This is a genomic window from Phytohabitans kaempferiae (assembly GCF_042433955.1).
Classification (GTDB): domain Bacteria; phylum Actinomycetota; class Actinomycetes; order Mycobacteriales; family Micromonosporaceae; genus Phytohabitans; species Phytohabitans kaempferiae.
This window is the reverse complement of sequence record NZ_JBHLUH010000077.1, coordinates 57,672-173,014: the sequence shown is the minus strand read 5'-3', so window position 1 is coordinate 173,014 and position 115,343 is coordinate 57,672. Positions and strand designations below refer to the sequence as shown.

Annotated in this window: 98 protein-coding genes, 3 tRNA genes and 1 pseudogene (2 of these 102 cut by a window edge); 63 read left to right on the top strand and 39 right to left on the bottom strand. The window is 70.6% G+C overall.

All coding sequences use genetic code 11. The annotated features are described in order from the left end of the window. The 6 genes from ACFFIA_RS35530 to ACFFIA_RS35505 all read left to right on the top strand — a co-directional run. Positions 1-561 carry the end of a metallophosphoesterase gene (locus ACFFIA_RS35530; protein WP_377259951.1) on the top strand. 657 nt of this gene lie to the left of the window's left edge, so only the last 561 of its 1,218 coding nucleotides appear in the window; its start codon lies off the left edge, out of view; its stop codon occupies positions 559-561. Between the two features lie 59 nt (positions 562-620). Then, positions 621-3,800, top strand: a complete 3,180-nt coding sequence (locus ACFFIA_RS35525; protein WP_377259948.1) for a UvrD-helicase domain-containing protein — start codon at positions 621-623, stop codon at positions 3,798-3,800. Positions 3,801-3,897: 97 nt separating this feature from the next. After that, positions 3,898-4,761 (top strand): LppU/SCO3897 family protein, encoded by an 864-nt coding sequence (locus tag ACFFIA_RS35520; protein ID WP_377259945.1) that lies wholly within the window; start codon positions 3,898-3,900, stop codon positions 4,759-4,761. Between the two features lie 182 nt (positions 4,762-4,943). Further along, positions 4,944-6,152, top strand: a complete 1,209-nt coding sequence (locus ACFFIA_RS35515) for a DUF8462 domain-containing protein (protein WP_377259942.1) — start codon at positions 4,944-4,946, stop codon at positions 6,150-6,152. A gap of 29 nt (positions 6,153-6,181) precedes the next feature. Continuing rightward, positions 6,182-6,727 (top strand): DoxX family membrane protein, encoded by a 546-nt coding sequence (locus ACFFIA_RS35510; protein ID WP_377259940.1) that lies wholly within the window; start codon positions 6,182-6,184, stop codon positions 6,725-6,727. Positions 6,728-6,901: 174 nt separating this feature from the next. Further along, entirely contained in the window at positions 6,902-8,416 is a 1,515-nt protein-coding gene (locus tag ACFFIA_RS35505; protein ID WP_377259937.1) for a glycosyltransferase 87 family protein, read from the top strand. On the opposite strand, the gene ACFFIA_RS35500 is transcribed toward ACFFIA_RS35505, so the two are convergent. The 4 genes from ACFFIA_RS35500 to moaC are packed head-to-tail and all read right to left on the bottom strand — an operon-like array spanning position 8,403 to position 11,026. Further along, positions 8,403-8,834 (bottom strand): molybdenum cofactor biosynthesis protein MoaE, encoded by a 432-nt coding sequence (locus tag ACFFIA_RS35500; protein WP_377259934.1) that lies wholly within the window; start codon positions 8,832-8,834, stop codon positions 8,403-8,405. The genes ACFFIA_RS35505 and ACFFIA_RS35500 overlap by 14 nt on opposite strands. Beyond that, entirely contained in the window at positions 8,831-10,051 is a 1,221-nt protein-coding gene (locus ACFFIA_RS35495) for a molybdopterin molybdotransferase MoeA (RefSeq protein WP_377259931.1), read from the bottom strand. The genes ACFFIA_RS35500 and ACFFIA_RS35495 overlap by 4 nt, the downstream gene beginning before the upstream one ends. After that, positions 10,041-10,538 (bottom strand): MogA/MoaB family molybdenum cofactor biosynthesis protein, encoded by a 498-nt coding sequence (locus ACFFIA_RS35490; protein WP_377259928.1) that lies wholly within the window; start codon positions 10,536-10,538, stop codon positions 10,041-10,043. The genes ACFFIA_RS35495 and ACFFIA_RS35490 overlap by 11 nt, the downstream gene beginning before the upstream one ends. Next, positions 10,535-11,026, bottom strand: coding sequence for a cyclic pyranopterin monophosphate synthase MoaC (moaC, locus tag ACFFIA_RS35485; protein ID WP_377259925.1), 492 nt, complete (start codon positions 11,024-11,026; stop codon positions 10,535-10,537). Before moaC ends, ACFFIA_RS35490 begins: the two co-directional genes overlap by 4 nt. 692 nt (positions 11,027-11,718) lie before the next feature. Between moaC and ACFFIA_RS35480 the strand changes: the two genes are divergently transcribed. The 5 genes from ACFFIA_RS35480 (at position 11,719) to ACFFIA_RS35460 (ending at position 16,709) form a co-directional block, all read left to right on the top strand. After that, on the top strand, positions 11,719-14,256 hold the full coding sequence (locus ACFFIA_RS35480) for a putative bifunctional diguanylate cyclase/phosphodiesterase (protein ID WP_377259922.1): 2,538 nt from the start codon (positions 11,719-11,721) through the stop codon (positions 14,254-14,256). Further along, the gene (locus ACFFIA_RS35475; RefSeq protein ID WP_377259919.1) at positions 14,253-15,587 is read left to right on the top strand and encodes a glycosyltransferase 87 family protein; all 1,335 of its coding nucleotides are present in this window, start codon (positions 14,253-14,255) and stop codon (positions 15,585-15,587) included. The genes ACFFIA_RS35480 and ACFFIA_RS35475 overlap by 4 nt, the downstream gene beginning before the upstream one ends. Then, positions 15,482-15,826 carry a fluoride efflux transporter CrcB gene (gene crcB, locus ACFFIA_RS35470; RefSeq protein WP_377259916.1) on the top strand — a complete coding sequence of 115 codons (345 nt, stop codon included), beginning with the start codon at positions 15,482-15,484 and terminating at the stop codon, positions 15,824-15,826. The genes ACFFIA_RS35475 and crcB overlap by 106 nt, the downstream gene beginning before the upstream one ends. Then, the gene (locus ACFFIA_RS35465) at positions 15,823-16,152 is read left to right on the top strand and encodes a fluoride efflux transporter FluC (protein WP_377259913.1); all 330 of its coding nucleotides are present in this window, start codon (positions 15,823-15,825) and stop codon (positions 16,150-16,152) included. The genes crcB and ACFFIA_RS35465 overlap by 4 nt, the downstream gene beginning before the upstream one ends. A gap of 173 nt (positions 16,153-16,325) precedes the next feature. After that, positions 16,326-16,709 (top strand): TFIIB-type zinc ribbon-containing protein, encoded by a 384-nt coding sequence (locus ACFFIA_RS35460; RefSeq protein ID WP_377259910.1) that lies wholly within the window; start codon positions 16,326-16,328, stop codon positions 16,707-16,709. 173 nt (positions 16,710-16,882) lie between these two features. Here the strand turns inward: ACFFIA_RS35460 and dnaB are convergent, their stop codons facing one another. Beyond that, complete coding sequence (gene dnaB, locus ACFFIA_RS35455; RefSeq protein WP_377259907.1) at positions 16,883-18,298, bottom strand: replicative DNA helicase; 1,416 nt, start codon at positions 18,296-18,298, stop codon at positions 16,883-16,885. A gap of 471 nt (positions 18,299-18,769) precedes the next feature. Between dnaB and ACFFIA_RS35450 the strand changes: the two genes are divergently transcribed. Beyond that, positions 18,770-20,764, top strand: a complete 1,995-nt coding sequence (locus ACFFIA_RS35450) for a hypothetical protein (RefSeq protein WP_377259904.1) — start codon at positions 18,770-18,772, stop codon at positions 20,762-20,764. Between the two features lie 216 nt (positions 20,765-20,980). Here ACFFIA_RS35450 and rplI read toward each other — a convergent pair whose 3' ends face one another. The 5 genes from rplI to ACFFIA_RS35425 form a co-directional block, all read right to left on the bottom strand. Continuing rightward, positions 20,981-21,433, bottom strand: coding sequence for a 50S ribosomal protein L9 (rplI, locus tag ACFFIA_RS35445; protein ID WP_377259901.1), 453 nt, complete (start codon positions 21,431-21,433; stop codon positions 20,981-20,983). A 14-nt stretch (positions 21,434-21,447) separates the two neighbouring features. After that, entirely contained in the window at positions 21,448-21,687 is a 240-nt protein-coding gene (gene rpsR / locus ACFFIA_RS35440) for a 30S ribosomal protein S18 (protein WP_173040721.1), read from the bottom strand. Positions 21,688-21,734: 47 nt separating this feature from the next. After that, entirely contained in the window at positions 21,735-22,268 is a 534-nt protein-coding gene (locus ACFFIA_RS35435; protein ID WP_377259898.1) for a single-stranded DNA-binding protein, read from the bottom strand. Positions 22,269-22,340: 72 nt separating this feature from the next. After that, positions 22,341-22,631 (bottom strand): 30S ribosomal protein S6, encoded by a 291-nt coding sequence (rpsF, locus tag ACFFIA_RS35430; protein WP_377259895.1) that lies wholly within the window; start codon positions 22,629-22,631, stop codon positions 22,341-22,343. Between the two features lie 250 nt (positions 22,632-22,881). After that, entirely contained in the window at positions 22,882-23,613 is a 732-nt protein-coding gene (locus tag ACFFIA_RS35425; protein WP_377259892.1) for a hypothetical protein, read from the bottom strand. Between the two features lie 299 nt (positions 23,614-23,912). On the opposite strand from ACFFIA_RS35425, the gene ACFFIA_RS35420 reads away from it, so the two are divergent. Next, positions 23,913-24,689, top strand: coding sequence for a deoxyribonuclease IV (locus ACFFIA_RS35420; RefSeq protein WP_377259890.1), 777 nt, complete (start codon positions 23,913-23,915; stop codon positions 24,687-24,689). A gap of 16 nt (positions 24,690-24,705) precedes the next feature. Next, positions 24,706-26,922 carry a putative glycosyltransferase family protein gene (locus tag ACFFIA_RS35415; RefSeq protein WP_377259887.1) on the top strand — a complete coding sequence of 739 codons (2,217 nt, stop codon included), beginning with the start codon at positions 24,706-24,708 and terminating at the stop codon, positions 26,920-26,922. 192 nt (positions 26,923-27,114) lie between these two features. Here ACFFIA_RS35415 and ACFFIA_RS35410 read toward each other — a convergent pair whose 3' ends face one another. From ACFFIA_RS35410 to ACFFIA_RS35400, 3 genes are all read right to left on the bottom strand, one after another. Next, positions 27,115-28,647 carry a glycosyltransferase family 87 protein gene (locus ACFFIA_RS35410; RefSeq protein WP_377259884.1) on the bottom strand — a complete coding sequence of 511 codons (1,533 nt, stop codon included), beginning with the start codon at positions 28,645-28,647 and terminating at the stop codon, positions 27,115-27,117. A gap of 89 nt (positions 28,648-28,736) precedes the next feature. Then, entirely contained in the window at positions 28,737-31,088 is a 2,352-nt protein-coding gene (locus tag ACFFIA_RS35405) for a transglycosylase domain-containing protein (RefSeq protein WP_377259881.1), read from the bottom strand. A gap of 632 nt (positions 31,089-31,720) precedes the next feature. Then, entirely contained in the window at positions 31,721-32,200 is a 480-nt protein-coding gene (locus ACFFIA_RS35400; protein ID WP_377259878.1) for a DUF5318 domain-containing protein, read from the bottom strand. Between the two features lie 173 nt (positions 32,201-32,373). On the opposite strand from ACFFIA_RS35400, the gene ACFFIA_RS35395 reads away from it, so the two are divergent. Both ACFFIA_RS35395 and ACFFIA_RS35390 read left to right on the top strand, forming a co-directional pair. Then, a complete protein-coding gene (locus tag ACFFIA_RS35395; RefSeq protein ID WP_377259875.1) occupies positions 32,374-33,024 on the top strand; it encodes a PadR family transcriptional regulator in 651 nt (216 codons plus the stop codon). 23 nt (positions 33,025-33,047) lie between these two features. Continuing rightward, positions 33,048-34,127: an inositol-3-phosphate synthase gene (locus tag ACFFIA_RS35390; RefSeq protein ID WP_377260297.1), complete on the top strand. Its 1,080-nt coding sequence runs from the start codon at positions 33,048-33,050 to the stop codon at positions 34,125-34,127. A 97-nt stretch (positions 34,128-34,224) separates the two neighbouring features. Here ACFFIA_RS35390 and ACFFIA_RS35385 read toward each other — a convergent pair whose 3' ends face one another. From ACFFIA_RS35385 to ACFFIA_RS35375, 3 genes are all read right to left on the bottom strand, one after another. Beyond that, positions 34,225-34,701 (bottom strand): methylated-DNA--[protein]-cysteine S-methyltransferase, encoded by a 477-nt coding sequence (locus tag ACFFIA_RS35385; protein ID WP_377259872.1) that lies wholly within the window; start codon positions 34,699-34,701, stop codon positions 34,225-34,227. Between the two features lie 34 nt (positions 34,702-34,735). Further along, positions 34,736-35,407: a hypothetical protein gene (locus ACFFIA_RS35380; protein ID WP_377259869.1), complete on the bottom strand. Its 672-nt coding sequence runs from the start codon at positions 35,405-35,407 to the stop codon at positions 34,736-34,738. Between the two features lie 282 nt (positions 35,408-35,689). Next, positions 35,690-37,144, bottom strand: a complete 1,455-nt coding sequence (locus ACFFIA_RS35375) for a CCA tRNA nucleotidyltransferase (RefSeq protein ID WP_377259866.1) — start codon at positions 37,142-37,144, stop codon at positions 35,690-35,692. Positions 37,145-37,182: 38 nt separating this feature from the next. Here ACFFIA_RS35375 and ACFFIA_RS35370 point away from each other — a divergent pair, with 38 nt between their 5' ends. Together ACFFIA_RS35370 and murJ are read left to right on the top strand one after the other, a co-directional pair. Then, entirely contained in the window at positions 37,183-38,031 is an 849-nt protein-coding gene (locus ACFFIA_RS35370; protein ID WP_377259863.1) for a hypothetical protein, read from the top strand. Position 38,032: 1 nt separating this feature from the next. After that, complete coding sequence (murJ, locus tag ACFFIA_RS35365; RefSeq protein ID WP_377259860.1) at positions 38,033-39,799, top strand: murein biosynthesis integral membrane protein MurJ; 1,767 nt, start codon at positions 38,033-38,035, stop codon at positions 39,797-39,799. 3 nt (positions 39,800-39,802) lie between these two features. Here the strand turns inward: murJ and ACFFIA_RS35360 are convergent, their stop codons facing one another. Then, positions 39,803-41,401, bottom strand: a complete 1,599-nt coding sequence (locus ACFFIA_RS35360) for a helicase HerA-like domain-containing protein (RefSeq protein WP_377259857.1) — start codon at positions 41,399-41,401, stop codon at positions 39,803-39,805. 181 nt (positions 41,402-41,582) lie between these two features. Between ACFFIA_RS35360 and ACFFIA_RS35355 the strand changes: the two are divergent. The 6 genes and pseudogenes from ACFFIA_RS35355 (at position 41,583) to ACFFIA_RS35330 (ending at position 47,525) form a co-directional block, all read left to right on the top strand. Continuing rightward, positions 41,583-43,248, top strand: a pseudogene (locus tag ACFFIA_RS35355) (protein kinase family protein). A 9-nt stretch (positions 43,249-43,257) separates the two neighbouring features. After that, positions 43,258-43,902: an RNA polymerase sigma factor SigM gene (gene sigM / locus ACFFIA_RS35350; RefSeq protein ID WP_377259854.1), complete on the top strand. Its 645-nt coding sequence runs from the start codon at positions 43,258-43,260 to the stop codon at positions 43,900-43,902. Beyond that, positions 43,899-44,798 carry an RsmA family anti-sigma factor gene (locus ACFFIA_RS35345; protein WP_377259851.1) on the top strand — a complete coding sequence of 300 codons (900 nt, stop codon included), beginning with the start codon at positions 43,899-43,901 and terminating at the stop codon, positions 44,796-44,798. Before sigM ends, ACFFIA_RS35345 begins: the two co-directional genes overlap by 4 nt. An 85-nt stretch (positions 44,799-44,883) precedes the next feature. Beyond that, on the top strand, positions 44,884-45,837 hold the full coding sequence (gene trxB / locus ACFFIA_RS35340; RefSeq protein ID WP_377259848.1) for a thioredoxin-disulfide reductase: 954 nt from the start codon (positions 44,884-44,886) through the stop codon (positions 45,835-45,837). Positions 45,838-45,853: 16 nt separating this feature from the next. Next, complete coding sequence (gene trxA, locus ACFFIA_RS35335; protein WP_377259845.1) at positions 45,854-46,177, top strand: thioredoxin; 324 nt, start codon at positions 45,854-45,856, stop codon at positions 46,175-46,177. 208 nt (positions 46,178-46,385) lie between these two features. Further along, a complete protein-coding gene (locus tag ACFFIA_RS35330) occupies positions 46,386-47,525 on the top strand; it encodes an N-acetylmuramoyl-L-alanine amidase (RefSeq protein ID WP_377259842.1) in 1,140 nt (379 codons plus the stop codon). A gap of 115 nt (positions 47,526-47,640) precedes the next feature. Here ACFFIA_RS35330 and ACFFIA_RS35325 read toward each other — a convergent pair whose 3' ends face one another. Further along, on the bottom strand, positions 47,641-48,303 hold the full coding sequence (locus ACFFIA_RS35325) for a GNAT family N-acetyltransferase (protein WP_377259839.1): 663 nt from the start codon (positions 48,301-48,303) through the stop codon (positions 47,641-47,643). Positions 48,304-48,564: 261 nt separating this feature from the next. On the opposite strand from ACFFIA_RS35325, the gene ACFFIA_RS35320 reads away from it, so the two are divergent. Further along, the gene (locus tag ACFFIA_RS35320) at positions 48,565-49,884 is read left to right on the top strand and encodes an aminotransferase-like domain-containing protein (protein ID WP_377259837.1); all 1,320 of its coding nucleotides are present in this window, start codon (positions 48,565-48,567) and stop codon (positions 49,882-49,884) included. Positions 49,885-49,892: 8 nt separating this feature from the next. Next, entirely contained in the window at positions 49,893-50,846 is a 954-nt protein-coding gene (locus ACFFIA_RS35315) for a D-alanine--D-alanine ligase family protein (protein WP_377259833.1), read from the top strand. 145 nt (positions 50,847-50,991) lie between these two features. On the opposite strand, the gene ACFFIA_RS35310 is transcribed toward ACFFIA_RS35315, so the two are convergent. The 9 genes from ACFFIA_RS35310 to rpmH form a co-directional block, all read right to left on the bottom strand. Further along, positions 50,992-52,101 carry a flagellar motor protein MotB gene (locus ACFFIA_RS35310; RefSeq protein WP_377259830.1) on the bottom strand — a complete coding sequence of 370 codons (1,110 nt, stop codon included), beginning with the start codon at positions 52,099-52,101 and terminating at the stop codon, positions 50,992-50,994. Between the two features lie 3,186 nt (positions 52,102-55,287). Next, positions 55,288-56,337 (bottom strand): ParB/RepB/Spo0J family partition protein, encoded by a 1,050-nt coding sequence (locus ACFFIA_RS35305; protein ID WP_377259827.1) that lies wholly within the window; start codon positions 56,335-56,337, stop codon positions 55,288-55,290. Positions 56,338-56,371: 34 nt separating this feature from the next. After that, positions 56,372-57,691, bottom strand: a complete 1,320-nt coding sequence (locus ACFFIA_RS35300; protein ID WP_377260295.1) for a ParA family protein — start codon at positions 57,689-57,691, stop codon at positions 56,372-56,374. Positions 57,692-58,150: 459 nt separating this feature from the next. Beyond that, complete coding sequence (rsmG, locus tag ACFFIA_RS35295) at positions 58,151-58,864, bottom strand: 16S rRNA (guanine(527)-N(7))-methyltransferase RsmG (protein WP_377259824.1); 714 nt, start codon at positions 58,862-58,864, stop codon at positions 58,151-58,153. A gap of 52 nt (positions 58,865-58,916) precedes the next feature. Continuing rightward, positions 58,917-59,510 (bottom strand): Jag family protein, encoded by a 594-nt coding sequence (locus ACFFIA_RS35290; protein ID WP_377259821.1) that lies wholly within the window; start codon positions 59,508-59,510, stop codon positions 58,917-58,919. 159 nt (positions 59,511-59,669) lie between these two features. Further along, on the bottom strand, positions 59,670-60,680 hold the full coding sequence (yidC, locus tag ACFFIA_RS35285) for a membrane protein insertase YidC (RefSeq protein ID WP_377259819.1): 1,011 nt from the start codon (positions 60,678-60,680) through the stop codon (positions 59,670-59,672). Further along, the gene (yidD, locus tag ACFFIA_RS35280) at positions 60,677-60,964 is read right to left on the bottom strand and encodes a membrane protein insertion efficiency factor YidD (RefSeq protein ID WP_377260293.1); all 288 of its coding nucleotides are present in this window, start codon (positions 60,962-60,964) and stop codon (positions 60,677-60,679) included. Before yidD ends, yidC begins: the two co-directional genes overlap by 4 nt. Positions 60,965-60,974: 10 nt before the next feature. Next, the gene (rnpA, locus tag ACFFIA_RS35275; protein ID WP_377259816.1) at positions 60,975-61,403 is read right to left on the bottom strand and encodes a ribonuclease P protein component; all 429 of its coding nucleotides are present in this window, start codon (positions 61,401-61,403) and stop codon (positions 60,975-60,977) included. Between the two features lie 31 nt (positions 61,404-61,434). Then, positions 61,435-61,572 carry a 50S ribosomal protein L34 gene (gene rpmH, locus ACFFIA_RS35270; RefSeq protein ID WP_173057355.1) on the bottom strand — a complete coding sequence of 46 codons (138 nt, stop codon included), beginning with the start codon at positions 61,570-61,572 and terminating at the stop codon, positions 61,435-61,437. Positions 61,573-62,148: 576 nt separating this feature from the next. On the opposite strand from rpmH, the gene dnaA reads away from it, so the two are divergent. The 5 genes from dnaA (at position 62,149) to ACFFIA_RS35245 (ending at position 68,538) form a co-directional block, all read left to right on the top strand. Then, positions 62,149-63,879, top strand: a complete 1,731-nt coding sequence (dnaA, locus tag ACFFIA_RS35265) for a chromosomal replication initiator protein DnaA (RefSeq protein WP_377260291.1) — start codon at positions 62,149-62,151, stop codon at positions 63,877-63,879. 945 nt (positions 63,880-64,824) lie between these two features. Beyond that, positions 64,825-65,958 (top strand): DNA polymerase III subunit beta, encoded by a 1,134-nt coding sequence (gene dnaN / locus ACFFIA_RS35260; protein WP_377259814.1) that lies wholly within the window; start codon positions 64,825-64,827, stop codon positions 65,956-65,958. A gap of 47 nt (positions 65,959-66,005) precedes the next feature. Next, positions 66,006-66,881 (top strand): phosphogluconate dehydrogenase (NAD(+)-dependent, decarboxylating), encoded by an 876-nt coding sequence (gnd, locus tag ACFFIA_RS35255; protein ID WP_377259811.1) that lies wholly within the window; start codon positions 66,006-66,008, stop codon positions 66,879-66,881. Positions 66,882-66,890: 9 nt separating this feature from the next. Beyond that, the gene (gene recF, locus ACFFIA_RS35250) at positions 66,891-68,018 is read left to right on the top strand and encodes a DNA replication/repair protein RecF (RefSeq protein ID WP_377259808.1); all 1,128 of its coding nucleotides are present in this window, start codon (positions 66,891-66,893) and stop codon (positions 68,016-68,018) included. Then, on the top strand, positions 68,008-68,538 hold the full coding sequence (locus tag ACFFIA_RS35245; RefSeq protein ID WP_377259806.1) for a DciA family protein: 531 nt from the start codon (positions 68,008-68,010) through the stop codon (positions 68,536-68,538). Before recF ends, ACFFIA_RS35245 begins: the two co-directional genes overlap by 11 nt. A 72-nt stretch (positions 68,539-68,610) precedes the next feature. Here ACFFIA_RS35245 and ACFFIA_RS35240 read toward each other — a convergent pair whose 3' ends face one another. Then, positions 68,611-69,165, bottom strand: a complete 555-nt coding sequence (locus tag ACFFIA_RS35240; RefSeq protein WP_377259803.1) for a hypothetical protein — start codon at positions 69,163-69,165, stop codon at positions 68,611-68,613. A gap of 572 nt (positions 69,166-69,737) precedes the next feature. On the opposite strand from ACFFIA_RS35240, the gene gyrB reads away from it, so the two are divergent. The 7 genes from gyrB (at position 69,738) to ACFFIA_RS35205 (ending at position 76,750) form a co-directional block, all read left to right on the top strand. Continuing rightward, positions 69,738-71,681 (top strand): DNA topoisomerase (ATP-hydrolyzing) subunit B, encoded by a 1,944-nt coding sequence (gyrB, locus tag ACFFIA_RS35235; RefSeq protein ID WP_377259800.1) that lies wholly within the window; start codon positions 69,738-69,740, stop codon positions 71,679-71,681. 172 nt (positions 71,682-71,853) lie between these two features. Beyond that, complete coding sequence (gyrA, locus tag ACFFIA_RS35230) at positions 71,854-74,379, top strand: DNA gyrase subunit A (RefSeq protein WP_377259796.1); 2,526 nt, start codon at positions 71,854-71,856, stop codon at positions 74,377-74,379. A gap of 3 nt (positions 74,380-74,382) precedes the next feature. Next, positions 74,383-75,234 (top strand): DUF3566 domain-containing protein, encoded by an 852-nt coding sequence (locus ACFFIA_RS35225; RefSeq protein WP_377259794.1) that lies wholly within the window; start codon positions 74,383-74,385, stop codon positions 75,232-75,234. Between the two features lie 89 nt (positions 75,235-75,323). Beyond that, positions 75,324-75,400: transfer RNA gene (locus tag ACFFIA_RS35220), tRNA-Ile, on the top strand. Between the two features lie 46 nt (positions 75,401-75,446). Next, positions 75,447-75,575: a DLW-39 family protein gene (locus ACFFIA_RS35215; RefSeq protein WP_377259791.1), complete on the top strand. Its 129-nt coding sequence runs from the start codon at positions 75,447-75,449 to the stop codon at positions 75,573-75,575. Between the two features lie 28 nt (positions 75,576-75,603). Beyond that, positions 75,604-75,679, top strand: a tRNA-Ala gene (locus ACFFIA_RS35210). Between the two features lie 390 nt (positions 75,680-76,069). Further along, positions 76,070-76,750, top strand: coding sequence for a TRM11 family SAM-dependent methyltransferase (locus tag ACFFIA_RS35205; protein WP_377259788.1), 681 nt, complete (start codon positions 76,070-76,072; stop codon positions 76,748-76,750). A 201-nt stretch (positions 76,751-76,951) separates the two neighbouring features. Here the strand turns inward: ACFFIA_RS35205 and ACFFIA_RS35200 are convergent, their stop codons facing one another. Next, a complete protein-coding gene (locus ACFFIA_RS35200) occupies positions 76,952-77,761 on the bottom strand; it encodes an alpha/beta fold hydrolase (protein WP_377259785.1) in 810 nt (269 codons plus the stop codon). 92 nt (positions 77,762-77,853) lie between these two features. On the opposite strand from ACFFIA_RS35200, the gene ACFFIA_RS35195 reads away from it, so the two are divergent. After that, positions 77,854-78,621: an SDR family oxidoreductase gene (locus ACFFIA_RS35195; RefSeq protein ID WP_377259782.1), complete on the top strand. Its 768-nt coding sequence runs from the start codon at positions 77,854-77,856 to the stop codon at positions 78,619-78,621. After that, positions 78,621-79,190 carry a YbaK/EbsC family protein gene (locus ACFFIA_RS35190; RefSeq protein WP_377260289.1) on the top strand — a complete coding sequence of 190 codons (570 nt, stop codon included), beginning with the start codon at positions 78,621-78,623 and terminating at the stop codon, positions 79,188-79,190. Before ACFFIA_RS35195 ends, ACFFIA_RS35190 begins: the two co-directional genes overlap by 1 nt. Positions 79,191-79,193: 3 nt before the next feature. Here ACFFIA_RS35190 and ACFFIA_RS35185 read toward each other — a convergent pair whose 3' ends face one another. Next, positions 79,194-79,613, bottom strand: coding sequence for a CBS domain-containing protein (locus ACFFIA_RS35185; protein ID WP_377259779.1), 420 nt, complete (start codon positions 79,611-79,613; stop codon positions 79,194-79,196). A 55-nt stretch (positions 79,614-79,668) separates the two neighbouring features. Continuing rightward, entirely contained in the window at positions 79,669-81,375 is a 1,707-nt protein-coding gene (locus ACFFIA_RS35180) for a proline--tRNA ligase (protein WP_377259776.1), read from the bottom strand. 76 nt (positions 81,376-81,451) lie between these two features. On the opposite strand from ACFFIA_RS35180, the gene ACFFIA_RS35175 reads away from it, so the two are divergent. Then, the gene (locus ACFFIA_RS35175) at positions 81,452-82,243 is read left to right on the top strand and encodes an SGNH/GDSL hydrolase family protein (RefSeq protein ID WP_377259773.1); all 792 of its coding nucleotides are present in this window, start codon (positions 81,452-81,454) and stop codon (positions 82,241-82,243) included. Positions 82,244-82,266: 23 nt separating this feature from the next. Continuing rightward, a complete protein-coding gene (locus ACFFIA_RS35170; RefSeq protein WP_377259770.1) occupies positions 82,267-83,553 on the top strand; it encodes an aminotransferase class V-fold PLP-dependent enzyme in 1,287 nt (428 codons plus the stop codon). 13 nt (positions 83,554-83,566) lie between these two features. Here ACFFIA_RS35170 and ACFFIA_RS35165 read toward each other — a convergent pair whose 3' ends face one another. Continuing rightward, the gene (locus ACFFIA_RS35165; RefSeq protein WP_377259767.1) at positions 83,567-84,802 is read right to left on the bottom strand and encodes a YncE family protein; all 1,236 of its coding nucleotides are present in this window, start codon (positions 84,800-84,802) and stop codon (positions 83,567-83,569) included. An 85-nt stretch (positions 84,803-84,887) separates the two neighbouring features. Between ACFFIA_RS35165 and ACFFIA_RS35160 the strand changes: the two genes are divergently transcribed. From ACFFIA_RS35160 to ACFFIA_RS35125, 8 genes are all read left to right on the top strand, one after another. Further along, the gene (locus ACFFIA_RS35160; protein WP_377259764.1) at positions 84,888-85,403 is read left to right on the top strand and encodes a VanZ family protein; all 516 of its coding nucleotides are present in this window, start codon (positions 84,888-84,890) and stop codon (positions 85,401-85,403) included. Positions 85,404-85,423: 20 nt separating this feature from the next. Next, positions 85,424-86,020 carry a TetR/AcrR family transcriptional regulator gene (locus ACFFIA_RS35155; protein WP_377259761.1) on the top strand — a complete coding sequence of 199 codons (597 nt, stop codon included), beginning with the start codon at positions 85,424-85,426 and terminating at the stop codon, positions 86,018-86,020. Then, on the top strand, positions 86,020-87,357 hold the full coding sequence (locus ACFFIA_RS35150; protein ID WP_377259758.1) for an acetyl-CoA carboxylase biotin carboxylase subunit: 1,338 nt from the start codon (positions 86,020-86,022) through the stop codon (positions 87,355-87,357). Before ACFFIA_RS35155 ends, ACFFIA_RS35150 begins: the two co-directional genes overlap by 1 nt. Positions 87,358-87,492: 135 nt before the next feature. After that, positions 87,493-88,617 (top strand): hypothetical protein, encoded by a 1,125-nt coding sequence (locus tag ACFFIA_RS35145; RefSeq protein WP_377259755.1) that lies wholly within the window; start codon positions 87,493-87,495, stop codon positions 88,615-88,617. A 329-nt stretch (positions 88,618-88,946) separates the two neighbouring features. Further along, positions 88,947-90,194, top strand: coding sequence for a chaplin family protein (locus ACFFIA_RS35140; RefSeq protein ID WP_377259752.1), 1,248 nt, complete (start codon positions 88,947-88,949; stop codon positions 90,192-90,194). A gap of 142 nt (positions 90,195-90,336) precedes the next feature. Continuing rightward, complete coding sequence (locus ACFFIA_RS35135; RefSeq protein WP_377259749.1) at positions 90,337-91,869, top strand: acyl-CoA carboxylase subunit beta; 1,533 nt, start codon at positions 90,337-90,339, stop codon at positions 91,867-91,869. A 15-nt stretch (positions 91,870-91,884) separates the two neighbouring features. Further along, complete coding sequence (locus ACFFIA_RS35130) at positions 91,885-93,024, top strand: acyl-CoA dehydrogenase family protein (protein ID WP_377259746.1); 1,140 nt, start codon at positions 91,885-91,887, stop codon at positions 93,022-93,024. A 130-nt stretch (positions 93,025-93,154) separates the two neighbouring features. Continuing rightward, entirely contained in the window at positions 93,155-95,650 is a 2,496-nt protein-coding gene (locus ACFFIA_RS35125; protein WP_377259743.1) for an ATP-binding protein, read from the top strand. Positions 95,651-96,061: 411 nt separating this feature from the next. Here ACFFIA_RS35125 and ACFFIA_RS35120 read toward each other — a convergent pair whose 3' ends face one another. After that, on the bottom strand, positions 96,062-96,559 hold the full coding sequence (locus tag ACFFIA_RS35120) for a MarR family winged helix-turn-helix transcriptional regulator (RefSeq protein WP_377259740.1): 498 nt from the start codon (positions 96,557-96,559) through the stop codon (positions 96,062-96,064). 99 nt (positions 96,560-96,658) lie between these two features. Between ACFFIA_RS35120 and ACFFIA_RS35115 the strand changes: the two genes are divergently transcribed. The 3 genes from ACFFIA_RS35115 to ACFFIA_RS35105 all read left to right on the top strand — a co-directional run bounded on the left by ACFFIA_RS35115 (position 96,659) and on the right by ACFFIA_RS35105 (position 99,240). After that, positions 96,659-97,234 carry a YceI family protein gene (locus tag ACFFIA_RS35115; protein ID WP_377259737.1) on the top strand — a complete coding sequence of 192 codons (576 nt, stop codon included), beginning with the start codon at positions 96,659-96,661 and terminating at the stop codon, positions 97,232-97,234. Between the two features lie 291 nt (positions 97,235-97,525). Continuing rightward, positions 97,526-99,004, top strand: a complete 1,479-nt coding sequence (locus ACFFIA_RS35110) for a glutamate-cysteine ligase family protein (protein WP_377259734.1) — start codon at positions 97,526-97,528, stop codon at positions 99,002-99,004. Positions 99,005-99,018: 14 nt separating this feature from the next. Further along, positions 99,019-99,240, top strand: coding sequence for a hypothetical protein (locus ACFFIA_RS35105; RefSeq protein ID WP_377259731.1), 222 nt, complete (start codon positions 99,019-99,021; stop codon positions 99,238-99,240). A 104-nt stretch (positions 99,241-99,344) separates the two neighbouring features. On the opposite strand, the gene ACFFIA_RS35100 is transcribed toward ACFFIA_RS35105, so the two are convergent. Next, positions 99,345-100,505 (bottom strand): hypothetical protein, encoded by a 1,161-nt coding sequence (locus tag ACFFIA_RS35100; protein WP_377259728.1) that lies wholly within the window; start codon positions 100,503-100,505, stop codon positions 99,345-99,347. Between the two features lie 111 nt (positions 100,506-100,616). Here ACFFIA_RS35100 and ACFFIA_RS35095 point away from each other — a divergent pair, with 111 nt between their 5' ends. Further along, positions 100,617-101,495 (top strand): PASTA domain-containing protein, encoded by an 879-nt coding sequence (locus tag ACFFIA_RS35095; protein WP_377259725.1) that lies wholly within the window; start codon positions 100,617-100,619, stop codon positions 101,493-101,495. A 16-nt stretch (positions 101,496-101,511) separates the two neighbouring features. Here ACFFIA_RS35095 and ACFFIA_RS35090 read toward each other — a convergent pair whose 3' ends face one another. After that, positions 101,512-102,729 carry a hypothetical protein gene (locus ACFFIA_RS35090; RefSeq protein ID WP_377259722.1) on the bottom strand — a complete coding sequence of 406 codons (1,218 nt, stop codon included), beginning with the start codon at positions 102,727-102,729 and terminating at the stop codon, positions 101,512-101,514. A gap of 177 nt (positions 102,730-102,906) precedes the next feature. Further along, a complete protein-coding gene (locus ACFFIA_RS35085; protein ID WP_377259719.1) occupies positions 102,907-103,194 on the bottom strand; it encodes a hypothetical protein in 288 nt (95 codons plus the stop codon). A 489-nt stretch (positions 103,195-103,683) separates the two neighbouring features. On the opposite strand from ACFFIA_RS35085, the gene ACFFIA_RS35080 reads away from it, so the two are divergent. The 4 genes from ACFFIA_RS35080 (at position 103,684) to ACFFIA_RS35065 (ending at position 107,527) form a co-directional block, all read left to right on the top strand. Continuing rightward, entirely contained in the window at positions 103,684-104,565 is an 882-nt protein-coding gene (locus tag ACFFIA_RS35080; protein WP_377259716.1) for a helix-turn-helix domain-containing protein, read from the top strand. After that, positions 104,535-104,756, top strand: coding sequence for a DUF397 domain-containing protein (locus tag ACFFIA_RS35075; protein WP_377260287.1), 222 nt, complete (start codon positions 104,535-104,537; stop codon positions 104,754-104,756). Before ACFFIA_RS35080 ends, ACFFIA_RS35075 begins: the two co-directional genes overlap by 31 nt. 228 nt (positions 104,757-104,984) lie before the next feature. Then, positions 104,985-105,446, top strand: a complete 462-nt coding sequence (locus tag ACFFIA_RS35070; protein ID WP_377259713.1) for a hypothetical protein — start codon at positions 104,985-104,987, stop codon at positions 105,444-105,446. Positions 105,447-105,637: 191 nt separating this feature from the next. Continuing rightward, the gene (locus ACFFIA_RS35065; protein ID WP_377259710.1) at positions 105,638-107,527 is read left to right on the top strand and encodes a S8 family peptidase; all 1,890 of its coding nucleotides are present in this window, start codon (positions 105,638-105,640) and stop codon (positions 107,525-107,527) included. A gap of 73 nt (positions 107,528-107,600) precedes the next feature. On the opposite strand, the gene ACFFIA_RS35060 is transcribed toward ACFFIA_RS35065, so the two are convergent. The 3 genes from ACFFIA_RS35060 to ACFFIA_RS35050 all read right to left on the bottom strand — a co-directional run bounded on the left by ACFFIA_RS35060 (position 107,601) and on the right by ACFFIA_RS35050 (position 110,323). Next, positions 107,601-108,374: a 3-ketoacyl-ACP reductase gene (locus tag ACFFIA_RS35060; protein WP_377259707.1), complete on the bottom strand. Its 774-nt coding sequence runs from the start codon at positions 108,372-108,374 to the stop codon at positions 107,601-107,603. After that, positions 108,371-109,729 carry a hypothetical protein gene (locus ACFFIA_RS35055; protein ID WP_377259704.1) on the bottom strand — a complete coding sequence of 453 codons (1,359 nt, stop codon included), beginning with the start codon at positions 109,727-109,729 and terminating at the stop codon, positions 108,371-108,373. The genes ACFFIA_RS35060 and ACFFIA_RS35055 overlap by 4 nt, the downstream gene beginning before the upstream one ends. A gap of 511 nt (positions 109,730-110,240) precedes the next feature. Further along, positions 110,241-110,323: transfer RNA gene (locus ACFFIA_RS35050), tRNA-Leu, on the bottom strand. A 207-nt stretch (positions 110,324-110,530) separates the two neighbouring features. On the opposite strand from ACFFIA_RS35050, the gene ACFFIA_RS35045 reads away from it, so the two are divergent. From ACFFIA_RS35045 to ACFFIA_RS35025, 5 genes are all read left to right on the top strand, one after another. Further along, the gene (locus tag ACFFIA_RS35045) at positions 110,531-111,325 is read left to right on the top strand and encodes an FHA domain-containing protein (protein ID WP_377259700.1); all 795 of its coding nucleotides are present in this window, start codon (positions 110,531-110,533) and stop codon (positions 111,323-111,325) included. 5 nt (positions 111,326-111,330) lie between these two features. Continuing rightward, on the top strand, positions 111,331-111,813 hold the full coding sequence (locus ACFFIA_RS35040) for an FHA domain-containing protein FhaB/FipA (protein ID WP_377259697.1): 483 nt from the start codon (positions 111,331-111,333) through the stop codon (positions 111,811-111,813). Beyond that, positions 111,810-113,258 carry a protein phosphatase 2C domain-containing protein gene (locus ACFFIA_RS35035; RefSeq protein ID WP_377259694.1) on the top strand — a complete coding sequence of 483 codons (1,449 nt, stop codon included), beginning with the start codon at positions 111,810-111,812 and terminating at the stop codon, positions 113,256-113,258. The genes ACFFIA_RS35040 and ACFFIA_RS35035 overlap by 4 nt, the downstream gene beginning before the upstream one ends. 80 nt (positions 113,259-113,338) lie before the next feature. Continuing rightward, a complete protein-coding gene (locus ACFFIA_RS35030) occupies positions 113,339-114,790 on the top strand; it encodes an FtsW/RodA/SpoVE family cell cycle protein (protein ID WP_377260285.1) in 1,452 nt (483 codons plus the stop codon). Next, positions 114,787-115,343: the beginning of a peptidoglycan D,D-transpeptidase FtsI family protein gene (locus ACFFIA_RS35025; protein WP_377259691.1), read on the top strand. It continues 946 nt past the right edge of the window; only the first 557 of its 1,503 coding nucleotides appear in the window; it begins with the start codon at positions 114,787-114,789; the stop codon falls past the right edge of the window. Before ACFFIA_RS35030 ends, ACFFIA_RS35025 begins: the two co-directional genes overlap by 4 nt.

The window sequence follows — 115,343 nt, the reverse complement described above, 5'->3', positions numbered from 1 at the left end:
GTGGCGGTCGTCGGCGACATGGTCGACGGCACGGTCGAGGAGCTGGGCTCGGCCGCCGCCCCGCTTCAGCGCCTCCGCTCCCGCTACGGCGCCTACTTCGTCACCGGCAACCACGAATACTTCACGGAGTATCAGGAGTGGGTCGACGAGGTGGCCCGCCTCGGCCTCCGCCCGCTGCGCAACGAGCGGCTGGAGATCGAGGGCCTCGACCTCGCGGGCGTCAACGACATCGCCGGCAGGGAGTTCGACGACGGTCCCGACTTCGCCAAGACGTTCGACGGGCGCGACCCCAACCGCCCGACCGTGCTGCTGGCACACCAGCCGGTGCAGGCGGTAGACGCCGCGAAGTACGGCGTCGACCTCCAGCTCTCCGGCCACACGCACGGCGGGCAGATGGTGCCGTGGAGCGTGCTGGTCCGCCTCGAACAGCCGATCGTCTCCGGCCTCGGCACCGTCGACGGCACGAAGGTGTACGTCACGAACGGCGCCGGCTTCTGGGGGCCGCCCGTACGCGTCGGCGCACCCCCTCAGGTGACCCTGGTAGAGCTGAACAGCCAGTAGTAGGCGTCACGCGCGCGTGGCAACAAGCGCCGAACGAGGTAGGCATGACACTATGCGGCGTGCCTCCGTTCAGCGTTGCACCTCAGGACAGCTCGACCGGCAGCGAACCGTACGTTGTTGACCTCCACATCCACTCGAAGTACTCCCGCGCCTGCAGTCGCGACCTGAACCTTCCCAACCTGGCCTGGTGGGCGCGGCGCAAGGGCGTCAGCGTGCTCGGCACCGGTGACTTCACCCACCCCGCCTGGCACGATCACCTGCGCGAGACCCTCCACCCCGCCGAGCCGGGGCTCTACCGTCTCAGCCCGGATACGGAGCGTGACATCGCCCGCCGGCTGCCGCCTCGGCTGGCCAGCACCGCCGAGGCCGACCCGGTGCGCTTCATGCTGAGCGTGGAGATCTCCACCATCTACAAGCGCGACGACCGCACGCGCAAGGTCCACCACCTCATCTACCTGCCCGACCTCGACGCCGTGTCCCGCTTCAACACCGCGCTCGGCCGGATCGGCAACCTTGGCGCCGACGGACGCCCCATCCTCGGCCTCGACTCGCGTGACCTGCTGGAGATCACGCTTGAGGCGAGCCCGGACGGATACCTCGTGCCGGCGCACATCTGGACCCCGTGGTTCTCCGCCCTCGGCAGCAAGTCGGGTTTCGACGCCATCGCGGACTGTTACGCCGACCTCGCCGACCACATCTTCGCCGTGGAGACCGGCCTCTCCTCCGACCCCGAGATGAACTGGCGCGTGTCCAGCCTCGACCGCTACCAGCTGGTGTCCAACTCGGACGCGCACTCGCCGCCGGCCCTCGCCCGCGAGGCGACCGAGCTGACCGCGCCGCGCGACTACTACGGCATCCGCGAGGCGCTGCGCACCGGCAACGGGCTGCACGGCACGATCGAGTTCTTCCCGGAAGAGGGCAAGTACCACGCCGACGGCCACCGCGCCTGCGGGGTCAACTGGCAGCCCGACCAGACCCGCGCCGCCGGCGGGCTCTGCCCCGAGTGCGGCAAGCCGCTGACCGTGGGCGTACTCAGCCGGGTCGAAGACCTCGCCGACCGCACCGGGTCGCGCGCCGGGGCCAAGCAGGTGACTCACCTGCTGTCGCTGCCGCAGATCGTCGGCGAGATCCACGGCGTGGGGCCGCGCTCCAAGACCGTCGACGGGCAGGTCAACACGCTCGTCGCGGCGCTCGGCTCGGAGCTGCACATCCTCACCCGTACGCCGCTCGCCGACATCGGCCAGGCCGGGGGCGAGCTGCTCGCCGAGGCGATCGGCCGGCTGCGCCGCGGACAGGTGCGGCGGATTCCGGGGTACGACGGCGAGTACGGCGTGATCAGCATCTTCCAGCCCGACGAGCTGCCCCGCGGCGGTAGTAACGCGCACCAGCCGGACGCGCTGTTCGACATACCGGTGCCGGCGCAACGCCGCCCGGCCGAGCCGACACCCCGGCGCAAGGCGGAGGCGCCGAAGGCCCCGCGCGCGCCCAAGGCGGCCCCGCCCATCGCACCGCCCGCCTCGCCGCACGAGCCGTTCGAGCCGATGCTCTCCGGGATGGAGGAGGTCGGCACCGGCCTGCTCGACCGCCTCGACGCGCTCCAGCGGGTCGCCGCCTCGGCACCGGGCGGGCCGCTGCTGATCGTGGCCGGCCCGGGCACCGGCAAGACCCGCACGCTGACCCACCGCATCGCGTACCTCTGCGCCGAGCTGAACGTCTATCCCGAGCACTGCCTGGCGATCACCTTCACCCGGCGGGCGGCCGAGGAACTGCGCGAGCGGCTCGACGGGCTGCTCGGGCCGGTCGCCGAAGACGTCACGGTCGCCACCTTCCACTCGCTGGGCCTCGCGATCCTCCGCGAGCATCCGGAGGCGGCCGGGCTCACCGCCGGGTTCGGGGTCGCTGACGACGCCCAGCGGGCGGAGGCGCGCGCCGAGGCGGGCGACGACCCGGAGGCGTACGTCAAGGTGCTCCGCCAGCAAAACCTGGTCGACCTCGACGAACTGGTCGAGCTGCCGGTCGCGCTGCTGCGGGACGACCCGGAGCTGGTCGACAGCTACCGGGCCCGGTGGCGGTGGATCTTCGTGGACGAGTACCAGGACGTCGACGCCACGCAGTACGACCTGCTCCGCCTGCTCAGCCCGCCGGACGGCAACCTGTGCGCGATCGGCGACCCCGACCAGGCGATCTACTCGTTCCGCGGCGCCGACGTCGCGTACTTCCTTCGGTTCTCGCAGGACTTCACCGACGCCCGGCTGGTACGGCTGACCCGCAACTACCGCTCGGCCGCACCGATCGTGGCCGCCGCCGTGCAGGCAATCGCCCCCTCGACGCTGGTGAACGGTCGGCGGCTCGACCCGGCGCGGCTCGACCCGGAGGCGCCACTGCTCGGCCTGTACCCCGCGAGCACCGCCGCCGACGAGGCCGACTTCGTCCGCCGCACCGTAGACGAGCTGGTCGGCGGCGTCTCGCACCGCTCGCTCGACTCGGGGCGGATCGACGGCCGCTCCTCGACCATCTCCTTCGCCGACGTGGCGGTGCTGTACCGGACCGACGCGCAGGCCGCCCCGATCATCGAGGCGCTGTCCCGGGCCGGCATCCCGGTGCAGAAGCGCTCGCACAACCGGCTGCGCGACCGCAGTGGCGTCGGGGCGATCGCCCGTGAGCTGCGCCACGCCGACGGGCTGGGCGGATCGATCGCGGCCCGCGTACGGCTGGCCGGCCAGGTGCTCGCCCAGCGCTTCACCGCGCCCACGCTCGACGCGCCGGCGGCGACCAGCCCAGAGGACATCTGGGCGGCGGTCGAGGTGCTGACCCCGCTGGCCCACCGGTGCGGCGACGACCTGGAGCTGTTCCTGTCGCAGCTCGCGACGGGCGCCGAGGTCGACGCGCTCGACCCGCGCGCCGAGGCGGTCACGCTGCTCACGCTGCACGCCGCGAAGGGCCTGGAGTTTCCGGTGGTCTTCCTGGTGGGCTGCGAAGACGGGCTGCTCCCGCTGCGGCTTCCCGGCCGGCCCCCGACCGACGACGACCTCGCCGAGGAGCGGCGCCTGTTCTTCGTCGGCGTCACCCGGGCGCAGGACCGCCTGTACATCAGCCACACCGCCCGCCGTACCCGCTTCGGCACGGAGCGTGAGGCCAGGCCGACACCGTTCCTGAACGCCATCGACGGTGGCCTCTTCGAGCGGCTCGGCGACGCCGGACCCCGCCGACCCAAGGACCGCCAACTGCGCCTCCTCTGACAGATTGAGCCGGTGAGATTGGCGCGCTTCCGGGAGGTATGCCGAGGGGGTCGCCACGCTACGGTGACCGGGAGCATCGCAGTGGGAGGGCTGTCACATGTCTAACTACGGGCCATATCCCGGCCCGCCGCAGGAGCCGTGGGGGCGGCAGCCGCAGGATCCGTACGGGCAGCCATCCGACCCCTGGGGCGGCCAGCCGGACCCGTGGGGTGGGCAGCCGGCGTCGACGCCACCGGCCGGTCCCGCCTCCCCTGCTCCCTATCCAGGATACGACCAGGGCGGCTACGACCAGGGCGGATACCAGCAGCCTGGCTACGGGCAGGGCGGCGGCGGTTACGACCGCGGCTACGACCAGGGCTACGACCAGGGCGGCTCGCGTTACGACCAGGGGCGCTCGGGTCACGACCAGGGCGGCCAGGGATACGGGGCGACCCGGCAGTACGACCAGCCCGGCTACCCGCCGGTGCCTCCGACCGAGCCGGTGTGGGGCCAGCCGGTGCCCCCGCCGCCGCCCAAGAAGAGCAGCCGCGCGCTGATCTTCGTGATCGTGGCGCTGGCGCTGCTGGTCGTGGCGGGCGGCGTGGCGGCCGTGGTCAAGCTGGGCGGCTCCGGCGAGACGCCCCTGACTCAGCAGACCACTCCGGCACCGGGCGATCCGACCGGCGAGCCCGGCGGCGCGCCTGAGCCCGAGCCGACGCAGGATGCCACTCCCGCGCCGGAAAACTCCACCGATGCCAGGTTTGTCAAGGCTGGCCAGTGCGTGGTCAACGAGGGCTCCAACGACCAGCCGGTTCTCAAGATCGTCGAGTGTGGGTCGAAGACGTTCGAGGTGCTGGCGCGCTTCGACGGCACCATCGACTACGAGACGAAGTGCAAGACCGTCGAGGGCTACCAGTTCCACTACTTCTTCGACAGCGAGCTCAACCCGCTCGACTTCGTGCTCTGCCTCAAGCAGCGATAGCCTCGGGCACCTCCGCCAGCGGGGGCGAGCGCGGCGAGCGCCACCGATAACCGCTTACCGATAACCGCTTATAGCGCCGTCTAGCGATCAAGCTAGACGGCGCTATTCTTCTGTCGATTTCCCTCGACACGCCTATACGGCTTTCTAGGTTCTGCCATAGACGAGCCGATACGGTGCGATACGTGGATCCGGTCCGCAACCCCTACGCGCCGGGCGCCGGGCAACGGCCGCCTGAGCTCGCCGGCCGCGACCGCGAGCTGGAAGTCTTCGACGTCGTGCTGGAGCGGGTCGCCCGCGGCCGCCCCGAGCGCAGCCTGATGCTCACCGGCCTGCGCGGCGTCGGCAAGACGGTGCTGCTCAACACGCTCCGCTCGCAGGCCATCGGGCGGCTGTGGGGCACCGGCAAGATCGAGGCGCGCCCCGACCAGTCGCTGCGCCGGCCGGTGAGCGCGGCGCTGCACATGGCCGTGCGCGAGCTGGCGCCGCACCACCGCGCTCCCGACCGGATCGACGAGTTCCTCGGCGTGCTCAAGGCGTTCGCCCTGCGTACCAACGCGGCCAACGCCAAGCTCCGCGACCGCTGGCAGCCCGGCATCGACGTGCCGGCGCGGGCCGGGCGGGCCGACTCGGGCGACATCGAGATCGACCTGGTGGAGCTGTTCACCGACGCGGCGAGCGTGGCGACCGACGTGGGCACCGGCATCGCGCTCTTCATCGACGAGATGCAGGATCTCGGGCCGGAGGACATCTCCGCGCTCTGCGCCGCCTGCCACGAGCTATCCCAGCTCGGCGCGCCGCTGATCGTGGTCGGCGCCGGGCTGCCGCACCTGCCGGCCGTGCTCTCCGCCGCCAAGTCGTACTCCGAGCGGCTCTTCCGGTACCAGCGGATCGACCGGCTCGACCGGCTCTCCGCCGACCAGGCGCTCGGCGCGCCGGCCTCCCGAGAGGATGTCGAGTACGAGCAGAAGGCACTCGACCTGCTCTACGAGAAGTCCGGCGGCTATCCGTACTTCGTGCAGGCCTACGGGAAGGCGACCTGGGACCACGCGCCACGCACGCCGATCACGTCGGAAGACGTACGCGTGGCGGCGCCCGAGGCCGAGGCGGAGCTGGCGGTGGGCTTCTTCGGCTCGCGGTACGAGCGGGCCACGCCGGCCGAGCGGGAGTACATGCGGGCGATGGCCACGCTCTCCGCCACTGAAGAGTCGACCGACGACATGGACGCGGCCGTGCCGACCGCCGAGATCGCCAAGTCGCTGGGGCGCAAGCCGGCCAGCCTCTCGCCGGCCCGCGACGCGCTCATCAAGAAGGGACTGATCTACTCGGGCGAGCGGGGGACGGTCGCGTTCACGGTGCCACACTTCGGCCGATACCTGCGGACCGTGGGATAACCGGCACCCCGAGCGGGTATGAAGAGCGCATGACACCCGTACGTACCGTGGCTCGTGCCATGCTCAGTGCGATCTTCGTGGCCAACGGCGCGCGGGCGGTGGTCAACCCTGATCCCTACGTGGCGAAAGCCAAGCGGGTCACGGACCTGGTCGCCCCGATGCTGGAGAAGGCGCCGGTCCAGTTGCCCACCGACGCGCGCTCACTGGTCCGGCTCAACGGCGCGGTGCAGGCGGTCGCCGGGCTGCTCCTGGTCACCGGCCGTGGCCGCCGCGCCGCCGCGGCAACGCTGGCGGGCACGCTCGTGCCGACCACGTTGGCCGGTCACGCGTTCTGGGAGCAGGGCGACCCGGACGAACGGCGGGCTAATCAGATCCACTTCCTGAAGAACATCAGCATGCTCGGCGGCCTGCTCCTGGCCGCGGCCGACACCGAGGGTCAGCCGAGTCTCACCTGGCGCACGGGACGCTTCATGGATGACAGCCGGCGCTCGATCAGGCGCAGCATCCGCACCGCGCGGCGGGACGCCCGCATCGCGATGAAGTCGGCTGCGGCAGCTCGTCACCTGCCCGGATAACCGACATGAATCACCTGAACTACTCACCGTACGTTAACCCGTTTGAAATGTCGCGAACCAGTGTGGGATCGGACACGGTCGGGTAACGCAGGAGGTACTGGAGTGACAGGCCGTTCTAGGCTGCTAGGCGGACCTGGGTGGGAAGTACGACATCGGTACGGGGGTGGCCACGCCATGCCGGCGACCGTCGGGAGACGGATGGGCCGCCTCGCCCCAGTCCGCCGCGTGTTGCGTGAGATCGACCTGTGGGTCGTCATTCGGATCGGCATTGTGGCCGGGGCCTTTTACGCTGCTTGGCGCGCCATCGAGGCGTACGGGCGTCCGTATGACTTCTTCGACATGAAGATCTACCACGGTGCGGTGGCCTGGTGGGCGGGCGGCAACGAGATCTACGAGTTCATCGCACCGGGCACGACACTCGGTTTCACCTACCCACCCTTCGCGGGCCTCGCGATGCTGCCGATGGCGATCTTCTCGGTCAAGGCCGCGGGCGTCATCAACGTCATCGCCAGCCTCGCCGCCCTCGCGGTGGTGCTCGCCGCGTTGCTCGCCCCGATCGCCCGCCGATACGGCTGGTCGCTCTGGTTTGTCGTGGGCATCGCGACCGCGCTGGCCCTGGCCACCGAGCCGGTCCGCGAGACGCTCGGCTACGGCCAGGTCAACCTGCTGCTCTTCGCCCTGATCTTCGCCGACCTGGTGGCGCTGCGCTGGCGCGGCCGGGGCCCGAGCCGCTCTCTCCTCAGTGGGCGCGGGCAGCTCGCCCGCTTCTGGGCGAGCGGGGCGTGGGCCGGCGCCGGCATCGGCCTGGCCACCTCGATCAAGCTGACCCCCGCGCTCTTCATCGTCTACCTGATCATCACGCGGCAGTGGCGGGTCGCCTTCACCGCGATCGCCACCGCGGTCGGCGTCACGGTGGCGACCTTCGCGGTGGCCGGGCGCGAGTCGATGACGTACTGGACCAGCGTGCTCTGGCAGACCGAGCGCGTGGGCGCGGCCGACATGACGCCCAACCAGTCGCTCGCCGGCGTGCTCGCCCGCATGTACGACTCGGTGACCGCGCCCACCCTGCTCTGGCTGACGTTCTCGCTGCTGCTGCTCGCCGTGGGGCTCTCCCGCGCCTCGCACGCGCACGCCGACGGTGACGAGCTGACCGCGTTCACGCTGGTCGGGCTCACCACCAATGTGATCAGCCCGATCTCCTGGTCGCACCACCTGTTGTACGTGATCCCGGCGATGATCATCCTGGTCGACGGGACACTGCGACGACGCGACGCGAGCCGGGGGCCGATCCGGCGGCCCAGGCCGGTGACCTCGGGGCTCTCCGCGCTCACCGGCCTGCGCGTGCCGAGCTGGTTCCCCGCGTTGACCGGCATTCGGCACGCGCTGGCGGCCGTGGCGATCTACGTGCTCTTCGTGCGCTCGCCCATCTGGCCGTACGAGCACCGCCTGCCGCAGGTCTCCCACTACGCCGACGGGCTGTGGGGCGCGCTGATGGAAAACTCCCTCGCGCTGTCGCTGATCGTGCTGCTGGCGGCGCTGCCCTGGCGGCCCGGTGCCGAGCCGGCCTTCTACGGCCCGTCGTACACGGTCGGCAACACGGTGCTGCGCCCTCGGCGCCCCGAGTCCGTGCAGCCGCGCGAGGTGGCGGAGGAGCCGCGCCAGCCCGACCAGGCGCTCAGGGGCAGTTGACCCACTCGTCGGTGCCGTCGGTGAAGATCTGGTGCTTCCAGATCGGCAGCCGCGCCTTGACCTCGTCGACGAGGCGGGCGCAGGCGGCGAAGGCGGCGGCCCGGTGTGCGGTGCTCACCGCGGCCACGAGCGCGACGTCGCCGATCTCGAGGGGACCGACGCGGTGGGAGACGGCCACCGCGTAGACCTCGGGGTCGGCGGCGATCTCGGTCGCCACCTCGCGGAGCACCGCCTCGGCGGAGGGATGACCTTCGTACTCCAGCTTGGTCACCGTGCGCCCGTGGTCGTGGTCGCGCACCACACCTTGGAACGACACCACCGCCCCGGCCCGCCGCTCGGAGACCGCGGCCTCGTGCGCGGCCAGGTCGAGCGGCTCGGTGGTGACCGAGAGGAGCGCGACGAGGCTGTCGGCGGTCATGGACGCTCTCCCGAAAAGAGGGGGAGTGGCACGAACGGCACTGTCGCCCCCGGCTCGCCGGTCGTCTCCGGCTCGATCACCGCGAAGCCGTCGGCCTGGGCCAGCCCGCGGAGCATGGCCGAGCCGACGTGGCGCACCGGATGCGCGACGCGGTCTACCGGGTCGACGCGGACCAGCGCCAGATGCGTGTACCCCCCGCGCCCCGGCACCGCCTCGGCCAGCGTGATCGTGGGGAGCGCCGGCGCGGGGCGACCGTGCAGCCCGGCCAGCAGCGGCGCGACGAGCGACACCAGCGCGACGATCGCGGACTGCGGATTGCCGGGGAGGCCGGCGAGGAAGCGGGGGCGACCGTCGGGGCCGGGCACGCGGGCCAGGAGCATCGGGAAGCCGGGGCGTACGGCGACCGTGTTGACCACGTACTCCCCGCCCAGCTCACGCAGCGCCGGATGGAGGTGGTCGACCGGGCCACGCATGGTGCCGCCCGTGGTGCACACCAGCTCGGCCGCGTCGAGGGCCTTGCGGATGGCGGCGATGTGCGCGCTGAGCGTGTCTTCCACCGGGCCGACGAAGAGCCCTGGCTCCGCACCGTATCGCCGCAGCCAGGCCGGCACCGGCGCGCCGAGCGCGTCACGGACCCGGCCGGCGCCGGGGAGCCCGGTGGTGAGCAGCTCGTCACCGAAGACCAGCAGGGCGGCGCGGGGCGGGCGGCGCACCGGCAGCGTGTCGTAGCCGCACGAGGCGGCCAGGCCGATCACGCCGGGGTTGACCGCCGCGCCGGCGGGGAGCAGCACCTCGCCGCGGTGTGCCTCGTCGCCGGGCACGCGCCACTCGGGCTGGGCCCGGGGCGTGCCGGCCACCAGCCCCTCGGGCGTGTGTGTCGACTCCTCCACGCGGAGCACCGAGGTGGCGCCCTCGGGCAGCATCGCGCCGGTGGCGATCTCGACGGTCGTGCCGTCTTGGTCGAGCGGGGCCGGGCTGCTGCCGGCGAGGACCCGCCCGACCACGCGCCACGGCCCGGGCCCGCGCACCGCCCAACCGTCCACACTGGAGGTCGGGAAGGCGGGCAGGTCGGTCAGCGTGGTCAGCGGCGCGGCCAGCGTGTGGCCGTCGGCCTCGGCGAGCGGCACGTGCACCGCCGGCTGTGCTGCGGCCAGGCCCGCCTCGTACACCAGCGAACGCGCCCGCGCCCAGGCGACCGGAGCCGTCTCAGTGCCCACCGGACGAGCCTATCCCCAGGTGGTCACCGCCACGCAGCTGATCTACGGCGTGCGCGAGCAGCGGTCCGAGCACGGCCAGGCCGTCGCGTGCCCCGCCCTTCGAGCCGGGGAGGTTGACCACGAGGGTACGGCGGGCGACCCCGGCCAGCCCGCGGGAGAGCGCGGCGGTCGGCACCTTCTCCCGCCCGTGTGCCCGGATCGCCTCGGCGATGCCCGGCACCTCGTAGTCGAGCAGCTCGCGGGTCACATCGGGAGTGCGGTCGGTCGGTGAGATGCCGGTGCCGCCACTGGTCAGCACCACGTCCATCCCGTCCGTGAGGGCGCGACGCAGCTCCGCGCCGACCGGCTCGCCGTCCGGTACGACCACCGGCTCGTCCACCTCGCAGCCCAGCTCGCGCAGCCCGTCGACGAGCAGGGGGCCGCTGGTGTCGGCGTAGACGCCCGCGGCCGCCCGGTTGGAGGCGACGACCACGCGGGCCCGGATCACGGGCGATCCTCGGGGCGGACCCAGTCGCCGGTCTTGCCGCCCTCCTTGCGAAGCACGCGTACCCCCTCGATCGAGGCGGCCGGGTCGACGGCCTTGACCATGTCGATCAGCGCGAGCCCGGCGGTGGCCACGGCGGTCAACGCCTCCATCTCCACACCGGTGCGGTCGGCGGTCTTGGCGCTCGCCGTGATCTCCACGCTCTCGCCGGCCAGCTCGAAGTCGACGGTCACGCCGTGCAGCGCGATCGGATGGCACAGGGGGATGAGGTCGGGCGTGTGCTTGGCGCCCATGATGCCGGCGACCCTGGCCACGGCCAGGGCGTCTCCCTTCGGCAGGCCGTCCCGGCGGAGCAGGTCGACGACCTCGGACGTGGTGCGCAGGCGCCCGGCGGCGACCGCGCGGCGCACCGAGACCGACTTGGCGGAGACGTCGACCATGCGGGCGGCGCCGGCTTCGTCTACGTGCGTGAGATGGGCGGAATCCGTCACCAGGTGAGCTTAAGCTCCCAGCCGAAGCGAGGTGACTCGGACGTCCGGGCCCGCCATTGCCCGCAACGGTCCTAATAGGACATTCCCTTCGCGGGACCTCGGCGATCGCAACGGGCTTCGACGCCCCACGTTGCATTTCCAGGCGTTGCAGTCCGCGCTTCTCGGGCCGGATGAGATCAGGTATCGAAGAGCTTTTGGGTATCTGATCAAATAGGCAGCCGATCGGAACGTGCGTCCGCATTGGCACGCGGCTCACAATGCGCCTATTGGTCATCTGCTGTACCGTTCTGCCTTGCACGACAGCATGTGAGCAGGCGATCTACAAGATCGACTCCTTTCCATAAGGCAACCGGGGCGGCAACTGTAGGTGGAGCGGAAACGCGCTCGATAGCAGTGCGATTGCGCTCTGTCCACAAATGAGGACAGCCCGTGACAATCCGGGCCTTACTTGCTAATGCTGCGCATTACGACACTTATTGATGCTAACTGCGCGACCCCTACCTTAGGCTCCGAGTCAGTAAGACGGGGGTCGGATTGGCGCATAGCGGAAAGCAATTCCGCGATGTGCGTGCGGGACGAAGGGGAGACGTCATGCGCAGCAGCGAATGGGGCTGACAAAGCCTGACTTCGCGCCACGATCGCGGGAGTAAAGTACCGTCAACCCGTACGATCAGTCGGCGCCAGGGACCGGTGTGGCCCAGACAACACGACGAGAGACTGAGACCGATCAGCGGCTAGTGCGGCTTGTCGGTCTCGTCGTCGTATTAGCTGGTTGTGCTGCCCTTCTCGCGGGCCGGGCCGTCGCCGCCAACCCGCCGTCCAGCGCCAGGGATCTCGCGATCCTCGCCACGCTCGTGCTGCTTGTGGCGCTCGCGATGATCGTCAAGTCGCCGGTCCGGATCCGCTCGGCCACCCACTACACCGCGTGGACCGACGCCGCCATCATGATCGCGGTGGCCGTCGTGCCGCTGAGCTGGGCCCTGCTGTGTGTCGGTCTCGGGGTGGCCGTCGCCGCGTTCTTCATCCGCCTGCCACTCATCAAGTTCGTCTTCGCCGTCGCCAAGAACATGTTGGTGGCGGCGGGCGCGGGCATGGTGCTGCTGCTGGTGGGGTGGGAGTGGCAGGCCGCAGGAGCCGCCGGCGTACTGGATATCGTCGGTCCGCTAAGCGCCGCCTACCTCGTCACCGCGTTCCTCGACGACATCCTCGCCATCCCCGTCATCGCCCTCGCCGCCGGCACCCCGATCCTCCGCCGTTTTCAGGCCAACTGGGATCTGCGCCTGGCCAGCTTCGTCGTGCACTACCTCGTGGTCACGTGCACGTTGGCCATCCTCCAGGCAGACAGCCTGCTGCTCCTGGCCATGCCACCGCTCGTGCTCAGCCTCCACCTCGCATACTCCGCACGGCTTCGCCAACGGGTGGAGCGGGAGGCGTGGCAGCGGCTGGCGCAGGCCACCGACGCGCTCAACGACGTCGACCTCGACGCCGTGCTGATCAGTGCGGTCACCCGCGCCGCCGAGCTCTTCTCGGTCGACGAGGTCGAGGTCGAGCTGCACGGCCAGCCCCGGCTGGTGCGAGGCAACGCCGACGGCGTGACGTACGACGGGCCCGCCGCCGACGCGCCGGCCACCACCGGCACGGTGATCCCGCGCGCGCTGGAGGGGCACGACGGCAGCGCCAGCGTCGGCGAGCTGCGGCTGCGGCTGCGCAGCCCGGTCAAGCTCTCCGAGCGCGAGCGGTACACGCTGCGCACCTTCGCCTCCGCCCTCTGCACGGCGGTGCGCAACGCCTCGGCGTACGAGGAGCTGACCCGGGTCGCCGCCGAGCACGCGAAGGCGGCGGCACACGACGCGCTCACCGGGCTGGCCAACCGCCGGCAGCTGCTCGAGCACGGCACCGAGCGGCTCGCCAACCGCCACGCCGACGGGGTCACCGCGCTGGTGCTGATCGACCTCAACCACTTCAAGGAGGTCAACGACACGCTCGGGCACGCCGCCGGCGACCGCGTGCTTGTCGAGGTGGCCCAGCGGCTGCGTCGGGAGGCCCGCCCCGACGACCTGGTCGCGCGGCTGGGCGGAGACGAGTTCGCGGTGCTCATCACCGGGCTGCCCGCGCCCGCCATCGCGGCACACCGCGCCGAAGGGCTGCTCGCCGCGCTGCACGAGCCGATGTCGCTTGACGGCATGCGGATCAGCGTGGAGGCGAGCGGCGGCATCGCGGTCGCGCCCGGCAGCGGTGGCATGGCCGAGCTGCTGCGCCGGGCCGACGTCGCGATGTACCAGGCCAAGCGCTCCGGCCAGCGCACCGCCACGTACGCCCGCACGCGCGACACCGCCGACGTCGGCCGCCTCGCGCTCGGCGGCGACCTGCCGCGGGCGCTGACCCAGCACGAGTTCACCGTGACGTTCCAGCCGATCGTCGACCTGGCCAGCGGGGAGGTGGTGGCCGCAGAGGCGCTGGCCCGCTGGCGCCATCCCGACCGGGGCGACCTCGACCCGCTGCGGTTCCTGGAGACGGTAGAGCGCTCCGGGCTGCTGCCGGCGTTCGCCGACGCGGTGCTCGACCAGTCGCTGACCGCGGCGGGCACCTGGCGCGACGCCGGCTTCGACCTGCCGGTCGCGGTCAACGTCTCGCCGCGCAGCCTGCTCGACCCGCGCTTCCCGAGTTCGGTGGTGGCCCGGCTGCGCGCTCACGACCTGCCGCCCGACCGCCTCTTCCTGGAGCTGACCGAGACGCTCACGATCAGCCAGCTCGAGGTGGTCGACCAGGTGCTGGGGCAGTTGCGCGACGCGGGCGTACGCCTCGCGCTCGACGACTTCGGCACCGGCTACTCGTCGCTGTCGGTGCTCTCCCGCATTCCGGTACACGAGTTGAAGATCGACCGCGGCTTCGTGCGCGAGATGGAGACCTCGCCCGAGGCGGCGGCGGTCATCCGCTCCACATTGGACCTGGGGCGCAGCCTCAACCTCGTCGTGGTGGCCGAGGGAGTGGAGAGCGAGCCGCAGCGGCGGGCGCTGTGGGAGATGGGCTGCACCGCCGGGCAGGGGCACCTCTTCGCTCGCCCGATGCCCCCGGCCCGCCTCCTCGCCGCGCTGCACCGCGGCTCCGGCGGGCGCCCCGGCACGCTCGCGCCCGCGCTGCACGACGAGGGCTCGGTCATCCGGCTGTCGCCCAACCGCCGGCCCGGTGGCCGCAACCGCGGAGACCGCCTGCCACACTTGCCCGCGTGAACGTCGCGGCCGCCATCCGAAACCGCACGCTCCCCGCCGACCTGGCCCTCTACGGCCTTTCCGCGGTCTTCGCCGCGATCACCGCGGCCACCTCCACGCTGCTGCCGCACCGTGCGTGGGGGGCGGTCGCCACCGCCGGCTACGCGCTCGCGGCCATCGCCGTCGGGGTCCAGATGGTGACCGGCCGATCGGGTACGCGGGGGAGGACGCTCATCGCCGCGTTCGCCTTCGCCACCACCGCGCTGCTGCCGATGGTGGTGCAGGCCGTGCAGCGCGCGGACGGGCGCACCGACCGGGCGCAGGAGGAGGTGGTCGTCGTCGAGCACGGCGGTGAGCGCCTGCTCGACCACGGCACGCCGTACCTCTCCAGCGACACCATCGCCACCTTGCCGGCGGGGGAGCAGTTGCTCGGCTACCTGCCGTACCAGCCGGGCATGGCGCTTTTCGGGCTGCCCCGGGCGCTCGCCGGCGACGCGTGGTGGACGGATTCCCGGATCTGGTTCGCGCTGGTCACGATCGCCGCGCTGGGGCTCGCCGTCCGCCTGCTCGAGCGGGGACCCGCGCTGCTGCGCGCCCTCCAGCTCAGCGCCGTGCTGCCGCTCGTACCGCTGACTCTGGCGACGGGCGGTGACGACGTGCCCGTACTCGCGCTGTGTCTTCTGGCTCTGACTCTGTGCACGGCGCGGCGTTACGGCGCGGCGGGGGTCGCGGTGGGAGTGGCCGCCGCGCTCAAGCTCTTCGCGTGGCCGGTCGTGGCCGTGCTGCTGGTGCTCGCGCTGACCGCGGGACGCCGGCCGGCGGCGCGGCTCGCGGCCGGCGCGATCGGGCTGCCCGCCGCGGCGCTCCTGCCCGCCGTGCTGGTCGACGCCAACGCGCTGGTCGACAACGTGATCCGCTTCCCACTCGGCGAGGGGGTGGTGACGAGCCCGGCGCAGTCGCCGTTCCCCGGCTATCTGATCGCGTCCAACCTCCCCGGTGGCCGCGCCATCGCCGGCGCGCTGCTCGCGGCCGCGGCGGTGACGATCGCCGTCTGGCTCGTCCGCCGCCCGCCGCGCACGGCCGCCGCCGCTGCCACCATCTGCGGGTACGGGCTGCTCACCGCGATCCTGCTCATGCCCTCGACCCGGTTCGGATATCTGCTGTATCCGGTCGCCTTCCTCGCCTGGGTACCGGCCCTGCGACGCCCGGCATGGGTCGCCGCCCAGCGTGGGACGCGGCTGCTGTCGTGGCCGTGGGCGGGGCGCTCGGCGCGGCCGCCCGGTACGGTGCCGGCGTCGCCTGGCCACACGCGACCGACGGCTTCCCCTGGGCCACGCTCGCGGTCAACGTGACCGGCTGCCTGGCGATCGGCGTGCTGGCCGGGCTGGCGCCGCGCCACCGGCTGGCCATGCCGTTTCTGGGCACGGGCGTGCTGGGCGGCTTCACGACCTACTCCACGTACGCGGTGGACGCGTGGACGCTCGCCGACGCCGGCCGCCCGCTGGCCGCATTGGCGTACGTGTTCGGCACACTGGCCGCCGCGCTCGTCGCGGTCTGGGCCGGCCACCGTCTACTTCGGAGGCCGGCGTGACGCTGGTGCTCGTACTGGTCGGTGGCGCGGTCGGCGCGGTCACGCGCTATCTGGTCCGCTTCGCGCTGCCGTGGCCCACCGTCTGGGTCAACGTCGCCGGCTCGGCGCTGCTCGGCCTGCTCGCCGGGCTCGGCAGCGGGCTGCCGGGATGGGTCGGCACGCTGGTGGGGATCGGGTTCTGCGGTGCGCTGACGACGTACTCGACGTTCGCGCTGGAGACGTACGAGCTGGGGCGCTCCCGGCGCGCGTTGTGGAACGTGGCGGTCACACTCCTCGCCGGCATCGGGGCGGCCGTGGTGGGCGTGGGGCTGGGCCGGCTCTTCTGATCTTCGTACCCGCGTGTGACTCGCGCCCCGGCGGCGGCACGGCTCCACGCACCGCTCGACGTGCTCGTGGTCCGCGAACCCCGATGCCGAGGTGGCTGGGCACTGACCCGACCGGGCGTCACGCGGCGGTCGCGCTTCGGGTCGTGAGTGTCGTCACCCGGTACCTTCGAGGGATGCAGATGACCTGTCCGAAGTGCCACGGCGAGATGCGCACGTACGAGCGCAGCGGCGTAACGATTGACCAGTGTGGCGAGTGTCGCGGGATCTTCCTCGACCGAGGTGAGCTGGAGAAGCTGTTCGAGGCCGAGTCCAACTGGAACCAGCAGCACTCCGCGCCCGCTGGCCAGCGCCCGCCGGCCCCGGCCAGCGGTGGATACGCGCCTCCGCCCCCGCCGCCGCCCGGTGGTGGATACGGGGCCCCACCGCCCCCGCCTCCGCCGGCCCACGGTTACCCGCCGGCGCCGGCCCCGGCCTACGGCGGTGGGCACTACGGCTACCACGGCCACTACCACCGCAAGAAGCGCCACCGCGGCTTCCTCGGTGAGCTCTTCGACTGACGGCGTTCGTCCGGTCCGGCGGGTCCGCCCCCGCCGGGCCGGGTCGTGGGGCCGCGGAGGGCGAGGCCGCGGGAGCAACGGTCCGGACCCCGACGGACATCGCGGTAGCCCAAATCTGTTTCGCGCGGCGACGAAGGCCGCCGCGCCCCCGGCGGTCCATTGTGGTCACCGCGTCAGACGATCGCCATGTCGACGAAGCGCGACAGGTGCAACTGGGCGGCGACGGTGACGGTGTCGGTGGGGCCGTTTCGGTGCTTGGCCACGATGAAGTCGGCCTCGCCGGCCCGCGGTGACTCCTTGTCGTAGTAGTCGTCGCGGTGCAGCAGGATGACCACGTCGGCGTCCTGCTCGATCGAGCCCGACTCACGCAGGTCGGACAGCTGCGGGCGCTTGTCGGTGCGCTGCTCGGGACCACGGTTGAGCTGACTCACCGCGATCACCGGGCACTCGACCTCCTTGGCCAGCAGCTTGAGACCACGGGACAGGTCTGCGACCTCCTGCTGGCGGCTCTCGGTGCGCTTGGGCGAGGTCATGAGCTGGAGATAGTCGACCACGATCAGCTTGAGGTCGTGGCGCTGCTTGAGCCGGCGGGCCTTCGCCCGGATCTCCATGAGATTCATGCTGGGGGTGTCGTCGACGAACAGCGGGGCCTCGCTGATCTCGCCCATGCGGCGGGCCAGCTTGGTCCAGTCGTCGTCGGAGAGCTGCCCCGAACGCAACACGTGCAGCGGCACCCTCGCTTCGGCCGAGAGCAGACGCATCACGATCTCGACCTTGCTCATTTCCAGCGAGAAGATGGCGCTGGCGCAGTTGTGCCGGATGGCCGCGTTTCGGGCGAAGTCCATCGAGACCGTCGACTTGCCCAGACCAGGTCGACCCGCCACGATCACGAGCTGGCCGGCGTGCAGACCATTGAGCAGGCGGTCGAGGTCGGTGAAGCCGGTCGGCACACCGGTCATCACGCCGCCCTGCGCGCCGACCGCCTCGATCTCGTCGAGCGTGGGCTGGAGCATGTCGGCGAGCACCGCGAAGTCTTCGCTGACCCGCCGCTCCGTCACGTCGTAGACGGCCTGCTGGGCCAGGTCGACCACGTCGTCGACGTCGCGCCCCGCGCCCGATGCGGCGCCGTAGCCGAGCTGCACGATGCGCGTGCCCGCCTCGACAAGGCGGCGCAGCACCGCCCGCTCGCCGACGATGCGCGCGTAGTAGGAGGCGTTGGCGGCGGTGGGCACGCTCGCGATGAGCGTGTGGAGGTAGGGGGCGCCACCGACCCGGCCCAGGTCACCGGTGTCGGCCAGCGCGGCGGCCACGGTGATGGGGTCGGCCGGCTCGCCCCGCCCATAGAGGTCGAGGATCGCGTCGAAGATGGTGGCGTGCACCGGACGGTAGAAGTCGCCCGGCTTGAGGATCTCGACGACGTCGGCGATCGCGTCCTTGGAGAGCAGCATGCCGCCGAGCACGCACTGCTCGGCCGCTACGTCTTGTGGGGGCGTCTTGTCGAACTGTCCATCGAAGCCACCGGGCCCGCCCGGTGGCGGGGAATCGGCAGGTGGGCGGCCCGCCGACCGCACGTCATCCGTGACCGACACCCCTCCCCCTCCCCCCACGTGATCGACTCCGCACAAGCAAACCGTACGGGTACGACAGTTCGCACGGAGGTCGAGCGGACACCATACGAAACCCCAGGTCAACACCTCAAATAAGCCGGTGGACGAGCCTTGGGACAACCTGTGGACAGTCACCCGCGGGGGTGTGTGCAGCCTGTGCACAGGCTGTGTATAACAACTGGGGATTACCGGCCGGGTAGGGTGTGACGTGGGCAGACTCGGTCCCCAAGGTGTGGAGGAAGAATTCCGGGTCTGACGAGGCCCTGCTCACCGCATATCATGACCATCGACGGATGTGCCTCAGGGGCCAGTTGCGGTCTAAAGACATTCGGAAGGGTCGGCTTGGCCGTGGACCACCGGGACTGGGGGTACGACTCTCGCGGGCCGCGCGAGCGCCGGTCCGCTGATGCGGCGCGCCCGCAGAGCTGGGATCACACCGGCGAGATCTATGGCTTGGAGCGCTCGAGTGGCGCGCACCGGGCCGATCTCGACGGCGGTGCCGGCTACCCGTCCGGCGGTTCCTCGTCCACCAGATCAAGCTCCTCCTCGGGCAGCATCTACCGGGGCCGCCGGCGCCAGCAGGAAGACGTGGCTGCCGACGACCGGCCCTACGGGCGGCGCAGTGCCCGCACGCGCTGGGACCAGGGCGAGGAGGACAGCACCGGCAGTTGGAGCCGCTACGAGGAGCCCGACGAGCGCGGTGGCCGCTCCGGCGGTTTCTCGCCCGAGGTGGCACCGACCAGCGGCTGGACGCCCTCCGCGGCACCGACCAGCGGTTGGGTCGGCGCGGCGAGCACGAGCGAGTGGACCCGCGAGGCTTACACGGGCGAGTGGACCCGCGGCGACTTCACCGGCGAGTGGCACCGCGACACCGGTGAGCCGCTGACACCGCCCCGTTCCGGCAGTGGTCGCTCCGGTGGCCGGCGGCGCGCTCCCGACTGGCACGAGCTGCCGGAGGAGCCGGCCGGCCACGGCCAGCGCTCCGCCGAGCGTCCCGCCGTCCCGCCGCAGCGCGACAGCTTCACCGACACCAGCGAGTGGGTCGCGGCGCGTGGCGAGCCATCGCCGTCCCGCCCGCGCCGCCCCGACTGGGCGGTGGGCCTCGACCCCACGACGACCGGACGCAGGCGGCGTTCCTGGCAAGACCAGACCGAGAGCCGTTGGCCGACCACACAGGAGAGCGAGGCGGCTTCCGCCGGCTGGTCCAGTGGCGGCATTTCCACCGGCTCGCCCGCCGAGCCCGTCTCAGGGTGGCCCGCCGGTCGCGCCGACGAGCCGGCGGCTGGCCTGCCGAGCGCCCGCGTGGAGGAGCGGGCGCCCGGTCTGTCGGGCGGTCGGGTCGACGAGCGGCTTGCCGGCCCCTCTGGCGGTCGCGCCGACGAGTCGGGCGGACGTTGGTCCGGAGGGCGGGGCGTTTCTGACGACCGGCTCGCCTCCACCGACGACCGGCTTGCCTCCGCTGGCGGGCGCGTTTCTTCTGACGGCCGGCTCGGCTCCTCGGATGTCCCCTTCGCGTCCGATGGACGACTGGCCGCCCCTGGTGGGCGCTCTGCTTCCGACCGGTCCTTCGCCTCCGACGCACGCCTGGCCGACGACGACCCTCGGTGGGTGGGCATCCCGTCCTCGGCCCCGCGGTCGCCGGCGGTGGCGTTCCCGGACGAGCCCGGCTTCGACTACGACGACCGGCCAGGTGCGCGCGGCGGACCCACGGCGTTCCGCGATGCCGCGTCCACGACCGTCTTCCGGGGCACCGACGCCCCGCGCGCCCGTGCCGAGGCGCCCAGCCGCCCGACCGGCTCCGACTGGCGCGCCCCCACCGAGGCGCCAAGCGGCGGGCGAGCCCTCGCCGAAGCGCCGGGCCGCGAGCAAACCTTCGCTGAGGCACCTGGCGGCGGGCGAGCCCGCGCTAAGGCTCCGGGTCGCGAGCGAGCGCTCGCTGAGGCTCCCGGCCACACCACCGATTGGCGGGCTCCCACGGCGCCCAGTGGGGGGCGTGCCCCGGCGGCCGCGACCGCCCGGGCCACCGCCACCGCGCCCGCCTCCGAGTGGCGCACCCCCGCGGCCGCCGACGCCGGCCGCGACCGCATGCTGGGCTCGGCCGTGCGCCGCGTGGCGACGCCCGACGAGCTCGATGACGGATACACACGCGCGCCTGGCGGCGTGTTCGCGGCGATCGTCGCGACCCTCGCCTGGTACGCGGTGCCGCTGGTCCTCTTCGCCGTCTACACGCTGGTGCAGGGCGACGAGTCGCAGGCGCTGGGTTCGCTCTCCGGCGGCCTGACCCGCTTCGCGGCGGCGCTGGCCGTGAGCCTGGTGGTGGCCGTCCTGCTGCGCTGGGTCAGCAGCACCTGGCGAGCGATCAGCGTGGGCCTGGCAGCCGCGGTCGTGGGCGGCGGTCTGTCCACTGTGCTCCTGTCCGCGATCAGCGGCCAGCCTCTGGGCGGCTGACCAGCGCCTCGTCGGGGTCCTGTCAGCGCGGCAGTCGGACGGATCGGGTCAGCTCGTGCCCGGCCGGCGACCCTGGTTTCTGGCGCGACCCGCTCGCTCTCGGCGAGCAGGCGTGCCCAACCGACGACGCCGCTCACGCAAACCGGATGTATGGCAGAGCCCGCCTCACAAACAGAAACGGGGGCGCCGAAGCGCCCCCGCCTGCTGTTGCTTGCCTTACTTGGCCTTGACCACCGTCAGGTCGAACCGCGCGGTGACCTCCGGGTGCAGCTTGACACGCACCGGGTGGGCGCCGAGCGACTTGATGTGCCCGGGGAGCTCCAGCCGGCGCCGGTCGAGTGCCGGGCCGCCCGCCACGCGAACGGCCTCGACGACCTCGGCCGGCGTGACCGAGCCGAAGAGGCGGCCGCCATCGCCGGCACGGGCCGACAGCGTGACCTTGGAGAGGCCCTCGATCTGCGCCTTGATCTCGTTGGCGTGGCCGAGGTCGCGGATCTCGCGGGCCTCGCGGGCCCGACGGATCACCGTGACCTGCTTTTCCGCGCCCTTCGACCACGCGATGGCGAAGCCCTGAGGCAGCAGGTAGTTACGGCCGTAGCCGTCCTTGACCTCCACCACGTCACCCGGGGCGCCGAGGCCGGACACCTCCTGAGTCAGGATGATCTTCATCGTGGTGCCTCCCCTCAGCGCGCCGTGGTGGTGTACGGCAGGAGCGCCATCTCGCGGGCGTTCTTGACCGCGCGGGCGATCTGCCGCTGCTGCTGGGACGTCACCCCGGTCACCCGCCGAGCGCGGATCTTGCCGCGGTCGGAGATGAACTTGCGCAGCAGCGCGGTGTCCTTGTAATCGATGTAGGTGATCCCCTCCTTGTCGAGCGGGTTCACCTTCTTCTTCGGCTTGCGAAGCGCCGCAGCCTTAGCCATTGCTCGTGCTCCTGATGATCCTGTGCCGCCCCGTCGGGGACCCGGCATTAGAACGGGGGCTCGTCGTCGAAGTTGCTGCCGCCGCCCGAGCCGGAGCCGGAGGAGGCCGGAGCTGCCGTCGCCCACGGGTCGTCGAAGTTTCCTCCGCCGCCCTGGCCGCCGCCACCACCGGATCCGAAGCCGCCACCGCCGCCAGAACGCGACATCTTCTGCACCTTCGCCGTGGCGTACCGCAGCGAGGGGCCGATCTCGTCGACCTCCAGCTCGATGACGGTGCGCTTTTCACCCTCGCGGGTCTCGTACGACCGCTGGCGCAGCCGACCCGAGACGATCACGCGGGCGCCCCGCTGGAGCGACTCCGCGACGTTTTCCGCCGCCTGCCGCCACACTGTGCAGGACAGGAACAGCGGCTCGCCGTCCTTCCACTCGCCGGACTGGCGGTCCATGAACCGGGGCGTCGAAGCGACCCGGAACTTGGCCACCGCCGCACCCGACGGGGTGAAGCGCAACTCGGGGTCATCGGTCAGGTTGCCGATGACCGTGATGGTGGTGTCTCCTGCCATGACCAACTCCTCGCGCACTCATCGTCTGCCGGAAGGCTCTCAGAGCCGTACGACAACACGACGAGGCTGTCCGGGCGAGCCGGCGCCGCGTCAGCGGACGTCCGGCCGGATGACCTTGGTACGCAGAATGGACTCATTCAGCCGCAGCTGACGGTCCAGCTCCGCGACCGCCTCAGGGGATGCCTGCAGATCGATGACCGCGTAGATGCCTTCGGCCTTCTTGTTGATCTCGAACTGCAGACGCCGGCGACCCCAGACGTCGAGCTTCTCCACCGAGCCACCCGCGGTGCGGATCACGTTGAGGTACGTGTCCAACGACGGGGCGACGGTGCGCTCCTCGAGGCTTGGATCGAGGATCACCATGATCTCGTAATGACGCAAGACGTGCTCACCTCCTCTGGTCTGGCGGCCACGGTCCATCCGTGGCAGGAGGTCGTGCGTCTGTCCGCACAAGTGACGCCGCGGGATAGGCCCACGGCGACGAGGCGAACCGAACCAGGATACCGGGCTTGCCGGCAAGAAGAGCCGCGGGGCGCCCTATCCGCTTCTTTGGGTGGGACCTGGGGAGGAACGACCACACCGACGAGGTTGGATAGAAGGCGCCCCGCGGAGCCTATTGTTAACTTGTATATTACGCGACTCTCGTCCGGGTTGCACGTTGAGCGATAATCGCCCGAATTGCCCCGGCCGAAACGCCCACCACGCAAACCGTAGCGATGAGCGCCAGAAGTCCGATTGGTCCGCTCTTGCGTACCGGCTGCACCGAAGAGAGCGCCTCGGCCGCCACGGTCGCCGTGCCGGTACCCGATGTCTCATCCACGGTAGCCACGCCAGCGCCCAAGTCGCCACCATCTTCGCTGGCTGTCGCCGGTTCGGGGGTCTCGGTGGCGGCGGGGGAGGCGGTCAGCGCGGCCGACGGCGTGGCAGCCGGATTCGCGCCGCGCGAGTCACGCTCACCGGGGGCCGGAGGCCGCGACGAACTGGCCGGCGGCTTGGTGGAGGAGCCCGGCGCCTTGGTGCGAGGCGCCGGGACGACTTCCACGCGCACCGCCGACTCGTCGGAGATCATGCAGCTGGGCTTGAGCCCGAGCGTCACCGGTCCGCGGTGGAACACCACTGGCGCGGCGGCCCCGTTCGCCAGCTCACCCTGCGCCGCACCATCCAGCAGCAGCTTCGCCCGGTACCCCGTCTTGTTGACGACACGCAGCGTGGTCTCCGCGGGGACGGTGACCGAGGTGGCGCTGGGGTTGGCGGCGCACGAGACGCCGAGGATCCCACGGTCGCCGCTGAACACGACCTCCTTGCCGCTCTCCGCCGGTACCGGCTCCCCCGCGGGCGCGGCCTGCGCGGCGGCGGAGGCCACCAGCGGCGCGGTAGCGAAGAGCGCGGCGACCGCAGTGGCGGCGGCGCGGTGTCGGGCCAGCGACAGCATTCACCATCTCCCCAGGTCGGTGGCACGCCCGGGAGGTCGCACTGGTGGACCTCCCGGGCTGTGATCTACCCGGAATAACGAATTGGGCGAGTCGCCGGTGACGGGTGATTTGTCAGGAACGGCCGCTCAACGACGGAGCGTCGGGCGCCGCTGAGCCGGCCCTTGATCGCGCCTGCGGGGCTCGGTCGCTAGCGCTCCCTCACTCCTCACGCTCGCGTAGGCTCCACCCCATGCGTATCGGAGCCCACGTCGATTCGACCGACCCACTGGGCGCCGCGACCGCCCGCGACGCCGACACGATGCAATTCTTCCTCACCGACCCACAGGCGTGGAAGGATCCGACGCCCCGCGAAGACGCCGAGGCGATCCGCGCGTCCGGCGTCGACGTCTTCATCCACGCGCCCTACCGGATCAATGTGGCGACGCTCAACAACCGCATCCGCATCCCCAGCCGCAAGCTGCTGATGAGCCACGCCCAGGGCGCGGCCGCGGTCGGCGCCAAGGGCCTGATCGTCCACGGTGGACACGTCGAGAAGGGCGAAGACATCGCCACCGGCTTCGACAACTGGCGCAAGGCATTTGAGTACGCGGCGAAGTCGGGCGGCTTCGCCACCCCCGTGCTGATCGAGAACACGGCGGGCGGTGACAACGCGTGTGCCCGCCGCTTCGACGCGCTGGCCAGGCTGTGGGATGCGATCGGCGAGTTCGAGCCGGGCTTCTGCCTCGACACCTGCCACGCCCACGCCGGCGGCGAAGACCTGCTCACCGCCGTCGACCGGATCAAGGCGATCACCGGCCGCATCGACCTGATCCACGCCAACGACTCCAAGGACGACTTCGACTCGGGGCGCGATCGCCACGACAACCTGGGGAGCGGCCTCATCGACCCGGAGCTGGTGGTCGCCGTCGTGCGCGCGGCCGGCGCGCCGGTGGTCGTGGAAACGCCGGGCGGCGTGGAGGGCCAGGCCGCCGACATCACCTTCCTGCGTGACCGAGTCGGCCGATAAAAGGAAAGCCCATCCGATGAGCACGGAGCAGCCGCAGGTCGTCAAGGCCGGGCCGACGGTTCCGGAGACGAGCGCACGCACAGGCGTCGACGAGCCGGCGGGCAATGCGCCCACCAGCGGCGACGGTGGGTCCGACGCGCCCACGGCGGCGCGGTCCGGCGACGGGGCACCGACACCGAGGCCAGCCGACGAGACGCCGGCCGACCGAGCCGATAAGGCGGCGGCCGCCGCGGACAGCAAGGTCACGGACCCCAAGGCCACCGCGGACAGCAAGGTCACGGACCCCAAAGCCGCCGCGGACAGCAAGGTCACGGACCCCAAAGCCGCCGCCGACGGCAAGACCGCCGCAGACAAGGCCGCCCCCGGCGAGAAGACCGCCGAAGACAAGCCCGGAGCCGAGGGCGAGAAGGGCAAGGACGCCAGCGACGGCGAGACCAAGGTGAAGGACGAGCCGCCGCGCGACCCGTTCGCCGCCTTCGGACCTGAGCCGGAGCGTCCACTCACCCGGCCCCGGCGCGTCGGGCGGGCGATCGGCCGCTTCCTGGTGCACGAGTGGACACTCGCCAGCGTCGGCTCGATCGTGCTCGCCGTGCTGATGACCTGGCCCACGCTTCAGTACCCGTTGCACACGCTGCCGCAGGACTTCCACGACCCGGCCCTGCAAGCCTGGCAGATGGCCTGGTCGGGGCACATCCTGCTCAGCGACCCGACCCAGCTCTGGGACTCGAACACCTTCTTCCCCGAGCGGCTGAGCTTCGCGTTCTCCGACACGCTGCTCGGGTACGCGCCCGCCGGCATGATCGGGGAGGGCCCAAACGCGGCGATCCTCCGCTACAACATCCTCTTCGTACTGGCCCACGCGCTGGCGACCTTCGGGGCGTACGCGCTGGTCCGCCAGCTTGGCGCGGGCCGCACCGGCGCGATCGTGGCCGGTGTCGCGTACACGTACGCGCCGTGGCTGCTCGCCCAGGCCGGACACCTGCACATCGTCTCCAACGGCGGCATCCCGCTCGCGCTCGCGATGCTGGCGCGGGGGCACGGCTGGTCGCTGGCACACGGATACCGCCCGGAGCGCCGCCACGCGGGCTGGGCACTCGCCGGCTGGCTCGTGGCGGCGTGGCAGCTCAGCCTCGGTTTCGGCATCGGGCTCGTGTTCGCGTACGTGCTCGGGCTGATCGGGATCGTCACGCTGGCGATCCGGCTCGGACGGCGGATACGGCACTGGCGGGTGCGGCGGCCGTTCGGCACGCGCATGGTCCTCGCCGACCTCTTCGGCGGCTTGATCTTCGGGGCGACCGGCATCCTGCTCTCGCTGCCGTACTTCGAGGTGGCACACCTGCACCCCGAGGCGACCCGCCGGATCGAAGACCTGGAGGCGTACGCGCCGCCGCCGAGCGGCTTCTTCATCGCGCCCATGGAGTCGTGGCTCTGGGGTGGCCTGCACGAAGACGTGCGAGCGGGCCTCCGATGGCCGGCCGAGATGACGCTGCTGCCGGGCTACGTGCTGTACGCGCTCGCCCTCGCCGGCCTCTTCTTCTCGATCTGGAAGCTCCGCCACCGCCTGCTGCTGCTCGCCGGCGTGCTGGTCACCGGGATCCTCGCGATGGGCCCCAACTTCTTCGGCGGCACCTATACCTACCTGCCGCTCTTCAACTACCTGCCGGGATGGGACGGCCTGCGCACGCCGGGCCGGCTCATGCTGTGGACGACGCTGCTGCTCGGCATCCTCGCGGCGGGTGCGGTGAGCGCGCTCGTCCGCCGGGTCAACGACATCGCCGATACCCGGGTCACCAAACGCCCCGGCGTGCTGCTCCGCCTGGTCACGCTCGTGCCGCTGGTGCTCGTGCTGGTCGAGGGCCTCAACACCACGCCACACCCCGTCGTACCCCCGCAGCCGCAGGCCATGCGCACCGAGCCCGGCCCGATGCTGGTGCTGCCGTTCAACCTCATGTACGAGCAGAACGTCATGCTCTGGACGACCACTCGCTTCCAGCAGGTGGTCAACGGCACCAGCGGTTTCCAGCCGGCCCGGCAGACACGCACGCGGGAGGCGGCGGAGACGTTCCCCGACCAGGCCAGCGTCGACTACCTGCGGGAGCTGGGCATCAAGACGGTCGTGCTGCTCCGCGACGAGCTGCTCGGCACGCCGTGGCAGTCGGCCGTCGACCTGCCCGTCGACTCGCTGGGCATCGAGCGCGAGGAGATCGGCGACACGATCGTCTACCGACTTTGACCTAGAGACCCATTTCAAAGGACAGATGTGGGCTGCCGCGATGCCCGTCGCGGTCGAGACCGCTGCTCCCGCAGCCTCACCCTCCGCTGTTTCAAGCCCCGCTTGTCAGCGGTGGCCACGCACGGACCCGGCCCCTTGGGCTGGAGGTCGCGGTCGACCGGCCACCGCGGTCACACGACCCCGCCCGACAGCTCAGACCGTCGCGGGCTCGCGGGCTGAGGGCGGGGCCTCGTCGGCCGGTGGTCTGTCGTTCTCGGCGCGGCGTTCGCGCCATCGGACCAGCCATGGGGCGTCGGCGATGCCGTCGAAGATGCCGCCGTCCGGGTCGTCTTCGTAGGTCTGCCGCACCGGGTCACGCTCAGGCTGGAGGATGTCGCGCACGATCAGTCCACACAGGACGGCGACCGTGACCAGGCGCAGCGTCGAGGCGAGCACGAACACGCCCTCCGGGAAGACCGGCTTGCCGGCGGCGCCGAGCAGCTCGCCGTAGAACGACACGAAGTACAGCAGCTCGGCGACCTGCCAGGCGAGGAACGCGCCCCACCGCGGCCGGGCCAGCACGGCGAGCGGCACCAGCCACAGTACGTACTGCTGGGACCAGACCTTGCTGAAGATCAAGAACGAGGCCACGACGAGGAAAGCGAGCGCGGCGAGCCGGGGCTTGCGCGGCGCGAAGAGCGCCAGCGCGGCGATCGCGAGGCAGGAGAGGCCGAACAGCGCGTACGTGAGGTAGTTGAGCGTCGGAACGTTGTTGCTGAGCCACTGGAACGGGCCCATGTCACCGGGCGAGCCCGAGTTCCACTTGCCGTCGAGATATCGACCGATGTACCAGAGCGTGCCCCAGTCGATCGGCCGCTCGGTGTTGAGCTCGAAGAAGCGATCCCAGTTTTCCCGGTACGGGATGGCGGCCGGCAGGTTGACCGCCACGACTGTGACCAGCGCCGTGCCGAGGGCGAGCAGCGCCTGCCGCAGCCGCTCGGTGCGCAGGCCGAGCACCAGGATCGGCCCGAGTATGAACAGCGGCCACATCTTCGCCGCGCCGGCCAGCCCCAGCAGGATGCCGGCGGCGACCGGATGTCGTTTCGCCCAGGCGTACATGCCGAAGGCGGCCAGCCCGATGGCGAGGAAGTCCCAGTTGACGGTGGCGGTGACGAACAGCGCGGGGGATAGCGCGAACATCGCCGCGTCCCAGGGTCGTCGTCGGCGTACGGCCAGGATCGTGGCGACTGTGGCGACCGCCAGCGCTCCGAGCACCAGGGCGTTGGCATCGTAGAACCACAGCGCCTGGTTGAGCTCCGGCCGGCTCTCGCCGAGCGCGTGCACCGGCAGGCCGAGGACGCCCATGAAGTATCCGGTCAGCACCGGGTATTCGACCGGGTGATCGCGGTAGGGGACCTTGCCCTCGTTGAGCCCTTCGGCGTAGTAGAGGGCCAGCACGTCGGTGTAGCAGAAGCGCGTGTACTGGATGTGGTCTGCCCAGGCGCCGTCACGGCAGGGGGATTTTTGCACCCAGTGCAGGGCGAGCGTGAGGCAGGTCAGCGCGATGACGATGCGGGTCGCGGTCCAGAACCGCCCGCCCCACTGCGCCTGCGGCCGGTCGCTGCCGGCCGCGTGCTTGCCGATGGGACCGCCGATCGCCTCTGAAAGCCCTCGAACGAACCCGTCTGACTGCGCGGGATGATCCACACGTTCAGATCCATCGATGCCAGGAGACCGCTCGCTCATAAAGAGGCATCATGCCCTATCGACGGCTGGATCCGCGCGGTCTTGCCGCGCGGATCCCAGCAACCGTCGAGTAAAGGGACGGACCGGCGCTAGTCGTCGCCTCCGCCGCCGCCACCGGGGAGCCCACCTTGCAGTGGCGGTCCGCTGGTCGGGCCGCCCGGGTTGGGCTGCTGGTTGCCGTTTCCGTTGTTGTCACGATCCCGGTCACGGTCACGGTCGCGGTCCGGGCAGAGGATGTCGGGCAGCAGGCCACAGTTGTTGTTGCCGGGCGTCGGGGGCGGCGGTGGCGGCGCCACCCCGTTCGGGTACGGGCTGTCCGGGTCGCCGGTGTTCTTCCGCTCCTCGAACCGCTTGACCTCCAGGCCGAGATCCTTGTGGAACCGGTCCATGAAGAGCTCCCAGATCGCCGCCGGCGTGCCGGAGCCGGTCATGTTCGATCTGCCGTTCGCTTCCTTGATCGCCCGCCGCTGGCCCTCCGTGCCGACCCAAACCGCGGCGGCCACCTGCGGTGTCGCGCCGACCATCCAGGCGTCACCGTTGTCGCTGCGCTCCTGGTTGAGCTCCCAGGTGCCGGTCTTGCCGGTCGCTGGGCGGCCGTCATCCAGCTTGTTGTTGATGTTGCCCGGGATCTTCTGGAGCACGGCGTTGATGTCGTCGATCTGGTTGGCCACGAACCTGGGCTCCGGAGCGAGCTTTTCGCCCTTGCCGGCGACCTTGACGAACTGGCCGTTCGCGCCGCGCTTTTCCACGGACACAATGAAGTGGGCCTTGTTGTAGACGCCACGGTTGGCGAGCGTCGCCACACCGTTGGCGTGGTCGAGCACCGTGATCGGGTACTGGCCGAACGCCACCTCGTTGTCGAAGTGCGTCGGCGCGAGCTCCTTCGGGTCGGCCGACGTGAGGTCGTGCGGCTGGCCCTTGCTGGTGTCGAACATCGTGCGGATGCCGGCATCGCGCGCCGCTTCCACCACCTTGTGCGGCCCGATGCTGTCGGCGATCCAGTAGAACGGCACGTTGAACGAGGAGATCGTCGACTGCTCGAGCGTGCAGTTCTTACCGCAGGAGATCTGGTTGGCCTCGCGGCCGGCGTTGGAGATCTTCCGCCCGTTGTCGTCGTCCTTGGTGGCGTCCCAGCGGGAGTCCATCGGGATCTCCGCGCGCAACGCCGCCGCGAGCGTGTAGATCTTGAACGTCGAGCCCGGGGCGTGCCCGCCCGACTTGCCACCCTCGTTGAGGCCGGCGTAGTCGTATCCGGTGCCGTTTTCCCCGCCGTAGTAGGCCAGCACGCGCCCGTTGGTGGGGTCGACAGCCACCAGCGCCGCCCTGTAGTGCTTGGGCAGCTTGTTCATCGGCGAGACCTTCGAGGCGTTGCGGGCCGCGTCTTCCGCCGCCTTCTGCGCCTTCTGGTTGATCGTGGTGGTGATCCGGTAGCCGCCCTTCTTCCAGTCGGCGGCCGGGATGCCCATCGCCTCAAGCTCGTCGCGCACGTAGTTGATCACGTTGCCGGTGGGCTTGTCGGCGCCGCAACCGATGTTGCACAACTTCGGGTTGTACTCCTTCAGCGTCTTCTCCGGATAGGCGGCCTTGGCTCGCTCCTCCGCGGTCATCCAGTTCTTCTCGACCATGTTGTTGAGCGTGTAGCCCCACCGGTCCTTGGCCGCTTCCGGGTTGGTCTGCGGGTCGTAGCCCTTGTGACCCGTGACCTTGTCGGGCTCCGGCTGCTTGATCACCGCGGCCAGGACGGCGGCTTCCTCCTTGGTGAGGGCGTTTTTCTGTCCCGGCTGCACCAGGACCGACTTGCCGAAGTACGACTGTGCGGCCGCCTCGATGCCGTACGCACCGCGGCCGAAGTAGATCGCGTTGAGGTAGAAGCCGAGGATCTGGTCCTTGTCGTAGTCCTGCTCCAGCTTCCGGGCCAGCACCGCCTCACGGATCTTGCGGTTGTAGTTGATGCCGCTGAGGTCGGCGGCGTGCCGCGCGTACTGCTGCGTGATCGTCGAGGCGCCCTGTGTGTCGCCACCGGTGAAGTTGTTCCACGCGGCGCGGGCGATGCCCTTGAGGTCGATGCCCTCGTGGTTCTGGAAGTTCTTGTCCTCCGCGGCCACCACCGCGTGCTTGACCACTTCGGAGATCTTGTCGTGCGGCACGAGCGTGCGGTTGACCTCGCCGAGCTTGGCCAGCTGGGTCTTGCCGTCCTCGTAGACGATCGTGGTGGCCTGGAGCTCTTCGGTGTTGTAGGTCGGGACGTCGTCGTAGAACCAGGTGAGCCCGACCACGCCGGCGCCGGCCATCATGACCACGACCGCGAAGCCGGCGACGATCCAGTTGATCCGCTTGCGCCGCTTGGCCCGCTTGATCGCCGCGGGGTCGCCCTTGCCGCCCTTCGCGGCCCGCCGTCCGGGGCCGGTCGGCCCGCCCGGCCCACCAGGCCCCTCCAGCACGTCGGGGCGTCCGAACCCGGGGCCTGCCGGCGACGTGGGGCGCACGGAGGCGCGGCCGACCGTCGCCCGGCCGGCGGAACCACCGACGGACGCCCGCCCAGCCGAGCCGCCCGAGGCGGAACCGACCGAGGCCGAGCCGACGGATGCCGAACCGACGGATGCCCGGCCGGCAGAGGCCCGCCCGGACGAGGCGCCAACAGAGGCCCGCCCCGAAGACGAGGGGCCGACCGATGCCCGTCCCGAGGAGCCCGCGGGCGCGCGGCCCGGCGTGGAGCGGGGGGCCGGCCCGGAGCCGTACCCGTCGCCGCTGCGGGACCAGCCACCCTCGGAGCCGCCGCGTGCCGACCCACGGGCCTGTGGGGCCCCGTAGTCGTCGGACGGGCCGGAAACATTGGCCCGACCGCGCGCGGAACTAGGGTCGTCGTACGAGTTCATTCGTCACACCCTGCCGGTCGCGGTGGCGCGCGCCTGCGACACCACCGTGTTGCGGTGAGTTAGGACACCTTCTAGCGCCAGCCCGGTCAAGTGGCCGAGCAAGGCTTCGCCCGACAAATTCGGACTTATCCGATTAACGAGTGATTGCTTGCCCCGCCACTTCGGGTCCTCCACCCCGTCGTTCAGGCAAGCGTTGGTCACCGTCGGGCCTCTCGCCTTCGTTTGGTCGCCGGCGCCCCAACGCCGGTAGCGGATGAACCTGAAGTGGATGAGCCGACGGCGGCGGCCGTCTCGGCGACGGGCTCATCGGTCAGCCCGTCGCGGCCGAGCAGGAACTGCTCGACGAGGTGGTTCCAATCGCAGGCGCGGCAGACCTCCACCACGTAGACCTGGAACTCACGGAAAGTCATCGCCAGCACCGGCAGCTCAGTGCGGGTGCGGGCCTGTCCGGCCGACTGCTTCAGCTCATCCCCATAGATGTAGTGGACGAGCGTCAGGTTTTCCCGGCGGCAGATCGGGCAGCGCCGGTCGGTGGGCTCACCGTGGAAGCGAGCTGCGTTCTTCAAGTAGGGGGAGGCATCGCAGACCTCGTAGGTCCCCACGCGGCCGGAAAGGACCTCACGCAGCAGCGCTCGCTTCTGAAGCGAGTAGTCGACGACCTGCCGCTGCGTGCGCATGCGCACGAGGGTACGCGTTTCCGGCCGAGGAGGCGACAACCGTCACTCTCCGCTATCGCACCACTCGATTCTGATGTTTGCCCTCCGGCCACCGCCGAGCTACCGTGCGATGTATCGGGCCGATACATCGGGTCGGTTAACGCAAGTCCACCAGCGGGTAAGGAGGGTGAGACGTGCTCGAGCTCGCCATCCTGGGCCTGCTGCAGGAGTCTCCGATGCACGGCTATGAGCTGCGCAAGGAACTCGCCACAAAGCTCGGCGCGATCCGCGCGGCGATCAGCTACGGCACTCTTTACCCCACATTGCGGCGACTCCAAGGGGCCGGCTGGATCACCGAGGCGGGGGAGGCGGTCGTGGGGGCCGACGAGGTCCCACCCCTCACCAGCCGCCGCGGGCGCGTTGTCTACAAGATCACAGCGGAGGGCAAGGAGCGTTTCGCCGACCTGCTCGCACAGGCGGGGCCGGAGACGTACGACGACGCAGGCTTCGGCGTTCACTTCGCTTTCTTCGCTCGCACCGATCGGGCTACGCGGCTGCGCATCCTCGAAGGTCGCCGCCGCAAGGTCGAAGAGCGCCGGGAGGGCCTGCGCGACGTGCTGGCCCGCGCCACCGAGCGGCTCGACGCCTACACGCTCGAACTGCAACGCCACGGACTTGACGCGTGCGAGCGCGAGGTCCGGTGGCTGGAGGAGCTCATCGCCAACGAGCGCTCCGGCCGGGCACCCGCGGCTGACGCCGCGGGCAGCCCACCCGTTGAAGACAGCCCGCCTCCGCCTGGACCGTCCAGGACTGGGTCTACCAGGAACATGCCGGAGCGGCCGTGATGAACAAGAAGGAGGCAAACGCGATGGGCTCCGTACGCGTGGCCATCGTCGGTGTCGGTAACTGCGCCTCGTCTCTCGTGCAGGGCGTGGAGTTCTATCGGAACGCCGACCCCACCGACCGCGTCCCGGGTCTCATGCACGTCACCTTCGGCGACTACCACGTTTCAGACGTGGAGTTCGTCGCGGCGTTTGACGTGGATGCCAAGAAGGTGGGCCGGGATCTCGCCGAGGCGATCGTCGCCAGCGAAAACAACACCATCAAGCTGTGCGACGTGCCGCCAACCGGCGTGCAGGTGCAGCGTGGCCCGACCTTCGACGGCCTGGGGCAGTACTACCGCGAGATCATCGAGGAGTCCGACGAGCGGCCGGTCGACGTCGTGAAGGCGCTGCGCGACGCGCGGGTCGACGTGGTCGTCTCCTACCTCCCGGTGGGCTCCGAGGAGGCCGACAAGTTCTACGCCCAGGCGGCGATCGACGCGGGCTGCGCGTTCGTCAACGCGCTCCCGGTGTTCATCGCCTCCGACCCGGTGTGGGCCAAGAAGTTCGAAGACGCCGGGCTGCCGATCGTCGGCGACGACATCAAGAGCCAGGTGGGCGCCACGATCGTGCACCGCGCGCTGGCCAAGCTCTTCGAAGACCGGGGCGTGGAGCTGCTCCGCACCTACCAGCTCAACTTCGGCGGCAACATGGACTTCATGAACATGTTGGAGCGCAGCCGGCTCGTCTCGAAGAAGATCTCCAAGACGCAGTCGGTGACCTCCCAGGTGCCGCACGAGATGGCCAAGTCCGACGTCCACATCGGACCGTCCGACCACGTGCCGTGGCTCGACGACCGCAAGTGGGCGTACATCCGGCTGGAAGGCAAGTCGTTCGGCGACACCCCGCTCAACGCCGAGCTCAAGCTCGAGGTCTGGGACTCGCCCAACTCGGCCGGCGTCATCATCGACGCGCTCCGCGCCGCGAAGATCGCCAAGGACCGCGGCATCGGCGGCCCGATCCTCTCGGCGTCGTCCTACTTCATGAAGTCACCCCCGGTGCAGTACGCCGACCACGAGGCGCACGCGGCCGTCGAGGGCTTCATCAAGGGCGAGGTCGAGCGCTGACCACCGCGCGATGACGGGCCGGGACCGCGAGGTCCCGGCCCGTTTCCATGCCAACACATATCTGGTACGAACGCCGGGCGCGACGGTCGGGAGCCAGTCACTGCCAGGCGCGCTGGAGGGCGACCCGCGCCTCCAACTCGAGCAGGTAACGCTTGCGGGGGAGCCCACCGCCGAAGCCGACCAGCTTGCCGCCGGCGCCCACGATGCGGTGGCACGGCACGATGACCGGGATCGGGTTGCGGTTGCACGCGACACCGACCGCCCGAGCCCCGCCCGGATCGCCCACCGCGGCCGCCACCTCGCCATATGTGCGCATCTCGCCGTAGGGGATGAGCGTCATCTGGTGCCACACCGCCCGCTCGAAGTCGCTGCCCCGCCGCACCGACAGCGGCACGGTGAAGTCGGTCAGCTCGCCGGCGAAGTAGGCGCGGATCTCGCCGACCGCCGCGTCGAGGCGAGCATCGTGTGCCTCGACCGCGCCCTCCACCGCGCCGAAGCGCACCCCGCACACGCCGATGTCGTCGACCGCCACGGAGAGCTCGTCGATGGGGGAGTCGATCACCACCCAACGCATCACCCCATTCTCCCCAGGGGTGTGACAGTCGTGCTCAGCTGACCCGCTCGTACTCGGTCGTGTAGAGGAACGTCTGCCGCGTCAGCAGGTCGGTCGAGCAGGTGTAGCGCGACGAGTCGCCCTCCGCGTTGAACGGGACCGAGCCGCCGTACTGCACGCCGTTGATGAAGAGCTTGCCGCTGGCGTTGGAGTCGACGTCGGTGAAGCGGGTGCTGCCGCCGCGGGCCGTGTACTTGAAGGTGAGCCGGCCGGAGACCTCCAGCTTGTACGTGCGCCCGCCGGACGTGCCCTGGAACTCGGTGCCGCTGCGGTAGTCGGTCTCGCCCGTGCCGTCGGCGTCGAGCCGGAGCATCGCCCCCTCGCCGCCGATGAAGGTCACCTTGACGTCGTCGACCGGCACGTCCTCCTTGTGCGACGTGACCCGCCAGGTGCCGATCACGCACTGGTCCACGTCACTGGCAGGGCTCGCGCTCACGCTCGCACGCGGGCTGGCGCTGGTGGGACCGGGGGTGGGGCTGGTGATCGGGTCGTCATCCCCGCTCCGCATGGCGACCACGATCACGATCGCCACGACGAGTACGACCAGCGTCGCGGAGAGTGCCGTCAGAGGAATGAGGTAGGAGCGGCCGCGCTGCGGGGGCTGCGAGGGCTGTGGAAACCCCGGGTAGCCGCCGCCGCTGGTCTGCTGCGCGTACGCCGGAGGCACGCTCGTCGGATAGGCCGGCGGGCTCCCGGGCTGTGGATAACCGGGGTACGCCTGCGGGGGAGCCTGTGGATAACTCGGCGGCGGTAGGTGCTGAGGCAGGCCCCGGAAGGTGCGGCACTGCGTGCAGTAACCGGCGGCGTCCACCTGTACGCCTCCGCAAACCGCACACGGCTGCATCAGCTGCCTCCCCAACCTCGTCGAGCGCCAACCGACGGCAGCTCACATTCGCGAGCGACGGTAGCCGAGGTGTGCCACGCCCGGTAACCAACAAACCGGCCTGGACTAGATCACACCTTCGTCACGGGCCCAGCGGAGAAGCTCGGCCTCGGCCTCGTCGCGGTCGAGTGGGCCGTGTTCGAGCCGGATCTCCTTGAGGTGCCGCCAGGCGCGACCCACGATCGGGCCGGGCGGTACCCCGAGCAGCTCCATGATCGCGTTGCCGTCGAGGTCGGGGCGGACGCGGGCCAGGTCCTCGTCGGCCTGGATCTGCGCGATCCGCGCCTCCAGCGTGTCGTAGTCGGACGCGAGCTGGGCCGCCTTGCGCCGGTTGCGCGTGGTGCAGTCGGAGCGCGTGAGCTTGTGCAGCCGGGGGAGCAGGTCGCCGGCGTCCGCCACGTACCGCCGCACGGCCGAGTCGGTCCACTCGCCTCGCCCGTACCCGTAGAAACGCAGGTGCAGCGCGACCAGCTTGACCACGTCGGAGGTGACGTCCTTGGGGTAGCGCAGCTCCTTCATGCGCAGCTTGGTCATGCGCGCGCCGACCACCTCGTGGTGGTGGAAGCTGACCCGGTTGTCCGGACCGACCGCCTTGGTCGCGGGCTTGCCGATGTCGTGCATCAGCGCCGCCATGCGCAGCACGAAGTCGGCCTCCGCGCCGCCCTCCAGCCGCACCGCGTTGCTGACGACCGTGAGCGTGTGCTCGTAGACGTCCTTGTGCTGGGCGTGCTCGTCGATCGCGAGCTTGAGCCCGGGCAGCTCCGGCAGGAAGCGGACGGCCAGGCCGGTGTCGACCAGCAGGCGCAGCCCGGCGACCGGGTCGGCGCCGCTGAGCAGCTTGGTGAACTCGTCGCGGATCCGCTCGACCGTGATCCGGTCGAGATCGGCGGCCATCGAGGTCATCGCGGCCACCACGTCGGGGTCGACCGTGAAGCGCAGCTGAGCGGCGAACCGCGCGGCCCGGAGCATGCGCAGCGGATCGTCGCCGAACGACTCCTGCGGCGTGCCCGGCGTGCGGATGCGCCGGGCGGCGAGGTCGTCGAGGCCGCCGTACGGGTCGGTGAAGCGGTGATCGGGCAGGCTCACCGCCATCGCGTTGACGGTGAAGTCGCGCCGCCGCAGGTCGTCCAGGAGGTTGTCGCCGAACCGGACCACCGGATTGCGGGTCACCCCGTCGTACGCCTCGGAGCGGAAGGTGGTGATCTCCAGCCGCATCCCGTGCCGCTGCGCGCCGATCGTGCCGAACTCGCGCCCGGTCTCCCAGGTGCTCTCCGCCCAGCCCTTGAGCACGCGCAGGATGTCGTCGGGGTGGGCGTCGGTGGTGAAGTCCAGGTCGTCGCCGAGCCGCCCGAGCAGCGCGTCGCGCACCGAACCGCCGACCAGGTGCAACTCGTACCCGGCCTTGGTGAAGCGGCGGCCGAGCTCGTCGGCGATCGGAGAGACCCGCATCAGCTCGGCCACGGCGTTGCGCTGCGCATCGGTAAGCCCTCGCCGGTCGGCGGCGTTTGAAGTCTTGGACATGGGACAGCCAGCCTATCGGTGGGGCAGGATGTTGCTTCGTGCCGGTACCCGAAGCCCTGCGGACGCTCAGCCACGATCCGGAGTTCTGGGCCGACTACTTCTTCCGCGCCTCGCCGGACGCCGATCCCGACCCGGCTGACCTGCGCGCCACCTTCCCGGTCGCGGGCGGATACGGCCTGGTGCTCGACCTCGACCGGCAGTACGGCACCTACGCGCTCGGCCTGCGTACGCCGGGCAGCAGCGAGCCGATCCCGATGGCCTGGGACGACCGCTCGCGGTGGCATCCGCACGGGCTGCGCTGGCCGGAGCTCGACCTGATCGGGCGGGTCGTGGCGCTGGACGATCCGTCGCTGCCGCACCCCGGGCTGCCGGTCGCGCTGCTGTGCCGGTTCGCGCCGGTCACCTCCGAAGACGACGCCGAGGCGGTACGCGACCTGCTCGGGTCGGCCCTCCGCTCGCTGCGCGTACCGGTGCCGCCCGCCGAGCAGGAGCCGCTGTTCCCGTACGCGCCGCGAGTGCTGAGCGAGGCGCAGGTCGCCGACTACCTGTCGGTGCCGGGGGAGGGAGTGGCCGGCACGCTCCGGTACGCCGGGAGTGACGTCTTCCCCTTCGACGGGCTGGAGGAACTGGTACGGCTGGGCCGGCAGCGGGTCGCCCGCCTGGCCACCGAGCCGTGGTGCACCGAGCGGGTACGGGAACTGGCCCGCGCGGGCCGGACGGAGCCGCTGCTCGCCGCGCTGGAGGCCGCCGGCTGTGACCATCCGACGCTCCTCGACGCGCTCACCGACCCCGTGACCCCCGCCGAAGCCGCCTGGGTCGCGGACGTCCTCGGGGGCGCCCTCCCCGTACCCTTGCGCTGGGACGGCAGCGATCAGAAGCGGGGTTGAGATGAGCGGTGGCCTCTATAAGAGCGCCAACGCTGGCCACAGCGAACACCAGCAGTACCCGGATGGTGCCGTACTGATCTCGACCCAGCCGATGCCGCCTGGCATGTACCCGGCGCCGGGGGTTGAGTCCTCGCCCGAGCTCGAGCCCTCCATCGAGGTGGAGCAGGGGAGCGCGGCCAACAACAGCGCGATCATGGCGATCGGCAGCCTGGTCAGCCGCGGCACCGGCTTCCTCCGCACGGTCATCCTCGCCGCCGCGATCGGCGGCGGCGTGATCAACGACGCGTACACGACCGCCCAGGTCCTGCCCGGCATCGTCTACGAGCTGCTGCTCGGCGCGCTGCTAAGCAGCACGATCATCCCGGTGCTGGTGCGCCGGCGGAAGAACGACCCGGATCGCGGCCAGGCGTACACGCAGCGGCTGGTGACCCTGACGGTGCTGCTGCTCGGGATCGGCGCGGTGCTGGTGACGGCGGCGGCCTCACTGCTCACCCTCCTCTACACGGGCGACGACCAGAGCGCGGCGTTCCGGCGCCTCGTCACGCTGCTCTCCTACCTGATGCTTCCGATGATCTTCTTCATCGGGGTCTCCGGCATCTTCACCGCCGTGCTCAATACGCGCGGTCATTTCGCGATGCCGATGTTCACGCCGATCCTCAACAACCTTGTCGTCATCGCGACCGGGATCGCGTACATCGTCATCTACGGCGCCAAGGCGATCCGGCCGGAAGACATGACCGTCGGGCAGATCCTCCTGCTCGGCGGCGGCACGCTGCTCGGCGTGGTGATCCAGAGTGCCGGCCTGGTGCCGGCGCTGCGCAAGGTCGGCTTCAAGTGGAAGTGGCGCTTCGACTTCCGCGAGCTGGGCCTGCGCGAGCTGACCCGGATCGGCGGCTGGTCGCTCTCCTACGTGGTGGTCACCCAGATCGGCCAGGTGGTCGCCTTCAACCTGCTCAACCGAGCCGGCAAGGCGGGCGGGGCCGGACCGGCGATCTACAACAACGTCTTCCTGCTGATGTACATGGCGCACGGCATCCTTGCCGTATCGATCATCACCGCGCTGACCCCGCGGATGAGCGCCGCCGCGGCCGACGACCGGCACGCCGACATGGCCGCCGACATCTCCCGGGGTATCCGCATGATCACCGCGGTCCTCACCCCGGTGGCCGTCTGTTACGCGGTGCTGGCCGCGCCGATCGCGGTGGCGCTGTTCCTCGGCGGCGCCTTCACGCAGGACGACGCGAGCAAGACCGCCGTGGTGCTGGTCGCGATGGCGGTGGCGCTGCTGCCCTTCTCGATCAGCAACTTCCTCACCATCGGGCTGTACGCGCGGCAGGAGACGCGCACCGCCGCGCTGGTCAACCTGCCGGTGGTGGGGCTGCGGATCCTCATCCAGGTGATCGTGTTCGTGGCCTTCTCGGCGGCGTTCGCGGCGGCGGGGCTGATGTTCGCCAACGCGCTCTCGTTCGCCGCCGCCGGCCTGACCACGGCCATACTCATGCGCCGGCGGATCGGCGTGCTCGGGATCGGTCCCATCCTGATGACGTTCGCCAAGGTGGGCGTAGCCGCGGTCGGCGCGACGGTGGTCGGCCTCGCGGTGATGTACGTGCTGCCCGGCGGCTGGACGCCCACCAAGACCGAGTCGCTGCTCCAGGTCGCGGTCGGCGGTGTGGCGATCGTCGTCACGTACGTCGCCATCGCCCTCGGCCTGAAGGTCTCCGAGATCAGCAGCATCTTCGCGCTGGTCCGCCGCAAGATCCGCCGCTAGGCTTCACCGCTTGCGGCGCTTCGCGGTGCCGAAGACCTGGCGGGCGACCGCGGCGCCGGCGGCCGTGGCGGCGGCCCGCAGAAACGACTTCGTGGCGCTGGAGCCGAGCACCTTCTCCACCATGCTCGGCTCCTCCTTCTCCCGCCGCGGCGCCCGCTCGGCCTGTGGATAACTCTGTGCGGGAGGAGCGTCCGGCGCGGGGGAGCCCTGTGGATAACCACCTGTGGACGGCGGTGCCAGGCGGGCGGCCAGCTTCTCGTACGCGGACTCGCGGTCGACCGGCTCGGCGTACTTCGCGTACAGCGAAGAGCCCCGCACCGCCGCCGCCATCGCCTCGGCGTCGGCGGCGCCCATCAGCGACCGGGGCGCGCAGAGCCGGGTCCAGGCGACCGGGGTCGGCGCGCCGTTCTCGGCGAGCACGGTGACGACCGCCTCGCCGGTACCGAGCTGGGTGAGCACCTCCTCCAGGTCGTACGCCGATCGGGGGAACGTCGACGCGGTCGCCTTGAGTGCCTTGGCGTCGTCCGGCGTGTACGCCCGCAGCGCGTGCTGCACCCGGTTGCCGAGCTGGGCGAGCACGTCGGGGTGCACGTCCTTGGGCGTCTGCGTCACGAAGAAGACGCCCACGCCCTTGGAGCGGATCAGCCGCACGGTCTGCGTGATCGACTCGAGGAAGTCCTTCGAGGCGTCCTTGAAGAGCAGGTGCGCCTCGTCGAAGAAGAACACGAGCTTGGGCTTGTCGATGTCGCCCACCTCGGGCAGGTCCTGGAAGAGGTCGGCCAGCAACCACATAAGGAAACAAGGAAAGAGGCCCGGCTGGGCTGTGCCGCCCCCCGCCCCCGGCCCCCCGAGCACGCCGGGCAGCTCCAGGATCGAGGCGACGCCCCGCCCGTCCGGCGCCGTACGCATCAGGTCGGCCGTGTCGAACTCCGGCTCGCCGAAGAAGTCGTCCGCGCCCGCGTCCGAGAACCCGATCAGCTCCCGCAGCAGTACGCCCGCCGTCTGCTTGGAAAGCCCGCCGAGCGACCGCAGTTGCTCGGCTCCCTCGTCGGAAACCAGGTACTGGATGACCGACCGGAGGTCCTTGATGTCGAGCAGCGGCAGCCCGTTCGCGTCGGCGAAGTGGAAGATCAGGTTCAGCGAGGACGCCTGTACGTCCGAAAGCCCGAGCACCTTGGACAGCAGTACCGGGCCGAACGAAGTGACCGTCGCCCGCACGGGGATGCCGGTGCCGCGCCCGCCGAGCGCGTAGAACTCGACCGGGTACGCCGTCGGCTGCCACTCCTGCCCGATCTCGGCGGCGCGCGCGGCGATCTTCTCGTTCGGGGCGCCCGGCGCGGACATGCCCGACAGGTCGCCCTTGACGTCGGCGAGGAAGACCGGCACTCCGGCCGCACTGAGCTGCTCGGCCATGACCTGGAGCGTCTTGGTCTTGCCGGTGCCGGTAGCGCCGGCGACGAGCCCGTGCCGGTTGAGCATCCCGAGCGGGATGCGCACCTTGGCGCTCGGGTCGCCGCGACCCTCCTCCACCAGGGCACCGAGCTCCAGAGCCGGTCCCTCGAACGCGTATCCCTCGCGTACCTGCCCTGCAAGATCAGACATGGCAAAAGCGTACCTATAAGGCAGTTTTTGCAGGAGACTTCAAAGCGGGACGATTGAAACTTAACGGTCAAGGCAGACTCGACGGTTCGCATCCGGCCGCCTGGCACGCCAAGATGACGTGTTGAGAGGTCGCATCGCCCAGGTAAGGTCGCACTCGTCGGGTGCGGGTAGCGCCTAGGCTATGAGCCGTGCCCGCCGCCGGGGCTGCCGGCTGCGGCGAAGCGGCCAGACCACAGACAGCACGGGTCCACGGATCGAATCGATCACCGAGGGAGGACGGGGTGACCCAGGTCGGCGAAGGTCAGGAGGCGAGCGAGAGCCCGCCTCCGGTCATGACCTTCGGTGCGCCCACCCTCGGTGAGATCCTGGCCGAGAGGTACGAGCTCGCGGAGCACATCAACAACGACAGCGCCGGCCGGCAGGTCTGGCGAGGTGTCGACGTGGTGCTCCGGCGGCCCGTGGCGGTCGTGCTGCGCTACCCCGGCGGCGACTCCGCGATGGAGATGCTCCAGGCGGCCGTCGCCGCGAGCCGCGTGATCCACCCCAGCCTGGTCGGCGTCTACGACGCGATCGACGAGGGCGATCGGGCGTACGTGGTCCGCGAGTGGGTCGACGGCGAGTCGCTCCGCGAGATCGTGGCCGAGGAGCCGCTCGACCCGGCCCGCACCACCACGGTCGCTCACGCGGTCGCCGATGCGGTGGCGGCGATGCACGCGACCGGCATGGTCCACGGCAACATCCACCCCGGCACGGTGCTCATCGGCGACGACGGTCGCGTGGTGCTCGCCGACGCGCGGGCCGACAGCGCCGACACGCGAGACACCGACGTGCGGGCGATCGGCGGCGTGCTCTACTTCGCGCTGACCGGCCACTGGCCGCACGCCGAGGCCGGCCGCTCGGCCCTGCCCGACGCCGCGCGCGACGCGGCTGGCACGGTCGCCGCACCGCGCCAGATCCGCGCGGGCGTCCCGGCCTACCTCGACGACCTCACGATGGACCTGCTCGACAACCGGCTCGCACTGCCCGCCGCCGACGTGCTCGCGGCTGAGCTGGGCCGGCTCGACAGCGCCGCCGACGAGCCCTACTACGAGGAGGCCGGACCGCTGCGGTTCCTGTCCGGCCCCCGTGACGTCGGCGCCGCCGTCGCTCCGGGAGGGCGCACCGAGCCCCAGCGCACGACCGTCCGCAAGATCGCCGCTGGCGTCGCCGGGCTCCTCGCGATCGCGGTCGCCGGCCTGTTCTTCGGCATCAGCGCGCTCGGCGGCAACGACACCGACGACACCGCCAGCCCGCCGAGCAACGCTCCCGCAACGCCCGGTGATCCCACCACCGGTGGCGCGGTCACCGGCCAGCCGCGAAACTTCGCGATCAGCGCCGGCCAGGTGCGCATCGTCGACCCGCCAAAGGGCGAGCGCAACGAGCTTAAGGGCGCCGAGGCGGTCGTCGACGGAAACGAAAACACCGCCTGGGAGCCCAACGGATACAAGAGTTCCAAGTTTGGCAACCTCAAGCCGGGCATGGGCATCCTGATCGACCTCGGCGAGCCGCGCACGGTCAGCTCGGTGCAGGTGACGCTCTCGCACAGCGGCGCCTCCGCCGAGTTGCGCGCGGGCACCACCGACCCGGGCAGCAGCGCGGCCGGTGACGATCAGATCGCGAAGACGTATCAGCGCGTGGGCGAGCCGCTGGAGGCGTTCGACGCGACAAAGATGACCTTCAACAGCTTCAACGCCGACGAGAAGTACCAGTACCTGCTCTTCTTCATCACCGAGCTGCCGCTCACCGGCAACGGCCCGTGGCCGTACAAGGTCGGCGTGCAGGAAATCGTGGTCGCCGGGCTGAGCTAGTGTGCAGCCGTGACCGACAGCTCTCGTAGCGACGACGAGCTGCTGCGCGCCCACGTCGATGGCGATCGGTACGCGTTCGCCGAGTTGTTCCAGCGGCACCGCGACCGGCTGTGGGCCGTGGCGGTGCGTACGCTCTCCGATCGCGAAGAGGCAGCCGACGCGTTGCAGGACGCGCTGCTCTCCGCCCACCGCGCCGCGGCCCGCTTCCGGGGCGACTCGGCGGTCACCACCTGGCTGCACCGCATCGTGGTCAACGCCTGCCTCGACCGGGCCCGCCGGCGCCAGGCGCACCCCACCGTCCCGCTCCCCGACGGCAACCGCAGCGACCCCGACCGCCCGGTGGCCGCCGAGCCGGCCGCGCCGTCGGTCGACCACGACACCGCACTGGACGTACGGCACGCGCTGGCCCAGCTGCCGGAGGAGCAGCGGGCCGCGTTGATCCTGGTCGACGTGCAGGGCTTCCCGGTGGCCGAAGTGGCGGTGATCCTCGGTGTGGCCGAGGGCACGGTGAAGAGCCGGTGCGCGCGCGGCCGGGCCAAGCTGGCGGTTGTCCTGGGTCACCTTCGGGCCGGAAGCGGGAACCCGCAGTCCGGTGGCCGCGTCCGAACCAGTACGGCGCAGGCGCGCACCGCGAGCGTGGAGGACGAGAAGTGACCGGGCCAGAGTTCAGCGAGGTCGATTTCGACCTGCTGGCCGACTATGTCGGCGGGGCGCTGGACGGCACGCCCGAGGAGGCGGTCGTGGCCCGCCGAGTCGCCGAGGAGCCGGCCTGGCGCGAGGCACACGCGGCGCTCACCGAGGCGACCGGGTCGGTGCACGCCAGCCTCGCCGCGTGGGGGGAGGCGGCGGAGCCGATGCCCGCCGAGGTGGCCGATCGGATCGCCACCGCGCTGGAGCAGGAGCCGCACCGTCCCGCCCTCGTGCCCGTACCAGGTGATGCAGATGGACCGCGACGCAGCGCGACCAAGGCGCGGCGCCGGTTGCCCGCGTGGGCCGCTCCGGCGACGATCGCCGCAGGCGTCGTCGCGCTCGCCGGGTTTGGCCTGAGCCAGGCCGGAGGCATCGGCGGCAGCGACGACAGCTCGGCCGGCAGCGCGGACGCACCGGTGAGCGCCCGAGAAAACGCGGCGGACGGTCGGGCGACCCTCCCCTTCAACTCCGCCGATGGGCCGGTCGTCGCCAGTGGCCAGGATTACCGCCAGGCAGGGCTGTCGGACGCGGCGCCACCGCCCATGCCGATGGGCAGCAAGCAGACGAGCGGCGAGGAGGCTGCGCCGGGGTCGACCGCCGCGCAGATCGACAACGCGTCCCCGCTCGGCCGGCTGCGTGACCCCGTGGCGCTCGGCTCCTGCGTTTCGGCGATCGGTCGCGACCATCCGCCGGGCGTCGGCACGGTCGAGGTGGTCGACCTCGCCACGTTCGAGGGGTCACCCGCCGTGATCGTGTTTTTCACCGACGGTTCCGGGGCACGCTGGGTATGGGCGTCAGGTCCGGAGTGTGGCCAGGCGGCGCGGGGCGCGGACACCCGAGCGAGCGCAAAGATAGGGTGAGCTGACCCACCCGGACGAGGGGTCGGGAATCATCGCGGCACGCGATGGGTTCTCCTCTGCGCACACAACACTACGGGAGTCGGCAGTGGACGAGGTCCGTAATCTGATCATCATCGGCTCGGGGCCGGCCGGTTACACCGCCGCGGTGTACGCCGCGCGAGCCAGCCTCAAGCCGCTCGTCATCGAAGGTGCCCAGTCCGGTGGCGCACTGATGACGACCACCGAAGTCGAAAACTTCCCCGGTTTCCCCGACGGCATCATGGGCCCCGAGCTGATGGACTCGATGCGCAAGCAGGCCGAGCGTTTCGGTGCCGAGTTCATCACCGACGACGTCACGCGGGTCGAGCTCGTCGACACCGGCGTGGTCGGCTCCGGCGCGACCCACAAGGTGTTCATCGGCGAGACCGAATACCGCGCGAAGGCGGTCATCCTGACCACCGGCTCGGCCTGGCGGCCGCTCGGTGTGCCCGGTGAGAAGGAGCTGCTCGGCCACGGCGTCTCCTCGTGTGCCACCTGTGACGGCTTCTTCTTCCGTGGCCAGCACATCGTGGTGGTGGGCGGTGGCGACTCCGCGATGGAGGAGGCCAACTTCCTCACCAAGTTCGCCGAGTCGGTGACGATCCTGCACCGCCGCGACGAGTTCCGGGCCAGCAAGATCATGGCTGACCGGGCGCTGGCCAACCCGAAGATCCGTGTCGAGTGGAACACCGTCGTCGAAGAGGTTCTCGGAAACGACGGACAGGTCTCCGGCGTACGCGTGCGCAACGTGCACACCGGCGAAGGCAAGGTGCTCGACGTGACGGGCGTGTTCGTCGCGATCGGCCACGACCCGCGCAGCGAGCTCTTCCGCGGCCAGGTAGAGCTCGACGAGAGTGGGTACGTCGTGGTGGACGCTCCCACCACACACACCAGCGTGCCGGGCGTGTTCGCCGCGGGCGACTTGGTCGACCACACCTACCGCCAGGCGATCACGGCCGCGGGCACGGGCTGTGCCGCCGCGCTCGACGCCGAGCGGTTCATCGCATCACTTGAAGTTTGAGCTCAGGAGGGTCTTCGTGGGAACAACCAAGGCGGTCACCGACGCCAGTTTCACCAGTGACGTACTGCAGTCCGAGACGCCTGTGCTGGTGGACTTCTGGGCCGAGTGGTGCGCGCCGTGCAAGAAGGTCTCGCCGCTCCTGGAGGAAATCGCCACCGAGATGGGCGACCGGGTACGGATCGTCAAGCTCAACATCGACGAAAACCCGGAAACCGCGCGCGCGTACCGGATCATGTCGGTGCCCACGCTGACCGTCTTCAAGGGCGGCCAGCCGGTGCAGTCGGTGGCCGGCGCCCGCCCCAAGGGTGATCTGGTGAAGCTCATCGAGTCCGCGCTGTAACAGAGACTTGCGAAGGGGCGCTCTCATTGAGGGCGCCCCTTTCACATTTGCTCCTCCCGAGCGGGCTCGTTCCCCGGCGGTCCGCTGGTTGTCAGCTGGTTTGTGAGGGCGCCTTTTGGCTGGCTGGCGTGCACTTGTCGGAAGTCTGGCGGCGGCGTGCCGCCGGCCGGGATAGGCTCCTGAAGCGTTCTCCCTGAGGAGGTCCTCCGTGCGTCCGATTCGGCACGGCGACCGTGGTCCGGCGGTCATCGAGATCAACCAGATCCTCGCCGAGCTCGACCTCCTGACCGGTGGCAGCGACGAGTTCGACGGCACCACCGAGCGCGCCGTCCGCAGCTTCCAGCAGACCCGTGGCCTCTCGGTCGACGGCCAGGTGGGCGACGAGACGTGGCGCGCACTCGACGCCGCCCGCTGGCGCCTCGGCGCCCGGGCGCTCTACCACGCGATCCCCGGGCCGCTCGTCGGCGAAGACGTCCGCACGCTCCAGGAGCGGCTGCTGGAGATGGGCTACAACGTGGGCCGCGCCGACGGCATCTACGGGCCCAACACGGCGCGTTCGGTGGCGCAGTTCCAGCGCGAGGTGGGGCTCCAGCCCGATGGGGCATGCGGGCCGCAGACCATGCACGCGCTCAAGCGGCTGGGGCGCAAGGTGGTCGGTGGGCGGCCGCAGTGGCTGCGCGAGGCCGAGGCGTTCCGCCGCTCGGGGCCCAACCTGATCGGCAAGGTGATCATCGTCGATCCGGGTCACGGCGGCTCCGACCCGGGCATCGTGGTGCCCGACGGGCCGCTGCGGTGGACCGAGGCCGACCTCGCCTTCGACATGGCGGCTCGGCTCGAAGGGCGGCTGGCGGCGGCCGGCATGCGCGTACACCTGACCCGCGGGCCCGGCGGTGGGCCGGCCCTGAGCGACCTCGCCCGCGCCGACCTGGCCAACGAGCTCGGCGGCGACCTCTTCATCTCGCTACACATCGACGGCCACGACAACCCCGAGGCCGACGGCGTGGCGGCGTTCCACTACGGCACCGGCAACGGCGTGACCTCGACCGTGGGGGAGCGGCTGGCCGGGCTGGCGCTGCGCGAGATCGTCAAACGCACCGGCCTGCGCAATTGCCAGACCCACCCCAAGACGTGGGAGCTGCTGCGCCTGACCCGCATGCCGGCGGTCCGGGTCGACGTGGGCTACCTGACTTCGCCGGTCGACCGCGAGCGGCTGATCGACCCCGCCTTCCGCGACCGCGTGGTCGAGGCGATCGTGGCCGCGGTGCAGCGGATGTACTACCCGGTCGAGGCCGATGTGCCGACCGGCTCGATCGACGTGCGCCAGCTGCGGGCGGCCGCGGTTTCCTGATCCGGTCCGAGCCTTTCGCTCTGCGCCGCGCTTCGTGCGGTGCTTCATCGCGGCCGTGTTGTTGCTGTATGGCCGCTTGGGGGCGACTGCCGGATATGGCCGCTTCTATGTGGATTTAGCTTGATGTCGAGCGCGTAGCCGGACGGACCGGGCGCAACAGGCTCTCCGGGCTCATCGAGCCGAGCAGCTTCTCCAACGCGTACTCCACATCGGACTTCCACGACAGCGCGGTGCGCAGCTCCAAGCGGAGCCGCGGGAAGCGCGGATGCTGTCGCACCGTCTTGAAGCCCACCGAGAGGAAGAAGTCGGCCGGCGCCAGGCAGCCCTCTTCATCTTCCTTGCCCGACTCGCCGTACTTGGCGTCGCCGAACGCCTCGATCGCCTTGATGCCGCGCTTGGTGAGATCGCGGGCGACGCCCTGCACAAGCATCCGCCCCAGCCCGCCGCCGGCGAAGGCGGTGACGATGTGGGCCGTCATCAGCAGCGCCGCGTCGGCCGAGACCGGCGACGTCGGAAACGCCATCGAGCGGGGAACGTAGGCCGGTGGCGCGTACATGACGAAGCCCGCCGGCATGCCGTCGACGTAGGCCAGCTTGCCGCAGGAGCCCCACTCGAGGAGCGTCTGGGATACCCAAGCTTCTTTTTCGAGGCCCGGATCGCCCGCGGCGCACGCGCGCTCGGCGGCGACCGGATCAAGCTCCCAGAACACGCAGGCCCTACACGGGCGTGGAAGATCCTCGAGTGTGTCGAGTGTCAGACTGACCAAGCGTCGCGACATTGCGAATCCTCATAGAGTCGATTGCAGCCACGCGCCGCCTCCTTGCCCCCGACTGGTGATCGTACGCCGGAACTTCGCGTCAGGGGAGAGGTCGGGCAAGTGGTCACCCCTGAGGCCCGGTATGTGGAACCAGCTGGGGTAACCAGAGGCACGAATGGTGTCTGCGGACTACGATCGATCGGCCAGCACTGTCGCTGTAGCCCCCACTTCTGCAACGCTCTGTGGGGATGGGCGCCATCTTCCGCACGAGGCAGGTGAGTCATGACCGGCACGACGCTCGACGACTATACCGATCGCTACGCCCGGCGGATGCGCGGCATGACGGCATCGGAGATCCGTGCCCTCTTCGCCGTTGCCAGCCGACCCGAGGTCGTCTCGCTCGCCGGTGGTGCTCCCTACGTCGCCGCCCTCCCGCTCGACGCGGTGGGGGAGATGCTCGGCAAGCTCGCCACCGACCACGGCCCCACCACCCTGCAGTACGGGATCGGTCAGGGCACGCTCGAGCTGCGCGAGCGGATCTGCGAGGTGATGGCGCTCTCCGGCATCGACGTCGGCTGCGGCGCATCCCCGGAAGACGTCGTGGTGACGGTGGGCGGGCAGCAGGCGCTCGACCTGGTCGCCCGCATCTTCCTCGACCCAGGCGACGTGGTGCTCGCCGAGGGGCCCACCTACGTCGGCGCGCTCGGCGTGTTCCAGGCCGCGCAGGCGCAGGTCGTGCACGTACCGATGGACGGCGACGGCATCGTGCCCGAGGCGCTGGAGCAGGCGATCGTCGAGGTTGCGCGTTCTGGGCGGCGGGCCAAGTTCCTGTACACGATCCCCACGTTCCAAAACCCCGCCGGCGTGACGCTGACCGAGGAGCGGCGCGAGCGCGTGCTCGACATCTGCGAGCGCGCCGGTCTGCTGGTGGTCGAGGACGACCCGTATGGCCAGCTGAGCTTCGACGGTGACGCGCCCGCGCCGCTGCGCTCCCGCCGCCGCGACGGGGTCTTCTACCTGAGTACGTTCTCGAAGACGTTCGCGCCGGGCATGCGGGTCGGCTGGATCCTCGCCCCCCATGCCGTTCGCGAGAAGCTCGTGATCGCCAGCGAGGCGCAGATCCTGTGCCCGAGTGCGTACGCGCAGGCGGCGATCGCCACCTACCTGGCCACCATGCCGTGGCGCGAGCAGCTCAAGGCATACCGCGAGATCTATCGTGAGCGTCGCGACGCGCTGCTCGACGCCCTCGCGGGCCTGATGCCCGCCGGCACCACCTGGACCGAGCCGAAGGGCGGCCTCTTCGTGTGGGCCACGCTGCCCGAAGGGCTCGACGCGAAGGCGATGATGCCGCGTGCCATCGCCGCCCGCGTGGCGTACGTGCCGGGCACCGGCTTCTACGCCGACGGCACAGGCGCGGGGCACATGCGGCTCAACTTCTCGTTCCCGCCGCCGGAGCGCATTCGCGAGGGCGTGCGCAGGCTGGCCGGCGTGATGGAGCAGGAGCTTGCCATGCGGCAGGTCTTCGGCCCGGTGGGCGGCGGACTCGCCGGGCGCCGGCGGGGGCAGGCCGCGGCCGATGCCCCTGACCCGGGCTTGGCATGATCTGAGGCATGAACACGGACCTTCGCGTCCTCGTCCTCGCCGGCGGACTCTCGTACGAGCGGGACGTCTCTCTCAAGTCCGGCCGGCGCGTGCTCGACGCGCTGCGGAGTGCTGGCATCGACGCCGACCTGCGAGACGCCGACGTATCGCTGCTGCCGACCGTCCAAGCCGACCCGCCCGACGCGGTCGTCATCGCGCTACACGGCGCAACGGGGGAGGACGGCTCGCTGCGCGGGGTGCTCGACCTGTGCGACGTGCCGTACGTGGGCTGCGACGCCCGCTCCGCCCGCCTCGCGTGGGACAAGCCGTCGGCCAAGGCGGTGCTGCGCGAGGCCGGCATCCCCACGCCCGACTGGGTGGCGCTGCCGCACGACCGCTTCTCCGAACTCGGCGCCGTGGCGGTGCTCGACCGCATCGCCGAGCGGCTGGGCCTGCCGCTGATGGTCAAGCCCGCCCAGGGCGGTTCGGGCCTCGGCGCCGCCGTGGTCCGGGACGCGACGGCACTGCCGGCCGCCATGGTTGGTTGTTTCGCGTACGACTCCACGGCACTCGTCGAGCGGTACGTCGCGGGCATGGATGTCGCGGTGTCGGTGATCGACCAGGGCGACGGGCCCCAGGCGCTCCCGGCGGTCGAGATCGTGCCGCGCAACGGCGTGTACGACTACGCCGCCCGGTACACCGCCGGCCTCACCACCTGGCACGCGCCCGCGCGGCTCGACCCCGAGGTGGCGGCGGCGGTGGCGAAGACCGCGATCGCGGCGCACAACGCGCTGGGGTTGCGCGACCTCTCCCGCGTCGACCTGATCGTCGATTCGGACGGGCGGCCGCACGTGCTCGAGGTGAACGTGTCGCCCGGCATGACCGAGACGTCGTTGCTGCCGCTGGCGGTACAGGCGGCAGGGCTCGACTTCGGCAAGCTGCTGGCGGCGCTCGTGGGACAGGCCGCTCGCCGGGCCGTTTGATCCTCTGACAGGAGCGCCCCCGCACCGCGTGGTGTGGGGGCGCTTTGCTTCGTTGGTTCTCGCTTGGTCGTGCTTCTGTCTCGCCGCGTCTTCCGCGTTGGGTCTTCGTCGTCGGGTCTTTCGTCGTCGCTTGAGGACGGAGGTGTCAGGTAGGGGCGCCCTGGTGCTCGGGCTTGGAACCGTGGGGTTCCTCGCTCGCCCGGACGGTGGGGACGGGCTGGACCTTCTCGGCTGTCCCGTGCGCGGCCGGTATCTCAGAGGCTGATGTCGCCTGGTCTGGCGCCGTGGTCGCTGCTGTTGCCGCGCCGGTGGCCGGTGCGGGTGCGGCTGATTCGCCTGTGGTCGCTTGCCCGGTCGTTGCTCGGACGGCGGTGGCCTGGGCACTGGTTGGGGCGGTGGGTGCCTGGCTCGTGGTGGGGTCGGCTGGCGTTGCGCGTCCCGTGCTCGCGTGGTCTGCGGTCGCGTGGGCCGTGCTCGCTTGGTCCGTGGTCGGCTCGTCTGCGATCGCTAGGTCTGCGGTGGGGTCGTCTGCAATCGCCAGGTCTGTGGTCGCGACGCCTGTGCTCGTGTCGTCGGCTGGTGCTTCGGCGAGCGCTACGGAGGCGTCGTCGACGGCGGCCTGGAAGGCGAGGCTCGCCGCTTCCGCCTCCGCCTGCTGGACCAGACTCGACGGCGCCTGCCACTCGATCCGCGGCGGCTCGGCGAGCGGCTTGCCACCGAACTCCGCCAGCCACGCCGCCACGAGTGCCAGATTTTCCCGCCACGTCGACTCGGAGATCGGCGGGAGGATGTCGTCCCACAGGGACAGGAAAGTGCCACGCAGTTGGAGCCGCCCGTACGGCCGGGCCAGGAACCACATGTGCAGGTGCGCCGAGCCGTCACCCCACCGATTCACGTGGACCCGGGCCACGCCGTCGAGCGACCGGACGGCCCGCTCCAGCCGCACCGTCATCACGCCGAGCTCGGCCGCCAACAGGTTGGGCAGGTCGCCCAAGTCGAGGTGCGAACGGGACTCCAGGATGAGCACCATCGGGAGCCCGGTGGGCCGATCCATGGCACGGACGCGCCATCGCTCGCTGACCCAGATGTACGCCTCATCGGGCGCGTTACACGCGCTGCAGTCGGCGGCGTCCTCGCCCTTGCGCGCCGGCTCGTTCTCCACTGGGGCGTCGAGCTGCTTGACCCGCAGGTCGCCCTCGAATGGGAAGGAGGGCCACTTCGTGAAGTCAGGAACGGGGGATGCTGTGTCTGGCACGAGGCTGACCCTAACGGAGTTGAGGACCGCTGTCCTTCCCCGTTTCGGGCGGACGCCGCCGCTCTTGTCCACAGGCAACCACCATGCCCTACCGGCTCTTTCTCTCGAATCCGCTCCATCTGTGGATAACCTCTGTGGATTGTGCGCGGCCCTCGTTTCACGTGAAACGAGGGCTGGCGAGGTGGGCGCCGAGGCCGCCGGTTTCCCGTGAAACGGGGGGTTCGGCGGGGGCGTTGTCTCGCCCAGTTCTGGTTGGGCTGCTCCGGACCTCGGCGCTCTCCTGGAGCTTGGGTGGTGTCGGCTCGGCGAGGCACCGTCCGAGCTACTCCTCGGACGGTCTCTTCCTCGATTTCTCCGCTCCTCCTCGGGCGGCACGCCCGCCTCGCCGATGGGCGACCGGCGGGCTGCGGCTGCGGCTGGGCCGAGGGCTGGCCAACCTGGGCGAGGTGTGAGGGCGGCGATTCCGCGACGGCTCCAGGTGGATGGCGACGGGTCGGCGGTGATTCGGCCTCCGGACCGAGCGGGGAGGCGACCCGCCTGGGCGGTCCTGGGAAGCTCGTCCTTCTCGGGTTGCGGCCTCCTCACTCCTGCCTCGGCTGTGCGCCGGCACTCGCTATGCGCCGGCCTTTACGGAGCAGTTGTCGGCCTACAGGGGAATGGCGCGAGTAGCGGGTCGCCGAGGCGCCGGCCTTGCGAGATCCACCGCTGCCAGACCGCGCCGGTCGGCCTCTGTCGCTACCTGGTCGCCGTGGGCGCTTGGTCTGCCCGTGTTCGAGGGCCGGCACTGCGACACCGCGGACCCGCGCACGCTGGGTAGCCGGTGGCGGCCGACAGCGGAGGCTCGCGTCGTTCGGACTCCCTTGCGCCCTCCAACAGCGCGGACAGGCGAGGCCGTCAGAGTCCCAGTCCTGGCGATGTCGCTCGTCGCTCGTCGGGCATCGGGATCGTCTGTGGAGCCGATGTCAGCGGCGGATGCGCCGTCGGCTGATGCAAGGGCGTGCCGCGACGGGCTGACGTGCTCCTGAATCCGCCGGGCACTGGATCGCGTCGGTGTCATCCAGCCGGATACCGCCACTGTGGATTCTGGTCCGATCGATAGAGCCACTGCCGCGACTCAACCGTGAGTCGGTCCGCCTCGCGCTGTTGGTCCGGGCCTGCAATCGAGGAGGAGCTCCCGAGCGATGTTTCCCGTGAAACATCGTGCTCCGCTTCCTTGCCCGATCCGAGGCGGAGCCGCTCCTGCGCCCGGGAGAGTGGCGAAGGTCTGTGCCCGTCGCCCTGGTCGACCACCGACACTGTGACGTCCATGCCCGCGACGTACCACTCGACGAGCCGGCGCTCGGACTCTCCTCGTTCGCCGCGCCACACTTTCGCCATCATCACCAGGAAGCCACACAGGGCTCCCCTCAGCGTGGAAACGCTGGCCGAGACGGGCCGGGAGGCGGGGGAGTACACGCATACGGCGCCGGTCCGCGTCGACTCGGTAGGCCACGTCGCGCGTCTGGTGCGCCGCCACGTCGTCTCGGCCATGCTCTGCGGGCTCGCCCAGCGCGCGCCCGACGGCTTGCGCCGGCGTCGTCGCGCGCTCGGGTTCGTTCGCCTCGACACGAAGGCGGCCCCGCCGACCGTCGGTGTTCTGTCTGCCAGGAGCGAGCCCACTCCGAAGACTCCGGGCGTTCCTCCTGCCGCGCTGTCGCGTACGGGGGATGTCTCCTCACTCACGCGTCGCCCGCAGAACCTTCAAGGGCCCGGCCTAACAGCGAAGAACGATGGCATCTAACAGCGCTTGCCGAGGCCGCTCAAGTAGGCGGGCCACGCCACGTCTATCTGACCTACCAGTGCGCCCACATCGACCGAGCCGACCACGGTCGCGGGCTGGCTCACCATCACGAGGCACAGCGGCGCGTGTCTGCCCCCAAATGCCGCGCCGTCGCCTGTGGGCACCGGTGTTCAGAGGACGCCTCGGCGCCAGCGACGCTGGATGGTCTCGGGCACCAAACCGCCCCCTCCGACTGGCGCGACCCCTCGCTCGCTGGATGCCGTGCACCGCACAGCCCGGCCATCCCACCGACCGCTGCCCGGCCCCAGGCGGCCGGCCTAGTTGGGGGAGCCGGCGATTGGAGACGTCACCCATCGCGCAATGGCGTAACTCGGCCGCTTGCCGCCTCCCCGCTCCCGGGTCCGCCCCGGATCACGAGCCACCGCCGTCCGTATGCCAGGCGACCCAGCCGCGTCGCAGGGCTCCCGGCCGCCGGGGAGCCCTGATCACCGCGCTGGCACCGTCGTTCGATCCGCGGCCACCGTGCCGACCAACTCACCGCATCAGCCGGGGAAGCGACCGCCCATCGCCCCCGGTCATCCCGGCTCGTCTCAACCTCGCAGGGGCCGCCAGAAGCTCTCCGCACGGTAGCGGGGACATGTGCCGCACGCCTCGGATCCTCGGTCGCGATCCATACGAGGAGCTGGCGTCACCTCCAAGCATCGCCATGCCCGACCTGCGGGGAACCAGGATCTCCCCACCGGCGCCGCCTCCGAGCTTACCCAGGAGGTTCGGCAGTCGCGGCACAACAGCGCTCGCCGGCCGACCTCACGAGCCGCAGCCTGGATTCCGCAGGTGCCTCCGAAAGGAAGCACGCGCACACGCCTCCCGCTCGCCTCACACCAAGCCTCGGTGGAACGCCGGGATCGCCGACGGCGACCATTCCCGAGGGATAGGCCGATCGGTCGTCGCGACAGGGAGGCTTCCGGATCGCCGCAGGGGGAGAGCGCCCGGGGGAGCGCGACGACGGCGCCCGTACCAGACGCGCCCGGCAGCACCTGAGGCCGTCCCGCATCGCGAGCCCGAGAGTGAGACCGGACGACGAGCCAAAGGCACCAGGGGCACCGAGCCAGACCGAGGCTTGGGGCAGCGGCAAAGCCGGATGACGGCGAGCCGCCACAGACATCGAGGGCTGGTCCACCGAGATCGACCAAAGCTCGCGGTGAACATCAACGCCGCCACAAGCACCACGCCAAGCACGACCGTCACAGACCCCACCTCACCAGCGAGCGCCGCCGCACGACCAACGCCCCTGTGACGCCGCCAACTAGCACGCCCAACACCAGGCCCAACCCGTTTCACGTGGAACGACAGCGGCCGCGGACCCGATCAGGTCCGCGGCCGCTCAGTGCCTGGGGGGAGAGGAGCTACTCCGGCTGCTCGGTCCGCTCCACGCCGATGATCCCCACGATCCGCTCCAGGTCGTCGACCGTGGCGAACTCGATCGTTATTTTGCCCTTGCTCCGGCCGATGTCCACCTTCACGCGGGTGTCGAAGCGGTCGGAGAGGCGCTCGGCCAGGTCGCTCAGGGCCGGTGCGTGCGCCTTGGCCCGACGCTTGGCTGCCTTCGCCGCGGGCGCCGGGCCCTCGGCGACGGCCAGCGCGACCAGCTCCTCGGTGGCGCGTACGGACAGGCCCTCGGCCACGATCCGCAGCGCCAGCTCCTCCTGGGCTTCGGTCTCCTCCAAGCCGAGAAGCGCCCGAGCGTGGCCTGCCGACAGCACGCCGGCGGCGACCCGCCGCTGCACCTGGGCCGGCAGGTTCAGGAGACGGATCGTGTTGGAGATCTGCGGGCGGCTCCGGCCGATCCGCTTCGCCAGCTCCTCGTGCGTCGCCCCGAACTCCTCCAGCAACTGCTGGTACGCCGCTGCCTCTTCGAGCGGGTTGAGGTTGGCCCGGTGGATGTTTTCCAGGAGCGCGTCCCGGAGCATCGCGTCGTCGCGCGTGTCACGAACGATGGCCGGGATCGTCTCGCGGCCAGTCGCCTGGGCGGCCCGCCAGCGGCGCTCGCCCATGACGAGTTCGTACTTCTCGCCGTCGAGCTCCCGCACGACGATCGGCTGGAGGAGGCCCACCTCACGGATGGAGGTCTTGAGCTCCTCCAGGGCCTCCTCGTCGAAGACCTGCCGGGGCTGCTTCGGGTTGGGCACGATCGCCCCGACCTGGATCTCGGCGAACCGAGCACCAGGGACGGGCGCGAGTTCGCTCGTGGCGCCGGGGGTGACGGCAGACTCGGCGGGCGGCACAGGCGTGGGCGTACCACCACCGGACGCGTCGCCAGCAGGGGGCGTCTCAACCGGCGCCGCGGCTTCTGGCGCCGGAGCTTCCGGTTGGGCGCCACCCGACGGCTGCGGTGGCGCGGTGGGGATCAGTGCCCCCAGACCGCGTCCGAGCCCGCCGCGCGGACGGTTCTTCATGCCGCACTCTCCCGATCATCGACGAACGGCTGCCTCACGCCGCCCCTCCCAGTTTGACCCCACGCTCCGCGATCTCCTGAGCCGCCTCGAAGTAGCTCGTGGCGCCCCGCGAACCGGGATCGTAGGTCATGACCGACTGGCCGTAGCTGGGCGCCTCGGAGACGCGGACGTTGCGGGGGATGACCGCCTGCAAAACCTTGTCGCCGAAGTGGTTGCGCACGTCCTGCTCGACCGCGTCGGCCAGGCGGGTACGGCGGTCGTACATGGTCAGCAGGATCGTGGAGACGTCGAGCGTCGGGTTCAAGTGCTGCTTGACGAGGTTGATGTTGTTGATCAGCTGGTTGAGACCCTCCAGCGCGTAGTACTCGCACTGGATCGGGATCAGCACCTCCTGAGCCGCCACCAGCGCGTTGACCGTCAGCAGGCCCAGTGAGGGTGGGCAGTCGATGAAGACGTAGTCGAACTTCTCGGGGTGGGCCGCGATCGCCCGGGCCAGCCGGGACTCGCGGGCGACGACCGAGACGAGTTCGATCTCGGCGCCGGCGAGGTCGATGGTCGCCGGTACGCACCACAGGTTGGGGATGCCCTCGACCGCCTGGGCGACCTCGGCCAGCGGCACGTTGTCGATCAAGCAGTCGTACACGTCCGGGATGCCCGCATGGTGCGGCACGTTGAGCCCTGTCGAGGCGTTGCCCTGCGGGTCGAGGTCGACCACCAGTACCCGGTTGCCGTGGAGGGCGAGTGCCACGGCCAGGTTCACGGTGGTCGTGGTCTTGCCGACGCCGCCCTTCTGGTTTGCCACGCACATGATCCTGGGCCGGGCCGGGCGGGGCATGGTCACCTCACCACTCGGGTTCAGGATCTGGACTGCGCGCATTGCCTCCATAGCCAACGGTGGATCATCCTCTTCACGCGACGGGGTTTCACGTGAAACGTACGCGTCAACCCCAGCTTCCTCCCCATAACCACCGGCCCCCGGCGCGGGCGTGTCGGGGCGTGGCCCCGGGGAGGGTGACGAAGATCCCGTCGAAGGTGCGCCATCAGACGCCGCCGGCGCGCCCGACACCGGAGTCACGGACGCGGTGGCCCGAGCCGGGGTCGAGGGACGCCCGGTCGGAGGAGGAGAGGCCGGTGCGGACGGATGCGGCCGCGGTGACGGCGCCGGGCGGCGGTGCGGGTCGTCCTGACCGCCCGTCGGGTAGCCCGTCGCTGGCGGCTGTGGTGAACGCTCTGGCACTGCTGACCTCCCCGTCGCCGGCCCTGGCTCGCCTTCCTGGCGGGCGGGACGCTCGTACCCACTTCCGGCGCGCGGCTGCGGCACGGCGTGCGGGTCGGGATCGCCCGGTCCAGCCATCGACATGCCCTCGTGTCTGGCAGCGCCGCGGCCGACGGGCCAGCCGTCGTAGTCAGTTCCACGTGAAACGGCGGCACCGCCCACGCGGTAGCCACCGGGGTGGCTCAACCCCAAATCGTCGTACCTACTGTTGTCCTGCACCGTGTCATCCCTGTCCACTTCGGATAGGTCGGCCTTAACAGCACTCGCGCCTGGATGCCCCGGCGATCGGTGTGGCCCGACGGGCAGCGGGGGACGCTGCCGCACAGGAGCCGCCGCCGGTTCCACACTATCGACGCGCGGCCAGCCTACGGCCGATGGGCGGCGGAGGCCATCGGTGTCCGACACATGAGCCCGCTCACCACACAACGGTGGGACGACATACAGGAGAAAGCCGCATACACGCCTCAGGGCGCCGCCAAGAATTGGCACCGTGTCCGGCGGCCATCCGACACCAACAGTCTCCGGCCGCCCGACCATCTAACCCCTCCGCGCTCTGCCCCCACGCGCGGCGCCACCGTCCGAAGTAGACCGGCGGCTCGCCCCCCGCGATGTTTTCGACCGTGCCGGCACGACAACGCGCTCCCGGACGATTTCCACGACGGTCGTCGGCGGGTCGACGAGACCGACCCCGCATCGCCGTACGACCGGCGTGGCACCGCCCAGTCGTCCGACCGCGTCACGGTGTTCCGCCACCTCGTCGGCGGCCGAGGCGCCCTTGAGCGCGAGCAGCCGCCCACCGATGGCGGCGAGGGGTAGACACCAGCCAGCGAGCCGGTCGAGTGGCGCGACTGCCCGAGCGGTGACGATGTCGGCGGGACTCATCCCGGCGACCTCCTCGGCCCGCGCCCGGACCACCTCCACGGTCCGGTCGAGGTCGAGCTCCGTCACCACCTCCGCCAGGAAGGCAGTCCGTCGTGCCAGTGGCTCAACCAGGGTGACCGTGAGGTCGGGCCGGGCCACAGCTAGTACGATACCGGGCAAACCGGCACCGGACCCCACGTCTACGACAGAAGCCTCCTGCGGGATCAACTCCGCCACCGCGGCGCAGTTGAGCAGGTGGCGATCCCAGATGCGGGGTGTCTCGCGGGGGCCGATGAGCCCGCGCACCACGCCATCGGTCGCGAGCAGGTCCGCGTACGCGACCGCGAGATCCAGCCGGTCACCGAAGAGGGCACGGGCTGGCGCAGACAACGGCCCGGGTGGCAAGCCACCCGGGCCGGATGAGACGTCGCTGGGCACGCGGCTATTCGGCGACCGGACGGACGACGATCCGCCGGTTGGGCTCCACGCCCTCCGACTCGCTCTCCACGCCGGCGAGCGCGTTGACCACGTCGTGCACGCACTTGCGCTCGAACGCGGACATCGCTTCCAGGCGCACCGGCTCGCCGTACTCCTTGACCTTCTCCACCGCGTTCTTGGCGACGGCCGCGAGCTCCTTGCGGCGGTTGGCCCGGTAGCCCCCGACGTCGAGCAGCAGGCGGCTGGGCGAGCCGGTCTGCCGAAAGACGGCCAACCGGGTCAGCTCCTGGAGCGCCTCCAGCGTGGCACCGCGCTGGCCGACCAGCGGCTGAAGGCGGCCACCGACCACCTCGACGACCGGCCGGCCGGCCGAGACCAGCTCGTCGATGTCGCCGTCGTAGTCGAGGATGTCCAGCAGGCCCTCCACGTAGTCCGCGGCGATCTCGCTCTGCCGGAAGAGATCCGAGTCGCTGGGGGCGGCTTCCGCCTCCTTGGCGTCGTCTTCCTCCCCGTCCTCCACCGCATCCGGCTGGGCGTCCAACTCGTCATCGAGGGACTGGTCGGTCTGGGGAACGCTGGTGTCGGTCACCGATCTCATCTCCGTACTCGCTCGGCTGGACCGTTTCCGGTCCGCTGGTTTCCCGCGGCGGGCGAGTGCTTGCCTGCGTCCACGGGCACGTCTGTTGTAAGGCGCCGATCGCGGCTGCCGGGGGAGCGCCACGGTGCCCGCCGGTCGAGCCGGCGGGCACCGGTCGCGTCAACCCTGGCGCTTCGCGGGCTTGCGCTTCTTCGGATTTACCGGCTTGGCGCCGGGCTTGGGCGCGAGGGCCCTGCCGTCGACCGCGGGCTTGGTGTCCTGCACCGCGCCATTGGCCTTGGAACGGCCGAACCGGCTCGGCTTCTCCTGCTGCTGCGGCGCGGCCGCCTTGCGGGCGCCCGGGCCGGGCACCGCCTTGCCGTCCTTGGTGTTGATGACCGGCGGCGGGTACTTCCGAAGGACCCACTGCTGCTGGCCGAGGGTGAAGAGGTTGTTGGTGACCCAGTAGATGATGACGCCGATCGGGAAGATCGCGCCGGAGACGAGCAGCGAGGCGGGGATGCCGTAGAGCATCAGCCGCTGGATCATGCGCTGCTGCGGGTCTTCGGCCCAGCCGGTCTTGAGGATCATCTGGCGGCTGGTGAGGTAGGTGGTGGCCATCATGATGAGCACCAGCACGCCCGCGATCACCTTCACGGTGGTGCCGTTGGCGCCCATCCCCTCCAGCTCGGCGGTAGACGAGCCGAACTGGGCGGCGATCGGCGCGGTGAAGAGCTTCGCGTGCACCGCGCTGTCCCACTGCGCCTGGGTCCACCCGTAGATGGTGGTGTTGAGCGTCTGCACCGGGTCGAGCCGGCGGAGCACGTGGAAGAGGCCGAGGAAGACCGGGATCTGCAGGAACATGGGCAGGCAGCCCATGAGCGGATTGGCCTTCTCCTTCCGGTAGAGCTCCATCATCTCTTTCTGGAGCGTCTCCCGGTCACCCTTGTGCTTCTCCTGAAGCGCCTTGACCTGGGGCTGCAGCGCCTGCATCGCACGCTGCGACTTGATCTGCTTGACGAAGACCGGGAAGAGGATCACCCGGACCGTGACGACGAGGAAGATGATCGACAGGATCCAGGCCCAGTTGGTCCCCAGCACGGTGCCGTCTGAGATGCCGATCATTTCCCACAGCGAATGCCAGCGCAGCAGGATCCACGAGATCGCCCAGTAGATCCAGTCGAGACTCAATTCGGGGCTCCAGTCACATCAGCACGACGGTGGCTCTTGGGTGGGGGCACGGGATCGTACCCGCCGGGGTGGAACGGGTGGCAGCGCAACAACCGCCAGGTCGCGAGGCCGGTCCCCCGGAGGGCGCCGTGCTTGGCGATCGCCTCGAGGGCGTACGCACTACATGACGGATAGAACCGGCAGCGCGCCGGCAGCGCCGCGCTTATCCAACGACGGTACGCGATGACCAGCGCGCTCAGCACCCGGGCCGCTAACCCAGGGCGAGCTTCGGGTGCCTGCTCCACGTGCCGTTCGTCACCCACGGTGCCGTCCCTTCTCCCCGGGAGAACCGGAGCGACCGCGGCCGGATCCCCGGGAGGGCGAGCGGGCGGCGGTGAGCGCGGCGTCCAGGTCGGCGCCGAGCCGGTCGTGCGAGGCGGTCGCCGCGCCGGGCTGGGCCCGCACCACGAGCACGCTCCCCGCGGGCAGGTCGCCGAGCCGGTCGCGCACGAGGTGGCGGAGGCGCCGCCGGACCGTGTTACGCGTCACCGCGCCGCCGACGGCCTTGGATACGACGAAGCCGGCGCGCACCGGAGACTCCTCGGTGCGCGCCGGCTCGGAAAGCTCGGACTGCTGGGGGATGGTCAGGTGGACGACCACCGAGCCGCGACCGGCCCGGCGGCCACCGCGGACCGCTGCGGCGAAGTCGCTGCTGCGCCGCAGTCGCTGCGCCGCGGCAAGCACGCCTACCTCACCTTCGACCAGCCCGTCGGGCTCATGCCGACAGGCGGGTGCGGCCCTTCGAACGGCGGGAGGCGAGGATGGCACGGCCGGCGCGGGTGCGCATGCGCAGCCGGAAACCGTGGGTCTTGGCACGCCGGCGGTTGTTCGGCTGGTAGGTGCGCTTGCTCACGTCAGTATCTCCGCTTCACTTCACCGGGTGCTTCGCTCAGCACGCTGAGTGCCACGTGCCCAGCACGATATTGCCCAGCACGAGACGCTCCGTCAGGCCACGGAGCAGCCGCTCAAGCTTACGCAGGCTGGCAATGAGCGTCAAACGGACGTGGCGACCAGACATCGAAGCGGGCCTCCGAAACGCGGCGTACAGCTCATATCACCGTGGGCAGTGGCCTCAATGCGCGGTTTCGCGGCCACCGACAACGAACTGGCGTAGACAGCGGTTGAAGGGTTGTGGACAACGCTGTTAGCGTGCCCGATTGCCGGTCCGCGTCAGGGGGTCACTGCCGCTACAAATCGGTGCAAAACCGGACGAGGCAGTCAGTCGTTCGGCACGGTGTACCCGCTCCAGCGTCGTCGCAGGCCGGGCGAAGAGTCGCTGGTGCGTCGGGCGGCGAGCCACAATCGTTCGGTACACAGGCTGTGGATAACTTGTGGACAGCGGTCGGTGGGCAGCATCGGCGGCCTGCGGGTTCGGAGTGCGAAGGGGGTGGCGCGAGGGGTGGCCGAAACCGATCTGGCCGTCGTCTGGATGGCGGCGACCGAAGAGCTGGCAGACGAGATCGTCTCGGCACAGCAGCGCGCGTACCTCCGGCTGACCCGCCTGGGCGCCATCGTCGAAGACATCGCGCTGCTGTCCGTGCCCGACGCGTTCACCCGGGACGTCATCGAGTCGCGGCTGCGTCCCGCGATCACCGACGCGCTCTCCCGCCGCCTCGGCCGGCCGATCCAGGTGGCTGTGACGATCCGGCCGCCGGAAGACGGACAAGGGCGCCCGGCTGGCACGATCTACGGCAGCCCGGCCGACCTCGACGGCGGCGACGGGTTCGAGGACCCATTCGTGGAGGAGGAGCCCACCGGCTCCGCCCAGCACCCGATCTCGCCCGCGGTGGCGACGGCGACCGGCTCGGCGTCCGTACCCATGGCCCGCGATCCCGAGCAGGAGCAGGGCGCCCTCTTCACCCCGCCGCGCCAACCGGTCGAGCCGCTCGACGAGACCGACCGGCTGCCGGCGCACGCCGAGCCGAGCCCCGACTACCGGGACGGCATGCACCACCCCGACCTGGCCCGCCGCGACGAGCCGACGACCCGCGAGCTGCGCCACGACAGCGGTCCGGACAGCGGACCCGGTCGCGCCGCGACCATGACCGACCGCGGCGCCGCCGGGCGCGATCACCGTCCGGGCGGTCCGGCGCGCGACGACCGACGACCCGGCGGGGGTACCGAGACCGGCGGCAACCGGCTCAACCCGAAGTACATGTTCGAGACGTTCGTCATCGGCTCCTCCAACCGCTTCGCGCACGCGGCGGCGGTCGCGGTCGCCGAGTCGCCGGCGAAGGCGTACAATCCGCTCTTCATCTATGGCAGCTCGGGGCTGGGCAAGACCCACCTGCTGCACGCGATCGGCCACTACGCCACGACGCTCGGCAACGCGCGCTCGGTGCGGTACGTCTCCACCGAAGAGTTCACCAACGACTTCATCAACTCGCTGCGCGACGACAAGACGAGCGCGTTCCAGCGGCGCTACCGAGACGTGGACATCCTCCTGATCGACGACATCCAGTTCCTGGAAAACCGGGAGCGGACGCAGGAGGAGTTCTTCCATACGTTCAACACGCTGCACAACGCCAACAAGCAGATCGTCATCACGTCCGACCGCTCGCCCAAGCAGTTGGCGACGCTCGAAGACCGCCTGCGTACGCGGTTCGAGTGGGGGCTGCTCGCCGACATCCAGCCGCCCGACCTGGAGACCCGCATCGCGATCCTCCAGAAGAAGGCGGCGCAGGAGCGGCTGTTCGCGCCGCCCGACGTGCTGGAGTTCATCGCCTCGCGGATCTCCAACTCGATCCGCGAACTCGAGGGTGCACTCATCCGGGTGACCGCGTTCGCCTCGCTCACCCGATCGGCGGTCGAGCTGTCGCTGGCCGAAGAGGTGCTGCGCGACTTCATCCCGGACGGCTCGGGGCCGGAGATCACCGCCGACCAGATCATGGTGTCGACGGCCGACTACTTCGGTGTGAGCCTCGAAGACCTGCGCGGCCACTCCCGCTCACGCGTGCTCGTCAACGCCCGACAGGTCGCCATGTACCTCTGCCGCGAGCTGACCGACCTGTCGCTGCCTCGGATAGGGCAGGCCTTCGGCGGCCGCGACCACACCACGGTGATGCACGCCGACCGGAAGATCCGCCAGCAGATGGCCGAGCGCCGCTCGCTCTACAACCAGATCGCCGAGCTGACCAACCGGATCAAGCAGAACTCCTGACGCGCGCGGCGCCCCACCGGTAGACCACCGGCCAGCCCCAGGGCCACGCGTCCAACGCCAGCGGCGGCCGGCAGCCATCGTGGGACTGTCGCCCCGTGCCGCCGCGCCCGCCGTCACGGGACTCGTCGGCCGCGAACCATTCGCTTGCCACCGTGCCCTCGGGTCGTGCGCGCACGGCGATCGAGCGCACCGCGCGGCGCCCCCACCCCACATCGTCCGGCCGCCACGCTTTGCGATCACACAACTACGCCTCGCATCGGGCGGCTCCGGTTTACCCACAGGTGTGGACACGAGACGTAACCGAAAGTCGGCTTTCCACACCCATCCACACGCGTCCACACCTTCTGTCCACTGTCGGTGGACAACCCCTTGTGTTCTTGCAAGGCTTTACCCACAACCTGTGGACAACCCCTGGGGAAATCGCTGTGGACGTGTACGGCGGGTGACATCTCTATCCACCGGCGATGGCCGGCTGTGTACGGGGTGTTGAAGGTTCTGGGGACAGCGACCACCGGCCGCCGACGCTCTCTCCACACACCTGGGGAGAAACCCGGGGGATAGCCGGTGGATGAGCGGTGGACAACGGTGGACAACTGTTGCTTGAACACCAACCTGTGGAGAGGCGACCCGGTTCATACCCTGCTTCTCCACAGCCAAACCACCGGTGGATAACCCTCTGGCCAGCGCAGACGCCCTTCCTCCACAGTTCGCACAGGCCCTATGAAGACGATGAACTTGATCCTTCTAAGACAACAAAAACCAATCACCAGCGTTGTGCGTTCTGTGGACCGGCGCCCGCCGGTCCGACCTAGCTATCTGATCGGGCAAACCACCGGGGGTGGGCGTACGCCGCCGTCGGGGGAGCCCTATGGTCGGTAGGGCGGTTCTGTGCCTAGGTTCAAGGTGCGACCGCCACACCACCCGAGTCGACGCGGAGGCACAGGCATGAAGTTCCGAGTCGAGCGCGACGCGCTCGCCGACGCCGTGGCGTGGACGGCGAAGAGCCTGCCCAACCGGCCCTCGGTGCCGGTGCTCGCCGGCGTGATGATGCGGGTGACCGATGGGCAGCTCAACGTCTCCGGCTTCGACTACGAGGTCTCCAGCCAGGTCAGTGTCGACGTGCAGGGTGACGCCGACGGCGCGGCCCTCGTCTCGGGCCGGCTGCTCGCCGAGATCACCAAGGCGCTGCCCGCCAAGCCGGTCGACATCGCCGCCGTCGGTGCCCACCTGGAGCTGGTCTGCGGCAGCGCCCGCTTCACGCTGCCCACCATGCCGGTGGAGGACTACCCGACGCTGCCGGAGATGCCCGACAGCGCGGGCACGATCGACGCCGCCGAGTTCGCCTCCGCGGTCGCGCAGGTGGCGATCGCCGCCGGGCGTGACGAGACGCTCCCGATGATGACCGGCGTGCGCCTCGAACTCAATGGCAGCTCGCTGGCGATGCTCGCCACCGACCGCTACCGCCTCGCCATGCGCGAGATGCAGTGGCGGCCGGAAAACCCCGAAGTCAGCATCAACGCGTTGGTGCCGGCGCGCACTCTCGCCGATACCGCCAAGACGTTGGGCCCCCTCGGAGGCGATGTCACGATGGCGCTCGCCCACGGCGGCGCCGGGGAAGGCATGATCGGCTTTGTCGGTGGCGCGCGGCGCACGACCAGCCGCCTGCTCGACGGCGCCAACTACCCGCCGGTGCGCTCGCTCTTCCCGGCCTCGCACAACGCCGAGGCCCGGGTTTCGGTGGCTGCCCTCAACGAGGTGGTCCGCCGCGTCGCCCTGGTCGCCGACCGCACGACGCCGGTCCTGCTGAGCTTCAGCGACGAGGGGCTCGTCGTCGAGGCGGGCGGCACCGAGGAGGCGCGGGCGAGCGAGGCGATGGAGGCGACCTTCACTGGCGAGTCGCTGACCATCGGCTTCAACCCGCAGTACCTGCTCGACGGCCTTGCCGCGCTCGGTTCCCCCACGGCGATGCTGTCGTTTGTCGACGCCTTCAAGCCGGCGGTGATCTCGCCAGCCGGTGAAGATGGTGAGATCGTCCCCGGATACCGGTATCTGATCATGCCAATCCGGGTAACCCGCTGATCGGGCTATCTTGGCGCGACAGCAGGGATAACAAGGGGGACGAAGTCATGCAGCTAGGGCTTGTTGGCCTTGGCCGGATGGGTGGCAACATGCGTGGCCGGCTGCGCACGGCCGGGCACGAGGTCATCGGGTACGACCGCAACCCGGATGTGAGTGACGTCGCCAGCCTGGCCGAGATGGTCGAGCGGCTGACGCCGCCGCGCGCGGTGTGGGTCATGGTGCCGTCGATGGTGACCGATGCGGCGATCGAGGAGCTGGCGACCTTCCTCAGCGAGGGCGATCTGATCATCGACGGAGGTAACTCGCGCTTCAGTGACGACCAGCCGCGTGCCGCGCGGCTGGCGGAGAAGGGCATCGGCTACATGGACGTCGGGGTCTCCGGCGGCGTGTGGGGCCTGGAAAACGGATACGCGCTGATGGTGGGCGGCGACGCGGAGCACGTGGCCCGGCTCGAGCCGGTCTTCGAGGCGCTCAAGCCGCAGGGCCAGTTCGGCTTCGTGCACGCCGGCCCGGTCGGCGCCGGTCACTACGCCAAGATGGTGCACAACGGCATCGAGTACGGGCTGATGCACGCGTACGCCGAGGGCTACGAGCTGCTCTCCAAATCGGAGATCATCACCAACGTGCCCGGCGTGATCAAGTCGTGGCGGGACGGTTCGGTCGTCGAGTCGTGGCTGCTCGACCTGCTCGACCGGGCACTCGACGAGGACCCGGAGCTGGCCAACCTCAGCGGCTACACCGAAGACACCGGCGAGGGGCGTTGGACAGTGGAGGAGGCGATCCGGCTGGCCGTGCCGATGAACGTGATCGCCGCGTCGCTCTTCGCCCGCTTCGCGTCCCGGCAGGACGACTCGCCGGCCATGAAGGCGGTCGCCGCGCTGCGCCAGCAGTTCGGCGGGCACGCGGTCCGCAAGCGGCCGTAGCCTTTCCCCATGTATGTCAGACGGCTCGAGCTTGTCGACTTCCGCTCGTACGAGCGGGTGGAGGTCGACCTCGAGCCGGGCGGGGCGGTGCTGGTCGGCCACAACGGGGTCGGCAAGACCAACCTGATCGAGGCACTCGGCTACGTGGCCACGCTCGACAGCCACCGCGTGGCCACCGATGCCCCGCTTGTGCGCGCGGGCGCGGGCGCGGCGGTGATCCGCTGCATGATCGTCCACGATGGACGTGAGCTGCTGGTCGAGCTGGAGATCGTGCCTGGCAAGGCCAATCGCGCGCGCCTCGGCCGCTCCCCGGTCCGCCGGGCCCGCGACGTGCTCGGCGCGCTGCGGCTCGTGCTCTTCGCACCGGAAGACCTGGAGCTGGTCCGCGGCGACCCGGCCGAGCGCCGCCGCTACCTCGACGACCTGCTCGTCGCCCGCCAGCCGCGATACGCGGGCGTGCGCGCCGACTACGACCGCGTGATCAAGCAGCGCAACGCGTTGCTCCGCACGGCGTACCTGGCCCGCAAGACCGGCGGGAGCCGGGGCGGCGACCTGTCCACACTGGACGTGTGGGACGCCCACCTGGCCCGGCACGGCGCCGAGCTGCTCGCCGGCCGGCTGGAGCTGGTGGCCGCGCTCGCCCCGCACGTGACCAAGGCGTACGACGCGGTGGCGGCCGGCAAGGGCGGTGCGGCGATCACCTACAAGGCGACCGTCCCGGTGGAGCCGCCAGATCGCGAGACGCTTCAGGCCGCCCTCGCCGCCGCGCTCACCGAGTCGCGGCCGTCCGAAGTGGAGCGGGGCGTGACGCTGGTCGGCCCCCACCGCGACGACCTCACGCTCACGCTCGGCGACCTGCCAACCAAGGGGTACGCCAGCCACGGCGAGTCCTGGTCCTACGCGCTGGCGCTGCGGCTCGCGGCGTACGACCTGCTCCGCACCGAGGGCATCGAGCCGGTACTTGTGCTCGACGACGTCTTCGCCGAGCTGGACGCCGGCCGCCGCGCCCGCCTGGCCGAGCTGGTCGGCGGCGCCAGCCAGCTGCTGGTCACCTGCGCGGTCGCCGAAGACGTCCCGGAGGCACTGCGCGGCGCCCGGTACGAGGTGGCCGAGGGAGGGGTCCGCCGTGTCGAGTGAACCGGAGCCCGAAAAGACCGGACCGGAGCTGGCCCGGGCCGTACTCGACGCGGCAAAGGCACGCCGGCAGGCGGCCGCACCACGGCGGCGTACCTCGTCGGAGAGTGGCGACGCGGGCGGTGGCGTTCGGCGCGCGCGGGGATACTCCGGACCTGGGCCCGACCCCCGCGACCCGCAGGCGTTCGGCGACGTGCTGGCCAAGCTGGTCAAGGCGCGGGGCTGGCAGCGTCCGGCGGCCGAGGCGACCGTCTTCGGGGCCTGGGAGCGCGTGGTCGGACCAGACATCGCCAAGCACAGCCGGCCGATCAAGCTCGACGGCGGCGAGCTCACCGTCGAGGCCGAGTCGACCGCCTGGGCGACGCAGCTGCGCCTCCTCGCCGCGTCGCTGCTCCAGCGGATCGCCGCCGAGGTCGGCCACAACGTGGTGCAGAAGCTGCACATCCACGGGCCGGCCGCGCCGTCCTGGTCACGCGGCACCAGGCGGGTGCGGGGGCGCGGCCCGCGAGACACGTACGGCTGACACGACCCGCCTCTTCGCGCCTGTGCCGTTTGGCACGGGCGGTCCGGTCCCGGCGCCGGGGAGAGGCTTGTCTCAGAAGTCGGCGTAGACGGCGAAGCCCCGGTCGGCGCACCGGCGGTAGAAGCGGGACAGCACGCCCAGCTCCGAGCGGGAGAAGCTCCACTGCGGCGCGCCGCCAGACTCGTCGCGGAGCCCGTCGAGCCGGTTGTCGAGCCACCTCAGCTGCTGGTCGGCGAGGCGCCCGCCGGCGAGGGCAGCGCGCAGCACCGCGCCCACCGTGTCGAACGTGACCGCCTCGCCGTGCTCCCGGTGGCTCTCGACGAAGCGCTCCAGGCCGCCGGCGATCCAGGCACAGCCGTCCGGGTCGATCACGGGGTCTTCGTCTTCGGCCGCGGCCTCTGTGGCGTACAGCACACCGTCGAGGCCGAGCAGGAGGTCGACCAGCTCGGTGTAGGCCGTCGCGCGCACCGTACCGGTCTTCGCGATGTGGCCGGCGAGCGCGGCGGTTGGCGACGAGACCTGTGGGTCGTCCGCGAGCTCGGCGAAGTCGACGAACTCGGCCGGGGCCACCGGGTCGTAGAAACGGCCGGTACGCGGCCATTTCACGGCTACGTTGTCCAGCCCCATCGTGGGGTCACCCTTTCCTGTAGCGCAGCGTGACCGTGCGCCTGCCATGTGCGAGAGGCGCCTGGTCGTTCAAACGGCGCCGGGCAAAATTACGACACGGTGTGCCCTTCGCGCGACCCCCGAGCGGATAGTCCCGGGGGTGGCGAACGCCGGCCCGAGGAGCGTAGCGACGAGGGCGGAGCACGCGACCGCCCGGGACGCGCGGCGAGCGGCGTGAGCGCAGCCAGCAGAGTCGCACGGTTTCGGTCCCGCTGGGCGGTCATCCGCGTCGGGGCGCCCCTCGTGTGGGGGGAGTCGCGCCCGCCGCTATTCGGCCGGCTATGAAGGTCTCAGGTGCCCGCGTGGGGTGCCGTGTACCCGGTTTCCGGCTTCTGCACAGTAGGATTGGAGGCGACGACGGCGCCGGCTCGATTGGCGTCCGGAGTGAACGTGATCCGCGGGCGACCGCGGTGACGGGAGCGCCCGCCCCAGCATACGTTGCGGTGGCGCGCGCCCCTGCCGCCGTGACTGCCCGCCATACCCCGCGCCCCCCGCGCCGACCAGCGCTGGGCGGTGCGAGAAAGTGGCCGAGGGTGGCAGCGCAGAAGAAGCAGGAATACGGCGCCGAGTCGATTACCGTCCTGGAGGGCCTGGAGGCGGTCCGCAAGCGCCCCGGTATGTACATCGGCTCCACCGGTGAGCGGGGTCTGCACCACCTGGTCTGGGAGGTCGTCGACAACGCGGTCGACGAGGCGCTGGCCGGCTACTGCGACACCATCGACGTGTTCCTCCTCGCCGACGGGGGGGTGCGCGTGGTCGACAACGGCCGTGGCTTCCCGGTCGACCTCCACCCCAAGCTCAAGAAGCCCGGCGTCGAGGTGGCGCTGACCGTGCTGCACGCCGGCGGCAAGTTCGACGGCAAGGCGTACGCGGTCTCCGGTGGCCTGCACGGCGTGGGCGTCTCGGTCGTCAACGCGCTCTCGGTGCGGATGGAGCTGGAGATCTGGAAGGACGGCTTCACCTACCGCCAGCAGTACCGCGACTCCAAGCCCTCCCCGCTGGAGAAGGGCGAGCCGACCACGCGCAGTGGCTCCTCGGTGGCCTTCTGGCCCGACCCGCAGGTCTTCGAGACCACGGAGTTCGCCTTCGAGACGATCTACCGCCGGCTTCAGGAGATGGCCTTCCTCAACCGCGGCCTCACCATCCACCTGCGCGACGAGCGCACGCTGGAGGAGGACGGCAAGCCGCGCGAGGTCACGTTCCTCTACAAGGGCGGTATCGCCGACTTCGTCCGCCACCTCAACCAGACCAAGAGCGCGATCCACAAGACCGTGATCGAGTTCGGCGCCGAGGAGGAGGGCATGGCGGCCGAGATCGCCATGCAGTGGAACGAGTCGTACGGCGAGTCGGTCTACACGTTCGCCAACACGATCAACACGCACGAGGGCGGCACGCACGAGGAGGGCTTTCGCGCGGCGCTGACCAGCGTGGTCAACAAGTACGGCGCGGACAAGAAGCTGCTCAAGGGAGACGAGAAGCTCTCCGGCGAAGACATCCGTGAAGGGCTCGCGGCGATCATCTCGGTGAAGCTGGCCAACCCGCAGTTCGAGGGTCAGACCAAGACCAAGCTCGGCAACACCCCGGTGAAGAGCTTCGTGCAGCGGGTCTGCAACGAATGGCTGACCGACTGGTTCGAGCGCAACCCCGCCGAGGCCAAGACGATCATCCAGAAGGCTTCGGCCGCCGCTCGGGCGCGCATCGCCGCAGCCCAGGCGCGCAAGCTGGCCCGGCGCAAGTCGCTGCTGGAGTCCGGCTCGATGCCGGGCAAGCTGGCCGACTGCCAGTCGACCGACCCGCGCGAGTCGGAGATGTTCATCGTCGAGGGCGACTCCGCCGGTGGTTCGGCCAAGCAGGGCCGCGACCCCCGCACGCAGGCGATCCTCCCGATCCGCGGCAAGATCCTCAACGTGGAGAAGGCCCGGATCGACCGGGTGCTGAAGAACAACGAGGTGCAGTCGCTGATCACCGCGCTCGGCACCGGTGTGCACGAAGAGTTCGACATCGAGAAGCTGCGCTACCACAAGATCATCCTGATGGCCGACGCCGACGTCGACGGCCAGCACATCCAGACCCTGCTGCTGACGCTGCTCTTCCGCTTCATGCGGCCACTGGTCGAACTGGGGCACGTCTACCTGGCCGCCCCGCCGCTGTACAAGATCAAGTGGAACAAGAAGGGCGACGACGCGCAGTACGCGTACTCCGACCGCGAGCGGGACGGCCTGATCCGCCTGCGCCAGGAGAAGAAGCCCAACGCCAAGCCGGACGACATCCAGCGGTTCAAGGGTCTCGGCGAGATGAACTACCCGGAGCTGTGGGACACCACGATGAACCCGGGCACCCGTACGCTGCGTCAGGTGACCCTGGACGACGCCGCAACGGCGGACGAGCTCTTCAGCGTCCTGATGGGCGAAGACGTGGAGGCCCGCCGCTCGTTCATCCAGCGAAACGCCAAGGACGTGCGCTTCCTGGACATCTAGCGCAGCTCGGCCCGGCTCCGCCCGCGGTGGAGTCGGGCCGGCACGGTGAGCCGGAAGGGGGCACGGCGAGCCGGGCGCGGACCGAGCCCACAAGGTTATCCACAGCTTTTGCAATTTCCACAGCCGTTGTCCACAGGTGTAATGCGGCTTTTAGTCTGATAAGGGTTTGATTGTGACGGACACTCCATTCGATAGCGAACCGGAAGACTCGAACGACGCCGAGGAAAACGGCGAAGGCGGCAACCAGCGCCTCCGGGTCGAACCGGTCGGGCTCGAGGTGGAGATGCAGCGCTCCTACCTCGACTACGCGATGAGCGTCATCGTCGGTCGGGCACTGCCGGACGTGCGCGACGGCCTCAAGCCGGTGCACCGCAAGATCCTCTACGCGATGTACGACTCGGGCTACCGTCCGGACCGCGGCTACGTGAAGTGCTCCCGGGTCGTCGGCGATGTCATGGGTCAGTTCCACCCCCACGGCGACTCGGCCATCTACGACGCGCTCGTGCGGATGGCACAGACGTGGTCGCTGCGTTACCCCCTGGTCGACGGCAACGGCAACTTCGGCTCGCCCGGCAACGACCCGGCGGCCGCGATGCGGTACACCGAGTGCAAGCTTGACCCGCTGGCCATGGAAATGCTGCGGGACATCGACGAAGACACCGTCGACATGCAGGACAACTACGACGGCCGGGCCAAGGAGCCCACGATCCTGCCGTCGCGGATCCCCAACCTGCTGATCAACGGCTCCGAGGGCATCGCGGTCGGCATGGCGACCAAGATCCCGCCGCACAACCTGCGGGAGATCGCCGCCGCGGTGCAGTGGTGCCTGGAGCACCCGGACGCCGACGAGGCCACCACGCTCGACGAGCTGATCCAGATCGTCAAGGGGCCCGACTTCCCGACGCATGGCCTGATCGTCGGGATGGCCGCGATCCAGGACGCCTACCGCACCGGTCGCGGCTCGATCCGTATGCGCGCGGTGGTCGAGGTCGAGGAGGACAAGAAGGGGCGCGCCTGCCTCGTCGTCACCGAGCTGCCCTACCAGGTCAACCCGGACAACCTCGCCGAGCGGATCGCCGAGCTGGTCAAGGAGGGCAAGCTCGCCGGCATCGCCGACATCCGCGACGAGTCCTCCGGCCGTACGGGCATGCGCATCGTGATCGTGCTCAAGCGCGACGCGGTGGCGAAGGTCGTGCTCAACAACCTGTACAAGCACACGCAGCTCCAGGAGACCTTCGGCGCCAACATGCTGGCGCTGGTCGACGGGGTGCCGCGCACGCTCAACCTGGCCCAGTTCATCCGTTACTACGTGGAGCACCAGCTCGACGTGATCCGCCGGCGCACGGCCTTCCGGCTGCGCAAGGCGGAGGAGCGGGCGCACATCCTGCGCGGTCTGGTCAAGGCGCTCGATGCGCTCGACGAGGTGATCGCGCTCATTCGGCGCTCGCCCACCGTTGAGGAGGCCCGCACCGGCCTGATCCAGCTGCTCGACATCGACGAGGTACAGGCCACGGCCATCCTCGACATGCAGCTGCGCCGCCTGGCCGCCCTCGAGCGCCAGAAGATCATCGACGAGCTGGCGAAGATCGAGCTGGAGATCGCCGACCTCAAGGACATCCTCGCCAAGCCCGAGCGCCAGCGGAAGATCATCTCGGAGGAGCTGGCCGAGATCGTCGCCAAGTGGGGCGACGACCGCCGTACCAAGATCGTGCCGTTTGACGGCGAGGTCTCGATGGAAGACCTCATCGCGCGCGAGGACGTGGTGGTCACGATCACCCGCACCGGATACGCGAAGCGCACCAAGGTCGACCTTTACCGCTCGCAGCGCCGGGGCGGCAAGGGGGTGAGCGGTGCTTCACTCCGCCAGGACGACATCGTCAGCCACTTTTTCGTCACCTCGACGCACTCCTGGATGCTGTTCTTCACGAACAAGGGGCGGGTCTACCGCGCCAAGGCCTACGAGCTGCCCGAGGCGAGCCGCGTGGCCAAGGGGCAGCACGTCGCCAACCTGCTGGCCTTCCAGCCGGAGGAGCACATCGCACAGGTGATCGTGATCCCCAATTACCAGGTCGCGCCCTACCTTGTGCTCGCCACCAAGAATGGGCTCGTGAAGAAGACCCGGCTGGAGGAGTTCGACTCCAACCGCAGCGGCGGGATCATCGGCATCAACCTTCGCGACGAAGACGAGCTGGTCGGCGCCGCGCTCGCCGGCCCGCAGGACGACCTCCTGCTGGTTTCCAAGAACGCCCAGGCGATCCGGTTCAACGCCACCGACGAAGCTCTCCGTCCGATGGGTCGCGCCACCTCTGGTGTGATAGGTATGCGGTTCAGTGACGACGACGAGTTGCTGGCCATGGAGGTCGTACGCGAGGGCATGGATGTTTTGGTGGCCACCAACGGCGGGTATGCGAAGCGGACACCGATCGAGGAGTATCCGGTACAGGGTCGTGGCGGCAAGGGCGTGTTGACCGCGAAGATCACCGAGCGTCGTGGTGCACTTGTCGGTGCGGTCGTCATCAACCCGGACGACGAGCTCTTCGCTATCACAAGTAACGGTGGAGTTATCCGGACTCCGGTGAAGCCTGTACGCCGCACTCGCGATCGGAACACAATGGGGGTCAAGTTGATGGACCTGCCAGACGGTGTAACCATCGTGGCCATTGCTCGCAATGCCGACGAGCCTGACGAACAGGACTAGTTGATGACGGAGACACAGGCGAAGTCGGGGGCTGCGGGGACCTCGACCAACCCGGTCGAGGAGGAGGCCGCCGCCAGCGGCACACCGGCGACCGGCCGCGCGGTCGTGGGCCGGGCGGCAGTCCCCGCTGACGCAGCGTCCCCGAAGTTCACTCGGGCTCCTGGCATGCCGCCGCCCCCCGACCAGCCGCCGGCCGAGGGGCAAAAGCCCCAGTCCGCCTCGCCGGCCACCGCTCCGGTGGCCGCGGGGAAGGCGCCGGTGAGTTCGCCGCCGGCGGGCGCGACACAGGCGACCCCAGGAGCGGCGTCAGCGGCGCCCACCATGCCGCCGGGCGTGGCGAGGCCGGGCTCCGGGCGGGCCGCCGCGGGCGGCGCCTCGGTGCGCACGGTCGGCGCGGGCGCGGCAGGTGCGGCTGCGGTGGGCGCGGCGCGGGTCGGCGAGGCTGTGCGCGCGGCCCGGAGCACCGTGGCGTCCGCGGCCTCCCGCGGCCCGCGGCGGGCCAAGCTCAATGTGAAGCGCATCGACCCGTGGTCGGTCATGAAGTTCTCGTTCGCCGTGTCGCTGGTGCTCTTCATCGTCGTGATCGTCGCCACGAGTGTGCTCTACCTCGCGCTCGACGCGATGGGCGTCTTCGAGAGCGTCAACACCAGCCTCTCCGACCTGGTGAGCGCCGGCGGTGGCGACAACGGGAGCACCTTCCGGATCACGGCCAAGGGCGTTATCGGCACGTCTGCGCTGATCGGAGCGGTCAACGTCGTGCTCTTCACGGCGCTGGCCACGCTCGGAGCGTTCATCTACAACGTCTGTGCCGACCTGGTGGGCGGCGTCGAACTGACCCTCGCAGAGCGGGACTGAGCGGGACAACGGGGGCGCTCGGCGTGGCGGGCGCCCCAACTTGGGAGAAGCTTCCCGAGTACGGTAACCTTGCTCGTCGTCGCACGCGCGGGGCTATAGCTCAGTCGGTTAGAGCGCAGAGCTGATAACTCTGAGGTCGCTGGTTCGATTCCAGCTAGCCCCACCATGCATTGATCCGGCCGAGATAACTCAACCTGAAGGGGATCGCCCCAATGTGGAAGAAGCTCCTTATCGTCGCCGGTGTGATCGGCGCGGCGGCCCTGATCGCCAAGAAGGTCAAGGAGTCCAACGACGAGCGCGCCCTGTGGCACGAGGCCACCACCGCGCCCGACCTTCGCTAGTCCACTCCTCGGCGGCTGCGCCGCCAGCGGGGCCGTAGCTCAACTGGCAGAGCACTGCCTTTGCAAGGCAGGGGTTAGGGGTTCGAGTCCCCTCGGCTCCACCATGATCGTGTGGAAACCAGGGGAGTGCCCTATGGTGGGTTATGTCCCGATTCGTTCTTTCGGCCGAGTGATCCCCTAGCTGAGGGGCGAGTAGTTCGCGCTGCGGCTTTCAGAGCAAACGCACACGTTATAGCGGGAGCGGCCTTGGGCCGCTCCCGCTATGCGTTGCAGTCCACGTACTGCTGTGTGGCAGGTCGCTGAGCCGGCGCCAGACACTCAGCAGCGCGGGGACGCCGTCAACGGGCCCCGGGCCGGCCGAGCGCGACTGGGCCAGCGTGTCCGCTCGTGGGTCGCGTGGACCACGCCCGCCGGGATGGCGCTCGACAACCTCCGCGGGCCGCTCGGCAAGGCCGGCGGCGTGATGGGCGCGCGGTACGCGGATACTGACGGGTGTGAAACCGTGGCTGTACCTCCGGGTTGCTGACCTGTTCGCGGAGCGACCAGAGGGCGCCGACGAGGACGTCCACTATCCCGAGAGCCTGGTCGAGGCGGCGCTGGAGGAGTTCACGTCACCGGGTGACCTGGTGCTCGACCCGTTCGCCGGCTTCGGCACCACGCTTGTCGTGGCCGAGCGGATGGGCCGGCGGGCGATCGGCGTGGAGTTGCTCCCCGAGCGCGTCGAGCTGATCCGGGGGCGGCTCAGCGGCGGTGAGGTCGCAGTCGTGCAGGGCGACTCGCGCGACCTCGCCGCGCTCGTCGACGGGCCGGTCGACCTGTGCATGACCTCGCCGCCGTACATGTCGGCTACCGACCATCCGGAAAACCCGCTCAACGCCTACGAGACGCTGGACGGCGACTACGTGGCATACCTGGCGGAGATCGGCGACATCTTCCGGCAGGTGGCGGGGCTGCTGCGGCCCGGCGGGCACGCGGTCGTCAACGTGGCCAACGTCGAGGACGACGGAGTGATCACGCCGCTCGCCTGGGACATGGGGCGGGTCATCTCCCGGCACCTGGTGCTCCAGCAGGAGACGTTTCTGTGCTGGGATGCGCTGCTCCCAGGCATCAGCAACGACTACTGCCTGACCTTCGGCACGGCCGGGAGCGCTGAGGCGCCCCGACCCGCGAGCTGAGGCCTCCACCGGGACTGAGGACCAGGCCGGGACTGAGGACCGGGCCCGCGACTGAGGCCCCCGGCGAGGGGCTGAGGCCCCGCGCAGGGCACTGAGCACCGACCGCGAGCTGAGGTCAGGGCACGCACCAAACCCCGGCGAGCCGCTGAGGCCCCGCGCAGGCCGCGGCGCTGGGCCCAGCGCCAGGCAGCCGAGCACGTGCTACGGCCGCGCGAAGACCTTGGCGGCGAACGCCAGCGCCGCCGGGTTGACCACGTCGGGCGAGTCGGCCTGCGGGTAGTGGCCAGACTCCGGCACCAGCAGGACCTCGCCGCGCAGGCGCTCGGCCGCGTAGCGGGCCTCGGCCGCCGGGTCGGGAAAGTCGGGGTCCTTTTCGCCCATGATGACCAGCGTCGGCGCCCGCACGTCGTCGAGACGGGCCTCGACCGGAGCGTGGCTGGTGACGACCGTCCGCAGGAACGATCGCCAGTGGTCGCCACGGCGCAGTGAGACACCGATGCGGCTCTGGTGGGCGGCCAGGTCGGCGGGGCGGCGGCCGGGGTAGAGGGTCTTGTAGAACGCGCGCCACGCGGCCGGGCCCCACGGCTTGACCAGCATCACGCGCTGGGCCAGCCGCATGAAGAGGCCGGGCCTGGGGTCGCGGACCCACGGACCGGTCAGCGCCAGCCCGGCGACCAGGTCGGGCTCCTCGGCAGCGGCGAGGATCGAGCCGGCCGCGCCCATCGAGTTGCCGAACAGCAGCGCCGGCCCACCGCCCAGGTGTGCGACCAGCGCGCGGATGTCGGAGGCGAGCGCCGGGTCGTCGTACGCACTGAAGCCGTCGTCGCTCTCCCCGTGCCCGCGCAGGTCCACCGTGACCACGCGGTAGCCGGCGTCGACCAGCACTGGGACGGCGAAGCGGAAGCTGGAGCGGAGGTCGCCCATGCCGGGCACGCACACGATCAGCGGACCGTCTCCCCGCACCTCGTACGCGATCCGGCCCTCGCCACGATCCAGATACCTAGTAGTCATAGCCAAAAAGCTAACAGTATTAGCCAAGAGCGTCAAGCCCGTACCGTCACATTCCCGTGTGGTGACTCGTCCACCACGGCATGAGGGTTCTCGTGACAGGAGCGAGCGGCGTACTCGGCACGGCGGTCGTACCTCGGCTGGAGCGGGACGGCCACGAGGTGCGCGGCACCAGCCGCCGACCGCGCCCCGGCTGGGTACGGGCGGATTTGGTTACCGGCGATGGAGTGGCCGAGGCGGTGGCCGGTGTGGACGCGGTCGTCCACCTGGCCTCCGCGACCAGGTACCGCAGGATCGCCGAGATCGACGTCGGCGGTACTCGCCGGCTCGTCACGGCCGCGGCCGCCGCCGGGGTGCGGCACGTCGTCTACATCTCGATCGTCGGCATCGACCGCATCCCGTTCCCGTACTACCGGCACAAGCTGGCGGCGGAGAAGGTGGTGCAGGCCGGCCCGGTGCCCTGGTCGATCCTGCGGGCCACACAGTTTCCACAGCTTGTGGATAACCGCTTCCTCCCGCCGGTAAGCCGGCTGGGCGTGATCGTCGCCGACCCGGCGATCACGGCGCAGTTGGTGGACCCGCGCGACGTCGCCGACCGCCTCGCCGCACTCGTGACCAGCGGGCCGAGCCGCGAGGTGGAGGAGTACGGCGGCCCGGAGGTGCAAAGCTCGGTGGAGATCGTGCGCACCTGGCTCCAGGCCACGGGCAAGCGGCGTCCCGTGCTCTCGCTCCGCCTCCCAGGCCGCACCGCCAAGGCGATGCGCACCGGCGCGCTCACCACCACCGCCGAGCCGACCGGCACGCGGACCTGGCGGGACTACCTCGCCGAGCGGTACGCGCCGGTGCGAGACTCGCAGGCGTGATAGGGACCTTGAAGACCGAGCCGGCCCGCACGCGGCCGGACCTGCTCGCCACGCCCACCGCGGCCGCACTCGAGGTGTGGCGGGAGGACGCCCCCGTCGGCGTCGACGAGGTGCTGGTGGCGCCGATCGACGCCACGCTCGCCGACACCGCCGCGTTCTGCGAGGCGTACGAGGTGGGCCTGGACGTCTCGGCCAACTGCGTCGTGGTCGCCGGCAAGCGCGAGGGCGTGACCCGCTACGCGGCCTGCGTCATCCTGGCCACCACGCGTGCCGACGTCAACGGCGTGGTGCGCAAGCTGCTCGACGTACGCAAGGCGAGCTTCGCGCCGATGGCGGAGGCGGTGGAGCTGACCGGGATGGAGTACGGCGGCATCACGCCCATCGGCCTCCCCGAGGACTGGCCGATCCTTGTCGACTCGCGGGTCGCCGCCACGCCGCACGTCATCGTCGGGTCCGGCGTGCGACACAGCAAGATCGCACTGCCCGGTCCGGCGCTGGGTGCGCTCCCGGGCGCGCAGGTGATCGAGGGTCTAGCCAAGGCCGTCGATACCGTTGCACGTGAAACCTAAAGATCAAGTATTGGGCGAGGCTTCGCTGATGTCGCTGAGCACCGAAGACGGGTCCAGGTGCATCGCCAGGTCGCTGAGCGAGAGGATGCCCACGAGCTGCCGGTCGGTGTCGCAGACGAGCAGCCGGCGTACGGCGCGCCGGCGCATCAGGCGTACCGCCTCCTGCGGGCTGGCGTCCTCCTGGATCATCACCAGGCGGTTGCTGGCGATCGAGCCCACGGTCATCCGCCTGGGGTCCACGCGCTCGGCCACGGCCCGCACCACGATGTCGCGGTCGGTGACGATGCCGGCCAGCGCCGGGCCATCGGTCACGACGACGTCGCCGATGTCGGCCTTGCGCATGGCCTGCGCGGCCTCGTCCACAGTGGTCTCGGCGGGCAGGTAAATGACCTGCTTGGTCATGACGTCGGCAATGGTGCGCATGATGTCCTCCGGCGTGAAGAGGGTCCGTTGGTTTCGGTACCCCCACACGCGGCGACTACACCTGGTCGAGCGGGACCTCCGAGCGCTCGCCCGTCGCGCGGTCACGCCGTTCCACGTACCCCTCGGCGAAACGGCGGCCGACCACGACGGCCTCGGGGATGCCGATCAGCTCGGCGTCGGTGAACTTCACCCCGGCGGACACCTGGGCCCGGTCGTCGACCAGCACACGCAGCCCGCGGGCGGCGAGGCGACCGCCGAGCTCGACCGCCGCGGGCCCGAGGTCCTTTCCGGCGGCGATCACGTGTACGTCGCAGGGGGCCACCTCGCGCGGCCACACCAGCCCGCGCTCGTCGTAGTGCTGCTCGGCGATGGCCGCGACCGCGCGGGAGATGCCGATGCCGTACGAGCCCATCGTGGGCCGCGCCGGCTTGCCGTCCGGCCCGAGCGCGTCGACCCGGAACGCGTCGGTGAACCGCCGCCCGAGCTGGAAGATGTGCCCGATCTCGATGCCCCGGCGGATGGTGAGCGTGCCGGTGCCGCAGGCGGGGCAGGGGTCGCCGGCGCGTACCTCGGCCGCTTCGATTGTCCCGTCGGGCGTGAAGTCGCGACCGCACACCACGTTGATCGCGTGGCGGCCCGGCTCGTTGGCGCCGGTCAGCCAGGCGGTGCCGGAGACGATGCGCGGGTCGACGAGGTAGCGCAGGTCGAGCTTCTGCGGGCCGATGTAGCCGCGGACCAGGTCCGGACGCTCCGCCCAGGCGTCGAACATGGCCACGCCCGCCGGATGCAGCGCCGCCTCCACGCGCCTGAGGTCCACCTCGCGGTCGCCGGGCACACCGATGGCCAGGAGGTACGGCTCGGCGCCGGGCGGGGTGACGGTGAGCACGACGTTCTTGAGCGTGTCGGCGGCGGTCCAGTCGTCGCGGCCACCGAGCCGGCGAGCGTTGGCGAGATCGACCAGCGTGTCGATGGTCGGCGTGTCCGGTGTGTCGTGCACCTCCAGCGCGAGGTGCGCGGCCAGGTCACCGGCGGGCGGCGCGGACGTGCTGACCGCCTCGGTGTTGGCGGCGTAGTCGCAGTGCGCGCAGCCCACGAACGTGTCCTCGCCGACCGCCGCCGCGGCCAGGAACTCCTCGGACGCCGACCCGCCCATCGCCCCCGACATGGCGGAGACGATCGTGTAGTCCAGCCCCAGCCGGTCGAAGATCCGCTGGTACGCCTCGCGGTGCCTGGCGTACGCGGCGGCGAGGCCCGCGTCGTCCAGGTCGAAGGAGTACGCGTCCTTCATCAGGAACTCCCGCCCGCGCAGCAGCCCGGCCCGGGGGCGCGCCTCGTCGCGGAACTTGCTCTGCACCTGGTAGAGGATCACCGGGAAGTCCTTGTACGAGGTGAGCAGGTCGCGCACCAGCAGCGCGAACATCTCCTCGTGCGTGGGCGCGAGCAGGTGGTCAGCGCCGCGCCGGTCCTTGAGCGTGAAGATGTCAGGCCCGTACTCGGTCCAGCGGCCGCTCGCCTCGTACGGCTCGCGGGGCAGCAGCGCGGGGAAGAGGACCTCCTGGCCGCCGATCGCCGCCATCTCCTCGCGTACGACCTGGGTCACCCGGTCGAGCACCAGCTTGCCCAGTGGCAGCCAGGTGAACCCGCCCGGCGCGGCCCGCCGGATCATGCCGGCCCGCAGTAGCAGCCGGTGGCTGGCCACCTCGGCCTCGGCGGGATCCTCGCGCAAGGTACGCAGGAAGAGCGTGGACATCCGCAGCAACATGTGCGCAGCGTAGGCGCCGGCGCTGCGGGCGGACAGCGGGATTACGCCGGAGCGGGATGGTGGGAGACTGACCATCGTGAGTTGGCGCAGTTTCGTGGCGGTCGGGGACAGCTTCACCGAGGGGATGGACGATCCATACCCCGTTGGTGGTGTCTACCGGGGATGGGCAGACCTTGTGGCGACCCGGCTGGCGGCCGAGGTCGGACCGGACTTCCGGTATGCGAACCTGGCGATCCGGGGGCGGCTCTTCCCCGGCGTGGTGTCCGAGCAGGTGCCGGTGGCGCTGGCGATGCGCCCCGAGCTGATCAGCTTCGCGGCGGGCGGCAACGACGCGCTGCGCCGAAACTTCGAGCCGGCGGTGCTGATCGAGCGCTTCGACCGCGTCGTGGGCGAGCTGCGCGACAGCGGCGCCGACGTTCTGGTCTTCCGCTTCGCCGGTTCGGGGCTCGCCAAGCTGCCCGGGCAGCGGATGATCGCGACGCGCGTGGCGATGCTCAACCAGGCGGTGTCCGACACCGCCGAGCGGCGCGGCGCCAAGCTGGTCGACCTCAACGCGGACGAGGAGTTTCGCAACCCTCTCCTGTGGAGTGTCGATCGCCTGCACCTCTCCGCGATCGGCCACCGGCGGGTCGCGGCGCACGTACTGAACGTGCTTGGCGTCGGCTGCGACGAGGAGTGGCTGCTGGTGCCGCCGCGCCCGGAGCCCAGCCCGTGGCTCGCCGCCCGCGCGGCCGACCTGCGCTGGGCCGGGCGCTACCTGGCGCCGTGGGTCAAGCGCCGCATCACCGGACGGTCGTCGGGCGACCTCATCAGCGCGAAGCGTCCGACCCTCGCTCCGGTCGAGCCCGAGGCCGCGTCCGGAACGTGACCTCGGAAGCGCACGCTGTCCGGATGAGACGGCGAAGCCTGCTCGGGGTGGCGGCGGCAGCGGGACTTGCCGGCGCGGCGGCGGCCTGCGAAGACGAGCCGGCGGCGGCGCCCGCGCCAGCGGGCGCGCCACCTCTGATCCCCACGGACTGGGCCAGCGTACGTGCCCAGTTCACGATCGGTGCCGATGTGGCGCACCTGTCCACCTTCGTGTTCGCGCCGCATCCGGCACAAGTCCGGGCCGCGATCGAGCGGCACCGGGCGGGGCTCGACGCCGACCCGATCGGCTACCTCCACGAAAACGAGGCGCGGCTGGACGAGCGGGTCGCGACCGCCGCCGCCGGCTACCTGGGCGCGCGGCCTGACGAGATCGCCTTCACCGACTCCACCACGATGGGGCTCGGGCTGCTCTACAGCGGCCTCCGGCTGGGGCGTGGCGACGAGGTGCTGACCACCGAGCACGACTTCTACGCCACGCACGAGTCGCTGCGGCTGCGGGCCGAGCGCGACGGCATCACGGTGCGCCGGGCGCGCCTCTACGCCGACCCGGCGACCGCCAGCACCGACGAGATCGTGGGCAACCTGACCCGCGCGGTCACCGGCCGCACCAGGGTGGTGGCGGTGACGTGGGTCCACTCCAGCACCGGCGTCAAGCTGCCGATCCGGGCGATGGCCGACGCGCTCCGCGACCGCGACGTGCCGCTCTGCGTCGACGCGGTGCACGGCTTCGGCGCGGAGGACGCCGGCCCGGCCGACCTCGGCTGCGACTTCCTCGTCTCGGGCTGCCACAAGTGGCTGCTCGGCCCGCGCGGCACCGGGCTGGTGTGGGGCTCGGCCGAAGGCTGGGCCCGGTTCACGCCGGTGATCCCGACGTTCGACGGGCGGAGCATCGGCGCGTGGCTCGGTTTCGCCGGCGGTGCGCCGCCGCCCGGCCCGGCCGCGACCCCGGGCGGCTACCACAGCTTCGAGCACCGGTGGGCACTCGCCGAGGCGTTCGACTTTCACCAGGCGATCGGGCGGGAGCGGGTCGCGGGGCGTACGCGCGAGCTGGCGACCGCGCTCAAGGAAGGGCTGGCCGGCATCGGCGGCATCACGCTGGCCACGCCGAAGAGCCCCGAACTCTCCGCCGGCCTGGTCTGCTGCCAGGTGCCCGATGTCAGCGTCGACGAGGCGGTGGCCCGGCTGCGCGGGCTCAAGGTGGTGGCGAGCGCGACGCCCTACCGCCCCTCGCTGGTGCGCTTCGGCACCACGATCGTCAACCGCGAGGCCGACGTGGAGGCGGCCCTCACGGCGGCGCGCACACTCGTGTAGCCAGCGGGGCGGCTCAGCGGGCGACCGCGTGCCGCACCGCGACCAGACCTGGCACCTCGGTACGGGAAAGCAGCTCGCCCGTGCCCAGGTCGTGTGCGGTGACCGCGCCGTCCTGGCCGACGTACACCTTCTCGGTGCCGTCGAGCAGCGCGAGCCCGCGCACCTGCGCACTGGTCGACCAGCGCACCGGCGAGCCGCCGAACCGCATCACCAGCACCTTGTCGCCACCGCCGATCACCAGCCGTACGCCGTCGGCGGTCAGCGCGGCGGTCGTCGGGCCATCGCCGGCCGGTGCGTTGGTCGGTACGGTGCTCACCACGTTGAGCCCGGTCGGGTCGATCACGGCGACGTTGCCGATGACCGCGTCCACCACGCACAGCCGCGAGCCGTCGGCGCTGAGCGCGATCGCGTGCCGCTCGGCGGCCCGCATGCCGAACGGCTCCGGCAGGTCGATGCAGTACGCCCACCGCTCGGTCAGGTGCAGCGTGTGGATGAACGCGTGCACGTGCGGCGCGGCGTCCCGGGCGCCGGCCAGCAGTTCGCGGCTGTGCAGGTGGTCGGGCTGGTGCGTGTACAGGGTGAAGAGCTGCTGCCGCTGGGGGTCGTACACGGCCTGCCGCCCCTGCCCGCGCATCTCCTCCTCGGCACCGGGCGGCAACACCGCCTTGGAGCGGTTGAGCAGCGGCTCGAGCTTGCCGGTACGCAGGTCGAGCGAGCGTACGCGGTAGCGGTCCGGCGCGGTGGGCGGCAGGTAGTCGAGGACGAAGAGGTACTGCCCGGAGACGTCGAACGCCTCCGGCTCCAGGTTGCCGGGGAGGTCGACCCGGGACCGCTCGCCACTGCCGTCGGCCACCGCGATCGTGGTACGGCTGCGCGGGCCGGCCGGCGAGGCGAGCGCGACCAGCCGCCCGTCGTTGGAGACCACGCGCGCCTCCAGCTTGTCGTGCACCATCCCGCCCGTGACCACCTGGCCGCCGGGCAGCCGGTACGTGGCGAGCCTGGTGCCCTTGCCGGTCCACTCGGCGCGGGCGAGCTGAGTGCGGTCGCCGGTGAGTACCGAGGGCGCCGCCGGTACGGTGACCTGCCCGCTCGCCGCGTCCACGACCGAGATCCCCGCGTCGGTCTCCACGATCAGCAGGTCTCCGGGGGCGGGCTTCGGCTCGGCCCGCCGGGGTGAGTCGCAGGCACCGAGCGCGGTGGCGGCAGCGGTCACGCCGGCCAGGTGGAGGAACGTGCGCCTCGTCGTCATGCCGGGTAGAGGCACGGCGGCGCGCGGTGGTTCCGGGCCGGTACCGTGCCGGCACGTGGCGGGAGTGTGGAGCGAGTGGGGCGGCGTGATCCTCGCGTCGGTGCTGGCGCTCCCGGTCATGGCGGCCACCGCAGTCGTCCTCGCGGCCCTGCGCCGCCGCCGTGGGATGCCGGTCCGGATCGCCTGGTGGCGAAGCGTCGCGGAGGTGGGCGCGGTGGCCGGCACTCTGCCCTGGATTTGGATGATCTTGACGCCCAGAGAGGCTCCGCGGCGCGTACATCTGACTCCGTTCCGTGACCTTCTGGCGCAGCTGAGCGATCCGGGCACGGCTGTGGTGCAGATAGGGGGCAATCTTGCCGTCTTCGCCGCGCTTGGGTTCTTCGCCCCGATCCGGTGGCCCGCGCTCGCCGGCCCGGGGCGGCTCTTCGTCGCCGGGGCGGTCGGTTCGACCCTGGTTGAGCTGGCCCAGTACGCGTTCGACCTCGGTCGAGTGTCCTCAGTGGACGATGTGCTGGTGAACGCGGCCGGCGCCACGCTGGCGGGATTTCTGTCGCGACGCTGGTGGGGAGAGGGCGCCGATCGCATGATATGCGTGTGTTGACAGTTGGTTACGCTGACCCCGTGACGGTGGAGCAGCAGACGTCGTCGGTGCCGGCTCGTAGGCGGACCCGGCGCGACGAGATAATCGAGATCGCGGTCGGGCTCTTCGCGGCCCGCGGCTACCACGGCGTGTCGATGGATGACATCGGTTCGGCCGCGGGGGTCACCGGGCCGGCGCTCTACCATCACTTCGCCGGCAAGGAGGCGATGCTCGTCGCGGCGCTGATCCCGGTCAGCGAGGGCCTGCTGGAGGGCGGTCGCGACCGCGTAGGCAGCCACACCGACGACGCCCGGGCCGCGCTCGAGTCCCTGATCGACTTCCACGTGGAGTTCGCGCTCGCCAATCCGGCCGTGATCGCGCTGCACCTGCACGAGCTCGACCGGCTGCCGGAGGAGCCGAGGCGGCAGATCCGCCGCCTCCAGCGGCTGTATGTCGAGGAGTGGGTCAACGTGCTGACCCAGCTCCGCCCCGAGCTGGCCGCCGGCGAGACCCGCGTGCTCGCGCACGCCGCGTTCGGCCTCATGAACTCGACGCCGTTCCTCGGTGGCGAGGTCGAGCGCCAGCGCCGCGCCGCGCTCCTGCGCGAGGCGACGCTCGCCGCGCTGATCGGGCGTTGATGATCGAATCGCTTCTCGTCGCCAATCGCGGCGAGATCGCGCGTCGGGTCATCCGCACCGCCAAGCGTCTCGGAGTGCGCGCCATCGCCGTGCACTCCGAGGCCGACGCCGGGCTGCCGTTCGTGGCCGAGGCGGACGAGGCCGTCAACATCGGGCCGGCCAACCCCGCGCTGAGCTACCGCAACACCGAGGCGGTCCTGGCCGCGGCCAAGTCGACCGGGGCGCGGGCGGTGCACCCCGGCTACGGCTTCCTGTCGGAAAACGCCGGCTTCGCCCGTACCGTCGAGGCCAACGGCCTGATCTGGGTCGGGCCCGGCGCCGACGCGATCAGCGCGATGGGCGACAAGATCAATGCTCGTAACCTGATGGCCGCGGCCGGTGTGCCGGTCGCGGCCGGCACCACCGACCCGGCCGCCACGGTCGAGGCCGCAGTCGAGGCGGCCACCGCGATCGGCTACCCCGTGATGGTCAAGGCCGCCGCCGGCGGTGGCGGCATGGGCATGGGCGTCGCGACCGACGAGGCGGCCCTGCGCACCGAGTACGACAAGGTGCGCGGCTTCGCCGAGCGGATGTTCGGCGACGGCTCGGTGCTGATCGAGCGCTACTTTCCCCGCGTGCGCCACATCGAGGTGCAGATCCTCGGGCTGGCCGACGGCCGGGTCGTGGCGCTGGGCGAGCGCGAGTGCTCCGTGCAGCGCCGCAACCAAAAGCTGCTGGAGGAGTCGCCCTCCCCGGCGGTCTCGCCCGAGCTGCGTGAGCGGCTGCTCGCCGCGGCCGTCCGGGCCGGCGAGGCGGTCGGCTACCGCAACGCCGGCACCGTCGAGTGCCTCTTCGACCCGGACAGCGGTGACTTCTTCTTCCTGGAGATGAATACGCGGCTCCAGGTCGAGCATCCGGTCACCGAGCTGGTCTACGGCCTCGACCTGGTCGAGGAGCAGCTGCGCGTGGCCGCCGGCCTGCCGCCGACGTTCGACCCCTACGGGCTGGCGCCGCGCGGGCACGCGATCGAGCTGCGGGTCAACGCCGAAGATCCCAAGCGCTTCCTTCCCGGTCCAGGCGCGATCACCACGTGGCGTGAGCCTTCCGGCGAGGGCGTGCGGGTCGACGCCGGATACGCCGAGGGCACGACGGTCACGCCCAACTACGACTCGCTGATGGCCAAGCTGATCGTCTACGGCGACGACCGGGCGACCGCCATCGAGCGGGCCCGCGCGGCCGTGGCCGGTTTCGAGATCGCCGGTCCCAAGTGCAACCTGCCGTTCTTCGCCGAGATCCTGGAGAACGACGAGTTCATTTCCGGCGACTACGACACGGGCATCGTCGCCCGGATGCGTTAAAGAAACACACTTTTCCCAAATGCGTGGCGTGACCCGAGCGCGCCCGTATCGTTACCAATTACGAGCGGCGGTCAAACCGGTCCGAATAGATCGGATCGCCGCCACGAACGAGTAGCGGCAGGGGAAAGGCGGGACATGACGCGGTCCGGAGTCGAGCGCACACAGCGCGCGGCGTCGCGACCGGCGCATGCCCGCCTTGGCCTGCGTGTGCTGGCCGTCGGTGGTCTGGCGGGAGCGGCCTGGCTCCTTTCCGCCGCCTCGGCCCACGCCGCGGAGGGCGCCCTGCCCGCCGAGGACGCGCCCACCGACCTGTCGGTGGTCTCGCTGGTCGGCGGCTCCGGTTCGTCCACTTTGCTCACGCCGCTGGCGGAGACGCTGGACACCGCGTTGGTCGCGACCGATCTCGTACCCGTGGACAAGGCCAGCACGGTCGTGCTGCCGAGCGCCACGATCGCGTCCTCGACCCCGGTCACCTCGCAGCCGGCCACTCGGCCGGGTGGCGACCGGGACGGCACCGCCCGCGTGGCGGCCGGCGAACCGGTGGATGCCCAGGCATCCGTCGCGCAGCCGCACGGCGCGCGGGACCGGGCGGGTTCCGGTGACGGAGCCCTGCTCGGCGTGGTCCGCGGCCTGACCGAGCCACTGGGTCTCTCCGGTGCGCTTGGCGGGGCGACGGGCCTGCTCACACCACTGTCCCGTGCGGTTGACCCGGTGGTCGCCCCGCTGGACCAGGTCCTGCGTCCGGTCACCGGCGCGCTGCTCACCGCGGCGCAGCCGGTCACCTCGACGCTGGGCTCGGTCACGCGTGTGGCCCTCGGGGACGACGTGGCGGGTCAGCGGGCGTATGACCTGATCCCGGGGGCCACACCGGCTCCCGGTGCCGGGGCGGAGCCGACCAGGAGTGGTCCGGTTGCCGTGCCCGGCGCGCGGACGGTGGACTTCACCGAGGTGAGCACCAGTCCGTTCTCCGGCGACCGGCGCTATGCCGGCACGGACCTGCGCTCGGCCGGATCGCCGGACGAGCGCCAGGGCAGCGGAAACCTGCCCGATCGGCACTACCCCGCGCCCCTTCGGGCGTACCTCGGGGCTGGTGCCGGGATCCCGGCCGGTGGGCCGGGTTCCCACGCGGAGGGTGGCGCGTTCGCCATCGTTCCCTCCTCGGTCGTGGAGAGCACGGTGGCGTTCCACCGACTGCCGGTCACGACCGACGTCGCGGTCCTGCGGCACATGGCCGAGGCCCCGACCGTCTCACCTGACTAGAACGGTGGACTGTGCCGGTCGCGTGCCGACCGGGCAGGAACCACCAGGCCCCATCCGGTTTCACCGGTACGTCTTCACCGGTGGCGGATAGGCGGCGACGACGGAAGAATCCCGCAACCGCTTTCTCCAGCGGCGGATCTCCCGTACAGCGATCACCGAATTGGGCGCAAGTCGACAGGTGGGATCAGGGTTCGAACAGCCGTGGCTCCATCGCGCCCGAAAAGCGGAAAGCGAGCGTGTACGTACGGTCGCTCGCAGCAAATAGCAACACCTGACAACCGAATAGCAGTGCCATTTTTCTGACAATTATCGAAGGGCAATTCTTCATCATGAAGACTTGGGTTCGTAAGACGCTCAGCGTCGGCGTTCTGGCCGCGGGTGCTCTCCTCTTCGCCCCGTCGGCGGTCCAGGCCGACACCGCGCAGGTGTCGATCGACAACAACGGCATCGCGAACGGCAACCAGGCCTACGCGCCGATCCAGATCCCCGTGAACCTGTGTGGCAACGGCGTGGGCGCCGCGATCGGCGTGGGCGTCGGGCTCAACGGGGCCTGCGTCAACGGTGCCGCGCAGGACGTGGACCACTGGAGCAAGTCGTCCCGCAAGAAGGAGTCCTCGCGCACCGAGGACACCGTGCAGTTCAGCTGGGGCAACGACGGCATCGCCAACGGCAACCAGGCGTACGTGCCGGTCCAGGTGCCGGTGAACGTCTGCGGCAACGGCGTGGGCGCCGCGATCGGCGTCGGCGTGGGCCTGAACGGCATCTGCTCCAACGGCGCCGCCCAGGACGTGGACCACAAGGAGTCGAAGCGCACCGAGGACACCGCTCAGGTGTCGGGTGACAACGACGGGATCCTGAACGGCAACCAGATCTACGTGCCGGTCCAGGTTCCGATCAACGTCTGCGGCAACGGCGTTGGCGTGCTCGGCGTCGGCGCGGGCATCAGCGGTGCCTGCATCAACGGTGCGGCGCAGGACGTGGACCACAAGGAGTCGTCCCGCACCGAGGACACGCTCCAGATGAGCAGCGACAACGACGGGATCCTGAACGGCAACCAGATCTACGTGCCGATCCAGGTTCCGATCAACGTCTGCGGCAACGGCGTTGGCGTGCTCGGCGTCGGCGCGGGCATCAGCGGTGCCTGCTTCAACGGGGCCGTGCACGACGCGGACATCAAGGAGTCGAAGCGCACCGAGGACACCGCTCAGGTGTCGGGTGACAACGACGGGATCCTGAACGGCAACCAGGCCTACGTGCCGGTCCAGGTTCCGATCAACGTCTGCGGCAACGGCGTTGGCGTGCTCGGCGTCGGCGTGGGCGTCAGCGGTGCCTGCGTGACCGGTGCCGCGCAGGACGTCGACCACAAGTCGGGCAACGGCGGCTACAGCAAGAAGAGCAAGAAGGAGTCGCTGCCCCTGGTCGGTGGCCTCACCAACACGCTGACCGGTGGCCTGCCCACCGCGGGTGACGCTTCCTCGCTGCCGGTCGCCGGCGACCTGGGCAGCGGCGTCAAGACCAGCAAGGTCAACGTCGCGGGCGTGGACCCGATGGGTCTGCTGAGCCAGGTCCCCGCCTGAACCACGGGGATCAACTGATCCACTGAAGTACCGCAAAAGCAGGGCCTCCGCATCCAGCGGGGGCCCTGCTTTCGTGCGTACGCTGGCCTCTCCGAGCGGTGCGAGATGGTACCCTAACGATCGTTCAGGGGAAGGGGATGGCGTGACGCTCGACGGTGAGGCGCTCGAACGGCTGCGCAAGCGTGCCCTCGCGGGCGGCGCCGAGAAGTACCACGCGGCCAACACCGCGAAGGGCAAGCTCTTCGCCCGTGAGCGGGTCGCGTTGCTGGTCGACGAGGGCTCGTTCGTCGAAGACGGGCTGTACGCGAACGCGCTCGCCGACGGCCTCCCCGCCGACGGTGTCGTCACCGGACAGGCCACCGTGGACGGTCGGCCGGTCTGCCTGATGGCCAACGACTCCACGGTCAAGGCGGGCTCGTGGGGCGCCCGTACGGTCGAGAAGATCATCCGGATCATCGAGCGGGCTTACACCACGGGCGTACCGATGATCTATCTGGTCGACTCGGCCGGCGCGCGGATCACCGACCAGGTCGACCTCTTCCCGGGCCGCCGCGGCGCCGGCAAGATCTTCTGGAACCAGGTGCGCGCCTCCGGCTCGATCCCGCAGGCGTGCGCGCTCTTCGGCCCGTCCGCCGCCGGCGGGGCGTACATCCCGGCCTTCTGCGACGTCGTGGCGATGGTCGAGGGCAACGCGAGCATGTACCTCGGCTCCGATCGCATGGTCGAGATGGTCACCGGCGAGAAGACCACGCTGGAGGAGATGGGCGGGGCGACCGTGCACACGCGCGAGTCCGGCGTCGGCCACTTCCTCTGCAAGACGGAGGTCGAGGCGCTGGAGACCGTCAAGCGCTACCTCTCGTACCTGCCGGACAACTGGACCGGCACGCCGCCCGCCATCGCGCCCGTCGCGCCACCGTCCAACGTAGACCTCGCCGCGCTGGTGCCGGAGAGCGAGCGGCAGGCGTTCGACATGCGGCGATACACGCGCGGCCTGCTCGACGAGGGCAGCTTCTTCGAGATCCAGGCGCTGTGGGCACGGGAGCTCACGGTCGGCTTCGGCCGGCTGGCCGGCGAGGTGGTCGGCGTCGTGGCCAACAACTCGATGTTCAAGGGCGGCGTGCTCTTCGTCGACTCGGCCGACAAGGCGAGCCGCTTCATCCAGCTCTGCGACGCGTTCAACGTGCCACTGCTCTTCCTCTCCGACGTGCCCGGGTTCATGGTCGGCACGGCGGTGGAGAAGGAGGGCATCATCCGGCACGGCGCGAAGATGATCACGGCGGTGGCGGAGGCGACCGTACCCAAGATCTGTGTGGTGGTGCGCAAGGCGTACGGCGCCGGGCTGTACGCGATGGCCGGCCCCGGCTTCGAGCCCGACGCGACGATCGCGCTGCCCACGGCGAAGATCGCGGTGATGGGGGCGGAGGCGGCGGTCAACGCGGTCTATGCCAACAAGATCGCGGCGATCGCCGACCCGGAGGAGCGGGCCGCGTTCGTGACCGCCAAGCGCGCCGAGTACGAGCGCGACATCGACATCGCCCGCCTCGCCAGCGAACTCGTGGTCGACGCCGTCGTCGAGCCGCACGAGCTGCGCGACGAGCTGGTCCGCCGGTTCGCCGCGGCGCGGGGCAAGGAGCGGCACTTCGCCAAGCGCCGCCACGGCGTGACGCCCGTCTAACCAAAGGAGTCGAGCATGCTCACGCAGGAGCACGAGGCGCTGAAGGCGAGCGTGCGGGAGTTCGCGCGCGAGGTGGTCGCGCCGGTGATCGGCAAGTTCTACGAGCAGCACGCGTTCCCGTACGACATCGTGCGCCAGATGGGCCGCATGGGACTGTTCGGCCTGCCCTTCCCCGAGGAGCACGGCGGGATGGGCGGCGACTACTTCGCGCTCTGCCTGGTGCTGGAGGAGCTGGCCCGGATCGACTCCTCGGTCGCCATCACGTTGGAGGCGGCGGTCTCGCTCGGCGCGATGCCGATCTACCGCTTCGGCACCGAGGAGCAAAAGGCCGAGTGGCTGCCGAAGCTCGTGAGTGGCGCGGCCATCGCCGCCTTCGGGCTGACCGAGCCGGGCTTCGGCTCGGACGCCGGCGGTACGCAGACCCGCGCGGTGCTCGACGGCGACGAGTGGGTGATCAACGGGTCGAAGGCGTTCATCACCAACTCGGGCACCGACATCACCGCGCTGGTCACGGTCACCGCGGTCACCGGCACCAACCCCGACGGCTCGAAGGAGCTGTCGACGATCATCGTGCCGTCCGGCACGCCGGGCTTCACCGTGCAGCCGGGGTACTCCAAGGTGGGCTGGTGCGCCTCGGACACGCACGAGCTGACGTTCAGCGACTGCCGAGTGCCGGCGGCCAACCTGCTCGGCGAGCGAGGGCGGGGCTTCGCCCAGTTCCTCCGGATCCTCGACGAGGGGCGGATCGCGATCGCCGCGCTGGCGGTGGGGCTGTCCCAGGGCTGCGTCGACGAGTCGGTCAAGTACGCCAAGGAGCGCCACGCGTTCGGGCAGCCGATCAGCGCGTTCCAGGCGATCCAGTTCAAGATCGCCGACATGGAGACGCGTACGCACACGGCCCGGCTGGCGTATTACGACGCGGCCGCTCGCATGCTGGCCGGTCAAGACTTCAAGCGCCAGGCCGCCATCGCCAAGCTGCACGCCAGCGAGGTCGCGGTGACCAACGCCCGTGAGGCGACCCAGATCCACGGCGGCTACGGCTTCATGAACGAGTTCCCGGTCGCCCGCTTCTGGCGCGACTCCAAGATCCTGGAGATCGGCGAGGGCACCTCCGAGGTGCAGCGGATGATCATTGCGCGTGATCTCGGCCTGTAGGCGCACGATCACTACCGATTAGGACGTTCGGGTCGCCGAGTGCTGTTCTGTCGGGTATCCGAAGCTCCACCGGTCGGCGAGGCGACGCATCGCTCCCCAAGCTCGCTACCGATGCGTACTCTTCGGGGCCATGACCCGGGATCATGGCCCTGACCAGGGCAACACCGCCTTTGACGCGCTGCTGCGCGCCAAGCGGCTGGCGGCCGGGCTGACTCAGGCCGAGCTCGCCGGTCGGGCCGGCGTCGGCATCCGCACCGTGCGTGACCTCGAGCGCGGGCGGTCCCGGCCGCAACGCACGACGATGGAGCTGCTCGCCAAGGCGCTCGACCTGACCGGGCGGGAGCGGGCCGACTTCCTCGGCGCGGCGCGGGGCATGGCGGTGGAGAGCGCGTCCGGTCCCACCGGTGTCGAGCTGCCGTCGGCGGGCGAGCTGATCGGGCGCGACCGCGACATCTCCGAGCTGGCCGCGATCTTCGACGGGCTGGAGAGCCGGACGGTGAGCCTGGTGGGGCTGGCCGGCGTCGGCAAGACCGGCCTCGCCCTGGCGGTGGCGCACCGGGTCGCCGCCGCCCATCCCGCCGGGGTCGCCGGGATCCTCGTTTCGGACGTCTCGACGCCCGACGACGTACTCACCGCCATCGCCACGGTCTTCGGCGTGGGTCGCGCCGCCGACCTCTCCGGCCGGCTGGCGGGCGCGTCCGCGCTGCTCGTGGTCGACGCGGTGGAGCGCGCCCCGGACGCGGTCGCGGTGGCGTTGACCTGGCTCGCGGGAGCCGCGCCGACCCTTCGGGTGCTGGCCACGGGGCGGCATCCGATCGGCGTACCGGGGGAGCGGGTCTGGCCGGTGGCGCCGCTTGAGGTGCCACCGGCCGGCGTCGAGGCGGATCTCGACACGGCCAGCGCGTACCCGGCGGTGGCCCTGTTTCTGGCCCGCCTCCGGCAGGTACGCCGCGAGCCGCTGGAGCCGGACGAGGTGGGCGCGCTCATCGGCCTCGTACGCAAGCTCGGTGGCCTGCCGCTCGCCCTGGAGCTGGCGGCGGCCCGCGGGCGCGTACTCGACCTCAACGAGATCCTCAACCGGTACGGCGACCGCGTGCTCGACCTGGCCGGCCCGGCCGTGGCGTCAGGAGCGCCGACCGACACCACTCGGGAAGCCGTCACGGTCACGCTGCGGGACGCGGTCGCGGCGAGCTACCGCCTGCTGGAGGCGGACGAGCGGCGGGCCCTGCGGCGCCTGTCCGCGTTTCGCAACCGCTGGTCGGTCGACCTGGCGGAGTCGGTCCTCGCCGACGAGACCGGGCAGGTCGCGGGGGGCGACCCGGTCCCGCTCCTGGACCGCCTGATCGCGCTCGGGCTGCTGAGCGTCCGCGGCTCGGGTCCGTACCGATTCCGCCTCCTCGACGTCGTGCGTGACTTCGCCACCGAACGAGCCGCGGCAAACGGCGAGCTGGGCCGGATCCGCCGGCGGCACGCGGTGGTGTTCGCCGCGCTGGCCACTCGGATCGCGCCTGACCTGGCCGGCGGCAACTTCTCGGCCGCGGTCGGACGCCTCGACGACGTGGCGAGCGACCTCTGGGCCGCGCTGGCGTACTCGGCCAACGACGACCCGCACACCGCGCTGCGCCTCGCGGCCGGGCTGCCCCGGTGGTGGCGCTTCCGCGGGCGGGACTTGCCGGGCCGGCAGTGGCTGCGGCGGCTGCTGGACGATCCGCGTACGGCCGACGCCGACCCGATCGTCCGCGCCTGGGCCGGTGTCGGAGTCGGGCAGCTCGCGGCCGAGCACGGTGGTGGTGCCGAGGAGTTGCCGGCGGCCGAGGCGGCGCTGGCCGAGTTTCGGCGCGCCGGCGACCTGACCGGTGAGTTGGCCGCGCGCAGCCTGCTCTGTGGACTGTGGATGACGACCGGCGGATACGACGAGGCGCGCCGCCACGGTGAGGCGGTGCTCGCGCTGGCCGGCCGGGCCGGGCGGATCCGGGACATGGCCGTGGCGCAGAACAACCTGACCTGGCACGAGATCCGGGTCGGTGACCTGCGGGCCGCCCGGCGCCGGCTGGCCGCGGTCGACCGGCTGGCGTCGCAGTGCGGCGAGCACCGGCTGCGCGCGCTGGCCCGGGCCAACCTGGCGGAGGTGGCCCGCCTCGACGGCCGGTACGCCGAAGCCGAGGCGCTGGGCCGGCGGGCCATCGCGGCCCTCGCCGAGCTGGGCGACCCGGGGCACAAGCGGCGCGTACTCGGCACGATCGGGCGGGCGCACGCGCAGGCCGGCCAGGTCGACGAGGCGCGGGCGGTACTGGCGGAGATCCGGCAGCTCGGTGCCGCCGCTGAGCCCGCCACGCCGGAACGACTGGCGCTGGGGCGGATGGAGTCGGGCGAGGCTGCCTCGATCGAGGCGATCCTGGCGTACGGCCGGGGCGACAAGGAGTCGGCGGTCGAGTGGTTCACCGCGGCGGCGGAGGCGTACGCCGGCGGACACGACCTGCGCGACGTGGCGGAGGCACTGGTCTGGCTGGCGGCCAGCACCGAGGAGCCGGAGGCCCGCCGTTCGGTGGTCGACTGGCTGACCGCGGTCTGCAAGGAAGGCGGCATCACGCTGCTGCCGAGGGAGCGGGCGCTGATCAGCGGCTGAGCCGCGCGAGGCCGCGCGCCAGGCCAAGGCCGCGCGAGGCCGCTTTCGCGCGGCAAGCCATGCCAGGCGCGCGGGCACGGCAGGCCGCGATGGCCGAGCGCCGGACCGGGAATGCGACGCGAAACCCCGCATCAAAGGGGCAGACGCGCGCGATCAGGGCGCCCCGCAAGCCGACGCGAGTACAGCTTGCGAGACGCCCTGATCGCTTCGGTAGGCGGCGCGAACGGAGACGCCCCCCGACATGGGTCCCCCTCGACCCGCCCGCGCCGCACCCCCGTGGTGCCCCTCCCGTGCGCTGCACGCTAGCCACTTCTTCGGGGGTATATGTCCGCTTAAGACCTAGTTGCAGGACTCGGCAAATGACTTCTGCCGGTCTTTCTGCCGGTCACGCCTGATTGGTATCTCGCTGCGTCACACCTCGACCACGACGTGCTCGCTGCTCGATGAGCCAGCGGTGGCGCCGGGGTTGACCGCGTCACGAAGCGTGCGCAGCGAGTCGAGGAAGGTGGCGAGCTGATCGGCGGGAAGCTTGCCGGTGAACCACTCATCGATCAGCGCGAGGTGCCCCGGCAGGATCTGCTCGAGCTTGGTGAGACCGCTCTGCGTGATCACCGCGTATGAGCTGCGGCGGTCGGACGGGCAGGCGCGCCGGGTGATGAAGGCGTCGCGCTCCATCCGGTCGACGACGCGAGTGACGCCGCTGGTCGAGAGCGACGTCTGGGAAGCCAGATCGGTCATCCGGAGCTGGTGGCCCGGAGAGCGGGCGAGGCGCATGAGGACCTCGAACTCGACCGGCGAGAGGCCGTGCTTACAGAACTGCGCGGCGAACCGGGCGTTGAGCCCTGTGTGCACCTCGAAGAACAGCCCGACTGCGGTCAGCCGCGGGTCGTCAAAGAGGTTGTCGGACACCTGTACAGCGTAACACCTCTTGACACGCGGAATATTGTCGTGCGTATAGTTGCTTGAGCAAAAGTAGAGCCGTCAAGCAATCTCCTGGAGGAGCATCACATGACCGACGCATCGCCAGTCACGCGGCAGTTCGATGGTCTCACCATCCCCGCGGCTGGCACCTACGAGCTTGACCAGGCGCACAAGGTGGTCGGCTTCACCGCTCGTCACATGATGGTGAGCAAGGTGCGCGGTGTGTTCGAAGAGGCGACCGCGACGATCACCGTAGCCGAAGACCCGCTGCAGTCGTCGGTCGTGGCGACCATCCAGGCGGCCAGCATCAACACCGGCCAGGCCGACCGCGACAACCACCTGCGCAGCGGCGACTTCCTCGAGTCCGAGAAGTACCCGACGCTGGAGTTCCGCAGCACGGGCGTGAAGTCGCACAGCGGCAACGAGTTCGTGCTCACCGGCGACCTCACCGTGAAGGACGTCACCCGCACCGTCGAGCTGAACGTCGAGTTCGAGGGCGTCGGCCGCAGCCCGTTCGGCCAGGACATCTTCGGTTTCACCGCGAGCACCGAGATCGACCGCGAGGACTTCGGCCTGACCTGGAACGTGGCGCTCGAGACGGGCGGCGTGCTGGTCGGCAAGAAGATCAAGATCGAGATCGAGGGCGAGGCGATCCGCCAGTAGCGTCGGTTCGAGTCCACAATATGCCTCGGTGACCGGTTTCACGGTTACCGAGGCATATTGCTTAGGTGGACTAAGCGCGCTCCCATGCTCACGACCGGTGATAAGTGCCTGTTTTGTCCCTAGCCCAAGCGGCGATCGCGCTCCTAACGTGAAGGTCACCGCGCCGATCGGGGGATCCTTCCGGGCATTGGGCGTTGTGTCGCGCGCCGGCGACACGACGACCAGCACCCGGTAGCGTTCTGGGATCCCTGCGGTTGGCGCCCGGATCACCCTGCGCGCCGGGAGGGCCACATGGGGAAGGACGTCTTGCTGGGTGCGTTCTCCCGGGAGGATCGCGCCCGGTACCGGCAGAAGGTGCGCCGGTGCCTTGACGTCTTCGCACTGATGCTCGACGACTTCGGCTTCGATGCCGAGCGTCCCACCACAGGTCTGGAGATCGAGCTCAACCTGGTCGACAGCGAGGCCGAGCCCGCGATGCGCAACGCGGAGATCCTTGCCAACCTGGCCGACCCGACCTTTCAGACCGAGCTGGGGCAGTTCAACCTGGAGCTCAACGCGCGCCCGCGACTCATCGAGGGCGACGGCTTCGCCGACTACGAGGAAGATCTCCAGGCCAGCCTGGCGCGGGCCGAGCACCGTGCGGTGAAGGCCGACTCCACGATCATCCTGATCGGCACACTCCCCACGCTGACCTCTCACCACCTGGTGCTCGACAACCTCTCCACCAACGAGCGCTACCGCGTGCTCAACGAGCAGATCGTGTCCGCCCGGGGCGAGGACATCGAGCTGGACATCCGCGGTGTGGAGCGGTTGCAGACCTACACCGACTCGATCGCGCCCGAGGCCGCCTGCACCAGTGTGCAGTTCCACCTCCAGGTCTCGCCGGAGAGCTTCGCCAACTACTGGAACGCCTCGCAGGCGATCTCGGCGGTACAGGTCGCGATCGGGGCCAACTCCCCGTTCCTCTACGGCAAGCGGCTCTGGGCGGAGACCCGCATCGCCCTCTTCGAGCAGGCCACCGACACGCGGCCGGACGAGCTCAAAGCACAGGGGGTACGCCCGCGGGTCTGGTTCGGCGAGCGGTGGATCACGTCGATCTTCGACCTGTTCGAGGAGAACGTCCGCTACTTCCCGCCCCTGCTGCCGATCTGTGACGACGAAGACCCGGTCGAGGTGCTGCACGCCGGGGGCGTACCGCACCTGGGAGAGCTGCGACTGCACAACGGCACCGTCTACCGGTGGAACCGCCCGGTGTACGACGTGATGAACGGCCGTCCCCACCTGCGCGTGGAAAACCGGGTCCTGCCGGCCGGTCCCACGGTGGTCGACATGCTCGCCAACGCGGCCTTCTACTTTGGACTGACGCGGGAGCTGGCCGAGGCCGACCGGCCGATCTGGTCGCAGCTCACGTTCAGCGCGGCGGAGGAAAACTTCCACGCCGCCGCCCGGCGGGGCATCGAGGCGACGATCCACTGGCCGAGGGTCGGCGAGATCCGGGTCACCGATCTGGTGCTGGAGTCGTTGCTGCCCAAGGCATACGCCGGCCTCGACCGCTTCGGCGTCAACCCCGCGCTGCGCGACCGGCTGCTCGGCATCATCGAGCAGCGCTGCCTGCTACAGCGCAACGGCGCGGTGTGGCAGACCGAGGCCGTGGCCGCCGCCCAGCACCGCCGCGATCTCGATCGCGGAGAGGCGCTGCACGACATGCTCCAGCGGTACGGCCTGTTCCAGCGCACCAACGAGCCGGTGCACACCTGGCCCGTCGAGTGAGGAGCCCGCACGACGTGATCGAGGCGCCCCGCCGCCCGCGGAGCGAGTGGCTGCGCGGATGGGCGTCGACCCGATCGCCGACCCGCGGCCCAAGCTTGTCGCGTCCGTGTCGAGCGCGGCGCTCCAGGTCGCGGTGCGCCTGGCGGGAAAACGAGCCCGACGAAAAGGTCTCCGACCTGGCCGACCGGGCGTTCGCGCTGCTGGAGTCGGGGATCAACTACCCCGCCGCCGGCTGAGCTGTGCCACAGACGGATTAGGGCTACCGCGACGTCCGTCGCGGTGCGGACCGTCGCTCCCGCGGCCTCACCCTCCGAGTCCCCACGACCCGCCCTGGTACGGGCTAACGGCGCTTCGGCTTCTTCTTCTCCTGCTCGGGCCAGAGCGGGGTGGCGACCGACGCCTGGCCGCGCGCCGGCTCCGGTGCCGCCTCGGTGGTGGCCGGCGCCGAGTCGGAGACGTACGCCCGCGCCGGCGCGTATGCGTCGTCTTCCAGATCGGAGGCGCCCACCTGGGCCGGCACGGGCACCGGCTCCTTGGCGTCGTCTTCCGGCTCGCGGGCCGGCTCCGGCTCGGGCCCGTCGGCGGGCCACTGGAGCATCGCGACGTCGTCCCGCTGGCGCGACTCGTGGCGCTGGTTGATCGCGGTGACCAGGACCGACCCGGCCAGCCCGGCGATCACCGCGTACGGCGCGAGCAGGTGCGCGGAGAGCTGCTCGGCACGGATGCCGACAAGCGTGGGGGCCGCGAGGAAGTACGCCCCCGCGACCAGCAGCGGCCCGACCCCACCGGAGACGGCGGTGCCGACCCGGCCGTCGAGCCGCTTCGCCGCCGGCCAGGCCGCGAGCGCGCCGATCACCAGCGCCGAGCCGAGCGTGAGGGCAGCGCCGGGCAGGTAGATGTTGCGGAACCAGAAGCGGTCGGCGTCGGAGGTGATCTGCCAGACGCCCAGCTGGGCCGAGGCGAGACCACGGCCGGTCGCGACGCCGTCGATGACCGCGATCACGGCGAGCAGCCATAGCCAGCTCGCGGTGGCGATCACGTTGGCCGCGACCGCGCGGGACGCCACCGCCCACAGCGCGACCAGCAGGCCGACGATCACGCCGATAGCCGCGTATCCCGCCGCTATGGTCTGCGGCGTGAACGTGTCGGCCCGCGCCGCCTCCCGCGCCGGTATGGCCACGAGCGCGACTGTCGCGAGTGCACCGACCGCGGCCGCCACGGTGATCGCACCTCGGGAGAGCACGGTGGACAGCGTGTCTCGGCTGTCCACTATGGAGGCACTAATCCGGTCGGCGCAGATTGCCCCGATGATCGTGGACGTGGCGGCGATCCAGGTCGCCCACGCCAGGCTCGCCACCCAGGTGGCCTCGTTTCCGCCGTTGGGCGACGGCAGCCACGCGATGATGCCGAGCCCGTAGCCCAGCCCCAACTGTGCGGCGCTTGCTCCTGCGGCGATGCCGATCGCGGTCGCGATCGATCCTCCCCAGCCTCGAACGGCCATGCGGGGCAGCGTAGCTTCCTCGCGCTATCGAGATCGTGTGGGGCGGCGCGCGATCGGGCGAATCGCCCGATAAGTTGACCCCGGAACGTACCTGCCGGAGAGGACGACGCCATGGCCGACGACCGCGATCCGGACGACCCCACTTCCGGCTCCACCGGCGGCGCAGGTGACGGCACTCCCCGGCGGGAGCCCGACGGATCGGCCCGCCAGGAGCTGGACCAGACCGGTGAGTTCGACCCCTTCGCGGACGACGACGCACCATCGAGAGACGGTGCGGCCACGGCCGCTGGCGGCAGCGCCCCGGAGCCCGGCGCCGGCGACGAGCCCACGCCTCCGGAGAGTGACCGCACCGCACCTCTGCCGCCGCCGGTGGACGCGACCCGGCAGATGCCCGCCGTCGACGAGACCGCGCCGGCGTCGCAGTCTCCGGTCTGGTCCGGCCGCGCGGGCGTGCCACCACCGCACGCCAGTGTGCCGCGCGGCCCAGATGCCGGCGAGCCGCCGCCACCGGAAGACAGCGGTGGCCCGTGGTGGATGCCGATCGTGCTGGGCATCGTGGCGCTGTTGCTGGCCGGTGGGCTGATCGTGGGCATCTGGCTGATCGTCAACGCCGACAACGAGCAGACCGGGCCGACTCCCACGCCCTCACCGACCCTGGCCCCGACCTCCGCGCCGGCCACCTCCGTCGCCCCCACGACCAGCTCGCCGGCTCCGCCCACCACGGCGCCGGCCGGGGTACCGGTGCCGCGGCTCGTGGGCCTGACCGACCAGGCGGCGCGGGAAGCGCTGGAGGAGCTGGGCCTGGACTACCAGCTCGTGTACCGGCCAGCGGGGGAGGAGCCGGGCACCGTGATCGAGTCGGACCCGGCCGAGGGCGAGACCGTACCCGACGGCGGCGTGGTGACGCTGGTGATCGCCAGCCCGCTCACACCGACCACGCCGCCCACGAGCGCGTCGACGCCCCGCGTGGAGCCGACCCCGACCTCCTGACCCGACCGGGCCCACCTCACCAGCGGCGGCGGCGCAGGCCGACCATCGTGAGGCCGATGACCGCCAGCGCCAGGCCGAGCAGGCCCGAGTAGACCAGCGTCTGCTGGTACTCGCCCGCCGGCTGGTACTCGCCCGCCGGCTGGGGCTCCGCCGGCTCGGCCCGCAGCGGCACCGGCGGCCGCTCGGTCACGGTCGGCTCGGGCGTCGGTGTCGGCTCGTCGACCGGGTCGCCGAGGCCCAGGTCGTCGGCGTTGGGCCCGGCCGCCAACGGGTCACGCTGGTACGGATCCGAGGTGGCCGGCTGCGGCAGCGCCCCGGTCCGCGGGCCGCGGCCCTCCTGGTCCCGGCCCTCCTGGTCCCGGCCCTCCTGGTCCGGGCCCGGCGTGGTCGGTGGCCGGCTGCTTCCGGTCGCCGGTGGCGTGCCGGCGTCGCCGCCCGGCGCCGGATTCCGCGTGCTGGGCGGGGTGGGAGTGGCCGGTTCCTCGTCGGGCTCGCTGGGGTTGGGCGGAGGCAGCGGCGAAGCGGTCGCCGGCGGCGTACTCGGCGGTGGCGTACTCGGCGGTGGCGTACTCGCCGGTGGCGTACTCGGCGGCGGCTCGACGGGATCGCTCGGCGCCGGAGTCCAGCCGTTGGACGGTGGCGGGTCGGCGGTCGGCGTGACCGTCGGCTCCCGGCCTTCCTCGTCCTGAGTCCGCGTGGGCAGTGGCACGTCGACCCACTGGCTGCCGCCGGGGCGGGGGTCGAGCCGTTCCCCCATCGCCTGTCCTCGGCTCGGCCAGGACGGGTCGGCCCAGTGGTGATAGAGGTGCCAGTCGTCCGGGGGCCCGCCAGCGGACCCGGCGGAAGGCGGACTCGCGGAGCCCGCACCGGGGGAAGCGCTCGCCGCCGGCACGATCCCCCCGGTGGCGCCGCCGCTCGACGTGCCCTCCGACCGCTGTCCGCGCGCGGGTTCGCCCGGGCCACTCGTCGCCTTGGGGCTCGCGGCTTCCGTACTGGGGGCGCGCTGGCCGCTCGGCGCCCGCGGTCCGGCGGGCTCGCCGTCGCTGATGCTGGCGGCATCGCGGATCCGCTCGCCCCTGTCGTCGGACGATGCGGCACCGACCGGCTGGCCGCCGGCCACGACGATGGCGAGGCTCGTCAGCATGGCGCCGAGGAGCAGGATGCGCAGGCTCAGCCCACGAATGGAGTAGGGATGCCGTGATACGCGCGGTCGCGCGGTCGGCTTGCTGATCATGCCGTCCCCCAGGCTCGGGGTCCGGATCACGAGTGGGGGCGGCGGGTACCTACGAGTCTAGGCGAGCCGGCGGACCACCGGCCGGCGAACGGCCGGATAGGTGATCTTTCCCCTCGTGGAGGCGGCAGCAAAGGATCGCGCGGGCTCCGCGCCCGCGCGATCCTGAGGTGGACGACCTCAGCGGGAACGCGTGTGCACGCCGGTGGGCCGGGCGGCCGGATGCCGTGCGTTGCGCTGCCGGATGTCCGGTGCGGACCCCACCGTGCGCAGCCCACTGATCTTCACGAATATCGACCTGCGCTCGACGGCCTCGCCGCCACCGTTGAGCTCGTAGCCATCGAGCCAGACCCAGCCGTCATAGGTCGGCCAATCGTGGACCCGGATCACCCGAAAGAGCATCGGGTCGGCGAACTGGACGCTCGCCTCACGGGTCACGCGGAGGACGTCACCGGACCGGGGTAACACATCGACTCCTGTCCCAAAACTGCCAACTTCAGCCAAAGCTTGCCGGACCGCGTGCTTCGCGGCTCACCTCGGGGGTCACTCGCTGGGGTGGTGTCTCCGCCAGTGTCGGACTGCCTCAGGATGCGGCGGCGGCCGCGACCTGTCCGACTGGCCGGAGACTGTAAGTGACCCGAGCCATACGGACAGGGTGCATCAATAACGTGATCAATGCAAGTTGCAACTTCGGGCGGATCTGGTTTGGTCGATGGGGGCGGATCGCAGCTTGATGTCCCGCCCGGAAACGCGCAAACTGAACGCGGTACCGGCCGGACGTGCCGGTGCCTTTGCGTGTCAGCGCGAGCGAGCCCTACGCCCCTAGCAACCGCGGACCGGTTCACCCGCGATGTCGCAGCTCCGTCATAGCATGCGTCCGCCGTGACGGATACCCGTGACGCCGATTCGCGACAGACTCGCTTTGGACTTTCAGGACGCAACTTGCGGAGGTGACCCGTGGTGGAGCGTCGGAGTCCGACCATTCGCCGTCGCCGGCTGGGGGCCGAGCTGCGTCGTCGGCGTGAAGCCGCGGGAGTGACGATCGAAGGTGTTGCCGAGCGGCTGGAATGTTCGGCATCGAAAATTTCTCGAATTGAAACCGGCCACACCACCGCTACTCCGCGTGATGTGCGAGACATGCTCGACATCTACGGCGTGCGTGGAGACGAGTGCGAAGAACTCGTCCAGATTGCCCGCGAGGCCCGCCAGAAGGGTTGGTGGCATCCGTACAGCACGGTGCTCACCGGCGCCTATGTCGGTCTGGAGCAGGCGGCCAACTCCGTCCGGGCGTACGAGCAGCAGGTGGTCCCCGGACTGCTGCAATCCGAGGAGTACGCCAAGGCCATGATCCGCGCCGCTCGGCCGGATATCACGACTGACGAGGTCGAACGCCGTGTACGTGTCCGGCTCAACCGTCAGTCGTTACTGACTCAGGACGATCCAATCGACCTGTGGGTGGTCCTCGACGAGGCCGTCGTGAGCCGTCCCGTGGGCGGCGACGCCGTCATGCGGGCTCAGCTCGAGCGACTCGTCGAGGCCGCGGAGTTACCAAATGTCACACTGCAAATCCTGCCCTTCGAGGCCGGTGGTCACGCCGGTATGGACGGGACGTTCGCGATCCTCGACTTCCCTGAGCCGAGCGACCCTGCGGTCGTGTATGCCGAAAACGCCACGGGCGGGCTCTTCTTGGAGAAGAGTGAGGAATTGCGGAAGTATGTGTTCATCTTTGATCACATCCGCGCCGCGGCCCTCCGACCGGAGGAGTCCGTGGCCCTCATCGCAAAGCTGACAGAGGAGCCATTGTGGAAGTGGAGACAAAGGGGTTCCGGTTGGACCTGAGCCGTGCCGTCTGGCAGAAGAGCTCGCGGAGTGGCCCCAACTGCGACAACTGCGTGGAAGTGGCTTTCGTTGACGAGGCGATCGCCGTGCGTGACTCGAAGAACCCGACCGGTCCGGTGCTGATCTTCACGGCCGACGAGTGGGACGCGTTCGTCGGTGGCGCCAAGGACGGCGAGTTCGACCTCGGCTGACAGCAATCCGTTTACTTGGCTTGGACTAGCGGGTAGGCGTGGCTTTCTAGTCCAGTGACGTAACGGGCAACGCAGTCTGGTGCGCAGCCGTGTCGCCATCCGTAATGGCGGCGCGGCTGTGTGCACTCGCGGCATTGCCGCGCGTCTTAATAGGTACAGCGAGTGAGTATACGGTAGCTTGCGCGCAGTAGCCAGAGTCGCGAGTCAACAAACCTCGTTGTAGAGGGCATGACGATTGCACCTGACGAGCGCGCGAATGGCCCGGTGGGCACTCAGGAGCGGTTCCCCCCGGAGCCGGTGGGGTACGTGCCGCCTGCGGCCGGCTACCGCACCGACGGCCGTGACGCCCTGGTCGGGCGGGATGGCCTCCCCGGGCGCGACGGGCACCAGGGCGAGCGGATGGGGCACGCCGGTGAGTTCGAGCCCGAGTCAGACCTGCCGGCGCCCGGCCGCGCCAGCTCCGGTGGCCTCGACCTGTCCGGGCTGACCGAGCCGGTCTTCCCGCCGGCCGGCTGGCTGGACAGCCCCGGTGGTTCGCTCGCCGACCATCCGCTCCTGCGCGGCCTGCTCCTCGAGCTGCCCCCGAAGGGCAGCGTGCCTCCGCCCGGATGGCTGGACCGCTGGTTCGAGGCGGCCCGCTCGATCCTCGAACTCCTCTACCTCCAGCAGGGCGGCGGCCGCCCTCGATAGGCCGGGCCGCCCCACGACTCCGGAGAGGGGGAGTACGCAGGTTACCTATCGCCGGTGGTATAGAAGGTTCAACATCTGTCGCTGGCTGACAACTCCACATAATCTCTCCTCCGATCGGCAAACATCTCTGTCCGATCCGGCGCCACAAGCGTCTGGACGGCCGTGAAGCCGGTCAGAGGGGAGGACGGGAGATGACACTCCCGCGCACGCGTCGCCGTCTGGCGACGTTCGGCCTGGCCACCGTCGGTGTGACGGTGGCCGTTGCTTTGGCGGCACCGCCGGCGCTCGCGAAGGAGCCCACCGGCACGGTCCGCAACGCCGGCGGCGACACCGCGGTCGTCGACAGCTACATCGTGGTATTCAAGGACAGCGCCGTCACCCGAACGGGTGTCGACAAGGCGGCGCGCGACCTCGCGGCCAAGCACGATGGGGCGGTCGCGCGAACGTACCGGGCCGCACTGCGGGGCTTCGAGGTGAAGGCCACCGCGGCGCGGGCGGCCCGGATCGCGGCCGACCCGGCGGTGTCGTACGTCGAGCAGAACCACACGGTGCGCATCCAGGACACTCAGACCAACCCCCCGAGCTGGGGCCTGGACCGCATCGACCAGCGCAACCTGCCGCTCAGCAACTCGTACACGTACCCGTCGACCGCGCCCACCGTGCGGGCGTACATCATCGACACCGGCATCCGGTTCAGCCACAACGACTTCGGCACGCGGGCCACGAGCGGCTTCGACGCCGTCGACGGCGGCCCCGCGGATGACTGCAACGGCCACGGTACGCACGTGGCCGGCACGGTCGGCGGCTCGGCGTACGGCGTGGCCAAGGGCGTACAGCTCATCGGCGTACGCGTGCTCGACTGCTCGGGCAACGGCACGCTCGCCGGTGTCGTTGGTGGCGTCGACTGGGTCACCGCCAACGCGGTGAAGCCGGCCGTGGCGAACATGAGCCTCGGTGGCGCCGCCAACACCTCGATCGACACGGCGGTCCGCAACTCGATCAACTCGGGCGTGACGTACGCGGTCGCGGCCGGCAACGGCAACCTGCTTGGCGTCCGGCAGAACGCGTGCAACTACTCGCCGGCCCGGGTCGCCGAGGCGATCACGGTGGGCGCGACCCAGAGCAACGACGCGGCGGCCAGCTTCTCCAACTTCGGCACCTGCGTCGACATCCTCGCGCCGGGCGTGAGCATCACGTCGGCCTGGCACACGAGCAACACCGCGACCAACTCGATCAGCGGCACCTCGATGGCGTCGCCGCACGTCGCCGGCGCGGCCGCACTGGTGTTGGCCGCCAACCCGACGTGGACGCCCGTCCAGGTACGCGACTACCTGGTCAACAACTCCACGCCCAACGTCGTCACCAACCCGGGCACCGGTACCCCCAACCGCCTGCTCTTCGTGGTCAACGACGGCCCACCGCCGGCCAACGACTTCTCGGTGTCGGTGTCGCCGACGTCGGGCTCGGTCGTGGCCGGCAACTCGGTCACCGCGACCGTCGGTACGGCGACCACGGCCGGCTCGGCGCAGTCGGTGAGCCTGTCGGCGAGCGGCCTGCCCGCCGGCGCGAGCGCGAGCTTCAGCCCCGCGTCGGTCACGTCGGGCGGCTCGTCCACGGTGACGATCTCCACGACGACCTCGGTCGTCAACGGGACGTACCCGATCACGATCACCGGCACCGGCGCCTCGGGCCAGCGGACGGCCGCGTACAGCCTGACCGTGACCGGCGGCAACTCCGGCACCTGCACGGGCACCAACGGCACCGACGTGGCCATCCCGGACCGGGGTACCGCGACCAGCTCGATCACGATCGCGTGCGGCCGCAACGCCTCGTCCAGCTCGACGGTGGCGGTCAACATCGTGCACACGTACCGCGGCGACCTGGTCATCGATCTGGTGGCCCCGGACGGCAGCACGTACCGGCTGAAGAACAGCAGCATCGGTGACAGCGCCGACAACGTGAACACGACCTACACCGTCAACCTGTCCAGCGAGGCCGGCAGCGGCACGTGGGGCCTGCGCGTGCAGGACGCCTACTCGGCGGACACCGGTTACATCAACACCTGGACGCTGACGCTCTAGCCAGCTCTCGGACCGACCTGGGGAGGTCGGCGGGGCTCCCGCGCCGAGTCGGCGCGGGAGCCCTGTTGTGTTTTCAGAGGGTACGGAGGTGGAAGCCGCCGTCCACGTCGATGACCTGCCCGGTGCTGAACGGGAGCAGGTCGGTCGCCACCGCCACCACCGCCTTGCCGACGTCTTCGGGGCGGCCCCAGCGGCGGATCGGCGTGAGCCCCTGGTTGAAGATCAGGTCGTCGTACCTCTCCCGCACGGCGCCGGTCATGTCGGTCTCGATCACGCCCGGCCGGATCTCGTACACGTTGATGCCGTGCTGGGCCAGCCGCGTGGCGTACAACTGGGCGGCCATCGCGAGGCCCGCCTTGGTGACGCAGTAGTCGCCCCGGTTGATGCTGGCCGCGTACGCGCTGACCGAGGAGATGATGACGATCTTGGGGTGGCTCAGCGTGCCCGCCTCGACCTGCTCGATCATGTGGCGGGCCACGAGCTGGGTCAGGAAGTACGGCCCCTTGAGGTTGATCCCGACCAGCCGGTCGAACGACTCCTCGGTCGCCTCCAGGATGTCGGCGCGCACGTCCGGCGCCACGCCCGCGTTGTTGACCAGCAGGTCGATCCGGCCGAACGCGCCGACCGCCTCCTCGACCAGCCGCTGCCGGTCGGCGGCCGCCCCGATGTCCGCCTGCACGAGGTGGGCCCGCTGCCCGGCCTCCTCGACCCGCTCGGCCACCTCCTTGGCGGCTTCGGCGTTGCGGGCGTAGTTGACCACCACGTCGTACCCGGAAGAAGCGAGCGCGAGCACGACGCCGCGTCCGATGCCCCGCGAACCGCCGGTGACGACGGCGGTCGGGCTCACTCCGCGCTCCCGAAGAACGTGTAGTACGGCTCGTCGCGCGCCACGCGCTGCACGTAGAGCGCGAGCTCGCGGGCGTGGTAGTCGCCCCACATGCTCGACTCGCCGTTGGGCACCTTCTGGCCCTCCGGCACGTGGTCCCAGCCGTTCGGGCGGTGGTAGACGGAGTGGAGGAGCAGGCCCTGGTGGCGCGCGTCGGTGCTGAGGTACGGCTCGGCGAAGAGCGTGTCGCACACCGTCAGCCCCGCCTGCCAGTAGCGCCGCCCGGCCTCGGTCTCGCCCCGCGCGGTGAGGTAGCGGCCGAGTCGCAGCAGCCCCTGCGCGCCGATCGCGGCGGCCGAGGAGTCCACCGGCTCGTGCGCGTTGTACGGGTCGGCTGGCCGGTCGAGGTAGTCGCCCAGGTGCGCGAGGCCGGGCGCGCCGGTGTCCCAGTACGGGATGCCGTCCACCGGCGTGTGCTCGATGTAGAAGTCACAGGTGGCGGTGGCCGCCTTGAGCATGGTGTCGACGAGGCCCGCGGGCACGTCCTTGACCGTGTCGAGCCACTCCAGCTGCTCGGGGAAGCCGAGCATCGCCCAGGAGAGTCCGCGCGTCCACGTGCTGAAGGGGGAGTAGCCCTGCTGCGTGCTCGGGCACCGGTAGCTGCCGTCGTTGACGTTGAAGATCGACTCGTGGGCGGTGCGGCCGCGGATGTCGTACGAGTCGCGACCCTCGCCGTAGAAGACGTTCCAGCGGGCGGTGTTGGTGGCGTGCTGGGCCAGCCGGTCGAGCAGTGAGATTCGCTCGTCGCGCTCGCCCATCAGCACGTGGCCAAGCTGGTGGGAGACCGAGAGTGCCCGGCACGAGCGGATCGTGTCGACGAAGAGCGATTGCGGCCCGTTGAAGGAGTAGATGTAGCCGGTGCCGTCGGCGGTCTCCCGCCACCGGGCCGCCTGCACCGCGCCCGTGAGCTTGAGGGCCAGCTCGTAGAAGTTGAGGTCGCCGTCGTCGACCCGGCCCTCCCGCATGAGCCGCCACAGGTTGCCGTACGTGCTGACGTTGTTGAAGCCGTGGTCGTGCACGCCGATGTGGCTGACGTGGCTCGCCATCACCTGGACGGTCAGCTCCCGCCCGAGGTCCAGGAAGCGCCGCTCGTCCGTCGCGTCGAACTGGAGCAGCGCCGAGCCGTACTGGAAGCCCTGGGTCCACTCGGTCCAGCCGCGGGCGGTGTAGCGACCGTCCACGGTGAACACCGGCGAGGGCGAGCCGGGCGGGCACGTCTTCTCTATCGAGTCGAGCTTCTCGGCCGAGGCGTCCCAGAGGCGCTCGATTTTGGGCAACAGGCCGGCGGGCTCCAGCCCGTCGTCGATCCTCATCATGGGACCAGCATAGGAAAGCGCATTCCTGGAGGGAAGGCGGTCTGTTGCCCGGCCCGGATGGTGCCGCTCTTCACATGGAAGGACGGGTCGTCGTGTGAGGTGCGCCACACGTATGTGCCAACCTTGCTCGGTACCACGAGGCCCAATGCAACGACTACAACGGATGGCTCGGCGCGACTGAATGTATGGCCGTGATGAATCCCGCCCGGTCCAGGTGCGACCGGTCGTCCGGAGCGTGTTTGCTGTCCGGTCGGTGGCGACGACTCGTGAACGGCCTTCCACGTCCCCGGTGTGCGGTGGTGGCGCCGGCGGCCCGAATCCTCGGGTAGCTCGGCCGGCCCGCGAATCCTCTCCGCGCCGGCCCCGAGACAACGGTTAGCGGCGCCGGGTATGAAGGCGCCTTCCGATATGCGAGCTTGCGTCAGATTTGCCGGATCGCCTGGCAGCGGGCCATCGGAGAGTGACCTAAACACTGAAGGCCCCGTCCTTGGACGAGGCCTCAGCTCTGCGGTGGGGAAGGGGGGAGTTGAACCCCCACGCCCTTTCGGGCACACGGACCTGAACCGTGCGCGTCTGCCATTCCGCCACTTCCCCGAATCCAGGGGCTGACCCCGGATATGATGCGGCAGCATATTACGCTGTGCGTGGCTTTCCCAACGAACAGGTTTGCCACCCCCGCGAGCAGGTTACTGCCCGTGGCGCGTGGGAAGAGTAGCACGGCAACACCGGCCACCTGAGACAGGCCGGCAGTAGGGCGGTACGTCGGTGCGCAACCTGCGCGTGCGGCGGCCGGATACCATCATGTCCTCGGAACCCGAGGAGGAGCCGGTGAGCGTGCTGCAACGCTTCGAGAAGCGATTGGAAGGCCTGGTCGAGGGGGCCTTCGCGAAGGTGTTCAAAGGGGTAGTCCACCCTGTCGAGATTCTCAACGCCATGCAGCGGGAGGCCGAGGCGCACAAGGCGATCCTGGCCGGTGGGCGCACGCTCGTGCCCAACCGCTACGTGATCGATCTTTCGCCTTACGACCACAGCCGGCTCGCGCCGTACGCGGCCGCGCTCGCCCAGGAGCTCGCCCAGTCTCAGGCGGAGTTCATCGGCGAGCAGGCGTGGACCGTCTACGGCGACGTCATCGTGGAGATCGAGCGCGGTGACGGGCTGGACACCGGGATGTTCCGGGTCACCGCCGAGGTCTACACCGGTGGCGAGGTGGCTCCCGTCCAGCAGCCGGCGTACGACGCGCCGGCGCCTCCTGCCTACCCTCCCTACGAGCAGGGCCCCGGCGGCTACGGCCCTCCGCCGCAGCACGGCGGTGGGCGCAATGTGCGGCTGGTCTCCGGCGATGGGCGCACCTATCCGTTGCAGATGGGTTCGACCGTCATCGGCCGTGGCGACCAGGCCAACCTGCGCCTCCCTGACGTCGGCATCTCCCGCCGCCACGCCCGGCTCGACTTCGACGGTGCCCAGGTGGTGCTCACCGATCTGGGATCGACCAACGGGACGATGGTCAACGGCCAGCGCGTCTCCGCCGTCGCCCTCAACCCCGGCGACATGATCCAGCTCGGAACGACCACCCTCACGTTCCGAGTGGATGGCTAAGGACGTTGCCTGAGTTCGTCCTCACCGTTGCCCGGTTCGGTTTCCTCATCCTGCTGTGGATCTTTGTGTTCACCGTGGTCGGGGTCATCCGCCGGGATCTGTTCGCCGGGGCCAGGAGTAGCCGCCTCGTCGCCGCGCCGCGGGGGGTTGGCGCGTCGATGGGGCACTCCCGCCCGGCCAAGGTGAAGCGGGGCCGCGCGGCACACCAGCTCGTGGTCACCGCCGGCCAGCTGGCCGGCACCCGAATCACCCTCGGTGAGGCTCAGATCACCATCGGTCGTGCGGAAGACTCGACCCTGGTGATCACCGACGACTACGCGTCCGCTCGACACGCCCGGCTGGTTCCTCGCTCCGGGCAGTGGTTCATCGAAGATCTCGGCTCGACCAACGGCACCTATCTGGATCGCGCTAAGGTCACTGGACCAACCCCCGTACCCCTCGGCGTGCCGATCCGAATCGGCCGCACTTCTCTTGAGTTACGGCCATGACTCTCACCTTGCGTTATGCGGCACACAGTGACCGCGGTCTGATCCGGGACGGAAACCAGGATTCCGTCTACGCCGGACCGCGCCTGCTCGCCGTCGCCGATGGCATGGGCGGCATGGCCGCCGGTGACGTCGCCAGCAACATCGTCATCGCCGCGATGGCTCCCCTCGACGAGGACGTGCCCGGCGATGCCCTGGTCGACGCCCTTCGAGGCGCGGTCGATACGGCCAACCAGCAGCTCCGGGACACCGTCGACGCCAACCCGCACCTGGAGGGCATGGGCACGACGCTCACCGCTGTGCTCTTCTCGGGTAGCAAGATCGGGATGGTCCACATCGGTGACTCGCGGGCCTACCTGCTCCGAGACGGCGATTTCAACCAGATCACCAAGGACGACACGTACGTCCAGATGCTGGTTGACGAGGGCCGGATCAGCCAGGAGGAGGCGAGCAGCCACCCCCAGCGTTCGCTGCTCACCCGTGCGCTGGACGGCCGCGACATCGACCCGGAGTACTCGGTTCGTCAGGTGCTCCCCGGCGACCGCTACCTGATCTGTAGCGACGGCCTGTCCGGCGTCGTGAGCGCGGAGACCATCGCGGAGACGCTCACCGAGTTCACCGATCCCCAGCACTGCGTCGAGCGGCTCGTCCAGCTCGCGCTGCGGGGCGGCGGGCCCGACAACATCACCGTGGTCGTCGCCGACGCCACCGACCAGGACATCCTCGAGGCGGCTCCGATCGTGGGCGGCGCGGCCGCCCGCGACCGCGGCATGGCCACGTCGGCCGACGAGTCGACCCCGGCGGCCCGCGCTTCGGCCCTCCAGGCGGCGGCGCCCCGCGCGGCCGCGCCCGAGGCAGGCAACGGGTCCAACGGTGGTGGCCACGACGAGCCCGAGCGCCCGCGCCGGCATCCGGCACGCACCGCGCTGCTGCTCGTCGGGCTGCTCGCCATCCTGGGCGGCGGGATGTGGGTCGGCTGGAGCTACACGCAGCGGCAGTACTACGTGGGCGCGACCGACCAGGGTCAGCTCGCGGTCTTCCGCGGTGTGCCAGGGCAGATCGCCGGGCTCAGCCTGTCGAGCGTCCACGAGACCAGCGGCACGCGGCTCGACGACCTCACCTCGGTCGCTCAGGATCGGGTCAAGCAGGGCATCCAGGCCGACGACGAGCCCGACGCGCAGCGCCGTCTCGCCGAGCTGACCTCCGACAGCCCCACCAATCCCAATCTGAAGCCGACCTGCCCGCCCTCGTCGACGCCGACGCCCGACGAGAGCCCGTCGCCGAGCGTCTCGCCGGAAGCGAGCGCCACCGCGGCCACCGGCGAACCGGCTACCCAGCCGTCCGCTACCTCTTCGCCCGCCGGCTCGGGACCGGCCAGCACCCCAGACGCACCGCCCGCCTTCTCGGACCCGCCGGTCGACCCGACCGGGTGCCGTTCGGCGGACTGAGCGTCCCTTACAGAAACAGCAGGGATTAAGTCGTGACCGCCCCAGCCGTGCCGGCACCCGGGCCCGCCACCACGGGCGAGATGCCGCGTGTCCGGGAGTCGCGCGGTCGGCGCAACGCCGAGCTGACCCTGCTCATCTTCGTGATGATCCTCGTCGGGGCGTACGCCGCGACGGTCGAGGCGACCGCGCTCGACACGATCACCAGCGACTTCTGGGTACCGGTCGCGCTGGTGGCCGGGGTGTTCCTCGCGCTGCACGTCGTGATCCGGTTCCTCGCGCCGTACGCCGACCCCGCGATCGTGCCGGCCGTCGCCCTGCTCAACGGGCTGGGCGTGGCATTCCTGCGCCGGCTCGACCTCGCGTTCGCCGATGCCAACGAGCGGGCCGACCTGCCGATCTTCTCCGGCGTTGGCGGGCGGCAGCTGGCCTGGACGCTCATCGCGGTCGTGCTCGCCGCCGGTCTGCTGATCATCGTGCGCGACCACCGGGCCGTCTCCCGGTACGCGTACACGCTCGGCCTGGTCGGCATCGTGCTCGTGATGATCCCAGCGGTGCTGCCGCGGCGGTTCTCCGAGATCAACGGCGCCAAGCTGTGGATCATCTTCCCGGGCGGCTTCCAGATCCAGCCCGGTGAGTTCGCCAAGCTCGCGCTGGTCTCGTTCTTCGCCTATTACCTCGTACGCAAGCGCGAGGTGCTCTCGCTGGCCAGCCGCCGCTTCCTCGGCATCGACTTCCCGCGGGGGCGTGACCTCGGCCCGGTCGTCGCGGTGTGGATGCTCAGCCTCCTGGTCCTCGTCTTCGAAAAGGACCTCGGCACGGCACTGCTCTACTTCGGCATGTTCGTGGTGATCCTGTACGTCGCCACCGAGCGGGTCAGTTGGCTGATCATCGGTCTGCTGCTCTTCTTCGGTGGTGCCTTCCTGGCCTACGCGCTGGGCGCGAGCATCGGCGGTCCGTTCGCCAACTTCTACCAGCGCGCCGACATCTGGCTCGACCCGTTCGCCGACCCGTACGACGACGGCTTCCAGATGGTGCAGTCGCTGCTCGGCCTCGGCACGGGCGGCCTCTTCGGTGCCGGTCCCGGTGGCGGCCAGCCCAACAAGATCCCGCTCGTCGTGAGCGACTTCGTCTTCGCCGGGCTCGGTGAGGAGATCGGGCTCTTCGGCCTCTCCGCCCTCCTGGTGGTCTACCTGCTGATCGTCGAGCGCGGGCTCCGTGCCGGCCTGGCCGTACGCGACTCGTTCGGCAAGCTGGTCGCCGGCGGCCTCGCGTTCACGCTGGGCCTTCAGGTCTTCGTGATCGTCGGTGGCGTCACCGGCCTGATCCCGCTCACCGGCCAGACCACGCCGTTCCTCTCCGCCGGTGGTTCGTCGCTGATGGCCAACTGGTTGATCATCGGGATGCTGCTGCGTATCTCCGATGCCGCCGGCCGGCCGGTCACCGGTGCCCCCGCGGGGCGGCCCGGCGGCCCGGGCGGTGGCGGGCCCCCGGCCCAACTGCACGGCGCCCCGACGGAGGTGATCAGGTCGTGAACGCACCCCTTCGCCGCGCAGGCGTGGTCGTGATGGTCCTCTTCGGCCTGCTCTTCGCCAACCTCAACTGGGTGCAGGCGTACAAGGCCGACGAATACCGCACGAGTCCGTACAACGCGCGCGTGCAGGTCGACGAGTACAACCGGCCGCGTGGCGTGATCGAGGTGGCCGGCAAGGCGCTCGCCGAAAACCAGGCCACCGACGGCGAGCTCAAGTACCTGCGCACCTACCCGTTCAAGAGCCAGTTCGCGCACGTGATCGGCTACAAGCCGGTCAACCTCGGCGCCACCGGCATCGAGCAGGCCGAAGACGAATTCCTGGCCGGCACGAGCGACCGGCTCTTCGCCGACCGGTTCCGGGACATGTTCACCGGCGAGGACACCGCTGGCGGCAACGTGGTGCTGACCCTCTCGATGCGCGCCCAGCAGACGGCGATCGAGGGTCTGGCCGGCAACAATGTGGGCTCGACGCGGGGCGCCGCGATCGCGCTCGACCCCAAGACCGGCGCGATCCAGGCACTGGTCTCCATGCCGAGCTTCGACCCCAATCCGCT

Excerpts from the sequence above, each read along its gene's own strand:
- ACFFIA_RS35520 (WP_377259945.1), top strand. The coding sequence starts at position 3,898 with ATGTCTAACTACGGGCCATATCCCGGCCCGCCGCAGGAGCCGTGGGGG.
- ACFFIA_RS35510 (WP_377259940.1), top strand. The coding sequence starts at position 6,182 with ATGACACCCGTACGTACCGTGGCTCGTGCCATGCTCAGTGCGATCTTC.
- ACFFIA_RS35505 (WP_377259937.1), top strand. The coding sequence starts at position 6,902 with ATGCCGGCGACCGTCGGGAGACGGATGGGCCGCCTCGCCCCAGTCCGC.
- ACFFIA_RS35500 (WP_377259934.1), bottom strand. The coding sequence starts at position 8,834 with ATGACCGCCGACAGCCTCGTCGCGCTCCTCTCGGTCACCACCGAGCCG.
- ACFFIA_RS35460 (WP_377259910.1), top strand. The coding sequence starts at position 16,326 with ATGCAGATGACCTGTCCGAAGTGCCACGGCGAGATGCGCACGTACGAG.
- rplI (WP_377259901.1), bottom strand. The coding sequence starts at position 21,433 with ATGAAGATCATCCTGACTCAGGAGGTGTCCGGCCTCGGCGCCCCGGGT.
- rpsR (WP_173040721.1), bottom strand. The coding sequence starts at position 21,687 with ATGGCTAAGGCTGCGGCGCTTCGCAAGCCGAAGAAGAAGGTGAACCCG.
- ACFFIA_RS35420 (WP_377259890.1), top strand. The coding sequence starts at position 23,913 with ATGCGTATCGGAGCCCACGTCGATTCGACCGACCCACTGGGCGCCGCG.
- ACFFIA_RS35415 (WP_377259887.1), top strand. The coding sequence starts at position 24,706 with ATGAGCACGGAGCAGCCGCAGGTCGTCAAGGCCGGGCCGACGGTTCCG.
- ACFFIA_RS35410 (WP_377259884.1), bottom strand. The coding sequence starts at position 28,647 with ATGAGCGAGCGGTCTCCTGGCATCGATGGATCTGAACGTGTGGATCAT.
- ACFFIA_RS35400 (WP_377259878.1), bottom strand. The coding sequence starts at position 32,200 with ATGCGCACGCAGCGGCAGGTCGTCGACTACTCGCTTCAGAAGCGAGCG.
- ACFFIA_RS35390 (WP_377260297.1), top strand. The coding sequence starts at position 33,048 with ATGGGCTCCGTACGCGTGGCCATCGTCGGTGTCGGTAACTGCGCCTCG.
- ACFFIA_RS35385 (WP_377259872.1), bottom strand. The coding sequence starts at position 34,701 with ATGCGTTGGGTGGTGATCGACTCCCCCATCGACGAGCTCTCCGTGGCG.
- ACFFIA_RS35375 (WP_377259866.1), bottom strand. The coding sequence starts at position 37,144 with ATGTCCAAGACTTCAAACGCCGCCGACCGGCGAGGGCTTACCGATGCG.
- murJ (WP_377259860.1), top strand. The coding sequence starts at position 38,033 with ATGAGCGGTGGCCTCTATAAGAGCGCCAACGCTGGCCACAGCGAACAC.
- ACFFIA_RS35360 (WP_377259857.1), bottom strand. The coding sequence starts at position 41,401 with ATGTCTGATCTTGCAGGGCAGGTACGCGAGGGATACGCGTTCGAGGGA.
- ACFFIA_RS35325 (WP_377259839.1), bottom strand. The coding sequence starts at position 48,303 with ATGTCGCGACGCTTGGTCAGTCTGACACTCGACACACTCGAGGATCTT.
- ACFFIA_RS35320 (WP_377259837.1), top strand. The coding sequence starts at position 48,565 with ATGACCGGCACGACGCTCGACGACTATACCGATCGCTACGCCCGGCGG.
- ACFFIA_RS35315 (WP_377259833.1), top strand. The coding sequence starts at position 49,893 with ATGAACACGGACCTTCGCGTCCTCGTCCTCGCCGGCGGACTCTCGTAC.
- ACFFIA_RS35305 (WP_377259827.1), bottom strand. The coding sequence starts at position 56,337 with ATGAAGAACCGTCCGCGCGGCGGGCTCGGACGCGGTCTGGGGGCACTG.
- ACFFIA_RS35300 (WP_377260295.1), bottom strand. The coding sequence starts at position 57,691 with ATGGCTGGACCGGGCGATCCCGACCCGCACGCCGTGCCGCAGCCGCGC.
- ACFFIA_RS35290 (WP_377259821.1), bottom strand. The coding sequence starts at position 59,510 with ATGAGATCGGTGACCGACACCAGCGTTCCCCAGACCGACCAGTCCCTC.
- dnaA (WP_377260291.1), top strand. The coding sequence starts at position 62,149 with ATGGCGGCGACCGAAGAGCTGGCAGACGAGATCGTCTCGGCACAGCAG.
- dnaN (WP_377259814.1), top strand. The coding sequence starts at position 64,825 with ATGAAGTTCCGAGTCGAGCGCGACGCGCTCGCCGACGCCGTGGCGTGG.
- gnd (WP_377259811.1), top strand. The coding sequence starts at position 66,006 with ATGCAGCTAGGGCTTGTTGGCCTTGGCCGGATGGGTGGCAACATGCGT.
- recF (WP_377259808.1), top strand. The coding sequence starts at position 66,891 with ATGTATGTCAGACGGCTCGAGCTTGTCGACTTCCGCTCGTACGAGCGG.
- ACFFIA_RS35240 (WP_377259803.1), bottom strand. The coding sequence starts at position 69,165 with ATGGGGCTGGACAACGTAGCCGTGAAATGGCCGCGTACCGGCCGTTTC.
- ACFFIA_RS35225 (WP_377259794.1), top strand. The coding sequence starts at position 74,383 with ATGACGGAGACACAGGCGAAGTCGGGGGCTGCGGGGACCTCGACCAAC.
- ACFFIA_RS35215 (WP_377259791.1), top strand. The coding sequence starts at position 75,447 with ATGTGGAAGAAGCTCCTTATCGTCGCCGGTGTGATCGGCGCGGCGGCC.
- ACFFIA_RS35200 (WP_377259785.1), bottom strand. The coding sequence starts at position 77,761 with ATGACTACTAGGTATCTGGATCGTGGCGAGGGCCGGATCGCGTACGAG.
- ACFFIA_RS35185 (WP_377259779.1), bottom strand. The coding sequence starts at position 79,613 with ATGCGCACCATTGCCGACGTCATGACCAAGCAGGTCATTTACCTGCCC.
- ACFFIA_RS35180 (WP_377259776.1), bottom strand. The coding sequence starts at position 81,375 with ATGTTGCTGCGGATGTCCACGCTCTTCCTGCGTACCTTGCGCGAGGAT.
- ACFFIA_RS35170 (WP_377259770.1), top strand. The coding sequence starts at position 82,267 with ATGAGACGGCGAAGCCTGCTCGGGGTGGCGGCGGCAGCGGGACTTGCC.
- ACFFIA_RS35165 (WP_377259767.1), bottom strand. The coding sequence starts at position 84,802 with ATGACGACGAGGCGCACGTTCCTCCACCTGGCCGGCGTGACCGCTGCC.
- ACFFIA_RS35150 (WP_377259758.1), top strand. The coding sequence starts at position 86,020 with ATGATCGAATCGCTTCTCGTCGCCAATCGCGGCGAGATCGCGCGTCGG.
- ACFFIA_RS35145 (WP_377259755.1), top strand. The coding sequence starts at position 87,493 with ATGACGCGGTCCGGAGTCGAGCGCACACAGCGCGCGGCGTCGCGACCG.
- ACFFIA_RS35140 (WP_377259752.1), top strand. The coding sequence starts at position 88,947 with ATGAAGACTTGGGTTCGTAAGACGCTCAGCGTCGGCGTTCTGGCCGCG.
- ACFFIA_RS35130 (WP_377259746.1), top strand. The coding sequence starts at position 91,885 with ATGCTCACGCAGGAGCACGAGGCGCTGAAGGCGAGCGTGCGGGAGTTC.
- ACFFIA_RS35125 (WP_377259743.1), top strand. The coding sequence starts at position 93,155 with ATGACCCGGGATCATGGCCCTGACCAGGGCAACACCGCCTTTGACGCG.
- ACFFIA_RS35115 (WP_377259737.1), top strand. The coding sequence starts at position 96,659 with ATGACCGACGCATCGCCAGTCACGCGGCAGTTCGATGGTCTCACCATC.
- ACFFIA_RS35110 (WP_377259734.1), top strand. The coding sequence starts at position 97,526 with ATGGGGAAGGACGTCTTGCTGGGTGCGTTCTCCCGGGAGGATCGCGCC.
- ACFFIA_RS35100 (WP_377259728.1), bottom strand. The coding sequence starts at position 100,505 with ATGGCCGTTCGAGGCTGGGGAGGATCGATCGCGACCGCGATCGGCATC.
- ACFFIA_RS35095 (WP_377259725.1), top strand. The coding sequence starts at position 100,617 with ATGGCCGACGACCGCGATCCGGACGACCCCACTTCCGGCTCCACCGGC.
- ACFFIA_RS35090 (WP_377259722.1), bottom strand. The coding sequence starts at position 102,729 with ATGATCAGCAAGCCGACCGCGCGACCGCGCGTATCACGGCATCCCTAC.
- ACFFIA_RS35070 (WP_377259713.1), top strand. The coding sequence starts at position 104,985 with ATGACGATTGCACCTGACGAGCGCGCGAATGGCCCGGTGGGCACTCAG.
- ACFFIA_RS35065 (WP_377259710.1), top strand. The coding sequence starts at position 105,638 with ATGACACTCCCGCGCACGCGTCGCCGTCTGGCGACGTTCGGCCTGGCC.
- ACFFIA_RS35055 (WP_377259704.1), bottom strand. The coding sequence starts at position 109,729 with ATGATGAGGATCGACGACGGGCTGGAGCCCGCCGGCCTGTTGCCCAAA.
- ACFFIA_RS35045 (WP_377259700.1), top strand. The coding sequence starts at position 110,531 with ATGTCCTCGGAACCCGAGGAGGAGCCGGTGAGCGTGCTGCAACGCTTC.
- ACFFIA_RS35035 (WP_377259694.1), top strand. The coding sequence starts at position 111,810 with ATGACTCTCACCTTGCGTTATGCGGCACACAGTGACCGCGGTCTGATC.
- ACFFIA_RS35030 (WP_377260285.1), top strand. The coding sequence starts at position 113,339 with ATGCCGCGTGTCCGGGAGTCGCGCGGTCGGCGCAACGCCGAGCTGACC.